The sequence below is a fragment of the Streptomyces eurocidicus genome (assembly GCF_002891295.1).
Lineage (GTDB): Bacteria > Actinomycetota > Actinomycetes > Streptomycetales > Streptomycetaceae > Streptomyces > Streptomyces eurocidicus.
This window is the reverse complement of record NZ_LGUI01000011.1, coordinates 55,442-169,049: the sequence shown is the minus strand read 5'-3', so window position 1 is coordinate 169,049 and position 113,608 is coordinate 55,442. Positions and strand designations below refer to the sequence as shown.

General features: G+C 72.1%; 103 protein-coding genes and 4 pseudogenes (2 of these 107 cut by a window edge). 52 read left to right on the top strand and 55 right to left on the bottom strand.

All coding sequences use genetic code 11. The features are described 5' to 3' along the window. From AF335_RS28640 to AF335_RS28620, 5 genes are all read left to right on the top strand, one after another. Positions 1-772: the 3' portion of an aldehyde dehydrogenase family protein gene (locus AF335_RS28640; RefSeq protein ID WP_102921335.1), read on the top strand. The gene continues 731 nt to the left of window position 1, outside the view; the window shows 772 of its 1,503 coding nt (coding positions 732-1,503); its start codon lies beyond the left edge, outside the window; its stop codon occupies positions 770-772. 107 nt (positions 773-879) lie between these two features. After that, complete coding sequence (locus AF335_RS28635) at positions 880-2,451, top strand: GMC family oxidoreductase (protein ID WP_102921334.1); 1,572 nt, start codon at positions 880-882, stop codon at positions 2,449-2,451. Further along, on the top strand, positions 2,448-3,518 hold the full coding sequence (locus AF335_RS28630) for a quaternary amine ABC transporter ATP-binding protein (protein ID WP_102921333.1): 1,071 nt from the start codon (positions 2,448-2,450) through the stop codon (positions 3,516-3,518). The genes AF335_RS28635 and AF335_RS28630 overlap by 4 nt, the downstream gene beginning before the upstream one ends. A gap of 250 nt (positions 3,519-3,768) precedes the next feature. Then, entirely contained in the window at positions 3,769-5,742 is a 1,974-nt protein-coding gene (locus tag AF335_RS28625) for an ABC transporter permease (protein WP_102921476.1), read from the top strand. Continuing rightward, positions 5,739-6,707, top strand: coding sequence for an ABC transporter substrate-binding protein (locus AF335_RS28620; RefSeq protein WP_244927194.1), 969 nt, complete (start codon positions 5,739-5,741; stop codon positions 6,705-6,707). Before AF335_RS28625 ends, AF335_RS28620 begins: the two co-directional genes overlap by 4 nt. A 232-nt stretch (positions 6,708-6,939) precedes the next feature. Here AF335_RS28620 and AF335_RS28615 read toward each other — a convergent pair whose 3' ends face one another. Together AF335_RS28615 and AF335_RS28610 are read right to left on the bottom strand one after the other, a co-directional pair. Further along, positions 6,940-7,686 (bottom strand): isocitrate lyase/PEP mutase family protein, encoded by a 747-nt coding sequence (locus AF335_RS28615; RefSeq protein ID WP_102921332.1) that lies wholly within the window; start codon positions 7,684-7,686, stop codon positions 6,940-6,942. Continuing rightward, positions 7,683-8,174 (bottom strand): carboxymuconolactone decarboxylase family protein, encoded by a 492-nt coding sequence (locus AF335_RS28610; protein WP_102921331.1) that lies wholly within the window; start codon positions 8,172-8,174, stop codon positions 7,683-7,685. Before AF335_RS28610 ends, AF335_RS28615 begins: the two co-directional genes overlap by 4 nt. Positions 8,175-8,221: 47 nt before the next feature. Between AF335_RS28610 and pdxR the strand changes: the two genes are divergently transcribed. Then, positions 8,222-9,670 carry a MocR-like pyridoxine biosynthesis transcription factor PdxR gene (gene pdxR / locus AF335_RS28605; protein ID WP_102921330.1) on the top strand — a complete coding sequence of 483 codons (1,449 nt, stop codon included), beginning with the start codon at positions 8,222-8,224 and terminating at the stop codon, positions 9,668-9,670. 852 nt (positions 9,671-10,522) lie between these two features. Beyond that, complete coding sequence (locus tag AF335_RS28595; protein ID WP_102921328.1) at positions 10,523-11,443, top strand: helix-turn-helix transcriptional regulator; 921 nt, start codon at positions 10,523-10,525, stop codon at positions 11,441-11,443. Between the two features lie 175 nt (positions 11,444-11,618). On the opposite strand, the pseudogene AF335_RS28590 reads toward AF335_RS28595, so the two are convergent. Beyond that, positions 11,619-12,555 (bottom strand): annotated as a pseudogene (locus AF335_RS28590) (DMT family protein). Positions 12,556-13,560: 1,005 nt separating this feature from the next. Here AF335_RS28590 and AF335_RS28575 point away from each other — a divergent pair. Together AF335_RS28575 and AF335_RS36500 are read left to right on the top strand one after the other, a co-directional pair. After that, positions 13,561-14,496, top strand: a complete 936-nt coding sequence (locus AF335_RS28575) for a helix-turn-helix domain-containing protein (RefSeq protein ID WP_102921325.1) — start codon at positions 13,561-13,563, stop codon at positions 14,494-14,496. Continuing rightward, a pseudogene (locus tag AF335_RS36500) lies at positions 14,453-14,587 on the top strand (DUF397 domain-containing protein); the annotation flags it as partial. The gene AF335_RS28575 and the pseudogene AF335_RS36500, both read left to right, overlap by 44 nt. A gap of 18 nt (positions 14,588-14,605) precedes the next feature. On the opposite strand, the gene AF335_RS28565 reads toward AF335_RS36500, so the two are convergent. Then, the gene (locus AF335_RS28565; RefSeq protein WP_102921323.1) at positions 14,606-14,977 is read right to left on the bottom strand and encodes a MerR family transcriptional regulator; all 372 of its coding nucleotides are present in this window, start codon (positions 14,975-14,977) and stop codon (positions 14,606-14,608) included. 56 nt (positions 14,978-15,033) lie between these two features. Here AF335_RS28565 and AF335_RS28560 point away from each other — a divergent pair, with 56 nt between their 5' ends. After that, complete coding sequence (locus AF335_RS28560; protein ID WP_102921474.1) at positions 15,034-15,819, top strand: alpha/beta fold hydrolase; 786 nt, start codon at positions 15,034-15,036, stop codon at positions 15,817-15,819. A gap of 29 nt (positions 15,820-15,848) precedes the next feature. On the opposite strand, the gene AF335_RS28555 is transcribed toward AF335_RS28560, so the two are convergent. Both AF335_RS28555 and AF335_RS36030 read right to left on the bottom strand, forming a co-directional pair. After that, complete coding sequence (locus tag AF335_RS28555; RefSeq protein WP_102921322.1) at positions 15,849-17,402, bottom strand: ABC transporter substrate-binding protein; 1,554 nt, start codon at positions 17,400-17,402, stop codon at positions 15,849-15,851. A gap of 174 nt (positions 17,403-17,576) precedes the next feature. After that, complete coding sequence (locus AF335_RS36030; protein ID WP_228772892.1) at positions 17,577-17,873, bottom strand: SCO4848 family membrane protein; 297 nt, start codon at positions 17,871-17,873, stop codon at positions 17,577-17,579. Between the two features lie 205 nt (positions 17,874-18,078). Between AF335_RS36030 and AF335_RS28550 the strand changes: the two genes are divergently transcribed. After that, positions 18,079-19,239, top strand: coding sequence for a D-alanyl-D-alanine carboxypeptidase family protein (locus AF335_RS28550; RefSeq protein WP_324187907.1), 1,161 nt, complete (start codon positions 18,079-18,081; stop codon positions 19,237-19,239). A 213-nt stretch (positions 19,240-19,452) separates the two neighbouring features. Here AF335_RS28550 and AF335_RS28545 read toward each other — a convergent pair whose 3' ends face one another. The 3 genes from AF335_RS28545 to trpS all read right to left on the bottom strand — a co-directional run bounded on the left by AF335_RS28545 (position 19,453) and on the right by trpS (position 22,135). After that, a complete protein-coding gene (locus AF335_RS28545; RefSeq protein ID WP_102921320.1) occupies positions 19,453-20,301 on the bottom strand; it encodes a YihY/virulence factor BrkB family protein in 849 nt (282 codons plus the stop codon). Between the two features lie 94 nt (positions 20,302-20,395). After that, the gene (locus AF335_RS28540) at positions 20,396-20,992 is read right to left on the bottom strand and encodes a 2'-5' RNA ligase family protein (RefSeq protein WP_184743382.1); all 597 of its coding nucleotides are present in this window, start codon (positions 20,990-20,992) and stop codon (positions 20,396-20,398) included. 129 nt (positions 20,993-21,121) lie between these two features. After that, positions 21,122-22,135, bottom strand: coding sequence for a tryptophan--tRNA ligase (trpS, locus tag AF335_RS28535; protein ID WP_102921318.1), 1,014 nt, complete (start codon positions 22,133-22,135; stop codon positions 21,122-21,124). 103 nt (positions 22,136-22,238) lie between these two features. On the opposite strand from trpS, the gene rocD reads away from it, so the two are divergent. After that, entirely contained in the window at positions 22,239-23,441 is a 1,203-nt protein-coding gene (gene rocD / locus AF335_RS28530; protein ID WP_102921317.1) for an ornithine--oxo-acid transaminase, read from the top strand. 290 nt (positions 23,442-23,731) lie between these two features. On the opposite strand, the gene AF335_RS28525 is transcribed toward rocD, so the two are convergent. The 5 genes from AF335_RS28525 to AF335_RS28505 all read right to left on the bottom strand — a co-directional run bounded on the left by AF335_RS28525 (position 23,732) and on the right by AF335_RS28505 (position 28,088). Next, positions 23,732-24,499 (bottom strand): succinate dehydrogenase iron-sulfur subunit, encoded by a 768-nt coding sequence (locus AF335_RS28525; protein ID WP_087926630.1) that lies wholly within the window; start codon positions 24,497-24,499, stop codon positions 23,732-23,734. Continuing rightward, positions 24,499-26,253 carry a succinate dehydrogenase flavoprotein subunit gene (gene sdhA, locus AF335_RS28520; RefSeq protein WP_102921316.1) on the bottom strand — a complete coding sequence of 585 codons (1,755 nt, stop codon included), beginning with the start codon at positions 26,251-26,253 and terminating at the stop codon, positions 24,499-24,501. The genes AF335_RS28525 and sdhA overlap by 1 nt, the downstream gene beginning before the upstream one ends. Before the next feature lie 20 nt (positions 26,254-26,273). Continuing rightward, positions 26,274-26,744 (bottom strand): succinate dehydrogenase hydrophobic membrane anchor subunit, encoded by a 471-nt coding sequence (locus AF335_RS28515; RefSeq protein WP_102921315.1) that lies wholly within the window; start codon positions 26,742-26,744, stop codon positions 26,274-26,276. 6 nt (positions 26,745-26,750) lie between these two features. Continuing rightward, positions 26,751-27,131: a succinate dehydrogenase, cytochrome b556 subunit gene (gene sdhC / locus AF335_RS28510; RefSeq protein WP_102921314.1), complete on the bottom strand. Its 381-nt coding sequence runs from the start codon at positions 27,129-27,131 to the stop codon at positions 26,751-26,753. Between the two features lie 171 nt (positions 27,132-27,302). Beyond that, positions 27,303-28,088 (bottom strand): 2-oxo-4-hydroxy-4-carboxy-5-ureidoimidazoline decarboxylase, encoded by a 786-nt coding sequence (locus AF335_RS28505; protein ID WP_244927193.1) that lies wholly within the window; start codon positions 28,086-28,088, stop codon positions 27,303-27,305. 229 nt (positions 28,089-28,317) lie between these two features. Between AF335_RS28505 and AF335_RS28500 the strand changes: the two genes are divergently transcribed. The 9 genes from AF335_RS28500 to AF335_RS28465 all read left to right on the top strand — a co-directional run bounded on the left by AF335_RS28500 (position 28,318) and on the right by AF335_RS28465 (position 39,515). After that, positions 28,318-30,030, top strand: a complete 1,713-nt coding sequence (locus tag AF335_RS28500) for a beta-N-acetylhexosaminidase (protein WP_102921313.1) — start codon at positions 28,318-28,320, stop codon at positions 30,028-30,030. Positions 30,031-30,177: 147 nt separating this feature from the next. Then, on the top strand, positions 30,178-32,271 hold the full coding sequence (locus AF335_RS28495; protein WP_102921312.1) for a glycosyltransferase: 2,094 nt from the start codon (positions 30,178-30,180) through the stop codon (positions 32,269-32,271). Positions 32,272-33,101: 830 nt separating this feature from the next. Continuing rightward, the gene (locus tag AF335_RS28490; protein ID WP_102921311.1) at positions 33,102-33,764 is read left to right on the top strand and encodes an RNA polymerase sigma factor; all 663 of its coding nucleotides are present in this window, start codon (positions 33,102-33,104) and stop codon (positions 33,762-33,764) included. Then, on the top strand, positions 33,764-34,897 hold the full coding sequence (locus tag AF335_RS28485) for a hypothetical protein (protein ID WP_102921310.1): 1,134 nt from the start codon (positions 33,764-33,766) through the stop codon (positions 34,895-34,897). Before AF335_RS28490 ends, AF335_RS28485 begins: the two co-directional genes overlap by 1 nt. Positions 34,898-35,393: 496 nt before the next feature. Beyond that, on the top strand, positions 35,394-37,022 hold the full coding sequence (locus tag AF335_RS28480; RefSeq protein WP_102921309.1) for an acyl-CoA mutase large subunit family protein: 1,629 nt from the start codon (positions 35,394-35,396) through the stop codon (positions 37,020-37,022). Between the two features lie 241 nt (positions 37,023-37,263). Further along, positions 37,264-37,482 (top strand): hypothetical protein, encoded by a 219-nt coding sequence (locus tag AF335_RS28475; RefSeq protein ID WP_087926621.1) that lies wholly within the window; start codon positions 37,264-37,266, stop codon positions 37,480-37,482. Between the two features lie 119 nt (positions 37,483-37,601). Beyond that, positions 37,602-37,844: a hypothetical protein gene (locus AF335_RS36025; protein WP_221505304.1), complete on the top strand. Its 243-nt coding sequence runs from the start codon at positions 37,602-37,604 to the stop codon at positions 37,842-37,844. After that, positions 37,834-38,907: a sensor histidine kinase gene (locus tag AF335_RS28470; protein ID WP_228772905.1), complete on the top strand. Its 1,074-nt coding sequence runs from the start codon at positions 37,834-37,836 to the stop codon at positions 38,905-38,907. Before AF335_RS36025 ends, AF335_RS28470 begins: the two co-directional genes overlap by 11 nt. Beyond that, positions 38,871-39,515 carry a LuxR C-terminal-related transcriptional regulator gene (locus AF335_RS28465; protein WP_102921308.1) on the top strand — a complete coding sequence of 215 codons (645 nt, stop codon included), beginning with the start codon at positions 38,871-38,873 and terminating at the stop codon, positions 39,513-39,515. The genes AF335_RS28470 and AF335_RS28465 overlap by 37 nt, the downstream gene beginning before the upstream one ends. A 16-nt stretch (positions 39,516-39,531) precedes the next feature. On the opposite strand, the gene AF335_RS28460 is transcribed toward AF335_RS28465, so the two are convergent. After that, the gene (locus AF335_RS28460) at positions 39,532-39,735 is read right to left on the bottom strand and encodes a DUF397 domain-containing protein (protein ID WP_102921307.1); all 204 of its coding nucleotides are present in this window, start codon (positions 39,733-39,735) and stop codon (positions 39,532-39,534) included. A 12-nt stretch (positions 39,736-39,747) separates the two neighbouring features. Then, entirely contained in the window at positions 39,748-40,599 is an 852-nt protein-coding gene (locus tag AF335_RS28455; protein ID WP_102921306.1) for a helix-turn-helix domain-containing protein, read from the bottom strand. Between the two features lie 287 nt (positions 40,600-40,886). Here AF335_RS28455 and AF335_RS28450 point away from each other — a divergent pair, with 287 nt between their 5' ends. Further along, positions 40,887-41,423 carry an ATP-binding protein gene (locus AF335_RS28450; RefSeq protein WP_228772895.1) on the top strand — a complete coding sequence of 179 codons (537 nt, stop codon included), beginning with the start codon at positions 40,887-40,889 and terminating at the stop codon, positions 41,421-41,423. A gap of 21 nt (positions 41,424-41,444) precedes the next feature. Here AF335_RS28450 and AF335_RS28445 read toward each other — a convergent pair whose 3' ends face one another. Continuing rightward, the gene (locus tag AF335_RS28445) at positions 41,445-42,671 is read right to left on the bottom strand and encodes a glycosyltransferase (protein ID WP_102921305.1); all 1,227 of its coding nucleotides are present in this window, start codon (positions 42,669-42,671) and stop codon (positions 41,445-41,447) included. Positions 42,672-43,203: 532 nt separating this feature from the next. Then, positions 43,204-43,644 (bottom strand): GNAT family N-acetyltransferase, encoded by a 441-nt coding sequence (locus AF335_RS28440; RefSeq protein ID WP_102921304.1) that lies wholly within the window; start codon positions 43,642-43,644, stop codon positions 43,204-43,206. A 192-nt stretch (positions 43,645-43,836) separates the two neighbouring features. Between AF335_RS28440 and AF335_RS28435 the strand changes: the two genes are divergently transcribed. Next, positions 43,837-44,337 (top strand): hypothetical protein, encoded by a 501-nt coding sequence (locus AF335_RS28435; protein ID WP_102921303.1) that lies wholly within the window; start codon positions 43,837-43,839, stop codon positions 44,335-44,337. An 11-nt stretch (positions 44,338-44,348) separates the two neighbouring features. Here the strand turns inward: AF335_RS28435 and AF335_RS28430 are convergent, their stop codons facing one another. From AF335_RS28430 to AF335_RS33855, 6 genes are all read right to left on the bottom strand, one after another. After that, positions 44,349-44,735 carry a hypothetical protein gene (locus AF335_RS28430; RefSeq protein ID WP_146045630.1) on the bottom strand — a complete coding sequence of 129 codons (387 nt, stop codon included), beginning with the start codon at positions 44,733-44,735 and terminating at the stop codon, positions 44,349-44,351. Then, positions 44,717-49,543, bottom strand: a complete 4,827-nt coding sequence (locus AF335_RS28425) for a putative T7SS-secreted protein (RefSeq protein WP_184743388.1) — start codon at positions 49,541-49,543, stop codon at positions 44,717-44,719. The genes AF335_RS28430 and AF335_RS28425 overlap by 19 nt, the downstream gene beginning before the upstream one ends. Continuing rightward, positions 49,540-50,130 carry a hypothetical protein gene (locus AF335_RS28420; RefSeq protein ID WP_102921301.1) on the bottom strand — a complete coding sequence of 197 codons (591 nt, stop codon included), beginning with the start codon at positions 50,128-50,130 and terminating at the stop codon, positions 49,540-49,542. Before AF335_RS28420 ends, AF335_RS28425 begins: the two co-directional genes overlap by 4 nt. Next, on the bottom strand, positions 50,127-50,498 hold the full coding sequence (locus AF335_RS28415) for an SseB family protein (RefSeq protein ID WP_107503499.1): 372 nt from the start codon (positions 50,496-50,498) through the stop codon (positions 50,127-50,129). Before AF335_RS28415 ends, AF335_RS28420 begins: the two co-directional genes overlap by 4 nt. Before the next feature lie 108 nt (positions 50,499-50,606). Continuing rightward, on the bottom strand, positions 50,607-52,223 hold the full coding sequence (locus tag AF335_RS28410) for an alpha/beta hydrolase (RefSeq protein ID WP_228772896.1): 1,617 nt from the start codon (positions 52,221-52,223) through the stop codon (positions 50,607-50,609). A gap of 110 nt (positions 52,224-52,333) precedes the next feature. Further along, a complete protein-coding gene (locus AF335_RS33855; protein WP_107503498.1) occupies positions 52,334-52,477 on the bottom strand; it encodes an SCO1431 family membrane protein in 144 nt (47 codons plus the stop codon). Positions 52,478-52,703: 226 nt separating this feature from the next. On the opposite strand from AF335_RS33855, the pseudogene AF335_RS28405 reads away from it, so the two are divergent. Next, positions 52,704-54,113: pseudogene (locus AF335_RS28405) on the top strand (amidase); the annotation flags it as partial. 512 nt (positions 54,114-54,625) lie between these two features. On the opposite strand, the gene AF335_RS28395 reads toward AF335_RS28405, so the two are convergent. Continuing rightward, entirely contained in the window at positions 54,626-55,327 is a 702-nt protein-coding gene (locus AF335_RS28395; protein ID WP_102921299.1) for a FadR/GntR family transcriptional regulator, read from the bottom strand. A 138-nt stretch (positions 55,328-55,465) separates the two neighbouring features. Between AF335_RS28395 and AF335_RS28390 the strand changes: the two genes are divergently transcribed. Both AF335_RS28390 and AF335_RS28385 read left to right on the top strand, forming a co-directional pair. Further along, positions 55,466-56,008, top strand: coding sequence for a gluconokinase (locus tag AF335_RS28390; RefSeq protein ID WP_102921468.1), 543 nt, complete (start codon positions 55,466-55,468; stop codon positions 56,006-56,008). A 32-nt stretch (positions 56,009-56,040) separates the two neighbouring features. After that, positions 56,041-57,438: a GntP family permease gene (locus AF335_RS28385; RefSeq protein WP_102921298.1), complete on the top strand. Its 1,398-nt coding sequence runs from the start codon at positions 56,041-56,043 to the stop codon at positions 57,436-57,438. 148 nt (positions 57,439-57,586) lie between these two features. On the opposite strand, the gene AF335_RS28380 is transcribed toward AF335_RS28385, so the two are convergent. Continuing rightward, a complete protein-coding gene (locus tag AF335_RS28380) occupies positions 57,587-59,137 on the bottom strand; it encodes an FAD-dependent monooxygenase (protein ID WP_244927192.1) in 1,551 nt (516 codons plus the stop codon). A gap of 71 nt (positions 59,138-59,208) precedes the next feature. Between AF335_RS28380 and AF335_RS28375 the strand changes: the two genes are divergently transcribed. Beyond that, positions 59,209-59,958, top strand: a complete 750-nt coding sequence (locus tag AF335_RS28375; RefSeq protein ID WP_102921296.1) for a TetR/AcrR family transcriptional regulator C-terminal domain-containing protein — start codon at positions 59,209-59,211, stop codon at positions 59,956-59,958. A 33-nt stretch (positions 59,959-59,991) separates the two neighbouring features. Here the strand turns inward: AF335_RS28375 and AF335_RS28370 are convergent, their stop codons facing one another. The 3 genes from AF335_RS28370 to AF335_RS28350 are packed head-to-tail and all read right to left on the bottom strand — an operon-like array spanning position 59,992 to position 63,754. Continuing rightward, the gene (locus tag AF335_RS28370) at positions 59,992-61,152 is read right to left on the bottom strand and encodes an acyltransferase family protein (protein WP_102921295.1); all 1,161 of its coding nucleotides are present in this window, start codon (positions 61,150-61,152) and stop codon (positions 59,992-59,994) included. After that, complete coding sequence (locus tag AF335_RS28355; RefSeq protein ID WP_228772897.1) at positions 61,149-62,726, bottom strand: alpha-2,8-polysialyltransferase family protein; 1,578 nt, start codon at positions 62,724-62,726, stop codon at positions 61,149-61,151. Before AF335_RS28355 ends, AF335_RS28370 begins: the two co-directional genes overlap by 4 nt. After that, a complete protein-coding gene (locus tag AF335_RS28350) occupies positions 62,726-63,754 on the bottom strand; it encodes a glycosyltransferase family 2 protein (protein ID WP_102921294.1) in 1,029 nt (342 codons plus the stop codon). The genes AF335_RS28355 and AF335_RS28350 overlap by 1 nt, the downstream gene beginning before the upstream one ends. 187 nt (positions 63,755-63,941) lie before the next feature. Between AF335_RS28350 and AF335_RS28345 the strand changes: the two genes are divergently transcribed. From AF335_RS28345 to AF335_RS28290, 12 genes and pseudogenes are all read left to right on the top strand, one after another. Then, positions 63,942-65,309, top strand: coding sequence for a DUF6716 putative glycosyltransferase (locus AF335_RS28345; protein WP_102921293.1), 1,368 nt, complete (start codon positions 63,942-63,944; stop codon positions 65,307-65,309). A 32-nt stretch (positions 65,310-65,341) separates the two neighbouring features. Further along, a pseudogene (locus tag AF335_RS36750) lies at positions 65,342-65,728 on the top strand (acylneuraminate cytidylyltransferase family protein); the annotation flags it as partial. Between the two features lie 3 nt (positions 65,729-65,731). Then, positions 65,732-66,955, top strand: coding sequence for an HAD hydrolase family protein (locus AF335_RS36020; protein ID WP_411158105.1), 1,224 nt, complete (start codon positions 65,732-65,734; stop codon positions 66,953-66,955). A gap of 72 nt (positions 66,956-67,027) precedes the next feature. Continuing rightward, positions 67,028-67,954 (top strand): N-acetylneuraminate synthase family protein, encoded by a 927-nt coding sequence (locus AF335_RS28330; protein WP_102921292.1) that lies wholly within the window; start codon positions 67,028-67,030, stop codon positions 67,952-67,954. Positions 67,955-68,379: 425 nt separating this feature from the next. Beyond that, positions 68,380-69,639: a hypothetical protein gene (locus AF335_RS28325; RefSeq protein ID WP_102921467.1), complete on the top strand. Its 1,260-nt coding sequence runs from the start codon at positions 68,380-68,382 to the stop codon at positions 69,637-69,639. 65 nt (positions 69,640-69,704) lie between these two features. Beyond that, entirely contained in the window at positions 69,705-70,964 is a 1,260-nt protein-coding gene (locus AF335_RS28320; RefSeq protein ID WP_102921291.1) for an amidohydrolase, read from the top strand. A gap of 166 nt (positions 70,965-71,130) precedes the next feature. Further along, positions 71,131-72,153: a BMP family lipoprotein gene (locus AF335_RS28315; RefSeq protein WP_102921290.1), complete on the top strand. Its 1,023-nt coding sequence runs from the start codon at positions 71,131-71,133 to the stop codon at positions 72,151-72,153. Between the two features lie 247 nt (positions 72,154-72,400). Further along, positions 72,401-74,002: an ABC transporter ATP-binding protein gene (locus AF335_RS28310; RefSeq protein ID WP_102921289.1), complete on the top strand. Its 1,602-nt coding sequence runs from the start codon at positions 72,401-72,403 to the stop codon at positions 74,000-74,002. After that, complete coding sequence (locus AF335_RS28305) at positions 73,999-75,105, top strand: ABC transporter permease (RefSeq protein ID WP_102921288.1); 1,107 nt, start codon at positions 73,999-74,001, stop codon at positions 75,103-75,105. Before AF335_RS28310 ends, AF335_RS28305 begins: the two co-directional genes overlap by 4 nt. Next, complete coding sequence (locus AF335_RS28300) at positions 75,102-76,388, top strand: ABC transporter permease (RefSeq protein WP_244927191.1); 1,287 nt, start codon at positions 75,102-75,104, stop codon at positions 76,386-76,388. Before AF335_RS28305 ends, AF335_RS28300 begins: the two co-directional genes overlap by 4 nt. Continuing rightward, a complete protein-coding gene (locus AF335_RS28295) occupies positions 76,385-76,780 on the top strand; it encodes a cytidine deaminase (protein WP_102921287.1) in 396 nt (131 codons plus the stop codon). Before AF335_RS28300 ends, AF335_RS28295 begins: the two co-directional genes overlap by 4 nt. A gap of 102 nt (positions 76,781-76,882) precedes the next feature. Further along, positions 76,883-78,160: a thymidine phosphorylase gene (locus AF335_RS28290; protein ID WP_102921286.1), complete on the top strand. Its 1,278-nt coding sequence runs from the start codon at positions 76,883-76,885 to the stop codon at positions 78,158-78,160. A 76-nt stretch (positions 78,161-78,236) separates the two neighbouring features. On the opposite strand, the gene AF335_RS28285 is transcribed toward AF335_RS28290, so the two are convergent. The 4 genes from AF335_RS28285 to AF335_RS28275 all read right to left on the bottom strand — a co-directional run bounded on the left by AF335_RS28285 (position 78,237) and on the right by AF335_RS28275 (position 81,265). Then, positions 78,237-78,770, bottom strand: a complete 534-nt coding sequence (locus tag AF335_RS28285; RefSeq protein WP_102921285.1) for a GNAT family N-acetyltransferase — start codon at positions 78,768-78,770, stop codon at positions 78,237-78,239. 97 nt (positions 78,771-78,867) lie between these two features. Further along, entirely contained in the window at positions 78,868-80,115 is a 1,248-nt protein-coding gene (locus tag AF335_RS28280; protein ID WP_102921284.1) for a serine hydrolase domain-containing protein, read from the bottom strand. A gap of 170 nt (positions 80,116-80,285) precedes the next feature. Next, entirely contained in the window at positions 80,286-80,666 is a 381-nt protein-coding gene (locus AF335_RS36745) for a DUF6255 family natural product biosynthesis protein (protein ID WP_425329131.1), read from the bottom strand. A 23-nt stretch (positions 80,667-80,689) separates the two neighbouring features. Continuing rightward, entirely contained in the window at positions 80,690-81,265 is a 576-nt protein-coding gene (locus AF335_RS28275; RefSeq protein ID WP_102921283.1) for an ATP-binding protein, read from the bottom strand. 271 nt (positions 81,266-81,536) lie between these two features. Here AF335_RS28275 and AF335_RS28270 point away from each other — a divergent pair, with 271 nt between their 5' ends. Both AF335_RS28270 and AF335_RS28265 read left to right on the top strand, forming a co-directional pair. Beyond that, entirely contained in the window at positions 81,537-82,415 is an 879-nt protein-coding gene (locus AF335_RS28270; RefSeq protein WP_102921282.1) for a helix-turn-helix domain-containing protein, read from the top strand. Positions 82,416-82,423: 8 nt separating this feature from the next. Beyond that, positions 82,424-82,633: a DUF397 domain-containing protein gene (locus AF335_RS28265; RefSeq protein WP_102921281.1), complete on the top strand. Its 210-nt coding sequence runs from the start codon at positions 82,424-82,426 to the stop codon at positions 82,631-82,633. Here the strand turns inward: AF335_RS28265 and AF335_RS28260 are convergent. Together AF335_RS28260 and AF335_RS28255 are read right to left on the bottom strand one after the other, a co-directional pair. Continuing rightward, positions 82,605-83,576: a GNAT family N-acetyltransferase gene (locus AF335_RS28260; RefSeq protein ID WP_102921280.1), complete on the bottom strand. Its 972-nt coding sequence runs from the start codon at positions 83,574-83,576 to the stop codon at positions 82,605-82,607. The genes AF335_RS28265 and AF335_RS28260 overlap by 29 nt on opposite strands. A 42-nt stretch (positions 83,577-83,618) precedes the next feature. Then, the gene (locus AF335_RS28255) at positions 83,619-84,056 is read right to left on the bottom strand and encodes a hypothetical protein (RefSeq protein WP_102921279.1); all 438 of its coding nucleotides are present in this window, start codon (positions 84,054-84,056) and stop codon (positions 83,619-83,621) included. A 109-nt stretch (positions 84,057-84,165) separates the two neighbouring features. On the opposite strand from AF335_RS28255, the gene AF335_RS28250 reads away from it, so the two are divergent. Continuing rightward, complete coding sequence (locus AF335_RS28250) at positions 84,166-84,378, top strand: type II toxin-antitoxin system HicB family antitoxin (protein ID WP_102921465.1); 213 nt, start codon at positions 84,166-84,168, stop codon at positions 84,376-84,378. Positions 84,379-84,518: 140 nt separating this feature from the next. On the opposite strand, the gene AF335_RS28245 is transcribed toward AF335_RS28250, so the two are convergent. Beyond that, the gene (locus AF335_RS28245) at positions 84,519-85,838 is read right to left on the bottom strand and encodes an MFS transporter (protein ID WP_102921278.1); all 1,320 of its coding nucleotides are present in this window, start codon (positions 85,836-85,838) and stop codon (positions 84,519-84,521) included. A 62-nt stretch (positions 85,839-85,900) separates the two neighbouring features. Between AF335_RS28245 and AF335_RS28240 the strand changes: the two genes are divergently transcribed. Beyond that, positions 85,901-86,911 carry a LysR family transcriptional regulator gene (locus AF335_RS28240; RefSeq protein WP_102921277.1) on the top strand — a complete coding sequence of 337 codons (1,011 nt, stop codon included), beginning with the start codon at positions 85,901-85,903 and terminating at the stop codon, positions 86,909-86,911. Between the two features lie 250 nt (positions 86,912-87,161). Here the strand turns inward: AF335_RS28240 and AF335_RS28235 are convergent, their stop codons facing one another. Then, positions 87,162-87,842 (bottom strand): alpha/beta hydrolase, encoded by a 681-nt coding sequence (locus tag AF335_RS28235; RefSeq protein WP_184743394.1) that lies wholly within the window; start codon positions 87,840-87,842, stop codon positions 87,162-87,164. A gap of 319 nt (positions 87,843-88,161) precedes the next feature. Between AF335_RS28235 and AF335_RS28230 the strand changes: the two genes are divergently transcribed. Both AF335_RS28230 and AF335_RS28225 read left to right on the top strand, forming a co-directional pair. After that, positions 88,162-89,298 carry an adenosine deaminase gene (locus AF335_RS28230; protein ID WP_102921276.1) on the top strand — a complete coding sequence of 379 codons (1,137 nt, stop codon included), beginning with the start codon at positions 88,162-88,164 and terminating at the stop codon, positions 89,296-89,298. A 165-nt stretch (positions 89,299-89,463) separates the two neighbouring features. Further along, on the top strand, positions 89,464-89,835 hold the full coding sequence (locus AF335_RS28225; RefSeq protein WP_102921275.1) for an ATP-binding protein: 372 nt from the start codon (positions 89,464-89,466) through the stop codon (positions 89,833-89,835). Positions 89,836-89,923: 88 nt separating this feature from the next. On the opposite strand, the gene AF335_RS28220 is transcribed toward AF335_RS28225, so the two are convergent. After that, positions 89,924-90,136, bottom strand: a complete 213-nt coding sequence (locus AF335_RS28220) for a PspC domain-containing protein (RefSeq protein WP_102921274.1) — start codon at positions 90,134-90,136, stop codon at positions 89,924-89,926. Positions 90,137-90,244: 108 nt separating this feature from the next. Beyond that, positions 90,245-90,799 (bottom strand): VanZ family protein, encoded by a 555-nt coding sequence (locus AF335_RS28215; RefSeq protein WP_102921273.1) that lies wholly within the window; start codon positions 90,797-90,799, stop codon positions 90,245-90,247. Here AF335_RS28215 and AF335_RS36320 point away from each other — a divergent pair. After that, positions 90,788-90,919, top strand: coding sequence for a hypothetical protein (locus AF335_RS36320; RefSeq protein ID WP_260421979.1), 132 nt, complete (start codon positions 90,788-90,790; stop codon positions 90,917-90,919). The genes AF335_RS28215 and AF335_RS36320 overlap by 12 nt on opposite strands. Here the strand turns inward: AF335_RS36320 and AF335_RS28210 are convergent. The 3 genes from AF335_RS28210 to afsQ1 form a co-directional block, all read right to left on the bottom strand. Beyond that, positions 90,912-91,556, bottom strand: a complete 645-nt coding sequence (locus AF335_RS28210; protein WP_102921272.1) for a hypothetical protein — start codon at positions 91,554-91,556, stop codon at positions 90,912-90,914. The genes AF335_RS36320 and AF335_RS28210 overlap by 8 nt on opposite strands. Then, positions 91,553-93,031: a sensor histidine kinase gene (locus AF335_RS28205; RefSeq protein WP_228772912.1), complete on the bottom strand. Its 1,479-nt coding sequence runs from the start codon at positions 93,029-93,031 to the stop codon at positions 91,553-91,555. The genes AF335_RS28210 and AF335_RS28205 overlap by 4 nt, the downstream gene beginning before the upstream one ends. A gap of 118 nt (positions 93,032-93,149) precedes the next feature. Continuing rightward, positions 93,150-93,827, bottom strand: coding sequence for a two-component system response regulator AfsQ1 (gene afsQ1, locus AF335_RS28200; RefSeq protein WP_184743397.1), 678 nt, complete (start codon positions 93,825-93,827; stop codon positions 93,150-93,152). Positions 93,828-94,023: 196 nt separating this feature from the next. Between afsQ1 and AF335_RS28195 the strand changes: the two genes are divergently transcribed. Then, positions 94,024-94,803, top strand: a complete 780-nt coding sequence (locus AF335_RS28195) for a SigE family RNA polymerase sigma factor (protein WP_102921270.1) — start codon at positions 94,024-94,026, stop codon at positions 94,801-94,803. Positions 94,804-95,031: 228 nt separating this feature from the next. Here the strand turns inward: AF335_RS28195 and AF335_RS28190 are convergent, their stop codons facing one another. Then, on the bottom strand, positions 95,032-95,688 hold the full coding sequence (locus AF335_RS28190) for a uridine kinase family protein (protein WP_102921269.1): 657 nt from the start codon (positions 95,686-95,688) through the stop codon (positions 95,032-95,034). Positions 95,689-95,784: 96 nt separating this feature from the next. On the opposite strand from AF335_RS28190, the gene AF335_RS35235 reads away from it, so the two are divergent. Beyond that, positions 95,785-96,459 (top strand): hypothetical protein, encoded by a 675-nt coding sequence (locus tag AF335_RS35235; RefSeq protein ID WP_184743400.1) that lies wholly within the window; start codon positions 95,785-95,787, stop codon positions 96,457-96,459. 377 nt (positions 96,460-96,836) lie between these two features. On the opposite strand, the gene AF335_RS28175 is transcribed toward AF335_RS35235, so the two are convergent. Genes AF335_RS28175 through deoC form a run of 3 tightly spaced genes read right to left on the bottom strand, consistent with a single transcriptional unit; the run spans position 96,837 to position 100,130 of the window. Continuing rightward, a complete protein-coding gene (locus tag AF335_RS28175) occupies positions 96,837-97,721 on the bottom strand; it encodes an aldehyde dehydrogenase family protein (protein WP_102921267.1) in 885 nt (294 codons plus the stop codon). Continuing rightward, positions 97,714-99,144, bottom strand: coding sequence for an aldehyde dehydrogenase family protein (locus AF335_RS28170; RefSeq protein WP_102921266.1), 1,431 nt, complete (start codon positions 99,142-99,144; stop codon positions 97,714-97,716). Before AF335_RS28170 ends, AF335_RS28175 begins: the two co-directional genes overlap by 8 nt. Before the next feature lie 2 nt (positions 99,145-99,146). Beyond that, complete coding sequence (deoC, locus tag AF335_RS28165) at positions 99,147-100,130, bottom strand: deoxyribose-phosphate aldolase (RefSeq protein WP_102921265.1); 984 nt, start codon at positions 100,128-100,130, stop codon at positions 99,147-99,149. Between the two features lie 849 nt (positions 100,131-100,979). Between deoC and AF335_RS28160 the strand changes: the two genes are divergently transcribed. Then, on the top strand, positions 100,980-101,612 hold the full coding sequence (locus tag AF335_RS28160) for a PH domain-containing protein (RefSeq protein WP_102921264.1): 633 nt from the start codon (positions 100,980-100,982) through the stop codon (positions 101,610-101,612). A 70-nt stretch (positions 101,613-101,682) separates the two neighbouring features. On the opposite strand, the gene AF335_RS28155 is transcribed toward AF335_RS28160, so the two are convergent. The 3 genes from AF335_RS28155 to AF335_RS28145 form a co-directional block, all read right to left on the bottom strand. Then, positions 101,683-103,350, bottom strand: a complete 1,668-nt coding sequence (locus AF335_RS28155) for a phospho-sugar mutase (protein WP_102921263.1) — start codon at positions 103,348-103,350, stop codon at positions 101,683-101,685. Positions 103,351-103,687: 337 nt separating this feature from the next. Continuing rightward, complete coding sequence (locus AF335_RS28150) at positions 103,688-104,503, bottom strand: purine-nucleoside phosphorylase (protein WP_102921262.1); 816 nt, start codon at positions 104,501-104,503, stop codon at positions 103,688-103,690. A 101-nt stretch (positions 104,504-104,604) separates the two neighbouring features. Beyond that, entirely contained in the window at positions 104,605-105,042 is a 438-nt protein-coding gene (locus AF335_RS28145) for a gamma-glutamylcyclotransferase family protein (protein ID WP_058045957.1), read from the bottom strand. 166 nt (positions 105,043-105,208) lie between these two features. On the opposite strand from AF335_RS28145, the gene AF335_RS28140 reads away from it, so the two are divergent. Continuing rightward, positions 105,209-106,666, top strand: coding sequence for an NAD(P)H-quinone dehydrogenase (locus AF335_RS28140; protein ID WP_102921261.1), 1,458 nt, complete (start codon positions 105,209-105,211; stop codon positions 106,664-106,666). An 80-nt stretch (positions 106,667-106,746) separates the two neighbouring features. Beyond that, positions 106,747-107,787 (top strand): DeoR/GlpR family DNA-binding transcription regulator, encoded by a 1,041-nt coding sequence (locus tag AF335_RS28135; RefSeq protein ID WP_102921260.1) that lies wholly within the window; start codon positions 106,747-106,749, stop codon positions 107,785-107,787. 16 nt (positions 107,788-107,803) lie between these two features. Here AF335_RS28135 and AF335_RS28130 read toward each other — a convergent pair whose 3' ends face one another. From AF335_RS28130 to AF335_RS28115, 4 genes are all read right to left on the bottom strand, one after another. Further along, a complete protein-coding gene (locus AF335_RS28130; protein ID WP_376697811.1) occupies positions 107,804-108,400 on the bottom strand; it encodes a TetR/AcrR family transcriptional regulator in 597 nt (198 codons plus the stop codon). Between the two features lie 134 nt (positions 108,401-108,534). Further along, the gene (locus AF335_RS28125) at positions 108,535-110,289 is read right to left on the bottom strand and encodes an acetyl/propionyl/methylcrotonyl-CoA carboxylase subunit alpha (RefSeq protein WP_102921258.1); all 1,755 of its coding nucleotides are present in this window, start codon (positions 110,287-110,289) and stop codon (positions 108,535-108,537) included. 314 nt (positions 110,290-110,603) lie between these two features. Then, the gene (locus tag AF335_RS28120) at positions 110,604-111,362 is read right to left on the bottom strand and encodes an IclR family transcriptional regulator (protein ID WP_102921257.1); all 759 of its coding nucleotides are present in this window, start codon (positions 111,360-111,362) and stop codon (positions 110,604-110,606) included. Between the two features lie 82 nt (positions 111,363-111,444). Beyond that, the gene (locus AF335_RS28115; protein ID WP_102921256.1) at positions 111,445-112,011 is read right to left on the bottom strand and encodes a DJ-1/PfpI family protein; all 567 of its coding nucleotides are present in this window, start codon (positions 112,009-112,011) and stop codon (positions 111,445-111,447) included. A gap of 215 nt (positions 112,012-112,226) precedes the next feature. On the opposite strand from AF335_RS28115, the gene AF335_RS28110 reads away from it, so the two are divergent. Beyond that, the gene (locus AF335_RS28110) at positions 112,227-112,526 is read left to right on the top strand and encodes a hypothetical protein (RefSeq protein WP_102921255.1); all 300 of its coding nucleotides are present in this window, start codon (positions 112,227-112,229) and stop codon (positions 112,524-112,526) included. 4 nt (positions 112,527-112,530) lie between these two features. Here AF335_RS28110 and AF335_RS28105 read toward each other — a convergent pair whose 3' ends face one another. Both AF335_RS28105 and AF335_RS28100 read right to left on the bottom strand, forming a co-directional pair. Further along, positions 112,531-113,142 (bottom strand): Maf family protein, encoded by a 612-nt coding sequence (locus AF335_RS28105; RefSeq protein WP_102921254.1) that lies wholly within the window; start codon positions 113,140-113,142, stop codon positions 112,531-112,533. Between the two features lie 51 nt (positions 113,143-113,193). Beyond that, positions 113,194-113,608 carry the 3' end of a SulP family inorganic anion transporter gene (locus AF335_RS28100; RefSeq protein ID WP_102921253.1) on the bottom strand. Its footprint extends 1,070 nt past the window's final position, so the window shows 415 of its 1,485 coding nt (coding positions 1,071-1,485); its start codon lies off the right edge, out of view; it ends in the stop codon at positions 113,194-113,196.

Below are 113,608 nucleotides of genomic sequence, written 5' to 3'. Positions count from 1 at the left end.
CAGCGTGAAGAAAGTCGCCCTCGAACTCGGCGGCAAGAACCCCAACGTGGTCTTCGCCGACGCCTGCGCCACCGACGAGGACTTCGACACCGCCGTCGACCAGGCACTCAACGCCGCGTTCATCCACAGCGGCCAGGTCTGCTCGGCCGGCTCCCGGCTCATCGTCGAGGAGTCCGTCCGCGAGCGCTTCGTCACCGAACTCGCCCGCCGCGCCCAGCGGATCAGGCTCGGCCGGGGCACCGAGGAAGGCGTCGAGTGCGGCCCGCTGGTCTCCGCCCAGCAGCTCGACAAGACCGAGGCGTACGTCGCCTCCGCGCTCGCCGAGGGCGCCGTGCTGCGCTGCGGCGGATCCCAGCCCGAGCCGAGCGAGGCCCGCCCGGCGGCCGGCTACTTCTACTCGCCGACCGTCCTCGACGGCTGCCACCGCACCATGAAGGTCGTCCGCGAGGAGACCTTCGGGCCGATCCTCACCGTCGAGACCTTCCGCACCGAGGACGAGGCCGTGGCCCTCGCCAACGACACCGAGTACGGGCTCGCCGGCGCCGTCTGGACCAAGGACGCGGGCCGCGCCCGCCGGGTCGCCGGGCGGCTGCGCCACGGCACCGTCTGGATCAACGACTTCCACCCCTACCTGCCGCAGGCGGAGTGGGGCGGCTTCGGCAAGTCCGGCACCGGCCGCGAGCTCGGCCCGGCCGGCCTGGCCGAATACCGCGAGGCCAAGCACGTCTACCAGAACCTCGCCCCCGAGCCGGTGCGCTGGTTCGCCGGCTGAGCCGCGCCCTCCCGCGAGCGGGCGCGTGCCCACCGAAGCCGGTGAGCGCGCCCCCGCCCGCCCGTCCCGTACGCGAAGAACCTTCCTGCCCTCCGAGGAGTACCCCCATGCCCCCCGTCGAAGAGACCCGCGCCAGGATCACCGCTGACTACGTCGTCGTCGGCGGCGGCACCGCAGGTTCGGTGATCGCCTCCCGGCTCGCCGAGGACCCCGGCACCAGTGTCGTCGTCATCGAAGGCGGCCCGTCCGACATCGACCGCCCCGACGTGCTCACCCTGCGCCGCTGGCTGGGGCTGCTCGGCGGCGACCTCGACTACGACTACCCGACGACGGAGCAGCCGCGCGGCAACTCCCACATCCGGCACAGCCGGGCGCGCGTGCTCGGCGGCTGCTCCTCGCACAACACCCTGATCTCCTTCAAGCCGCTGCCCGGCGACTGGGACGAGTGGGCGACGGCCGGGGCCGAGGGCTGGGACGCGGAGTCGATGGACCCGTACTTCGCCCGGCTGCGCAACAACATCGTCGCCGTCGACGAGAAGGACCGGAACGCCATCGCCCGCGACTTCGTCGAGGCCGCTCAGGCCGCGATCGACGTCCCGCGCGTGGAGGGCTTCAACAAGCGGCCGTTCCACGAGGGCGTGGGCTTCTTCGACCTCGCCTACCACCCGGAGGACAACAAGCGCTCCTCCGCCTCCGTCGCCTACCTCCACCCCCACATCGAGGCCGGCGACCGCCCCAACCTCCGCATCCTGCTGGAGACCTGGGCGTACAAGCTGGAGCTGGACGGCACCCGGGCCACGGGGGTGCGGGTCCGCACCAAGGACGGCGAGGAGCTGCTCGTCGAGGCGGGCCGCGAGGTCCTGCTGTGCGCCGGCGCCGTCGACACGCCCCGGCTGCTGCTGCACTCCGGCATCGGCCCCAAGGCCGACCTGGACGCCCTCGGCATCCCGGCCGTCCACGACCTGCCGGGCGTCGGCGAGAACCTCCTGGACCACCCCGAGTCGGTCATCGTCTGGGAGACCCACGGGCCGATCCCCGAGAACTCCGCGATGGACTCCGACGCGGGCCTGTTCGTCCGGCGCGACCCGGCGGCCAACGGCCCCGACCTGATGTTCCACTTCTACCAGATCCCGTTCACCGACAACCCCGAGCGCATCGGCTACGAGAAGCCCCCGCACGGCGTGTCGATGACCCCCAACATCCCCAAGCCGCACAGCCGCGGCCGGCTCTACCTCACCAGCGCCGACCCGGCCGTGAAGCCCGCCCTCGACTTCCGGTACTTCACCGACGAGGACGACTACGACGGCCGCACGCTCGTCGACGGCATCAAGATCGCCCGCGAGATAGCCAAGACGGAGCCGCTGGCCGGCTGGCTCAAGCGCGAGGTCTGCCCGGGCCCGGAGATCACCTCCGACGAGGAGCTCAGCGCCTACGCCCGGCAGGTCGCGCACACCGTCTACCACCCCGCCGGCACCTGCCGGATGGGCGCCGCCGACGACGAACAGGCCGTCGTCGACCCGCAGCTGCGCATCCGCGGCCTCGACGGCGTACGCATCGCCGACGCATCCGTCTTCCCGACGATGCCCGCGGTCAACCCGATGATCGGAGTGCTGATGGTGGGGGAGAAGTGCGCCGAAATGCTTGCCTCGGCCCCGGCCACGGGCGGTGATACCAAGTGAGCGCGGCCGCGGCCGGCGCCGCCACCGACGCCCCGGTCTTCTCCGTCCGCAACCTGTGGAAGGTCTTCGGCCCGCACGCCGAGCGGGTGCCCGGCGGCGAGCTCGCCGAGCTCGGCCCCGAGGCCCTGCGCGAGGAGGCCGGCTGCACGGTCGCCGTGCGCGACGTGTCCTTCGACGTCCGGCAGGGCGAGGTCTTCGTCGTCATGGGCCTGTCCGGCTCCGGCAAGTCCACCCTCGTCCGCTGTCTGACCCGGCTCATCGAGCCGACCTCCGGCACCATCGCCATCGACGGCGAGGACGTCTGCGGCATGGACAAGGGTGCCCTGCGCGAACTGCGCAGACACCGCGCCGCCATGGTCTTCCAGCACTTCGGCCTGCTCCCGCACCGCACCGTCCTCGACAACGTCGCGTACGGCCTGGAGATCCAGGGCGTCGGCAAGGCCGAACGCCGCGAGAAGGCCCGCGAGATGGTGGCGAAGGTCGGCCTCGCCGGCCTGGAGGACCGCCGCCCCGGCCAGCTCTCGGGCGGCCAGCAGCAGCGCGTCGGCCTCGCCCGCGCCCTCGCCGCCGACCCCGAAGTCCTGCTGTTCGACGAGCCGTTCAGCGCGCTCGACCCGCTGATCCGCCGCGATATGCAGGAGGAGGTCGACCGCCTGCACCGCGAGGAGGGCCGCACCATGGTCTTCATCACCCACGACCTGGCCGAGGCGCTGCGCATCGGCGACCGGATCGCCCTGATGCGCGACGGCCGTGTCGTGCAGTGCGGCACCCCGGAGGAGATCGTGGGCTCCCCGGCCGACGACTACGTCCGTGACTTCGTCCGGGACGTCCCCCGCGAGCAGGTCCTCACCGTCCGCCGCGCGATGCGGCCCGCGGCCGCGGGCGAGGCGGACACGGGCGAGGCCCTGTCCCCGACCACGACGGTCGCCGACGCGATCGGCACCGTGGCCCGCACGGGCACGGCCGCCCGCGTCGTGGACGGCGGCCGCTGCATCGGCGTCGTCGACCACCGCGGCCTGCTGGGCGTGGTGGCGGGACTGGACGGCGACGGGAAGGCGGCGGCGTGAACACAGGACCCCATAAACAGAAGGTGCCGGAGTGCACGGAGACGCCGCGGGACCCCCGCTCCGCAGCGGCCCGGAGCCGCACGGCACCGCATCCGGCGCCCGGCGCCCGCCGGGCCGTACGGGGAACGAGGTGGACCGCGTGAGCACCGCCACCTCTCCCGCCCGCCCCGCCTCCGCCGCCAAGGCGAAGCAGACGGCGGCCGGTGCCCCCGGCGCCCGCCCCGCGGCGGACCCGGCGCCCGGGCCCGACGTGGATCCCGCGCCGGGGGCCCTGCGGGCCCTGTGGGCCCGCCCCGCCGCCCGTAAGCTCCTCGTCCTCGCGGCCGCCGCGGCCGTCCTCGTCCCCCCGGCCGCCATGGCCTGGGGCAGCGGTGCCTGGCCGCACGCGCTGACCGTCGACCTGACCGGCCCGCTCGGCCGCGCCAACGACTGGATCATCGACAACCGCGACCACCACTGGCTCTTCCTCTACTTCTTCGGCCACATCAGCGGCGCGATCATCGGCGCCGTGCACGCCGTCTACACCGTGCTCCTCGCCCTCGGCTGGGCCGGTGTGACGGCCGGCGCCGGGCTGCTCGCCTGGCGGGTGGCCGGGGTCAGGGTCGCCGCCACCACGCTCGCGTCGTTCGCCGTGTGCGGGCTGCTCGGCATGTGGGTGCCGACCATGCGGACACTCGCGCTGATGATCGTCGCCGTCGCCGCGTCCGTGGCCGTCGGCGCCCTGCTCGGCCTCGCGGCCGGCCTGTCGGAGCGCATGTTCCGCGCGCTGCGGCCGGTCCTGGACACCATGCAGGCGCTGCCCGCCTTCGCCTACCTCATGCCGGTCGTGCTCGTCTTCGGCATCGGCGTGGCCCCCGCCGTCCTCGCGACCGTCGTCTACGCGGCCCCGCCGATGGCACGGCTGACCGCGCTGGGCCTGCGGGCCACCGACAAGGGCGTGCTGGAGGCCGTCGAGTCCCTCGGCGCGACCTCCCGGCAGCGGCTGCTCACCGTGCGGCTGCCGCTGGCCCGCCGCGAGCTGCTGCTCGGCGTCAACCAGGCGATCATGATGGCCCTGTCGATGGCCGTCATCGCGTCCGTCATCGGCGCCGACGGCCTGGGCGACCGCGTCTACCAGGCCCTGTCGACCGTCGACGTGGGCAGCGCCCTCGCCGCGGGCATCCCGATCGTGCTGCTGGCGATCGTCCTGGACCGGACGACGGCGGGCATGGCCTCGCCCCGCAGGCTGTGGGCAGGCGCTCCGCGGGGTGGAACGGGCGGGCACAAGCTGACGACGGCCCGCACCCGGCGGGCGACCGTCCGGTTCGCGACCCTGGCCGCGGTCGCGGCAGCGGCCCTTGTCACAGGCGACAAGCCCTGGCCCGGCGACTGGACCGTCGCCATCGCCGCTCCCGTCAACGACGCCAAGGACTGGATAGTCGACCACCTGTACACGGGCCTCCCGGGCATCGGCGGCACCGCCGACCTCGCCGGCCACTACACCGGCTGGGTCCTCGACCCCCTGCGCGACGGCCTCCAGGGCCTCCCCTGGTGGGGCGCCCTGCTGCTGGTCGCCGCCCTCGCCTGGCTGATCGGCACCTGGCGCACCGCGCTCACGGCCGTCCTCGCGCTCGCCGCGATCGGCGTGCTCGGCCGCTGGGACGTCTCCATGGACACCCTCTCGCAGGTGCTGGCCGCCGTCGCCGTCACGCTCGTACTCGGCTTCGCCGTCGCCGTGCCCGCCGCGCGCAGCCCGCGCGTCGACCGGCTGCTGCGCCCGGTCCTGGACGTCTTCCAGACGATGCCGCAGTTCGTCTACCTCATCCCCGTCGTCGCCCTCTTCGGCATCGGCCGGGCGCCGGCCGCCGCGGCCGCCGTCGTCTACGCGCTCCCCGCCGTGGTCCGGATCACCAGCCAGGGCCTGCGCCAGGTCAACCCGGGCGCCATGGAGTCCGCGCGCTCGCTCGGTGCCACCAGCGGCCAGCAGCTGCGCCATGTGCAGTTCCCGCTGGCCCGCCCGGAGCTGCTGCTCGCGGTCAACCAGGCCGTGGTGCTGGTGCTGTCCGTCGTCATCATCGGCGGTCTCGTCGGCGGCGGCGCGCTCGGCTACGAGGTCGTGTTCGGCCTCGCCCAGGGCGACCTCGCCACCGGCCTCGTCGCGGGTGCCGCGATCGTCTGCCTGGGGCTGATGCTCGACCGGGTCACCCAGCCGACGAAGGCGGAGAAGAAGGGAGCGGGCGCGTGAGGGCTCGTCAGTGGATCGTGGCGGCGGGCGCCCTCGCCCTGCTCGCCACCACCGGCTGCGGAGCGGCCGACATGACCAAGCAGGCGTCCCCGTACGCCGACGCGGGGGGCACGAGGACCGTCACCCTGTCCGTGCAGTCCTGGGTGGGAGCCCGGGCCAACGCCGCCGTCGCCGGATACCTCCTGGAGAAGGAGCTCGGCTACCGCGTCGACACCGTGCAGGTGGACGAGGTGCCCGCCTGGGACGCCCTCAGCCAGGGCCGCGTCGACGCGATCCTGGAGGACTGGGGCCACCCGGCGCAGGAGAAGCGGTACGTCGAGGACAAGAAGACGATCACTCCCGGCGGCGACCTCGGCGTCACCGGCCACATCGGCTGGTGGGTGCCGAAGTACTTCGCGGACGCCCACCCGGACGTCCTCGACTGGCGGAACCTGAACAAGTACGCCGCGCAGCTGCGGACCGCCGAGAGCGGCGGCAAGGGCCAGCTGCTGGACGGCTCGCCGTCGTACGTCACCAACGACAAGGCGCTCGTCACGAACCTCGGCCTGGACTACAAGGTCGTCTTCGCGGGCTCCGAGGCGGCGCAGATCACCCAGATCCAGCAGTTCGCCAAGAAGAAGCAGCCGTTCCTCAGCTACTGGTACGAGCCGCAGTGGCTGTTCAACGAGGTGCCGATGGTGGAGGTGAAGCTGCCCGAGTACACGGACGCCTGCGCGGAGAAGGGCACGGCCGACCCGTCGACCGTGAACTGCGCCTACCCGACCTCGACGCTGAAGAAGTTCCTCAACGCGGACTTCACCCGCAAGGGCGGCGAGGCCGCGCGGTTCCTGAAGAACTTCCACTGGTCGAAGGAGGACCAGAACGAGGTGGCGCAGATGATCGCGGAGGAGAAGCTGCCGGCGGACGAGGCGGCGAAGCGGTGGGTGGAGCGGCATCCGGACGTGTGGAAGAAGTGGCTGCCGTAGGGGGGTGACGGCGGGTGGGGTGACCGGCGGGTCTTTCCCCTGCCCGCCCCTTCCCGGAACCGGGGCTGCGCCCCAGACCCCTTTCCGCGCTGACTCGCGGTGGCCTCAAGCTCCCCCGGCTACCGCTGGGGGTGCCCCCAGGAGGTGCCCCCGGACAGGCTGAAATCAGCCCGGCCGGCGCTTGAGGACCGGGGCCGGAGGCCCGGCCGTGGTCCGGTCCTCCGGCCCCGGCTCAGGCATCTCCGCCCCACCGGCCCGCGGCCAGCTCCGCCGCCATTTCCGCCGCACCGGCCGCCGCCCTGGCGTGCAGCCCGCCGCCGAACGTGACCCGCGCCGCGCCCAGTCGTCCCAGCTCGCGCGGACCCGGCCCGCCCGGCCTGGCCAGGGCGTTCACCGGGAGGCCCACGGCCTCGCCGAGGCCGGCCAGCAGGGCCGGCGGGGCCAGTATCGGGAAGAGGCAGTCCGCCCCGGCCGCCGCGTAGAGCCTGCCGCGCGCGATCGCCGGGGCCGGGTCCGCGTCGCCCTTCAGGAAGGTGTCGACGCGGGCGTTGACGACGAGCGCGGCGCCCGCCTCGGCGCGTACCGCCGCGAGGAAGTCGGCCTGTTCGGCCGGCTCCTTGAGCAGGCCGGTGCGCCGGTCGGAGTCCTCCAGATTGCAACCGGCGGCACCGGCCTCCAGGAGCCTGCCGACCAGCTCGCCGGGCGCGAGCCCGTACCCGTCCTCGACGTCCGCGGAGACGGGCACGTCCACGGCCCGCGCGATCCGGGCGACGGCCGCGAACATCTCCGCGGCCGGCGCCTCCCCGTCCGCGTACCCCAGCGACGCCGACACCCCCGCGCTCGGCGTGGCCAGGGCGGGGAAACCGGCGTCCGCGAAGGCGCGGGCGCTCGTGGCGTCCCAGGGGCCGGGCAGGACCAGCGGCCCGCCCCCGGCGCCCGGCGCGTGGTGCAGGGCGCGCAGGACGGCCGCGGCCGTCACGCGTGGGCCTGGTAGGCGCCCGGGAACAGGCGCGTGGTCACGCCGATCCGGTTCCAGGCGTTGATCGTGACGATCAGGGAGATCAGCCGGGCCAGCTCCGGCTCCTCGAAGCTGCGGGCGGCGCGCTCGTACACCGCGTCGGGCACGAAGCCGTCGGTGAGGACGGTGATGGCCTCGGTGAGGGCGAGGGCGGCCTGCTCCTTCTCGGTGTAGAGGCCGGCGGCCTCCTCCCAGGCGCTGAGCAGGTAGATCCGCTCCTCGCTCTCGCCCAGGCGGCGGGCGTCCTTGGTGTGCATGTCGAGACAGAAGGAGCAGTGGTTGAGCTGCGAGGCGCGGATCTTGACCAGCTCGATCAGCGACTGGTCGAGGCCCTTACGGGCGGCGATCTCCAGCCCGATCATCGCCTTCTGGACGTCGGGGGCGACCTCGTGCAGGAGCATGCGGGGCGCGTGGGTGTGGGTGGACTGAGTGGCGTTCGTCGTGGTCATGGGACCGAGCCTAGGACGGGGATAGCCCAGCGGTATGGTCCACTCCCATGGAGAAATCGTGGGCCACTCCGGCGGTGGAAGACCCCGGCGGGAACGCCGGGACCGGCGCCGATCTGCACCTGGACCTGACCGGGCCGGGCGGGGTCCGGGCGAGCCTGATCAGGGCCCTGCGCGACGCCGTGCGCTCCGGCCGCCTCGCGCCCGGCACCCGGCTGCCGTCCTCCCGCTCCCTCGCCGCCGACCTGGGCCTGGCCCGGAACACGGTCGCGGACGCCTACGGCGAGCTCGTCGCCGAGGGCTGGCTCACCGCCCGCCAGGGCTCCGGCACCCGGGTCGCGCCACGTGCCGCGCCCCGCGCGCCCGAGCGCGGCGCCACGCCGCCGCGCACGACCCGGCGGCCCGCCTACGACCTGCGGCCCGGCACCGCCGACGTCTCCGCCTTCCCGCGCGCGGCTTGGCTCTCCGCCGCCCGGCGGGCCCTCGCGGCCGCCCCGCACGAGGCGTTCGGCCACGTCGACGAGCGCGGCCGCGTCGAGCTCCGGACCGCCCTCGCCGACTACCTGGCCCGCGCCCGGGGCGTGCGCACCGACCCGGAGCGGATCGTGGTGTGCGCGGGTTTCACCCAGGGGCTGTCGCTGACCGGCCGGGTGCTGCGGGGGCGCGGCGTCCGCGAGGTGGGCGTCGAGGAGTACGGGCTCTGGTTCCACCACGAAGCCCTGGAACGGGCCGGACTGCGCTGCTCGGAGCTGGCGATCGACCCGCTCGGCGCGGACGTCGCCGCGCTGGAGGAGCGCAGGGGCGTACGGGCGGTACTGCTCACGCCCGCCCACCAGTTCCCCACCGGTGTGCCGCTGCACCCCGACCGGCGGGCCGCCGTCGTCGACTGGGCCGTGCGCACCGGCGGGACCGTCCTGGAGGACGACTACGACGGCGAGTTCCGCTACGACCGGCAGCCCGTCGGCTGCCTCCAGGGCCTCGCCCCGGACCGCGTCGCCTACTTCGGCACGGCCAGCAAGTCGCTTGCCCCGGGCCTGCGGCTGTCGTGGATGGTGCTGCCCGAGCACCTGGTGGGCGACGTGCTGGCCCTGAAGCGGGCGGGGGAGTGGAGCTCGGGCGTCCTGGACCAGCTGACCCTCGCGGAACTCCTGACCAGTGGCGCGTACGACCGTCACGTACGCGCCATGCGGCAGCGCTACCGGCGCCGCCGCGACCAGTTGGTCGCGGCACTCGCCGAACACGCCCCGCACATCCGCGTCACCGGCATCGCGGCCGGCCTCCACGCGGTCCTGGCCCTGCCACCGGGCACGGAGCGGGCGACGCTCCAGGCGGCGGCGTGGCAGGGGCTGGCACTGGAGGGAATGTCGCGGTTCCGGTTCACCGGGAAGGGGGTCGCGGAGGGGGAGGACGGCTTGATCGTGGGCTACGGGACACCGCCGGATTCCGCGTTCGCGGGGGCGTTGGAGGCGTTGCTGGGGTCGTTGCCGCCGGGGGATTGACGGGGTCGGGTGTGCTGCCCTGCCGGATCTGGCAGAGGCCGCCGGGATCACAGAAGTAAACGGGCGTGCAGTGGAGTTGGGCGGACACGCGACGACGGCTCGGCGCACCATCGCCCGAGGAGGACAGTCAAGGGATCCATGCGGCACGGCAGTTGAAAGCGCCTGCTGCCACGTGCCGATCGACCGGTCACCCGTCAGGTTCGATCTCTTGATGCCTGGTAGATCCGGACGCCCGACCGCAGTTGGGAGTATCTTGGTCCGAACAGTGCCAGAGAGCGACGCCTCCGGTGCAAATAGCAGCGCGCCTCGGGGAGTGGCCGGTCCCGTGTCGAGGCCGGCGTCAGAGGAGAATCCCCCTCAGTGTCATCACACAGTAGCCGCATACCCCTTGTGATCGTTGGCGAGCTCCGGCTTCCAGCACGGCTTGTCGACATCCGGCTGGTTGGCCACTCTTGCCGCTCGGGGGTGAGTTGATGGTCGGCAAACCCCTGGATGCGTCGAGCATCCAGTCCAAGGACGTGCGCAAGGTCGTCGAGGGGCTGTTGAAGGAGGGTGGATGGACCCTCCGCAAGGAAGGGCACGGCGCCCGCTTGCACTGCCCGTGCGACAACGCGTGTACGACGATTCCGGTTCCGGGGACACCGCGGAACGAGGGGAATCTCGCCAGGCGGATCGCTCGCACGGCACGGCGATGCCCCCTGCCGCCGGACGCCCCGAACAGAAGTCTGACAGGGAGGTCGCGCGAGTGACATCCCACTCACCGGCTTACCTTTTGGTCCGGTATGGTAGGTCTTACTGTTGACGGTTGCCAACAGCTCGGGCACTCTAGCCACCGACACAGGGGGCATTCATATGGAGTATGAGTTCACGTTCGTCGTGGACGGAGCGACTGTCGACGACGCCGCAGCAGTCAACCGCCTCGCAGATGAACTGGACGCAATGCTCGCCCGGGCCGGCGGTCAGAACCTTCTCAGTGTCTCTTCCGTTGGGGACAACGCTGTCGAAGCCGCGCTCTCGGTGGCCCACATCGCCCGCGAACTGGTTCCCGGCTTGCGACTGCTGCGGCTGGACCGTGATCTGGTCGGAGTGCAGGAGATCGCCGAGCGGACAGGTCGCTCGCGGCAGAACGTCCATCAGTGGGCGACCGGCGCACGCCTCGCCGACAAAGAGCCCTTTCCCCGGCCGGAAGGCACCGTGGGCAGGGCGCATGCTTGGCTGTGGAGCGAGGTGAACGACTGGCTCCGCCGGCATGGCCTTGATGACGGCGTCCTTTACCCGACTCGGCATGAGATGACACAGATCGACTATCTCCTGGCGAACGGTCTGAGTTTCTCGTTCCGCTCCACGCCCGCACAGGGGTTCACCGAGTCGAGGCGGGAAGTCGTCGCCGCGTTGATGGCACATCTCGCCGACTTCTCCCAGTTCGTGGCCCGCCGCCTGCCACGGGAGAAGACGGCGGCCGATCAGCACATCCTGGCCATCGCAGGCCATGACGAACCGGCTCATGAGGTCATGCGCTTCATAGCCGAGGCGAACCGGGATGTCGTACTGGTCAGCGCCAGGGACGACGTGATCACAGGTGTCCACTTCTCAGTCGACATGAAGGGGCCGCAAGAGGTTGTCTACGTGCGGCACGACTTCACGGTGTGGGACTGGATGGACCAGGTGAGGGACAAGCCTTCGGCGACGTTCGTCGCCGAGGATCCCGCTCTGTTGGCGGCTCCGCACTTCCATCACAGGCAAACACTGTCCTTCAACACGGCCGCGGCCTAGCCGGTCCATCCGTCAGCATGCAGAACGGGAAGTGCCGCCCTTAGGGCCGCTGTGCCGCGGCGGGTGGCCTTCGCGGTGCACTGGCCATACCGCGCGGTGTTCTCAAGCTCCCCCGGCTACCTCCCCCAGCTACCGCTGGGGGTGCCCCCAGGAGGTGCCCCCGGACGGGCTGATTTCAGCCCGTCCGGCGCTTGAGGACCGGGGTCCGGGGCGGAGCCCCGTTCGGGAAGGGGCGGGGTGGGGAAAAAGCCCCGCGCAGCGGCAACCCGCACCGCCCACCCACCCGCACCCCACCCCCGTCAATCAACCCCGCCTCACCGAACCGCGCCAACCCCAACGCCCCACCACCGCCAACCCAAACCCCAGAACCGCCAGCGGAGCCACCCGCGTACGGTCCCCCAGCCACACCACCCCCACCACCGCCGGGCCCAGCGTCTCGCCGAGCACCAGGCCCGCCGTCGCCGCCGTCACCGACCCCCGCTGGAGCGCCGACGTGAGGAGGAGGAACGCCGCGCCGCCGCCGAGCAGCAGCGCGTACGCCGCCGGGTTCGTGAGCAGCGCGCCGGGGGAGAAGTCGTCGAGGAGCCGGACCGCGACCTCCACCACGCCGAAGCCGATGCCCGCGCCCAGGCCCAGGGCCGCCGCCGGGGCCGCCCGCGCAGTCGGCCGGCCGCGGCGCCGAGCAGCAGCACCCCGGCCGCGACGGCGAGCACCCCGAAGCGCAGCGCCGTCCCGCCCGTGCGGTCGCCCTCGGCGCCGGAGGCCAGGCCCAGCAGCGCCAGCCCGCCGCACACCACGCACACCGAGGCCCACTCCATTCCGCTCAGCCGCGTGTGGAGCAGCCGGGACGCGGCCACGGCGGTCACCGCGAGGCTCGCGGCCAGGGCCGCGCCCACGGCGTAGATGGGCAGGCTGCGCAGGGCGACGAGCTCCAGCGCGAACCCGAGCGCGTCGAGCGCGAGCCCCGTCAGATAGCGCCACTGCCGTAGCACCCGCCACAGCAGCATGGGGTCCACGCCCGAGCCGGTGCCGGGGGCGGAGGCCCGGGCGGCGACGGCCTGGAGGACGGACGCGGTACCGAAGCAGACGGCGGAGCCGAGCGCGCACAACATCCCGAGGAGCACGCGTCGACTGTAGGCCCGGCGGCCGGACTTTCCGTGACCCGGCCCACCGGAACCGGCCCCTCCGGCCATTGAGGACAAAGAGGGAAGGGACGGATGGCGGCGGCCCCCGGCCCCCGGCCCTTGGCCCGAGCCCCCGCCCGCACGCCGCGGGGGAGGAGCGCACGGGCGAGCGGTATTGCAAAATCACACGGGCGGAACGGCGTCCGGCGCGATGGCTGGTGTCCCGTCCTGGTGCTTGCCGGTGCACGGCGGGCCTTCCTTGCAGAAGAACCCGCGCCCATGACACGCCATGCACTTGTGGGACGCCATCAGTTCCCCTGCGTCCCCGGACCGACTCACGAAAAGCGTGGGCAACTGAACCGTCCCCTGCCCCCTGCACCCCTTACAGAACTGGTGCGGGCCGGGGCACTCCATCTCAGTCATTACCGGCTGCCGGCGTCGACCCAGCCCGACCCGTCGCACGTGCCGCATTGCTGCTCTTCGTACTCCGAGCCACCGGGGTTGTCCTCGATGGAGTGGGCGCGCTGCACCATTTTGGTACCGGATCCGCCGCAATCACTGCACTGAGTCGCCATCCGCTTAGCCTCTCGTCAGTCATGCTGGTGATGGTCCTCTGAAGTGGCTGTGTATGGGGGCTGGTCGCTTGTATGTCCGCCTTTCTGCGTACCGGACTCCTCCCGCTCCTCCGCGGTCGCGGGGCGCAGGTCATCTGCCTGGGCCCACCACTCCCGGCCGGTAAGCGCACTTCTGACCCAGTAGCGCCGCAAGTTGACGTCCCTCTCCCGGGTGACCGCCACGACGCTGCCGCGCGTGTCGACCACCGGTGCGCCGATGGGGTACCCGTCTGCCTTGTGCGTCATCTGTTCGAGCCTTCCGCGTGTCCCGCTCATGCGGAGCGGGCATCAACCGTGAGGCTTAGGTTCCCTCGGTGCCGCTACGCTGACCAGGCTTTCTTCTATGCCAAACGGAGTTGGAATAAGGGGAGTTGAGCGCATGGCCGATGATCCGGAGCTGCCGGCTAAGGAGTTCGGGAAGGAGATCAAGTGCGCCCGGGAGGCAGCGGGCTGGTCGCAGCAGGGGCTCGCCGCCAAGCTGCTCTGCGGGCAGCCGTATGTGAGCAAGGTCGAGACAGGGCAGCAGTTGGCGAGCCCCCAGTTCGCCGAGCAGTGCGATCGCGTGTTCGGTACTCCCGGGACCTACGCGCGGATGAGACAGCGGGCGGCCGACGCGGGCAACCCCGTGTGGTTCATTCCGTACCTTGAGCTTGAACGGGAGGCCCTGAGGATCTGCGACTACTCCAACGCGTTCGTCATGGGGATACTCCAGACGCCGGAGTACGCGGAAGCGGTCTACAGGTCCGCCCGCCCGCAGGATTCAGCAGTTGCCATCAAGAAAGCGGTGGAAGACCGCATGCGGCGGCGGGATGTGCTCGACGGCCCCAACCCGCCCCAGCTCTGGGTGATCCTTCACGAGTCGGTTCTATGGTCCGGCGTGGGTGGCCGAGGCGCCATGCGGGAGCAGCTCCGGCACCTGCTGGCGGCGTCCGAGCTACCCCCCGTAACGCTTCAAGTTCTTCCGTTCAGCGCGGAGGCGCCCTCAAGAGGGGTGCCGTTTATCGTACTGACGCGACAGGACGGAACTGATGTCCTGTACGAGGAGACATACCAACGGGGGCAGGTGGACGACGCGGCGGAAGCGGTAGCCGAAGCACGTGGGGCATATGAGCGCCTACGCGCTGATGCCCTGGCACCCACCGACTCACTGACCCTCATCCGGTACGCAATGGAGGCGCACACCCATGAGCACCACCCGAGACTTCCCCCGCGCAGGGTGGCTGAAGTCCAGCTACAGCCAGGGAAACGGCGGCAACTGCGTCGAATGGGCCCCCGGATCCGCGCCCTCCGGCGCCGTCCCCGTCCGGGACAGTAAGCGCCCGGACGGCCCCACGATCACGCCGTCGACGGCCGCCTGGTCGGCGTTCGTCGACGAGATACGGGGTGGCGGACTCTCCGCCGGCTAAACCTTCGGTTTCCCCTCGTCAGGCGCCGGGCGCGCCGAGGGTTTCCGGCCGCATCGCCGATGCCACGTCCAGCAGGGCTTCGCGCCTGCGGGCGAGCTCGGCCATCTGTTCCTCCACACGGGACAGCTGGCCGTCCAGGACCCCCACGGAGTGGTCGCAGGCCAGGAGGCCCGGGCCGCCCTGGGCGCACGGGAGGAGGTCACGGATGGCCTCCGTGGTGAGGCCACCGGCGAGGAGTTCGCGGATGCGGGTCACGCGCTCGACCGCGTCCGCCCCGTAGCGGCGGTAGTCGTTGGCGTCCCGCTCCGAGGTGAGCAGGCCCTGGCCCTCGTAGTAGCGCAGGAGCCTGGGGTTCACCCCGGTACGACGTGACAGCTCACCTATGCGCATGTGCGGATCCCCCGGGCTTGACCTTGACACTGATGTCATACGGCAACCTCTCGGCCATGACACAGATTCCCGCGCCCCTCGCCACCACCGTCCACGGCTCCGGCCCCGGCATCCTGCTCGCCCACGGCGCGGGCGGCAGCATCGAGGGCAACTACCTGCCGATCATCCCGGCGCTGGCCGAGCGCCACACCGTGGTGGCCCCCGACTTCCCCGGCTCCGGTGCCACGCCCCGCTCGGCGGAGCCGCTGACGGCCGACGGTCTCTCCGACGCGCTGATCGCGGCGGCCGACGCGGCCGGCCTGGAGACGTTCACCCTGATCGGCTACTCGATGGGCACCCTGGTGTCCGTACGGACGGCGGCCCGCCACCCGGAGCGGGTGCGCGGCCTGGTGCTGACGGCGGGGCTGGCCAAGGCCGACAACCGCCTGCTGGCCTCCCTGGACATCTGGCAGAAGCTCCTGGCCGAGGGTGACCTGGAGACCTTCGCCCGCTTCGTGGCCCTCTCCGGCTTCGGCGAGGACTTCTTCAACGCCGTGCCCACCGGGGACCTGGACGCCTTCTACAAGCTGCTGGCCTCGGGCGTCCCCGCCGGGGCCGCGGACCAGGCGGCCCTCGTACAGTCCACGGACACCACCGGCGACCTGGCCGGGATCTCCGTGCCGACGCTCGTCGTCGCCACCCTCCAGGACACCCTGGCCTCGCCCGCGAACTCCCGCTTCCTCGCCGAGCACATCCCGGGCGCCGAGTACGCCGAGATCGCGACGGGCCATGTGCCGATGGCGGAGAAGCCCGCCGAGTGGGGCGGCCTGATCACGTCCTTCCTCGACCGGCACGGCCTCTGAGCGGCCCGCACGGCCTGCCGGGCGGCCCGTCAGATCCTGCCCAGCTCCCACAGCCGCAGGATCCCCGTGCCGTCCGACAGATACTGCGTGCCGGAGACACCGGATTCGCCGAGGGTGTACTCCTTCTTCTGCCACAGCGGCAGCAGCGGTACGTCCTCGGCGACGATCCGCTGGATCTCCCGGACGTCCTCGGCGACCCGGCCGCGCTGGTAGTTCCGCTGGACGGCGCGGATGAGCCTGTCGACCCGGGGGCTGGCGTAGCCCGAGTGGAGGGCGGAGCCCTCGCCGACGAGCGGGGTGATGAAGGTGTCCGGGTCGGGGAAGTCCGCGACCCAGGTGACGCAGTACGCGTCGTAGGCCCCGCGGGCGTAGCCCTCCAGGAACTCCTTCCACTCCACGTGCCGCGTGGTCACCTCGAACAGGCCCGTGGCCTCCAGCTGCTTCTTCAGCAGGGCCGCCTCCTCGTCGGTGGCGGCGCCCTGGGAGTAGGCCAGCCCGAAGCGGACCGGCGCGGTGATGCCCGCCTGCCGCAGCAGGGTCCGGGCGCGCCCGGGGTCCGGCTCGGGGTAGGCGTCGAAGAAGGATGTGGCGTGGCCCGTGAGGCCCTGCGGGACGAGGGAGTACAGCGGCTCGACCGTACGGCGGTGGATGTCGCGCGCGAGCGCCGTCCGGTCGACGACGGCGGCGACGGCCCTGCGCACCGCCACGTCCTTCACGGGCGAGCCGTCGCGCAGGTTGAAGACCATCGAGCGGGATGTGGGCCCCGAGGTCTCCATCATCTTCACGCCGGTGTCCGACGGGGACTGCCCGGCGAGCACGGCGGGCGGCAGCTGGCGGCCGGCCACGTCGACGGTGCGCCGCTGCCACGCCTGGGCCAGCGCCGCCGGATCCCGGTAGTACCGGACGGTCACGGGCTCGCCCTTGTGCCGCACGGCACCGCGGTAGCGGTCGTTGGGCCGCAGCTCGGCGCTGAGGCCCTGCCGGTAATCCTTGAGGACGTACGGGCCGGAGCCGTCCACCGCGGCGCCCTCGCGGAGCCGGTCCGCGGGGTAGGTCCGGGAGTCGACGATCGCCCCGGCGCCGGTGGCTATCTTGAACGGGAACGTGGCGTCCGGCACCCGCAGCCGGAAGGTGACCGCCCGGCCGGCCGTCCGCACGTCCGCCAGGGTGTCCAGCAGCGACCCGGGCCCCTGTTTCGACTTGATCCGGCCGATCCGGTCGAAGGAGAACTTCACGTCGTCCACGGTCAGGTCGTGGCCGTTGGTGAACTTCAGGCCCTCGCGCAGGGTGCAGGCGTACGTGCGTAAGTCCTGGCCCTGGAAGCCGCAGCGCTCGGCCGCGTCCGGGACCGGGACGGAGGAGCCCGGCGTGAAGGTCAGTAACGACTGGTAGACGTTGCTGTGCAGGGCCCAGGAGCCCACGTCGTAGGTGCCCGCCGGGTCGAGCCCGGTGACCGCGTCCGTCGTGCCCACCGTGATGGGCCCCCGGTCGCCGTCCCCCGACGGCATCAGCCCGCAGCCCGTGGCACCCGAGAACAGCAGCACCACACCCAGCACACCTGTCCGAACCCGGACCCCACGCATCCCCGCGCCCCCTCCGCCCAGTGATGCGCATCACTCAAACATACGAATGCGCATACGTCCCAGGAATAGGCCAAGTGATCGTCACCCGGTCCGGGGAACCACCGGCTCCGCCCCGCTGCGCGACGCCGCCGCGGGGCATCTACGGGGCATGGGGACGGCGGTCGTGCGACCCGTCTATGACGTGCGCCGCAACGCCCGTACGCCGCGCAACCCGATCAGCCCGACGGCCGTCCCCAGAAGAAACGAGGTGACCGCGAGCGCGAGGTGGACCCAGAAGTACGCGGTGGGGTCACCCGCGTCGTCAAAGGCGAGCCCGCTGCCGTCCTTCCATAGATTCTTCGCGAAGGTGATCCAGATGAACCAGCTCCACACCCCGAAGGCGAGCAGGAACCAGGACACCGGGCGGGACAGCGTGGCCGCGCGGCCGGACGGGCGAGGGGCCGGCGAGGCGTCCCCGGAAGAACTCAGCATGGGTTTCAGTATGCGTTCGGTCTCCGGCACTGGTCCTATCGGGTCCTCGGCACGGGTCCGTCCCGGTGAGGCAGCGACTAGCCGGTGCGGGCGGCGGGGTACGTTCACGGACGTGCCGACGACGACATCACACCCCCCGCGGTACGCCGCGGCGGGACGCTACGGAGCCGCCCTCGCGGCGACCGCCTCGCTGCTCCTCCCGCTGATGACCGCCGCGCCCGCCCACGCCGACAACCCGGCCGACGGCAAGGGCGCCCCCAAGGTTCCGCCCGCTCAGATGTCCACGGTGGGCGGCGAGTTGCTGGGCAAACCGGGTCCGCAGGTGCGGCGCGGGCCGGGCGCCCCCCAGCTGCCGAAGGACCTCAGCGGCCGCTCCTGGCTGGTGGCCGACGCCGAGTCCGGGGAGATCCTCGCCGCCAACAACGCCCACTGGCGGCTGCCCCCGGCCTCCACCCTCAAGATGCTCTTCGCCGACACGGTGCTGCCGAAGCTGCCCCGCAACCAGACCCACAAGGTGGTGCCCTCGGACCTCGCGGGCATGGGCGCGGGCAGCAGCGCCGTGGGGGTCAAGGAGGGCTCCTCCTACACCGTCCACGACCTGTGGCTGGGCGTCTTCCTGCGCTCCGGGAACGACGCGGTGCGAGTGCTGTCGGCCATGAACGGCGGCGTCTCCCGGACCGTCACGGACATGCAGGCGCACGCCGAGGACCTCCAGGCGAAGGACACCCACGTCGTCACCCCCGACGGCTACGACGCCGACGGGCAGGTCTCCAGCGCGTACGACCTGACGCTGTTCGCCCGCTCCGGGCTGCAGAAGGCGGACTTCCGGGAGTACTGCGCCACGGTCTCGGCGAAGTTCCCCGGTGAGGAGAAGCCCGGCAAGAAGCGGGACAGCTTCGCCATCGTGAACACCAACCGGCTGCTGACCGGCGAGGGCATGCCCGGGAACGAGCCCTACAAGGGCATGGCCGGGGTGAAGAACGGCTCCACGACCAACGCGGGCAACACCTTCACCGGCGTCGCCCAGCACGACGGCCGCAAGCTCCTCGTCACGGTGATGAACCCGGAGACGGCCGAGCCCCACCGGGTCTACACCGAGGCCCGCGAGCTCCTCGACTGGGGCTTCGAGGCGGCCGGCCACGTCCAGCCGGTCGGCGTCCTCGTGCCCCCCAGGGGCGCCGCGGACAAGCCCGGCGACGGCCGCGCCGACCAGGCCACCCAGCACGCCCAGGCGTCCGTCGCGGGCTCGGGCGGCGGCATGTGGACGGCCGTCGGGATCGCGGGCGCCGCGCTGGCGGTGCTGGCCGTGGGCGGTTTCGTGGTGCACCGGCGGCATCCGCTGCCGGGCCGTGGGCGGCGGGGCTGAGCGCGGGGGCCAAGGGCCTCCCGGGACCCTGCCGCGCTCCGCGTGGTGTCCTCAAGCGCCGGACAGGCTGATTTTCAGCCTGTCCGGGGGCACCTCCTGGGGGCACCCCAGCGGTAGCTGGGGGAGATTGAGGACCGGGGTCCGGGGCGGAGCCCCCGCGCGGCGGAGCCGCACATCGGATGCGGCGGGAAGGGGTGGGGCCCACGGCCCCCGTCAGTCCGTGGTCTTCGACGGCGTAGCCGTCCACGCCGCGCAGAACAGCGTGAGCTTCGCCGTGAAGTTGATCCACAGCAGCAGCGCGATCGGGGTGCCGAACGCGCCGTACATGCTCTTCGCCGCGACCCCTTGCAGATACCCGCTGAGCAGCAGCTTCAGCACCTCGAAGCCGACCGCGCCGAGCAGCGCCCCCACCACGAGCCGGCGGCGCGGCGGCAGGACGCCGGGCAGCCGGGACAGGACGTAGAGCATCAGCAGGAAGTCGGCGAGGACGGCGATGCAGAAGCCTGCCGCCGTCAGCAGCCCGCCGATGCCGTTCAGACCGGCCCGGTCGGCGACCCAGCCGACGGCCGCGGTGGCGAACGCCGAGCAGCCGAAGGACACCAGGGCGACCCCGCCGAGGCCCAGCAGCACCGCCCCGTCCTTGAGCTTGAGCAGGACGGGGTTGCCGGGGCTCTCCTCCTTCTCCCAGACGGCGCGCAGGCACTCGCGCAGGGAGCCGATCCAGCCGAGGCCGGTGAAGAGCAGCAGGGCGCCGGCGACGACCCCGACGGTGCCGGCGTTGTCGACGAGCGTGCTGAGGTCGAGTTGGCCGGAGATGCCGGGCACCTGCTCGGCGAGCTTCTGCTCCAGCTCATGCATCCGCTGTTTGCTGAGGACCGCCGCACCGATCGCCGCACCCACCGTGACCAGCGGAAACAGCGAAAGGAAGCTGGTGAAGGTGATCGCGGCGGCCAGCCGGGTCCACTTCACCCGGTCCAGGGTCTCGTAGGAGCGCCACGCGTGGGTGCGCGTCAGCCGGGTGATCAAGGGCCCGATCACGGGCAGCCGGGTCAGCCATTCCATGGTCAACACCTACCATCCACAGGGCTCCGGCGAGCGCCGACGGGCAGCTGTACGCGTACCCGGCGGGACCCCGGGCACGCGGGGTGACCTGGGGCTACCGGGAGGCCGCGGGCGGGCGCGTGGCGCCCGACTGGCGCGGTACGGCGGACGCGGGGTCGCCGTCGCCGCCGTCCGCGAAGGGGTACTCGCGCTCCAGCCGCCACACGCCGTCGGCGCCCTGCTCGTAGAGGGCGAAGCCGGTGATCGTCCAGGCGGCCTCGAAGTCGGCGAGCTCCTCGAACGCCCGGTCCATGGCCTCCTCGGCGATGCCGTGGGCGACGGTGACGTGCGGGTGGTAGGGGAACTGGAGCTCGCGGGCGACGGGCCCGGAGGCGTCCCGGACGCGCTTCTGGAGCCAGGCGCAGGAGGACGCGCCCTCGACCACGTTGACGTAGACCACGGGCGAGAGCGGGCGGAAGGTGCCGGTCCCGGACAGCCGCATCCGGAACGGGCGGCCGAGCGCGGCGACGCCGGCGAGGTGCTCCTCGACGGCGGGCAGCGACGAGGCGTCGACCTCGGTGGGCGGCAGGAGGGTGACGTGGGTGGGGATGCCGTGCGCGTGCGGGTCGCCGAAGCCCTCGCGGCGCTTCTGGAGGAAGCTGCCGTAAGGCTCCGGGACCGCGATCGAAACGCCGAGCGTTACGGTCCCCACTGCGTTCTCCCTCCTGTGCGCCTGTAAGTCCCCGTGGCCAGTGTGACGGCTGTGCCACATCTGGTGCCAGGTCCGCTGGTCCCGTGCGCGCGGGGGGGATGATCCCGCGCGCACGCTCCGGTGCGTCGGTCAGTGCTTGGCGGGCAGGAAGCCCACCTTCTCGTACGCCTGTGCGAGAGTCTCGGCCGCGACCGCGCGGGCCTTCTCGGCGCCCTTGGCGAGGACGGCGTCCAGCGTCTCCGGGTCGTCCAGGTACTCCTGCGTACGGGCGCGGAAGGGGGTCACCCAGTCCACCATGACCTCGGCGAGGTCGGTCTTGAGCGCACCGTAGCCCTTGCCCTCGTACTTCTGCTCCAGATCCGCGATTGTCGTGCCGGTCAGCGTGGCGTAGATGGTGAGCAGATTGCTGACGCCCGGCTTCTCCTCGGCGTCGAAGCGGATCACGGTGTCCGTGTCGGTGACGGCGCTCTTGATCTTCTTGGCGGAGACCTTGGGCTCGTCGAGCAGGTTGATCAGGCCCTTCGCGGTCGACGCCGACTTGCTCATCTTCGCCGAGGGGTCCTGGAGGTCGTAGATCTTCGCCGTCTCGCGCACGATGTGCGGCGCGGGCATGGTGAAGGTGTCGCCGAAGCGGGTGTTGAAGCGCTCGGCGAGGTCGCGGGTGAGCTCGATGTGCTGACGCTGGTCCTCACCCACCGGAACCGCGTTCGCCTGGTAGAGCAGGATGTCGGCGACCTGGAGGATCGGGTACGTGAACAGGCCCACCGTGGTCTGGCTCGCGCCGTGCTTGGCCGACTTGTCCTTGAACTGCGTCATCCGCGACGCCTCGCCGAAGCCCGTGAGGCAGTTCATCACCCAGCCGAGCTGGGCGTGCTCGGGCACATGGCTCTGCACGAAGAGGGTGCAGCGGTCCGGGTCCAGGCCCGCGGCCAGCAGCTGGGCCACGGCGGTGCGGGTGTTGGCGCGGAGCTCCTTCGGATCCTGCGGCACGGTGATCGCGTGCAGGTCGACGACCATGTAGAAGGCGTCGTGGGTCTCCTGCAGGGCGACGTACTGCCGGACGGCACCGAGGTAGTTCCCGAGGTGGAACGAGCCTGCGGTGGGCTGGATACCTGAGAGAGCGCGCGGACGATCAAGGGCCATGCGCACATTCTCTCAGGTGCCGCGACGGACTCGGTCCGGCGGTGCGGACGGGGTAGTAGAAAGCTCAGTAACAGCATGCCCGCAATACCGAACGGAGCACACGGTGACATCCACGGATCGCAGCATCGCCGCCGCCGAGGCCCACAGCGCGCACAACTACCACCCGTTGCCGGTCGTCGTCGCGTACGCGGAGGGTGCGTGGATGACCGATGTGGAGGGCCGTCGCTATCTCGACATGCTGGCCGGATACTCGGCGCTCAACTTCGGGCACGGCAACCGCAGGCTCATCAACGCGGCCAAGGCGCAGCTCGATCGGGTGACGCTCACCTCACGCGCCTTCCACCACGACCGCTTCGCGGACTTCTGCGCGGAACTGGCCGCGCTGTGCGGCAAGGACATGGTGCTGCCGATGAACACCGGTGCGGAGGCCGTCGAGACGGCCGTGAAGACCGCCCGGAAGTGGGGCTACCGGGTCAAGGGCGTGCCGGACGGCAGAGCGAAGATCATCGTGGCCGACAACAACTTCCACGGCCGCACCACCACGATCATCAGTTTCTCGACGGACGAGGAGGCCCGCGCCGACTACGGCCCGTACACCCCGGGCTTCGAGATCGTCCCCTACGGCGACCTCGCCGCGCTGGAGGCGGCCGTCGACGAGAACACGGTGGCGGTGCTGCTGGAGCCCATCCAGGGCGAGGCCGGGGTGCTCGTACCGCCGCCCGGCTATCTGAAGGGCGTACGGCGGCTGACGGCCGAGCGCGGGGTGCTGTTCATCGCCGACGAGATCCAGTCCGGTCTGGGCCGCACGGGCCGGACGTTCGCCTGCGACCACGAGGACGTGGTCCCCGACATGTACGTCCTCGGCAAGGCGCTCGGCGGCGGCGTGGTGCCCGTGTCGGCCGTGGTGGCCTCCTCCGACATCCTCGGCGTGTACCGGCCCGGCGAGCACGGCTCGACGTTCGGCGGGAACCCGCTCGCGTGCGCGGTCGCCCTGGAGGTCGTGGCGATGCTCCGGTCCGGCGAGTTCCAGCAGCGCGCGACCGAGCTCGGCGAGCACCTGCACCAGGAGCTGGGCCTGCTGGTGGGCGGCGGCGCGGTGGAGGCGGTACGCGGGCGCGGCCTGTGGGCCGGGGTCGACATCGCCCCGGCGAAGGGCACCGGGCGGCAGATCTCGGAGCGGCTGATGGACCGGCGGGTCCTGGTCAAGGACACCCATGGCTCGACGATCCGGATCGCGCCGCCGCTGGTGATCAGCAAGGAGGATCTGGACTGGGGGCTGGATCAGCTGCGGGCTGTGCTGGCCTGAGGGGTTCGGGCGGGGCGGGTGGCCGCTGCGCGGGGCTTTTTCCCCACCCCGCCCCTTCCCGACCCGGGGCTCCGCCCCGGACCCCGGTCCTCAAGCGCCGGACGGGCTGATTTTCAGCCCGTCTGGGGGCACCTCCTGGGGGCACCCCCAGCGGTAGCTGGGGGAGGTAGCTGGGGGAGCTTGAGGACATTCGGGAAGGGGCGGGTAGGGGAAAACCCTCCCGCACGACGGCGAGGCCCCACCCCCCGGGAAGGGGACAGGGCCTCGCCGTACAGAACCCGACCGGATGGTCAGAAGCGACGCGTGATCAGCGCGCGCTTGACCTCCTGGATCGCCTTCGTGACCTCGATGCCACGCGGGCACGCGTCCGTGCAGTTGAACGTCGTGCGGCAGCGCCACACACCGTCCTTGTCGTTCAGGATCTCCAGCCGCTGCTCGCCGGCCTCGTCACGCGAGTCGAAGATGAAGCGGTGGGCGTTGACGATGGCCGCCGGGCCGAAGTACTGCCCGTCGTTCCAGAACACCGGGCAGGACGACGTGCACGCGGCGCACAGGATGCACTTGGTGGTGTCGTCGAACCGCTCGCGGTCCTCGGCCGACTGCAGGCGCTCACGCGTCGGCTCGTTCCCCTTGGTGATGAGGAACGGCATGACGTCGCGGTACGCCTGGAAGAACGGCTCCATGTCGACCACGAGGTCCTTCAGGACCGTGAGGCCCTTGATGGGCTCGACCGTGATCGGCTTCGACGGGTTGATGTCCTTGATCAGCGTCTTGCACGCCAGGCGGTTCTTGCCGTTGATGCGCATCGCGTCGGAGCCGCAGATGCCGTGCGCGCAGGAACGCCGGAAGGTCAGCGTGCCGTCGTGGTCCCACTTGATCTTGTGGAGGCCGTCGAGGACCCGCTCCTTGGGGTCGATCTCCAGCTGGAAGTCCTGCCAGGTCGCCTGGTCCGAGATCTCCGGGTTGAACCGGCGGACCCGGAAGGTGACCGTGATCAGGTGCGCGGGGGCCTCGGACTCGGCCGAGGCCGCGCTCTTCTCGAGCGTCGGGGTGCTCATCAGTACTTACGCTCCATCGGCTGGTAGCGGGTCTGGACGACCGGCTTGTAGTCGAGGCGGATCGAGTCCGTGCCGTCCGCGTCGACCTCGCGGTACGCCATGGTGTGCCGCATGAAGTTGACGTCGTCGCGGTTGGGGTAGTCCTCGCGGTAGTGACCGCCGCGGGACTCCTTGCGCGCCAGCGCGGACACGGCCATCACCTCGGCCAGGTCGAGCAGGTTGCCCAGCTCGATGGCCTCCAGCAGGTCGGTGTTGAAGCGCTTGCCCTTGTCCTGGACGGACACGTGCCGGTAGCGCTCGCGCAGCTCGGCGATCTTCTCGACGGCCGTCTTGATGGTCTGCTCGGTGCGGAAGACCATGACGTTGGCGTCCATGGTCTCCTGCAGCTCCTTGCGGAGCTCGGCGACCCGCTCCTTGCCGGTGGAGTTGCGCAGCTGCTCGACCTGGTCCGCGACGAGCTGCGCCGGGTTCTCCGGCAGCTCGACGAAGTCGGCCTTGACGGAGTACTCGGCGGCCGCGATGCCGGCCCGCTTGCCGAAGACGTTGATGTCCAGCAGCGAGTTGGTGCCGAGGCGGTTGGCGCCGTGCACGGAGACGCAGGCGACCTCGCCGGCGGCGTACAGGCCGGGCACGACGGTGTCGTTGTCGGCCAGGACCTCACCCGTGACGTTGGTCGGGATGCCGCCCATGGCGTAGTGCGCGGTGGGCTGGATCGGGATCGGGTCCGTGTAGGGCTCGATGCCCAGGTACGTACGCGCGAACTCGGTGATGTCCGGGAGCTTGGCGTCGAGCTGCTCCGGCGGCAGGTGGGTGAGGTCGAGGTAGACGTGGTCGCCCTCGGGGCCGCAGCCACGGCCTTCGCGGATCTCCGTGTAGATGGAGCGCGAGACGACGTCGCGGGAGGCGAGGTCCTTCATGACGGGCGCGTACTTCTCCATGAAGCGCTCGCCGTCCTTGTTGCGAAGGATGCCGCCCTCGCCGCGGGCGCCCTCGGTGAGGAGGATGCCCATGCGCCAGATGCCCGTCGGGTGGAACTGGAAGAACTCCATGTCCTCCAGCGGCAGGCCGCGGCGGTAGCAGGCCGCCTGGCCGTCACCCGTGAGGGTGTGCGCGTTGGAGGTCACCTTGAAGAACTTGCCGGTGCCGCCGGAGGCGTAGATGACGGCCTTCGCCTGGAAGACGTGGATCTCGCCGGTGGCCAGCTCGTACGCGACGACGCCGGCGGACTTCTTGACGCCGTCGACCTCGGTGATCAGCTGGTCCAGGACGTAGAACTCGTTGAAGAACTCCACGCCCTCCTTGACGCAGTTCTGGAACAGCGTCTGGAGGATCATGTGGCCGGTGCGGTCCGCGGCGTAGCAGGACCGGCGGACCGGGGCCTCGCCGTGGTTACGGCTGTGACCGCCGAAGCGGCGCTGGTCGATGGTGCCGTTCGGGGTGCGGTTGAACGGCAGGCCCATCTTCTCGAGGTCGAGGACCGCGTCGATGGCCTCCTTCGCCAGGATCTCGGCGGCGTCCTGGTCGACCAGGTAGTCGCCGCCCTTGATCGTGTCGAAGGTGTGCCACTCCCAGTTGTCCTCCTCCACGTTGGCCAGCGCGGCGGCCATGCCGCCCTGCGCGGCGCCCGTGTGGGAGCGGGTGGGGTAGAGCTTGGTCAGCACCGCGGTGCGGCTGCGCTTGGTCGACTCGATGGCCGCGCGCATGCCGGCGCCACCGGCGCCGACGATGACGGTGTCGTACTTGTGGATCTGCATGGTCTCGTCAGCCCCGGGCTCTAGCGGATGTTCGGGTCGAAGGTGAAGATCACCAGCGTGCCCAGCAGGACGGTGAACACCGTGGCCGCGTACAGCAGGTTCTTCAGCCAGAAGCGGGTCTTGGGCCGCTCCGCGTAGTCGTTGATGACCGTGCGCAGGCCGTTGGCGCCGTGCAGCATGGCGAGCCACAGCATGATCAGGTCCCATGCCTGCCAGAACGGCGAGGCCCAGCGGCCCGCCACGAAGGCGAAGCCGATCTTGCTCACGCCGCCGTCGAGGACCAGCTGGATGAGCAGGTGGCCCAGGACGAGGACGACCAGCACGACGCCGGACAGCCGCATGAACAGCCAGCCGTACAGCTCGAAGTTGGTGCGGGTGCTCTTGGGCGTCTTCTTGGTGCGGGCCCGGGGCGGCTCGATGACCGGCGCCGGGTTGTCCACGTCGTACAGCGACACGTTGTCGGTCGCGGGGGTGGTGGTCTCAGCGGACATCTCGCGTCAGCTCCCGAACAGCGTGCGCAGCGTGTGCTGGAGCACGGGGTAGAAGGCGCCGCCCATCAGCACGAGCCAGATGGTGACAACGGACCACAGCATCTGCTTCTGGTAGCGGGCACCCTTGGACCAGAAGTCCACCGCGATGACACGCAGACCATTGAGGGCGTGGAAGAGGATGGCGGCGACGAGGCCGTACTCCATCACGTTGACGACGGGCGTCTTGTACGTCGCGACGACGTCGTCGTACGCCTCGGGGGAGACGCGTACGAGGGCGGTGTCAAGGACGTGCACGAACAGGAAGAAGAAGATGAGGACGCCGGTGACTCGATGAGCCACCCAGGACCACATGCCTTCCCGGCCGCGGTACAGCGTTCCAGCCGGCACGGAAAACCCTCCGGGAGCGGGGATCAGAGCCTGCCGGCTTCACTGTCAGCGGGCCCGGCCGGGTACGGTCCACCGGCCCTGGCCATCGTAGCGACGCGTTGTCGGTTCGGGTTCACGGGGTCGTCAGGTGTGATCAAACAGGCACGTACGGACCAGTGGCATACCCGGCGATCAGGGCTTTTCCGGGGCGCGAGATGTCCGGTACAACCCGTCTGTCCTGCGGTTTCGCGTAATGGGACCGTTATGTGACGTGCTGTCTCCGGGGGGTGCTCCGGGGGCGTGCCGGGTGTCGCGGGGGGTGTCGTGGTCCCGGGTGCACGGGGTGTCGGAGGCCAGCAGGGCGAGCCGGCCCAGGGCCAGCCGGGTGAGCTCGGCGAGGGTGGTGGCGGCCTCCTCGTACGGCGCGCGGGTGAGGCGGAGGCGGAGTGCGGCGAGCAGACGGGTGACGGTCTCGCCGGGGTGTGTGCCGTCCACGTGGGCCAGGAAGACATGGCCGAATCTGTGCTCGTAGGCGGCCTGGGCCTGGCGGAGCGCGGCGAGGGCCCCCGCGTCGGCGTGCGGGTGCGGGCCGGTCTCGTCGGCGAGCGCCTCGGCCAGGTCGGCCGGGGTCAGGGCGTGGGTGGTCCGCTCCGCCGCGCCGAGCAGGGTGCGCAGGTCGGGGTAGGGGCGGTGGTCCGCCAGGTGGTGGGCCCACCGGCGGCTGCCGCAGCAGGCCAGGAGGGCGGCTTCGGCGGCGCCCGGCGACGCGGAATTGAGGCGGTCGAGGCCGTGCCGGTCGGGTCCGTGCAGCGTGGTCTCCTCGGGCGAGGGGGTGCGGCGCGGGGCTCGACGGCCGGTCCGGGCGGGGTCCGGACGGGACGCCGGGCCGGGCTCGGGTGGGACCCGGGCAGGGCGGATGCGGTGCGGATGGGCGAACGGGCACGGGTGCGACGGCTCGTAGGCAGCCGACGGCGACACCCGTGCGGCGTCCGCGGGACACCCGGGTGTCACCCGCGGAACTGGGTCTTCCGGTCGAGGAACTGAGCCGCTACGGTGTCGACGATTCTCGGCCACGGTCCGGTGCGCTGTCCGACGGATGCGCGAATTTCATTCGGACGAGGCCCGTTTCGGGCGCGTGGTGGACACCTTGCCGGGCAAAGGGCAATACCTTCACCACGTATATGCCCTGTATAGGAGGGTCTGCTCCATGGGACTGCCTGCTGGACTCACCAGGACCCCTCGGCTCGCCCGGCTCGCCCGGACCACCAGGCCCCCTCGGCTCGCGCCGCTCACCCGGCTCACCCGCGTCACCCGCGCGGCGGCCCCGCGCGCGGCCGTGGCCGCCGCCGTGCTGCTGGGCACCATGACCCTCGTGGGCTGCCCGCGCGACTCCTCCTCCCGGCCGGTCCAGGACGACTCCCGCTCTCCCCGGGTGTCCCGGCCGGCCGGGCCGTCCAGCGCCCCGCCGTCCGTCATCTCCCACGCGCCCGTCCCCGCCGGGATCCCCCGCACCGTCCCCGGCCTCCGCTCCGTCACCGCCGCCCCCGGCCCCGGCTGGCGGCCCGCGGCCGGGGCCCGGGTCGTCACCCCGCCGGACGGGCCCCTCGCCGACGAGGCCCGGCAGCTGGCCGTCGACCTCAAGCTGACCGCCGCCGGGACGCCCGCCCGCCCCGGCGACATCGAGCTGGCCCTGCGCCCCGGCCAGAGCGGCGGCGACGAGGCGTACGAGCTGACCGCCGACGACCACCGGATCCTCATCACCTCCGCGGGAGAGGCCGGGGTGTTCTACGGCACGCGCACCCTCGCGCAGGCCGTGCGCTCCGGCGGCGGGCTCCCCGAGGGCGTCGTGCGCGACGCCCCCGGCCGCGGCCAGCGCGGCCTCAACCTCGACATCGCCCGCAAGCACTTCAGCGCCGAGTGGATCGAGGCCCGGATCCGCGAGCTGGCGGAGCTCAAGCTCAACCAGCTCGGCCTGCACTTCTCCGACGACCAGGGCTTCCGCATCGAGAGCGAGTCGCACCCCGAGATCGTCTCGCCCCAGCACCTCACCAAGGCCGAGGTCCGCCGCATCGTCGCCCTCGCCGACTCCCTGCACATCACCGTCGTCCCCGAGATCGACTCGCCCGGCCACCTCGGCGCCGTCATCAAGGCCCACCCCGGCCTCCAGCTGAAGGACGCCGCCGGCACCTCCGCCCGGGGCGCGGTCGACATCGCCAACCCCGAGGCCGCCCGCATCGTCGACGACCTGCTGCGCGAGTACGCGCCGCTGTTCCCCGGCGCCTGGTTCCACCTCGGCGCCGACGAGTACCGCGCGCTGATGGCCAAGGACCCCGAGACCTCCTACCCGCGCCTGGCCCAGCTGGCCCGGCAGCGCTACGGCGCCCGGGGCCGGGTCCAGGACCTCGCCACGGCCTGGCTCAACGACCGGGCGGCGGTGCTGCGCCCGCTCGGCAAGAAGCCCAAGGCGTGGAACGACGGCTTCTTCCGCGGCGGCGTCGTCACCGCCGACAAGGACATCGAGGTCGAATACTGGACGGGCAAGGAGCTCGGCGCCCGCGACCCGCAGGAGTACCTGAACGAGGGACGCCGCGTGGTCAACCTCAACGACGAGTACCTCTATTACGTACTCGGCGAGCCCAACCAGTTCCGCTACCCCACCGGTGAGCGGATCTACCGGCAGTGGTCGCCTGCCGTCCTGCGCGGCAGCACGGCCGCCGCGCAGGACCTCACCGGCCCCGACCGTGTCACCGGCGGCAGGCTCGCCGTCTGGTGCGACTTCCCCGACGCCCAGACTCCGCAGCAGGTGGCCGACGGCATCCGGCTGCCGCTCGCCGCCGTCGCCCAGCGGCTGTGGGACCCCCGCCCGCCCACCATGCCCTGGAAGGAATTCTCGGCGCTCGCCGGGCGGGTGGCCCCCTGAGGGGCTTAGCGTTCGGGGTTGAACCAAGCTGCGCGCTCCCGTCGTCGGATATGCGGAAGGCAACACTCAGGTCATACTCGGGGTCGCTCACGCATCTCCACGAAGGAGTGCGCGCAGGCGTACCCCCGCATCCGTAACGAGGGCCCGATGAAGATCGAATTCCTGCTTCACAACGCGTACGGCATCGGCGGCACCATCCGCTCCACCGTCAACCTCGCCGCCGCCCTCGCGGACCGGCACGAGGTGCGGATCGTCAGTGTCAACCGCCCCGTGGACGAGCCCGAGCTCACCCTCGACCCCCGGGTCACCCTGACCCCGCTGGTCGACCTCCGTGAGGGCGCCGAGACCGACGAGTACGCCACGCCGCTCAACCAGCGGCCGAGCGAGATCTTCCGGGACGAGCGCATCGACAACGGCCGCATGGCCGCCACGGCCCTCACCGACGAGCGGGTGGCCGCCCACCTCGCCGCCACCGACGCCGACGTCGTCATCGCCACCCGCCCCAAGCTCATCGGCTACCTCGCGAAGTACGGCTCCGACCGCTACCTCCGCCTCGGCCAGGAGCACCTCACCCACGAGGCGCACGTCCCCGAGCTGCACGCCGTGATGGACCCCGCCATCGCCGCGCTCGACGCCTTCGCCACCGTCTCCGAAGCGGACGCCGGGCACTACCGGGAGGCCCTCCCCGACGCCCGCGCCCGCATCCTCGCCATCCCCAACGCCGTCCCGGCCCCCGCCGCCGAGCCCTCCGACGGCACCTCGAACGTGATCGTCTCCGCCGGCCGGCTCGTCGCCGTCAAGCGCTACGACCGCCTGATCGCCGCCTTCGCCGCGATCGCCGCCGAGCGCCCCGACTGGAACCTGCGGATCTACGGCCGCGGCCCCGCCAAGGCCAAGCTGCGCAAGCAGATCGAGGAACTGGGCCTCTACGAGCGGATCACCCTGATGGGAGCCCGCTCGCCCATCGAGACCGAGTGGTCCAAGGGCGCGGTCGCCGCCGTCGCCTCCGACGCCGAGTCCTTCGGCATGACCATCGTCGAGGCCATGCACGCCGGCCTCCCGGTCGTCGCCACCGACTGCCCCTACGGCCCGCGCGAGATCCTCACCGACGGCACCGACGGCGTGCTCGTCCCGCTGGACGACGCGGGCGCGGTCGACGCCTACGCCGCCGCCCTCCTGAAGATCACCGGCGACGCGGCGCTGCGCGACCGCCTCGGCAAGGCCGCCCGCGAGACCGCCCTGCGCTACGCCCCGGCCCGGATCGCCGACCGCTACGAGGAGTTGTTCGAGGAGCTGCGGCCCGGCTGCACGGCCACCGTTCCCGAGAAGCGGAAGGGCCTGCTGCGCGGCCTCTTCGGCGGCGGCCGCGCCAAGGCCGCCTCCGCCGGCCCCGCCGTCGCCGCGCCGGGGGCGATCGCCCACCCCGAGGCCCGCTGCTCCGTCGCCGCCGACGGCACCGTGATCGTGCGGCTGCGCGCCGAGCAGCTCACCGCCGCCGACACCCACGCGCTGCTCCGCCGGCGCGGCGCCAAGGGCAAGGAGGGCGTCGCCGTCCGGGCCCCGCTCACCGGCGCCCGCGAGCCCGGCGCCTGGGCCGAGGCCCGGTTTGCGCCCGCCCCGCTGGCCGAGGGCCGCTGGGACAGCTACGTCGAGCGCCCGGGTGACAAGAGCCGCCGCAGGCTGACGGCCGCGCTGGTCGAGCAGAAGGACCTGCTGAACCGCCCGCTCGCGACGACGGGGGACGGCGTCACCGCCCGCGTCCCGTACACCACCAGCGACGGCTTCCTCGCGGTGCGCGCCTGGCTGCGCCCCGAGCACGCGGAGGTCACCGAGGTGCGCGTCGGCGCGGACGGCGTCACGCTCACCCTCACCGCCCACGGCACCGCCTTCGGCGAGGGCGCCGAGATCATCGCCCGGCTGCGCGGCGGCGACGGCTCGGTGGGCGACGTCCGCGCGCCCCTGACGAACGGCTCCGGCCGGCTGCCGTACGAGCCGATGGCGCGGCGCGTGAAGCCGGAGGAGGAGCAGGACCTGTGGGACCTGTGGGTGCGCCCGGCGGCCGGGGCGGCGCTGGTGCGCGCGGGCCGGATCGCGGGCGACTTCGCCGACCGCAAGGGCGTCGACACCTTCCCGGCGGCGAAGCGGGGAGAGGTGCGGCTGCGCCCGTACTTCACGGTGACCAACGATCTGACGATCACGGTCAAGGACGCGGAGCCGAAGGAGGAGGGGGCGGCGGCGTGAGCCTTACGGGGGCGGTGGCTGTCGGGTGAGCCTTACGGGGGCGGTCGCCGCCGGGTGAGCCTTACGGAGGTGGTGGCTGTCGGGTGAGCCTTATGGAAGCGGCCGCCGTCGGGTGAGCCTTACGGAGGCGATGGCCGCCGGGTGAGCCTTACGGAGGCCGTCGTCGGCAGCCGGTGGTCCGGACGGGACGGTCCGGGACCGGCGGATTCCCCGGCGGATCGAGGCGAGGGTGTGCGCCCGGGTGCGCGCCGTCCGGCGCGCGCCGGACGGCACCGCCGGGCTCTCGGCCGGTCGGCCACGCCGTGGGTCACGGCGCCGCCGCGGCACTTCGCACGCCCACGTCAGTGGGGCGGCGCCGGACGGAGGACGGCCGGGGCCGCCACCCCCCACAGGAGAGGCCCCGGCCGCCGTCCGGTGCGGACCCTGGTGAGGTCCGCATCTTCTACAGCGCCAAGGGCCGCGAATCCGTCACACTGTCATACCGCCGCGGTCGGATCTCTTCTGGACGAGGCCGGGCACATGCCCGTAACGTGCGGGGTCCGCGCTCGCCGGAGCGCGTTTCTCTCTCGTCTGTTCTCGTCTGTCCCAGTGGCCGGGGAACCGGGAAAACCGGAAGTGACGACCACAGCCCCAGGGGGTCCGAAAGATGTGTCCGTGCGGTCAGGCGTCCCCGCGGTGGGCGGCGGCGGCCGGTGTGCCGCCCCGCGCCGCCGGGTATCGGCCAGTGGAACCCGGCCCCGTAGCCGGTGACACCCGGGCGCAGAATCCTTACGGCATCGGGCCCGCGGGCTGCTGAGTCGCGGATTCTCGGAGTGGGGCAGGATGAGGGCGTGCAGGGGGACGACGCTGAGCTGACGGCCGCGGTGCGCGCGGCGCAGGGTGGGGACGAGACGGCGTTCCGTACCGTCTACCGTGCCGTGCACCCTCGCCTGCTCGGCTACGTCCGCACGCTCGTCGGCGAGCCGGAAGCGGAGGACGTGGCCTCCGAGGCATGGCTCCAGATCGCGCGCGACCTGGAGCGGTTCACCGGCGACGCGGACCGGTTCCGCGGCTGGGCGGCCCGTATCGCCCGCAACCGCGCGCTCGACCACATACGGATGCGGGGCCGGCGCCCGGCCATCGGCGGCGACGAGAGCGAGCTCGCGGCCCGGCCGGCCGACGCGGACACCGCGGGCGAGGCCCTGGAGTCCCTCGGCACCGACCGCACCCTCGCGCTCATAGCCCAGCTCCCTCAGGACCAGGCGGAGGCCGTCGTGCTGCGAGTCGTCGTCGGCCTCGACGCCAAGAGCGCGGCAGGCGTGCTCGGCAAACGGCCGGGGGCGGTCCGCACCGCCGCCCACCGCGGCCTGCGGCGGCTGGCCGAGCTGGTGACGGCGGCCGACGCGCTCCCCGCGCAGCGGCGGCCCTCTTCGACGCCCCCGACGTCACACACCGGAGCGAACGCTTCTGCCGGTGTGACGCAATTGCGTGCGCGGACGCAGAAGGACATGTGATGGCGGACGACCACCGGTACGACTGGTTGGAAGACTGGCTGGACGACGACGCCGTGGAACGGCTCCTGAGCGACCCGGCCGGCGCCGAGGGCACGGCGGACGCTCCGACTCCGCCGACCCCGGGGGCGGGCGCGACCCTGGAGGAGGACCCGCGGACGGCGGCGCCCCCGGCTCCGTCGGCGACTCCGCCGGAGGCGGCGGCCCTGCTCGCGGCCCTGCGCTCGCTGACCCCGCCGCCCGCGGCCCCGGACCGCCCGCTGCCCGGTGAGGAGGCGGCGCTGGCGGCGTTCCGCGCGGCCCGCGCGGTGCCGGCCACGGCTGCGGAGCCGACGGCCCCGGCGCCCGCCACGGAGAGACCTACGCGCGTCGACGCCCCCGTCGTCCCGATCGGCTCCGCCCGTCGGCGGCGGCTGGGCCGGCGCTGGCGGCCCGTCGAGGTCGGCGTGGCCATGGCGATAGCGGGCTGCGCCCTGGGCGGCGTCGCCGTGGCCGCCGGTACGGGCGTCCTCCCGGCGCCCTTCAAGAGATCGGGCGGCGAACCGGCGGCGGGCGCGAGCGTGTCCGCCCTGGAGAACGGCGGCGCGGGCACCACGGAGCCCGGCGCGCCGGGTGCCGCGCCCTCGTACGGCGCCCCCCGCGAGAGCGGCCGCCCGTCGGCCTCCGCCACCCCCGGCGCCGAGGCGACCACCGGCCACGGCGGCGGCCGCGACGCGGGCCCCGGCGAGTCCCCGTCCGAGACGCCGCGCCGCCACGACGGCGGTCGCGACGACCGCGAGGGCGACGGCCGGGACGACAACCGTGACGACCGTAAGGACAACGGCAAGGGCAAGGAGAGGGACAAGGACCCCGGCACGGGCACCACGACCCTGGCCACTCGCCTGTGCCGCGACTACCTGTCCGCGCAGCACTGGAGGGCCGTCGACGAGAACGACATCCGCACGCTGGAGCGGTCGGCGGGCGCCGGGGCGTCGGCGATCCGCAAGTACTGCGAGAAGTTGCTGGACGGCGGCGGGGTGCGGAACCCGGCGCGGGGCGAGGCGGCGACGCCTTCGGGGGTGCCGGGGGTAGGGACGGGGGCGTTGGTGGTGCCGGGGGTTCCGGGGCCGGTGGGGTTGACGACGCGGGGTATGTAGCGGGTGGGCGGGCCCTGCGGGCGGCGTTGTCCCCTACCCGCCCCTTCCCGAACGGGGCTCCGCCCCGGACCCCGGTCCTCAATCGCCGGACGGGCTGAAATTCAGCCCGTCCGGCGATTGAGGACACCGCGCGGAGCGCGGAACGGGGGTCCGGGGGCGTCAGCCCCCGGTTACGGGAAGGGGCGGGGTGGGGAAGAAGCCCCGCGCAGCGGCACCCGCCCCACCGCACCCGCCCCGCCGCGACCCGGTGTGACATTTCCACGCCCCCCGACGCTGTAAGAAGTGAGCCGACTGGTCATCGGCCGCGCAAGAGCCGGAGTTCCCCCCATACCGTCGGCTCCTGCGCATCGGCGCGGGCGGGGCTCTTCCCCCGGCCCTGCCCGCGCCCCCCACACCCCGGCACCCCTCCGCACAAAGCCCCGTGTCGACGCTGCCCCGCCCCCACCTCCCGGAGCATGCTGGTGCACACACCCCAACGCGGAGCGGGAGGCGGCAGATGGGCATCGAAGAGCCGGACCACACACGGCACGGCCGGAGCGGACGTCCACGCCGCACGGAATCCGGCTTCCCCGTCGAGCCGGTCTACGGCCCCGGCGCCCTCACCGGCTGGGACCCCGCCGAACGGCTCGGCGCCCCCGGCGCGTACCCCTTCACCCGTGGCATCCACCCGACGATGTACACCGGCCGCCCCTGGACCATGCGCCAGTACGCCGGCTTCGGCACCGCCGCCGAGTCCAACGCCCGCTACCGGCAGCTGATCGCCCACGGCGGTACGGGCCTCTCCGTCGCCTTCGACCTGCCCACGCAGATGGGCCACGACTCGGACACCGCCCTCGCGAGCGGTGAGGTCGGCAAGGTCGGCGTCGCCGTCGACTCGGTGGAGGACATGCGGGTCCTCTTCGACGGCATCCCGCTCGGCGGGGTCTCCACCTCGATGACCATCAACGCCCCCGCCGCGCTGCTCCTCCTGATGTACCAACTGGTCGCCGAGGAACAGGGCGTACCGCCGGAGGCCCTCACCGGGACCGTCCAGAACGACGTCCTCAAGGAGTACATCGCCCGGGGCACGTACATCTTCCCGCCCGGGCCGTCGCTGCGGCTGGTCGCCGACACCTTCCGGTACTGCGCCGCCGAGCTCCCCCGGTGGAACACGATCTCGATCTCCGGCTATCACATGGCCGAGGCGGGGGCCTCGCCCGCGCAGGAGATCGCCTTCACTCTCGCCGACGGCATCGAGTACGTCCGTACGGCGATCGGGGCGGGCATGGACGTCGACGACCTCGCGCCGCGCCTGTCGTTCTTCTTCGTCGCCCGCACCACGATCCTGGAGGAGATCGCCAAGTTCCGGGCGGCGCGGCGGATCTGGGCGCGCGTGATGCGCGAGGAGTTCGGCGCGCGCGACCCCAAGTCGCTGACGCTCCGCTTCCACACCCAGACGGCGGGCGTCCAGCTCACCGCCCAGCAGCCCGAGGTCAACCTGGTGCGGGTGGCCGTCCAGGCCCTGGCGGCCGTCCTCGGCGGCACCCAGTCCCTGCACACCAACGCCTTCGACGAGGCCATCGCCCTGCCCACGGAGAAGGCCGCCCGGCTCGCCCTGCGCACCCAGCAGGTGCTGGCCTACGAGACGGACGTGACCGCCACGGTCGACCCGTTCGCCGGTTCGTACGCGGTGGAGTCCCTCACCGACGCGGTCGAGAAGGCCGCCGTGGACCTCATGGCGAGGGTCGAGGCCCGGGGCGGCGCGGTGGCCGCCATCGAGGACGGCTTCCAGAAGGCCGAGATCGAACGCAACGCGTACCGCATCGCCCAGGAGACGGACGACGGCGAGCGGGTCGTCGTCGGCGTCAACCGCTACCGGCTGGACGAGGAGGAACCGTACGAGCCGCTGCGCGTCGACCCGGCCATCGAGGCCCGGCAGGTGGCCCGCCTGGCCCGGCTGCGCGCGGAGCGCGACGGGCGGGCGGTGAACACGGCGCTGGCGGCCCTCCGGGAGGCGGCGTCCGGTACGTCCGGCAATGTGCTGTACCCGATGAAGGACGCGCTGAGGGCGCGGGCGACGGTGGGGGAGGTGTGCGGGGTGCTGCGCGAGGTGTGGGGCACGTATGAGCCGACGGAGCGGTTCTGAGGACGGCGGGTGCGGGTGCCGCTGCGCGGGGCTCTTTCCCCACCCCGCCCCTTCCCGAATTGTCCTCAATCGCCGGACGGGCTGAAAATCAGCCCGTCCGGCGATTGAGGACACCGCGCGGAGCGCGGAAAAGGGGGCCCGGGGCGCCAGCCCCGGTTACGGGAAGGGGCGGGGTGGGGAAAAAGCCCCCGCCGTACCCACCCTGACCCGCACCGATCCCCGGATACGAGACACTGATGGGATGTCCTCCCCCCGCCGCACCTGCCCCGTCTGCTCCCGCGAGATCGCCGTCGTCGGCGGCCGCTACGCCCGCCACGACCCGCCCGGCCGCCGCCCCGCGTTCTCGTACGAGCTCGTGTCCTGCCCCGGCTCGCGCCGCTCGGCGCCCCTGCTGTCGACGGAGCCGAGGCTGTTCGACCCGGAGCAGCCGCCGATGGACGGCCAGCAGCAGCTCTTCTAAGGGATTCCTCCCTCCGGAACAGGGGAGTTTTCCCCACCGACCCCGCCCGCCGGGCGCCCACATAATTGCGGCGCGGCCCGCTCCGGGCCGTCGGGTCATGGGGGAGAGGTGCGGGTCCGATGAGCGGAATCCCGGTCGTGGGCGGTGCGGGCGGCGGCGTGTTCGCGGAGGGGGCGCGCGGCCTGAGGCGGTCGCTGACGCTGTGGCGGCTCGGGATCGCGGCGACCGTGATGTCGTGCGTGGTGTCCCTGACGGTGATCTCCCTCCCCGGCATCGGGCTGCTGGTGTTCCCGGTCGTCGTGGCCGGCGTCCGCCGGGTGGCCAACCGGCAGCGGGAACTGGCAGCGGGAACTGGCCGGTGAGTGGTCGGGGAGGCCGATCCCCGTCCCGTACGCGCCGCCGCCCGCCGACCAGGGGTTCCTGTCGCGCTGCCGGTGGATCGTCCAGGACACCCAGACCTGGCGGGACTGGCTGTGGGTGACGCTCGACCCGGTCGTGGGCGTGGCCCTGGCGTTCCTGCCGATCGGCCTGGTCCTCAGCGGGCTCTGGGGCATGGGCCTGGCCTTCTACGGGGTGGACCTGTCGGCCGCGTGGGAAGGGCTCTGGTTCGACTTCATCCCGGTCGAGGGGCGGACGACCGCGTACCTGGCGGGCGTACTGGGCCTGCTGCACCTGCCCCTCGCCCTGTGGCTGGCCCCGCGCACGGTCCGCGCCCACGGCGCCTGGACCCGCCGGCTGCTCGCCCCGAGCGAGGCCGCGCGCATGGCCGAACGCATCGAGCACCTGTCCGTGACCCGCTCCGACGCCGTCGACACGCAGATGGCCGAGATCCGCCGTATCGAGCGCGACCTCCACGACGGCGCCCAGGCCCGGCTGGTGGCGATGGGCATGACCCTGGACGCGGCCGAGCACCTGCTGGGCTCGAACCCGGAGGCGGTGCGCGCCCTGCTGATCGAGGCCCGCGAGTCCTCGTCCAAGGCGCTCGAAGAACTCCGCGACCTCGTCCGGGGCATCCACCCGCCCGTACTCGCCGACCGCGGCCTCGCCGACGCCGTACGGGCACTCGCCCTGGTCAGCCCGCTGACCACCGACGTCACCATCGACCTGCCCGGCCGCCCCGAACCGCCGGTCGAGTCCGCCGTGTACTTCGCCGTCTCCGAGGTCCTGGCCAACGCCGCCAAGCACTCCGGCGGCGACCGGGTCTGGCTGGACCTCCGTTACGGTCACGGCATGCTGAGGGTCGGCATCACGGACGACGGCCGCGGCGGCGCGGACATCACCCGCGGCACGGGCCTCCGGGGCATCGAACGCCGGCTCGCCACGTTCGACGGCGTCCTGGCCGTGAGCAGCCCCCTCAACGGCCCGACCATGGTGACGATGGAGATCCCGTGCGCGTTGTCCTCGCCGAAGACCACTTCCTGCTGAGGGACGGCCTGATACGCCTCCTCGGCGCCTTCGGCCACGAGGTGGTGGCCGCGGTCGACAACGGCCCGGACCTGCTCACCGCCCTGACCACGCACCGCCCGGACGTCGCCGTCGTCGACGTCCGGCTCCCCCCGACCTTCGCCGACGAGGGCCTCCGCGCCGCCCTCGCCGCCCGCTCCCGGCTCCCCGCCCTCCCGGTCCTGCTCCTCTCCCAGTACGTCGAGCCGCTCTACGCCCGCGAACTCCTCGCCGACGGCGCGGGTGCCGTCGGCTACGTCCTCAAGGACCGGGTCTCCAACGGCGCCGAGTTCATGAACACGATCCGCTGCGTGGCCGACGGCGGCACGGTCATGGACCCCGAGGTCGTCACGGCGCTGCTTTCCAGCAAGGGCCGCGACCAGGGCGTGGGCAGCCTCACCCCGCGCGAGCGGGAGGTCCTGGCCGCGCTGGCCGAAGGACGCTCCAACGCGGGCATCGCGGAAGCCCTGTTCATCACGGAGAAGGCCGTGGCCAAGCACATCGGCAACATCTTCCCGAAGCTGGGACTGCACGCGTGCGACTCGGACAACCGGCGGGTGCTGGCGGTTCTGGCCTATTTGGAACGGTGACGTGGCGCTGCCCGCGCTATTTCCACGGCCCGTCATGGGTGCCGGCCTTCACGGCGCGTATGAGGCACGCGAGGCGGTGGGGGGAGAAGGTGAGGACGGTGGCGGGGGCTTCGCTCTCACGCAGGTGAACGGTGGCCGGGGCCAGGCCGAGCTCGACGCAGTTTTCGGCATCGCAACCGCTGGAGTGGGAGGACTTCTGCCAGACAATAGGGAGGAACATGGGCCGGGCCTTTCACGTTTCCTCGGCGATCCGGTGGATCATGTCTAGTGACTCACGGGGCGCCAAGGCTGAACGGGCGATCTTGGTCAGCCGGTCTTGATACCGCCTGAGCTGTGCATCGTCGTCGAGGATGATGCTTCCGTGCGCGGTGTCGAACTGCACGGTATCGAGTTGGGGAACCGCAGCAGCTAGGTAGAGCATTGCGCTCCCGGCCCCGGCGAAACCCTCGGTATCGAAGGGGATTACGCGCACGGTTACGTTGCTTCGCTCGGTCATAGCGAGGATATGCCGAAGCTGTGCGCGAGTCGTTTTCCGGCTGCCTACTTTGATCCGCAGAGCGGCTTCGTGGACGATGGTGTCGAACTCGACAGGCACCTCCCGTTCGATCACCGTGCGGCGGCCCATCCGGAAGGAAACGAGGTTTTCGATCTCGGACGACTTCCTTGTGGGGTAGGCGTAGGAGAACATCGCGCGGATGTGATCTTCGGTCTGCAAGAGGCCGGGGATGTGGACAACCTCGAACGACCGGTGGCCCGTGGCGTGGTGTTCGTACTCAGCCAGGTCCAGCGCCAGTTCGGGAAGCTCGTCGCGGTAGCTCTCCCACCATCCTTTGCCGCGCTCACTCGCCATGGCAGCCAACGCGTCCACCCACCGCATGTCCGTGCAGCCATAGTGGCCGGCGAGAACACGCACGCGGTCCGGGCTGATGCCGGAGCGGCCGGACTCCATGTTCGGCAGGTTGGTGCGAGGTACGCCCAGCAGCTTGGCGGTGGACTCCGTCGTCAACCCTGCGGCGAGGCGCATCTTGCGCAACTCCGAGCCGAGGCGCCTCTGACGCGCGGTTGGCGTACTCCTCGGGGGCATCCGTGTTCTCCCAGCTCCCATCGGGTGTGGTGTCGGCGCCAGTCTGCCCGCGTGTGGAACGCCCGGTCCAACGAAGGGTGATCCTTTCGCGAGAGGGTAGTACATGTACTCCGCGATGCCCTACCTTCGATATCGCATCACTCACGCACCGCGTGAGCCGGAAGCGCATCGGCGCGAGCATGCCCGCACACTCCTGCCCTGGGAGAGGTGTGCCGCGTCCAGGGAGACAAGCCACCGGCCGCCGTGTGCGCATCCCAACACCCCACGCCCGTACCGGGAGCTGCCGCATGCCCATGCACACCTCCACACCCATCACCCCCCTCACCCTCTGCCCCCTGATCGCTCAGGACGTCACCCTCCACCCCGAGCAGGACCCCGCCCCCAAAGACCCCGTCGGGCTGGCGTACAGCTTCACCGTGCCCGCCGAACCCCGTTCACCCGCCGTCGCCCGCAGGACCGTAAGGGCGGCCCTGTACGCCCACGGGCTGGCCGAATTCGTCGACCCGGCGCTGCAGGCGATCTCCGAACTGGTCACCTGCGGGGCCCTGTTCGCGCCGGGGCAGGACCTCTACTACTCCCTCCGCTGGCGCGACGGCGTCCTCCGGCTCGTCAACTGGGACCCGCACAGCAGTCACAGCGACCCCGCGCAGGCAGCGCTGTGCACGGGCAGCAGGAAGCGCCTCCTGCTCCTCCTCGCGTGCGTGGTCCGCGAGTGCGACGGGACCTGGGGGATCAGCGAACCCGCCCCGGCCACGGAAGGCACCAGGGTATGGGCCAACCTGCCCGAGGCCGGGGCGAAGTCCTACGGAGTACGACGGTGCTGAGGCGGGTCAGCCGGACGCGGGTCAGCCGGACAAGGCGGCGAGCAGCCGCTCCGCGGCGACCGTCGCGCCGTCGGCGCGGACCGTACCGGCCACGGCGGTGGCGCGTACCCGGGTCTCGGGGGCCAAGGCGGCCCCCAGCGCGGCCGAGAGGGACTCGGTGGTCGGGACCGGCCCGTCGTGCGCGGCGCCGATGCCGAGTTCGGCGACGCGGGCGGCCCAGTAGGGCTGGTCGGCCAGCTGGGGTACGACCACCTGAGGGGCGCCGGCCCGGGCGGCCGTCGTCGTGGTGCCCGCGCCGCCGTGGTGCACGACGGCGGCGACGCGGGGGAACAGGGCCTGCTGGTTGACCTCGCCGACGGCGAAGCAGTCGTCCTGGTCGTCGGTCAGGGCGAGGTCGGCCCAGCCGCGGGAGAGGAGGAGGCGGCGCCCCTGCGCGCGTACGGCCTCGACGGCGGCCCGGGTGACGTCCTGGGCGTCGCGCAGGGGCATGCTGCCGAAGCCCACGAACACCGGCGGTGTGCCCGCGTCGAGGAACGCCTCCAGGTCGTCCGGGAGGGGGCGTTCGTCCGGCCGGATCCATGCGCCGGTCTGTACGACGTCGAGGTCGGCGGGTTCGACCCAGGGGCTCAGGACCGGGTCCGAGGCCAGCAGGGGCCGGTCGGTGAGGACGTGGTCGCGGATGTTCTCCACGGGCGGCAGGCCGAGTGTCGCCCGCTGGGTGTTGACGGCCTCGCCGAACAGCTCGTCGAGGTTCTCGGCGTTGAGGTCCCACAGCACGCGGTTGTCGGTCTCATCCGGCGAGGGTTGGCGGCCGGGCCAGACGAGGGGCGGGTGGTGGGGGGAGGGGAGGTAGGTGGGGAAGTAGGCCACGAACTCGTACGGGAGGCCCAGCTTCTCGGCGACCGCGCGGCCGGCGGCCGCGGCGGGGAGCAGGCCGGTCGCGACGACGGCGTCGCAGTCGTCGGCGGCCGCGGCGACGGACGCGTAGGTCTCGGCGAATATCCGGGCCGCGCGCTCGGGCAGGCTCGTCGGCGGGGCGGGGGTCGTCGCGGTGACGGCCTTGGTCGCCATCTCGCGCAGCGAGGGGCCGAGCGGCACCAGGGGGAGGCCGAAACCGCCCAGCAGTTCCGCGAAGTCCGGCGGTGCGCACATCCGCACGTCCGCGCCGAGCTCCCGCAGCCGCACGGCGAGTCCCAGCATCGGCTCGATGTCTCCACGCGACCCGTACGACAACAGCAAAACACGCATGCGGCGACTCTCAGTTCCGTTGGATTCCGGCTTAGGTGGGCGATTCTGCGCCATGACGGGGGCCTTGCCGCAAGGCCCCCGATGCGCTATATGTTGAGAGTGGAAAGGCGTGGGTACTCCGCTTTCCCTTCGTCGTCCGCTGTGAACGGACGCTCTCTTCCTCGCAAAGCCGCGTCCGCCGCGTACGGTGTCATGCCCCGATCCGAGGATCGTCATTGCGGGTTGTTGTCGTAGGCGTGCTCGATGCGCTGTCTGAACCCCTTGTAGTCCCCCGGGCGGTATCCGGAGAGGGCGAAGGGCAGGCGGAGGGCCCCTGCGCCGGCTGTGACCGTCAGTGGGTCCGCGGTCGGCGTGACGTCCGTGTCGATGGCGAGGCCGCGGTTGTGCGGCGAGAGTGGGGCCGGTAGAAGGACGCGGGAAGTCCCACCGCGTCAGATGGCGTCAACGCTCCTCAGCTGTCCCAACGGCCCCCTGGGCCACTGCCATCACGCAGGGGCCCAGGGGTCTCGCGCTCACGCCATGGCGGGGGGTGTCAGCGGGGCAGCTCGATCTGGTACCGGAGGAAGCCCTTGTTGACGGCGACCTTCTCGTAGAGGCTCCGCGCGGTGGCGTTCGTCTCGTGGGTCATCCAGTACACCCGGGAACAGCCGCGCGCCTTGGCCCAGTCGACCACGGCGGCGATCAGCGCCTCACCGACACCCTTACGGCGCGCTTCGGGCCCGGTGAACAGGTCCTGGAGGTAGCAGACATCGGGGCCGGAGGTGTTGGCGTGGGCGAAGAAATGCGTGATGCCGACGAGCTTCCCGTCCACCTTCGCGCCGAAGGCGTGCATCCGGGTGTCGGCCTGGAACTCCTCCCACGACGTGTCGTACATCGACTGCGGCTCGTCACGCTCGTAGAAGTCGATGTACGCGCGGAACAGGACCTCCCAGGCGTCTCTGTCGGCGGGCGCGAGCTTGCTGATCTCAACCATGCGGTGTCTCCAGGTTCGGACTACGGGATCACCATCTAACGACCGGGGGCCGGGCGGTAGGGGATATGGCGGGCGTCACAGGGGGCTGGACCCGGGGCCGTTTTCGGGCCCGGCGCCCCGGGTGAGGTGGGCGGACGCCCCTCTGAGAGGCTGATGCCGTTGGACTTCGCCGACTTGTACGGGAGAGTCGTGATGCGCTGGCATGCCCTGGGGCTCGTGGGCGCGCTGGTCGTGGGGGCGTCGCTCACCGCGACCGGCTGCGCGAACTATTTCGGCTGCGGAGTGGAGGGCAAACGCCCGGCGGGCCTCACGCGGGAGGACCTGATCGGGGCATACAAGGCGGATCCCTTCGGCAGGTTCGAGCTCAGAGCGGACGGGACGTTCACGGCGAGCGACTGGCCGGAATTCAACTATCCGTACTCCGCCAAGCACCTGGGCGGCGGCACCGGCCGCTGGAAGCTGAACTCGCAGGGCGATGTCATCGGAATGGATGACGACATCGAGCTGTCCTTCGACGAGGAGGACACAGGCGGCGCTACGGCGACGCCTGTGTCCAGCGTCTCGGCCCGCGAGTCCGGCGCCCACTTCAGCGTCGCGGGAACCCGCGAGAAGCCGCGCATGTACCGCTATACGGGCGACCCGGACATCTGTGAGCTGCACGTGTTGCGGCGGGCGAAGTCGGCCGGGGGCTGACGCCCGGATATTCAATCATCCGCGGCCGGGGGCTGAGGTGCCTTCGGAGGATGCTCTGGGAATTTGTCGAACATTTTCATCCAGAACAATACTGTAGTTTCCTCGGCGTCGGCCAGGAATAGGTGGAAGCCGCCGTCCCGGGTCCTGAAGCTGACCATCGCGAGATGGTCTTCAGGGTACCGGCGCAGGAAGCTGACCAGGTCTTCTGTTTCCCTGCTCAGCTGTGCGTCGTTTTTGGTGCGCTTCAGCCGGCGACTGTACATGTGAAGAAGCGATGCCGTTGAAGTCAGGCCGCTGTCGATGGTCAATGGCGTGTTGATCGAGTCAAGGACCGCTTCGTCGCATCTCCCCTGAGAAGTCGCCTCTATAATCAGTTGCTTTAGTTTATTCTCGTCCATGGTCCACCGTTAATGCTGACTTCGGCACCTCGCACAGTGCCTTCGATCATGACTTCACCTTCTGCGTAAGGGAAGCTGACGCCAGGCACTCTGCTGTACCCGGTGCCGTCGGCGTTGGGTATCCGTAGAACGACACCTGGCCCGTTCCCGCGGAAGCTCTCCTCCAGTGCCATGTCTTCGTAATCTGTAGTCCAGGACGTGAAAGTGCTGTCCGTGCGTCCTCCTGCGTGCAGGGCAGGGTCCGAGTGACCACCCAACGGTTGCGCGATCCCTTGTTTCCCGTCCTCGTACATCTTCTGCCAGGATGCCGGGCTGTGATCGTCGGCATACCCGATACCCCGGAAGAGATGCGGTTCTTCTTCCGGGTCCCAGCTACCGCCGTTCTCGCACCCACCCCCGGGCGCCAACCCCAACGGATCCACCCACGTATGCGGATTATGCACATACGTCACCGGGTTCGGCGCCGGTGACAGACCCAAAGGATCCGGAGTCGCGTACCGGGCCGTTTGAGGGTCGTAGTGGCGGTGGACGTTGTAGTGCAGGCCCGTTTCCGGGTCGAAGTACTGGCCCGGGAAGCGGAGAGGGGTGTAGGCCGGGCTGTCCGCGGGCCAGGTGGTCGTGCCCCAGAGCGTGGTGCGGCTGCGCCAGGCGATCTCGCCTTGTTCCGTGACCAGTTCGCTCGGTGAGCCCGCCAGGTCCGTGACGATGGCGAAGAAGCGGCTGTCGATCTCCTTCTGGGGGGCGTCCGCCGCCGATATCCGTTCCGTCTGCGCGATCGGGCGCAGGCCGTCGTGGTCCCAGGTCAGCGTGACCGGGTTCGGGTGGTCGGCCGTGGTCGTGGTCTGCTCGGCCAGCGTGGTGCCGTCCCAGGAGAAGAGCACCTCCTCGGCCACCGCACCCGGCTCCGTAAGGCGCTCCTTTGCGACGCGGCGGCCCAGCGGGTCGTACCGGTAGCGCCACCGGGTCCCGTCCGGTGTCACCACCGACCTCAGGCGGTCCTCCGCGTCCCATTCGTACCGCCAGACATCCGGCTTGCGGGACAGCCGCGGCTTCCGGCGCAGTACGACGCGGCCCAGCGCGTCGTACTCGTAGGAGATCTTGCCCGCCCGGGTGAGGCGGGTGCCGGTGTAGGCGCGGGGCCCGAGTGCCTCGCCGCCCGGGTGGGACGTGGGCCAGGCCGCCTCCGTCTGGTTGCCCGCCGCGTCGTAGGCGTACCGCTCCGACCAGTCCGCCCCGGTCACGGCCGTCACCCGGCCCACGGGGTCCAGCTCGAAGGCGCGGGAGCCCGCGAGGTGGTCGTCGACCGAGGTGAGGTGGCCGTCCGGGCGGTAGGTGTACGCGCGGGACTGGACCAGGCCCGCGTCGCCGTTCAGCAGGCGCTGCCCGGTGAGCCGGCCCGTCGGGTCCCACGCGTGCGTCAGCGTCAGCGTCAGCGTCTCGCCGAAGTGCCGCGCGACCTCCCGTCCCGCCGGGTCGTGCTCCATGGCGAACACGCGGCCCGAAGCGGTCGTGGACGTGCGGCGGCCCGCCGCGTCGTACGTCCAGGTGCTGACCGCGCCCGTCGGCGTGACCCGGCGCGTGCGGCGGTGCAGCCTGTCGTACGCGTACGTCGACGTACGGCCGTCGTACGTCTCCGACTTGACGCGGCCGAGGCGGTCCCGGCCGTAGACGAGCGTGGCGTCCGGACCGGCTGCCTCGACGAGGCGGCCGGCCGCGTCGTGGACGTACGTCGTGACCGCGCCGTCCGCGTCCTTCCGGACGACCCGGCCCAGCGTGTCGTGTTCGTACGCGATCACTTGGTCGAGATCGTCCGTACGGGAGACCAACTGCCCCGCCACGTCGTGCGCGTACGTGAGCGCGCGGCCGTCGAAGTCCGTCTCGCCGGTCAGCCTGCCCGCGCCGTCGTACGTGTAGCGCCACGTCAGCCCCTGCGGGTTCGTGACACCCAGCAGCCTCAGCTGTGCGTCATGTTCGAACTCGTATCGCGCTCCGTCCGGGCCGGTTCTCGCCGACAGCCGGTCGAAGTGCGTGTACTCGGAGCGGGTGACCCCGCCCAGCGCGTCCGTGTGCGTGACGCAGTTGCCCTCTCCGTCGTAAGCCCAGGTCTCCTCCGCCCCGTCCGCCCCGACCCGCCGGACGAGCTTGCCCTCGACCGACCACGACAGCCGGGTGGTCGCCCCCAGCGGGTCGGTGATCGCGGTGACGCGCCCGAAGGCGTTCCTGCGGTAGGTCGTCACACCGCCCAGGGGGTCCACGATCTCGACCGGCAGTCCCGCCCGGTCGCACCGCACGCGCGTCACGTCGCCCAGGGCGTTCGTCACCGAGGCCGGGTGCCCGTGCGCGTCGTAGCCGAAGTGGGTGACCGATCCAGCCGGGTCCGTGACCGAGGTGCGGCGGCCGGCGGCGTCGAAGGTCTGGTGGTGGACGGATCCGTCCGGGCCGGTCAGGGCCGACGGGTTGCCGTGCACGTCGTACGAGACCGACGCCGTCCTGCCGTCCGGGCGGGTGACCGAGAGCGGCCTGCCTTCCCCGTCGTAGCGGAACTCCGTCGTGCGGCCCAGGGCGTCGGTCCGGGACAGGAGGCGGTTCCAGCGGTCCCGGACGGTGCGGACCGTGCCACCCGCCGGGTCGGTCTCGGCCACCACGTGCAGGGCGTCGTCGACCGAGTAACGGGTGGTGTTCCCCAGGGAATCGGTCAGGGCGTTCACCCGGAGCCCCGTCGCAGGGTCACGCGGCCCGTAGTCGAGCGAGAACCGCATGTGGCCCTCGTCGCCGCTCTGGAAGACGCAGCGGTCCTCGGCGTCGTACGCGTACGTGTACCGGCTGTCGTTGCGGTCCGTCCACGAGGTGATGCGGCCGCGCTCGTCATAGGCGAAGCGGAGCGGGACGCCCGAGGAGTTGACGATCTCCGTCAGATTTCCGTCGGTGTAGCCGTAGCGGACCAGCTCCGCGTCCGTCTCCCCGGCACCGCCGCCCGCGAGGTGCAGGGCCGTGACGCGGCCGCCCTCCGTCGTGACCCGGACGAGGTAGCCGCTGTCGTGGGCGATCGTGACGGGCGCGCCGCCGGCGTCGTACGTGAAGGCGATCCCGTGCCCGTCGCGCCCGGATATTCGATCCAGCAGGGCGAGTCCGGGGTCGTACGAGGTGAAGTGCCAGGTCCGGCCGCCGATCGGGTCCGTGATGACGTAGCCGCCGTCCTCGGTCACCGAGAGGGGCCAGCGCGAGCCCTCGGCGGGGAGGGTGGGCACCCCGGGGGCGGGGTGCGGATAGGCCAGGAGCATCCCGTTCGCGCGGACGAAGATCACGCCCTCGGCGTCGATCTCCAGCCGTTCGTCGACGGTGCTCGACCAGGAGCGGCCCAGCCACCGTCCCGCGTGGTAGCCGGATTCGGCGCGGCGGTGGAACTCCAGCGGGAGCCCCGCGGCGGGCAGCGAGACATCCGTCTGCGGCAGGAACATCCGGCCGGTGGCCAGATCGACGGGGTCGCCCCCGACGCACTTCTGCGTCGGCTCGACGCCGCCCGCCTGGGGGTCCTCATGCACGGACCTCCGCGCGGCCCCGCTCTCCGCGGCCTCCGCGCCGGTCCGCCGGGCGCCGCTCCCGGCCAGGCCCTCCGCTCCCTCCCGGGCCCCGGCGGCGAGCGCCCGCCGGCCCGCGCCGGCCCCCGCGCCCGCACCACCCGTACCCAGCGCCGAGGCCAGGTCGATGGAGAGCCGCCCGGTCGCCTCGCTCGGGTCCTTGCCCCAGCCCTCGCCGAGCAGGACCTGCGGGGTGCGCTCCGGGTGGTTGCCGAGCGCGGCGAGGCCCGCGACCGTGGTGTCCAGGTGGTCCAGGTAGGCCGCGGGATGGGTGAGGTTGTAAGGGTCGATGGGGTTGACGCCGCGGACGAACTTCACCAGACCGCCGGCGCCCTTGACCATGCCGCCCGCGAAGTGGTTGCCCTCGATGACGGACGCCGTCCTGAAGTCGGCGAAGTCCTGCGAGAGACGGTCGCTGAACGCGGCCTTCTTCGGCGCGTGCGCCAGAGCCTCCTTGACCGCCTCCTGCGCCTTCCCGGCGGCGGAGTCCCGCTGCGACCGGGCGTGGGCCAGGATCTCCTGGGCCTCCTTGACCTTGGCCGCCCCCGGGTCGCTGAACTCCCCGGGCCGGGCCGGCCGGGTGCCGGGGTCCTTGCCGTCCTTGAGCTTGGCGTTGTACGCGTCCGCCGCGTCGTTGTAGGCGTCGACCAGCGCCTTGTGAGCGTCGGACGCCTTCTTCGTGGCCGCCTTGCCCTCCTTGTACGCGGCGACGGCCTCCTTGGCCTGGCCCTGTGCCCAGGTCACGGTGTCCGCGTAGGAGTCCAGGGCCTTGTACGCCTTCTCGCACGCGTCGGCGGCGTGCAGCCACTGTGCCGGGTGCATCTCGAACTTCGCCCGAAACGTTTCCGCGCTCTTGCCGCGCCAGTGGCTCGCGTCCAGGGCCTTCATTCCCTTGCCGACGCGGTCGAAGGCGGCGTGGAAGTCCTTCAGATGTCCGGCGGAGGCCCTGATCTCTTTCGCGCTGCCGTGGACGAGCTCGTTCGCCTCCTCGGTCTGGCCGAGCCGCTGTTCCGCGATCTTCGCGCCGAGCGCGGAGCCGGTCCGGTCGCCCCAGTCCTCGACCGCGTCCGCGGCCCCGTGGAAGCCGATGTGGTCGAGGCCGCCGCCGACCTGGTCCGTGGCCCAGTCGACGCCCTCGCCGACCTTCTTCTTCCCCGCGTTCCAGAGGTGTTCGCCCTTGTCGCCGACCTTGTCCACGGCCTCCTTGAAGGGGTCCCAGACGCTGCTCACCGGTCCTCACCCGCGCCCGGCCGCTGCTGCGGGGAGCCCGTGGCGCGCCGGACCAGCCTCGGCAGCGACGGGTCCTTCTCGTAGTCCTCGACGACGCCGCCCCAGGTCTTCCTGCCGTTGTCGAAGGCGTCCGAGAAGGACTTCGCGCTGTAGTCGGCCTTCGCGAAGTTCCCGTTGGCGCGGATCTCGCCCCAGGACATCTTCTCGACGTCCGCGTCGGACAGGTTCGGGTTGGCGCCCCAGGCCGCCCCGAACACCTTCCAGGTGCCTTCCTGGTACTTGTCCTGCTCGTAGAACATGCCCGCGGACAGCCCCACGCGCTTGGCGAACTCGTTGCCGTCCTGGACGAGGTCGCGCACACCCCGCTCCCAGCGCTCGCAGAACTCCTTGAACTGGGCGGCGAGCCCTTCGTGACCCAGTTGGAGGCCCGACAGCGCGATGTCCTCGAAACCGCGCCCCACGTTCGCCTCGCCGATCAGGCCGAGCTCCTTGAGCTCGGCGATCGCGTCCCCCAGGCCCTTGGTGATCAGGGCCAGCGCCGTGGGGCTCGCGTCCAGCGTGCCGTCACCGGACGGCGCCCCGCTCACGGCGCCACCGCCACGCCGTCCGGCACGATCCCCGGGGCGGGCGGGAACAGCATCGGCCGTTCGCCGCCCATGTCCAGGGCCACGCCCGCCGGCTCGCCGAGACCCGGCACCACCACGTCCAGCAGTCTCGCGCCGAGCACGGTGCGGTACTCCCAGTCGCGCCGTCCGGCGCGCGCCCCGGCGAAGCGGGCCAGGGCCCGCTCGTCGGTGAAGGCGTGGATCCACCACACGCCCTCGTGGCCGGCCGTCCACAGCCCGCCCCTGTCGTCCAGCGGCACCAGGACAGCGGTCCGCCGGAACTCCCCGATCATCGCGGCGGACCGCCCTCGTCCCGCGCGGACGGCGGCCACCTCATCCCATAACGCCACTGCGTACGCCCCTCCCCTTGTGCGGCCAGCCTAGATAACCGACACCGCGTCACCGGCACGGGGTGTGGTGGTGCGTGCGGGATGAGTGAGGAGGAGTGGACGTAAGGCTTACGCGGCGGATTCGGGCTCGCAGGTTTTGTCCTGGTTCGGGCGGGTGCCCTTGGTGAGGAAGTCCGTGGCCGCGCGGTCGGCGCAGTTGTTGCCGGTGTCCAGGTAGACGCCGTGGCCGCCCGCGTCGACCGTGACCAGGCGGGCGCGGTCGCCCAGGGCCTCGCGCATCTTCAGGGCGCCCCGGTACGGAGTGGCCGGGTCGCGCTGGTTCTGGATCATCAGGATGTTCGACGGGCCGTCCGCGGTGATGCGGGTGGGCTTCTCCGTCGCGCCGCCCTTCCAGAAGGCGCACGGGAGGATGCCCACGGGCATGCCCGCGGTGAGCGGGTACCGGGCCCGGTCGGCGGCCACGTCACGGGCGTAGGAGGCCACCGAGCGCGGCCAGTTCACGTCGTTGCAGAGGGTGCCGACGATGACCGCCGACTGGTCCTGCGAGATCGGGCCCGCAGGCAGCGGGTCGGGCACGGTCAGCGGGCCGGTGGTGTCCCGGGCCGCGACGATCAGCGCGGACAGCGCGGTGAACGTGCCGTCCTTGTCCGTGCCCTTGCCGTACAGGGCCTGCTGGAGCGCCTGGCGGAGGCGGTTCCCGGTCAGGGGGAAGTGGCCGTCCCGGAACTCGCGGGGGCGCGCGTCCAGTCGCGCCGCCACCGCGAGGAACTCCCGCCGTACGTCCGCCTCGCGCCCGGCCACCCGGTGCGCCTTGTCGCGGGCGGGGTCCGCCGCCCACCGCGCGAAGTCCGGGAAGCGGTCCTCCGCGCCCATGGCCATGTTTGCCGACCAGCTCCGTTCCAGGCGCGTCGGGTCCGGGTCGCCGCTGCTGTCCAGGAGCCAGCGGTCCGTGCGTTCCGGGTGCTTCTGGGCGTAGAGGGCGCCCACGTACGCGCCGTACGAGACGCCCCACGCCGACAGCTTCTCCTCGCCGAGGGCCTGGCGGAACCGGTCGATGTCGCGGACCTCGTTGGCGGTGGAGACGCTGCGCAGGAGAGCGCCGCCGTTGCGCGCGCAGGCGTCGGCGACGCGGCGGGCGCGGGTCACGTTCTCGCTGATGTCGCCGCCCGCGCCCGGCCAGGGGCGCAGATGGGTCAGCTCGCGGTCGTCGTCCGAGAGCCGGCAGTCCGCCTTGGCGCTGCCGCCCACCCCGCGCGGGTCGAGGCTGACGATGTCGTACGCGCCACCGGTCCGTTCGCGCAGTTCCGCGCCCTGCTGCGCGAGCCATTCGCGGCCGGAACCGCCCGGTCCGCCGGGGATGAGGAGGAGGGTGCCACGGCGGGCCTCGGGACGGTCGCTGCGCAGGCGGGACACGGCGATGTCGGTCCGGGGGCCGTCGGGGGCGGCGTGGTCGACCGGTACGGAGAGGGTGGCGCACTCGCGGGCGGGGGCCCCGCCGGTGCCCGTGCCGGTACCGGTGCCCGTGCCGGTGCCGGTACCGGTGCCCGTGCCGGTGCCCGTCCCGGTCTTCGCGGCGCCCGGGGTCCCGTCGCAGGACTGCCAGCCGAGGCCCGTGGCCTTCGGTTCCGGCGCGTGCGGTCGCGCCTGCGCGGGGGCCGTCAGGGCTGCGGCGCAAGCCGTGGTGGAGAGGGTGAGCAGGATGGCCTTGCGGTGGAAAGATCGCATGCAGCAAGGGTGTTGGCCGGGGGCGCTGTTGCCCATCCGGCCAGCCGTGCCCTTAGGGGTGGGGGTAACCCCCGGGCGGGGATCCGGCCCGCGCGCGGCGCCCCCTCCGCTCAGACCAGCCCGAGCTGCGTGATCAGCATCGCGATCACCACGACCAGGGTCCAGCCCGCCACCTGCTCGACGAGCCGGTCCTTCTCGGACGGATCGGAGGGGCCGCCCGTGCGGGCGCGGACGGCGGCCGTGGTGTCGGTCATGGTGGGTGTCCTCGGTTCGGTGATCAAGTGATCGGCGGGGGCTTTTCCCTCGGTGTGGTCTCCGTGCGCCGCGTGAACCGTGTGGCGTCCCGCGTCGCCCGTTACTCCGCACTCCTCGTTCCACCGTGCGCGCCCCGCCCCGCCCGGTAAAGGGGGAGTGGCTCACGTCACGCCCGCACTCGTCAGCCTGTGCGGACAACTCCCGTTCCCCTACCGTGGATTGTCCATGGGGGAGGGGGATCAGGTGACGGGGTTCATAGCCGGAGGGCTGGGAGATCAGGCGAGAGCGCTGGCGGCCGGCGAGGTGTCCTCGCGGGAGCTGGTCGGGCGGGCGCTCGGGCGGATCGAGGCGACCCAGCCCCTGCTCAACGCCTTCCGGTGGGTGCGGGCCGAGGCGGCCGCCGAGGAGGCCGAGGCCGCCGACCTGCGGCTGGCGGCCGGGGAGCGGCTGCCGCTGCTGGGCGTGCCGGTGGCCGTCAAGGACGACATGGACATGGCCGGCTGGCCCACGGCCTTCGGCAGCGCCGGGGACTTCCCGCCGAAGACGGCCGACAGCGAGGCCGTACGGCGGCTACGGGCCGCGGGCGCGGTGATCGTCGGCAAGACCAACACCCCGGAGTTCGGCCAGTTCCCCTTCACGGAGGGCCCCGCCTTCGGGGTGACGCGCAACCCGTGGAACCCCGCGCACACCCCCGGCGGCTCCTCGGGCGGCGCCGCCGCGGCCGTCGCCGCGGGGGTGGTGCCCGCCGCGCTGGGCTCGGACGGCGCCGGCTCGCTCCGCATCCCGGCGGCCTGGACGCATCTCGTGGGCATCAAGCCGCAGCGCGGCCGGGTCTCGACATGGCCGGAACCCGAGGCGTTCCAGGGCATCACCTGCCACGGCCCACTGGCCCGTACGGTCGCCGACGCGGCCCTGCTGCTGCACGTGGTGAGCGGCTCGCACGCCGGTGACCTGCACCGGCCGGAAGCCGTCGATGTCCTCGCGGCGGTCGGCCGGGACCCCGGACGGCTGCGGATCGCGCTGTCGCTGCGGCCCGCGTTCGCCGGTGCGCGCCACCGGCTGGACCCGGCCGCCCGTTCCGCGACCCTGCGGATCGCGGAACGGCTGGAAGCGCTGGGGCACGAGGTGATCGAGGAGGACCCGCGCTACGGCCTGATCGGGCTGGGCTTCGTACCCCGCTCGATGGCCGGCATCCGGGAATGGGCCCGCCAGGTCCCGGACCGGGCGGTCCTCGACACCCGCACCAGGGCGAACGCGCGCCTCGGGCTGCTCCTGGGCGGGGGCGCGCTGCGCGCGGCGCGCGCGGCGGAGCCCCGGTCACGGCACCGGATCGGCGAGATCTTCGACCGCTTCGACGTGGTGCTGACGCCCAGCACGGCCGTACCACCGCTGCGTACGGGCGAGATGGCGGGCCTCTCCACCCGGCGCACGGACAGCGCGATGATCGCGGCGTGTCCGTACTCCTGGCCGTGGAACGTCCTGGGGTGGCCGGGGGTGAGCGTGCCGGCGGGCTTCACGGACGGCGGGCTTCCGCTGGGGGTGCAGCTGTTGGGGCCGGGGGGTGGGGAGCCGCTGCTCATCTCGCTGGCGGGGCAGTTGGAGGGGGATCTGCGGTGGTACGAGCGGTGGCCGGCGGGGTTTGGGGCCGTGGGGGTGGGTGGGGCGGGGTGGGGTCGCGGTTGCCGTCCGGGGGCTAGGTGCCCTGCGGGCGGCCTTTCCCCAGCCCCGCCCCTTCCCGAAACCGGGGAGATCCCCGGGCCCCCGTTCCGCGCGGTGTCCTCAAACGCCGGACGGGCTGAAAATCAGCCCGTCCGGGGGCACCTTCTACCTCGGCGACCCGTACGACAGAAGCAGCAGCACCCCCACCGCCACCACCGGCGCGATCACGATGAGCGCCAGCCCGCCCGGGTTGCGGTCGTTGTAGACCCAACGGCTCCCGTACCGGCGGCGCGTGAAGAGCGGCGGCCGGTCGTCCTCGTCCTCATGGCGATCCTCGTGGCGCATACCGCCAGGCTACGGATGAGCGTTCGACAACACGATGATTTTGTCGCTTATCTGATGTGCCGTGTCGCGGCCGTACCGCACCCGGTACGGCCCGCTGACGATTCCGCGACATCGGCCGGAGCGGCACCCGGCTTCCGGCGCGGCTACGGCGCCAGGATGTCCAGCTCCGCCATCGCCCCGGCCGTGATCTCCCGCGTCAGGGCCTCCGCCCGGGCCGCGTCCCGCTCGCGTACGGCCTCGGCGACCCGTACGTGCAGGGTGACGGCCGCCGGGTCCGGGTCGGTGAACATCACCTGGTGTTCGGTCCGGCCGGTCAGGACCTCGGCGACGACTTCCCCCAGGCGGGCGAACATCTCGTTGCCGGAGGCGCGCAGGATCACGCGGTGGAACGCGACGTCGTGCACCAGATAGCCGGCCAGCTGCTGGCCGCGCGAGGTGGCGACCATGCCGAGGGCGTGTTCCGTGAGCTCCGCGCACTGCTCCGGGGTGGCCAGCCGGGCGGCGAGCCCCGCCGCCACGGGTTCCACGGCCGAGCGCAGCACGGTCAGCGAGCGCAGCTGGCGCGGCCGGTCGGCCCCGGCCAGCCGCCAGCGGATCACCTGCGGGTCGTAGACGTTCCACTCCTCCGTGGGCAGCACCGTCACGCCGACCCGGCGCCGGGAGGAGACCAGGCGCATGGACTCCAGGACGCGGACCGCCTCGCGGATGACGGTGCGCGAGACGGCGAACCGCTCCTCCAGCTCGTCCGTCCGCAGGACCGTGCCCGGCCCGTACTCGCCTGCCGTGATCGCGGGCCCGAGGGACTCCAGCACGCGCGCGTGCAGCCCCTGCCCCTGGTTTTCCATGGGGTCAGCCTACGTTTCCCCGGCACCCCCAATTAAGTATGACTTTTAGGTCACGGGGTCTTGAATACGTCGTATCAATGAGCTTGAGTGAGCCGCATCGCCAATGGCGTCGAGGTCGACGAGGACAACGAGGTAGCGATGCAGGCCCCCCACGCCCCGAACACCCCCCACCCCCATGAGGCCGCCCCCCGCGTCGTGGCCGTCATGGGAGTGTCCGGCACGGGCAAGACCACCATCGGCCCCCTGGTGGCGGCGGCCCTCGGCGTTCCCTACGCCGAGGGCGACGACTTCCACCCGGCCGCCAACATCGCCAAGATGTCCTCGGGCACCCCGCTCGACGACGCCGACCGCGCCCCCTGGCTGGACGCCATCGGGGCCTGGGCGCACGGCCGCGCCGGGCTCGGCGGAGTCGTGAGCTGCTCCGCCCTCAAGCGCGCCTACCGCGACCGGCTCCGCGCCGCCGCCCCCGGCATCGTCTTCCTGCACCTCACCGGCGACCGCGAGCTGATCGCCGAGCGGATGGCCGCCCGCAAGGGGCACTTCATGACCGGACGGCTCCTGGACTCGCAGTTCGCGACCCTGGAACCGCTCGACGCGGACGAGGCGGGCGTCGCCGTTGACGTCACGCCCGGCCCCGAGGCCATCGCCGAACGGGCCACCACCGCCCTCCGGCGGCTCTAGCACCCTCCCCCCGACCCCCTTAGGAAGCCCCCGTGAGCACTCTCAGCGTCGAGATGCTGGCCGCGGCCCCCGCCGGACCGATCACCTCAGCGGGCCATGGCCAGCTGGGCATCGCGGTCCTCGTCGGCATCGCCGTCATCGTCCTCCTCATCACCCGCCTCAAGCTGCACGCCTTTCTGGCCCTGACCATCGGCTCCCTGGTGCTCGGCGCCGTCGCGGGCGCACCCCTGGACAAGGGCATCGCCAGCTTCACGACCGGCCTCGGCTCGACCGTCGCGGGCGTCGGCGTCCTCATCGCGCTCGGCTCGATCCTCGGCAAGCTGCTCGCCGACTCCGGCGGCGCCGACCAGATCGTGGACACCATCCTCGCCAAGGCCGGTACGCGCTCCATGCCCTGGGCGATGGTGCTGATCGCGGGCATCATCGGGCTCCCGCTCTTCTTCGAGGTCGGGATCGTGCTGCTGATCCCGGTGGTGCTGCTGGTCGCCAAGCGCGGCAACCACTCCCTGATGCGCATCGGCATCCCCGCCCTCGCCGGCCTCTCCGTGATGCACGGTCTGGTGCCCCCGCACCCCGGCCCGCTGGCCGCGATCGACGCCATCCACGCCAACCTCGGCGTGACCCTCGCGCTCGGCGTCCTCGTCGCCGTGCCGACCGCCGTCATCGCCGGGCCGCTGTTCTCCCGGCTCGCCGCGCGCTGGGTCGACATCGCCCCGCCCGAGAAGCTGATCCCCCAGCGGCCCTCCGAGGAGCTGGAGCGCCGCCCGAGTTTCGCGGTCACCGTGGGCACCGTGCTGCTGCCGGTCGTGCTCATGCTCGCCAAGGCGCTCGTCGACGTCGTCGTGGACGACCCCAAGAACCACGTCCAGCGGGTGGCCGATGTGGTCGGCTCTCCGCTGATAGCGCTGCTCGCCGCCGTCCTCGTCGGCCTGGTCACCCTCGGCCGGGCCGCCGGGTTCGGCCGCGACCGGCTGGCCACGACCGTGGAGAAGTCGCTGGTGCCGATCGCCGGCATCCTGCTGATCGTCGGCGCGGGCGGTGGCTTCAAGCAGACCCTCATCGACGTGGGCGTCGGCCGGATGATCATGGATATCTCCGAGGACTGGTCGGTCTCGGCCCTGCTGCTGGCCTGGCTGATCGCCGTCGGCATCCGGCTCGCGACCGGCTCCGCGACCGTCGCCACGATCTCGGCGGCCGGTCTTGTGGCGCCGCTCGCGGCCGATATGAGTACGACGCACTCGGCGCTGCTGGTGCTGGCCGTCGGGGCCGGGTCGCTGTTCTTCAGCCATGTGAACGACGCGGGGTTCTGGATGGTGAAGGAGTACTTCGGGATGAGCGTCGGGCAGACGGTCAAGACGTGGTCTCTGATGGAGACGGTGATCTCTGTGGTGTCGCTGGGGTTTGTGATGTTGCTGTCGCTGGTGCTTTAGCCGTGACCGGGGGTGGGCGGGGCCGCTGCGTGGGGCTTTGTCCCCGCCCCGCCCCTTCCCGAACCGGGGCTCCGCCCCTGGGCCCCCTTCCGCGCTTCGCGCGGTGGCCTCAAACGCCGGCCGGGCTGAAATCAGCCCGGCCGGCGTCTCAGCCTGCCGCCACTGCCCCTGCATACTCCGCCACATCCCCCGCCTCATCCGTCGCCAGCCCCACATACCCGTCCGGCCGGATCAGGAACAGCCCCGAGCCGTACGCCGACTTCGCGTGGCCGCCCGTGTCGTGCAGGTCCGCGTGCGGGCCGCCCACGCGGTACGTGCGGAGCCACGGCAGGTCCGGAACGGTCGGCGGGGCCGACTCGCCCGTGAGGTCCAGCAGGGTGAAGTGCGGGCCCCGGAAGGCGTCGAAGAGCCGGACCGGGGCGCCCGAGGCGTCCACGCACGGGGCGTCGGGCGCGCGGTCGCCCGCCCGCAGGGCTCCCTCCGGGACGCCCCGGCGCAGCTCCCGGGTGAGCGGGCCCTCCCGGTAGTTCAGGTCCAGCTGCAGGGTCTCCGGGCCCCGGCGGTACAGGCCGTCCTCCGCGTGCGCCCGGTCGGCGGCGTGCACGCTCGTGCTCAGCCCCAGCACATCGGCCGCGACGCGCACCCGCTCCGCGTCATAGCTGTCCAGCAGCGCTTCGGGCGCGCCGTGCCGCAGCACCGCGCCCAGCTTCCAGCCCAGGTTGTACGCGTCCTGGACGCTGGTGTTCAGCCCCTGGCCGCCCGCCGGGGAGTGGATGTGCGCCGCGTCCCCCGCGAGGAACACCCGGGCCGTGCGGAACCTCTCGGCCATCGCCGCCCGCGCGCGGTACACCGACGCCCACGTCACCTCGCCCACCCGGAGCCCCGGCAGCCCCGTGCGCCGCTCCAGGAGGGCGAGCAGGGCCTCGGGCGTGGCGTCGCGCGCGACCTCCGGCTCGTACGTCACGTCCTCGTACCCGGCGATGACCTGGAACGTCTCCGCCCCCTCCAGCGGCCGCACGGCCAGCATCCCGCCCTCCGCCTTCGGCCACATGTGCCAGTGCCCGCGGGCGACGCCCTCCAGCATCACGTCGGCGATCAGCACCGGGCGCGGGTCGACCGGCTCGCCGGTGAAGGGGACGCCGAGCGCCTTGCGCACCGTGCTGCGCCCGCCGTCCGCCGCGACCAGATACTCCGCCCGCACGGTCTCCTCGGAGCCGTCCGAGCGCCGCAGCGTCGCCGTGACCCCGTCCGCGTCCTGGCCGAACCCGGTCATCTCGGTGCCGAAGTCCACCTCGCCGCCCAGCTCTTCCAGCCGGCCGTACAGCACCTCGACCGTGCGCCACTGCGGCAGCATCAGCAGCTCGGGGTAGGGCGTGGCCGGGCCGGGCTCCGCGCGGTGGACGAGATCCCGCTCGCGGACGCGCTCCGGGCCGTCCCAGATCTGGACCGGCGGGCACGGCCCGCCCGCCTCCTGGAGCGCGGCCACCGCCCCCAGATCGTCCAGCACCTCCAGGGTGCGGGGCTGGATGCCCGTGCCGCGCGAGCCGGGGAAGCCGCGCTCGGAGCGCTCGACGACGCGGTGGCGGATGCCGCGCCGCGCGAGGTCGATGGCGAGGACGAGGCCGGTGGGGCCGGCGCCGGCGATGAGGACCTCGACGCCCGCCGCGCCGTCCACGGCAGGAGAAACGAAAGTGTCCACGAGCCACACTCCTTAACGTTGTTAAGTTCGCTCTGCCCCCAGCGTGAACTGAACACCGTTAAGCTGTCAAGGTGGCAACTCGAATCGACCGCGCCCTGGTGGCGGACACCGCCCTGCGCCTGCTGAACGAAGTGGGCCTGGAGGGCCTGACCCTGCGCCGGATCGCCAAGGAGCTGAACGTCCAGGCGCCCGCGCTCTACTGGCACTTCAAGAACAAGCAGGAGCTGCTGGACGAGGTGGCGACGGAGATGTTCCGCCGCATGTCCGTCCCCGTCCCCGCGGCCGAGGGCACCACCTGGCAGGAGTACATGGCGACGGCCACCCGCGAGGTGCGCCGCTTCCTGCTGGGCTACCGCGACGGCGCGAAGGTCTTCAGCGGCACCCGCTTCACCGACACCGGCTACGCCACCCCGCTGGAGGAGATGCTCCGCTTCTGCGTCGACGCCGGGTTCACCCCGCGTGCCGCCGCCCGCGCCTGGTTCACCGTGAACACGTACACCGTCGGGTACGTCATAGAGGAGCAGTCCGTCTTCCCCGCGCCCGAGGGCGAGCGCGATCCGGCCTACGGACTGGACGACCGCGCCCGCAGGCTGGCGGGCCACCCGCTCACGACCGAGGCCGGCTGGGAGTTCTTCGAAGACCTCGACACGGGCTATGAGGACGGGTTGCGCGCCGTCATCGCCGGCATCGAGGTCACTCTGCTGCCGGGCGGAGGGCACGCCCCGGCCCCGGAGTATGCCGCGGCCCCGGAGCGCGCCGCAGCCCCGGAGCAGGAATCGGCCCCGGGGCACCACCCCGCCCCGGGGCCCGGCGAGAAGTGACCCGCCCCGCGGCGGGTCGCGGCGGTACGAGCGCTACCCGCTCCGCATCCCCTCCAGCGACCGCCTCAGCCGCGGCGTCAGCCGCCGCTCCACCTGCCGGTGCAGCAGCCACGCCAGCCCCAGCATCAGCGCGATCGTCAGCGGGAACGTCACGGCCGACGGGATCCCCAGGCTCCGGTGCAGCCCGCCGATCACCACCCAGCCCAGGTGCTCGTGCACCAGGTAGAAGGGGTACGTCAGCGCGCCCGCGACCGTCAGCCAGCGCCAGTTCGCCCAGCGCAGCTTCCCCATGGCGATGAGCGCCACGGCCGCGTAACCGGCGGCGACCACGGCGACGATGACGTACTGCGAGCGGTAGGAGAAGTACTGCGCGCCCGGCGGGTGCCACAGGCCGGCCACCGCGTAGTGCTGCCCCACCAGGAAGCTCACCACCACGATGCCCCAGGACAGCGCCTCGTGGCCGAAGCGGTGGACCAGATAGAGACCGATGCCGCCGATGAAGTACGAGGAGTACTCCGGCATCACCACCACCCGCAGGAACTCCACGTGCGAGGCGGTCGTCACCACCGTCGCCAGGGTCCACACGGCGCAGAAGAGCACCACCCGGCGGCGGGTCGCGCCCGGCAGGACGACGAAGAGCGCGAAGAGCGCGTAGAACCGCAGCTCCGCCCAGAGGGTCCAGCACACGCCGAGTACCCGCTGGGCGCCGACCGGCTGCTGAAGCATCGTCAGGTTCACCAGGGTGTCGCTGAAGGACACCGTCCGGTACGTCACCCAGGGCAGCGCGAAGGCCAGCGTGACGAGCGCGATGGCCGCCCAGTAAGCGGGGTAGAGGCGGGCCGCGCGCGAGGCGACGAAGGAGCGCAGCGGACGCCCCCAGCCGCTCATGCAGATCACGAAGCCGCTGATGACGAAGAAGATCTCCACCCCGAGGCAGCCGTAGGCGAAGGCCCCGGAGAGCGTGGGGAATTCACGTCTCGGCGAGGCGCCCCACGCCTGGCCGATCTCGCCGCCCCGGCCGCCGTAGTGGTACAGCGCCACCATCAGGGCGGCGATCAGCCGCAGCCCGTCCAGCGCGCGCAGCCGCCCGCCGGAACCCTTCCCGCCGCCTGCCCCGACGGGAGCCTCGGCCGGTACGGCCGGGGGAAGGGGGGCGGGCGGGGCGGTGGGGCCGGACACGGGAGGTGCGGTCATGTGGTCACCTTCGTCTTCGCCGGTGTCGTCGGTTTCACCGGCTGCCCCTGCTTGCCCGCTCTCCCGGCCAGCCGCCGCCGCACGGCGCGGGCCCGGCGGGCCGCCTTCCGGACGGTCGGATTGCGGGGGAGGAAGGCGAGGGGTGAGGGAAGCGCCCCGGGGAGGGCGAGGGCGGTGAGGCGCCGGCGCTTGAAGTAGCGGCGGGTACGGTCATTGAGGTGGGCCGCCAGATAGCGCTCGGCGGCCGGTCGCAGGGACGGCAGGACCTGCGGCTGCATCGCGAATCCGACGGCGGCCAGCAGCCCGGCGAGCTCCTCACCGGCCGGACCGCGCGTCTCCGGCTCCCCGGCCGTCTCCGCGTCCTCTGCCGACACAGGCCCACTGCCGGACCCGCCCGAACCGCCGGCCCTGCCCACCCCACCGGACCCGCCCGAACCGCCGGCCCTGCCCACCCCACCGGACCCGCCCGAACCGCCGACCCTGCCGGACTCACCGAACCCGCCAGACCCACCGGTCCCACCGTCCTCCAGGCCCGGCAGCAGCGCGTCCACGAGCGTCACCGGCACCCGGTTGCTGTTCTGGTACGGGCTGAGCCGCTCCAGCAGCAGGTCGGTCCCCGTCCGGGCGACCCGCAGCCCGTAGAAGGCGCGGGCCGTGAGCAACGCCGTCGAGAAGCAGCCGACGACCAGCGCCGGCCGGATCCGCTGGTAGACCACCTCGGCCAGCACGGGCGTGTCCAGCACCGTCAGGTCCGCGCCGAGCCGGCCGGCCTCCTCCTCCAGCGCCCGCGACCAGCGGGCCGGCGCCGCCGGGTGCGGCTTGAAGACCAGCGTGCGATGGCCGCGCGCGACCGCGCCTCGCAGCATCCGTACGTGCAGCCGCTCCTCCTCCTCGGGCGTGAGGATGTCCAGCGCGGACAAGTACTGCCCGAGCAGCAGCGCCGCGCCCTCGGGGGCGGCCACCGGCGGTGTGGCGCCGGCGAGCTCGGTCAGCACCTTGGTGAACGCCTCGGTCGGTACGAGCTCCGCCGGCACCCCGAACTCGCCGAGCAGCAACGGTCGCAGCCCCGGCACCAGGTCCAGGTGGAGCAGTCGCCGCACCCGTGTGCCGACCAGCGGATCGAGCTTGTTCCGCGTCGGTCCGTAGCTCATCAGCCCGTCGGCGTAGACCTCCAGGGGCGCGTCCGGGAAGCACAGCGCGACCGCGTGCGCCGGGCTGACCTGGAGGGATTCCACGATCAGCTCGACCGGCCCGGAGCCGAGCCCCCAGAGCAGCCGCAGATGCCGCTCCCACAGCGGCGCGTCGTCCGGGCGGGGCGACCAGCCGCTCGGGTGGAAGGGGCTGATCGTCTCGTTCCAGGAGAGGACCTCGTCGAAGCGGGTGCGCAGCGACGCGAAGCCGGGCGCCTCGTCGAGGGCGGGCGTGGTCTCCGGGACCGCGGCGGTGTTGGCGACGAGCAGCAGCCGGCGGTCGGCGGGGGAGAAGCACCCCGTGTCCAGCGCGGCGGCGAGCGTCGCGGCGCCGTAGAGCGTCGACGCCAGGAAGATCTGGGTGCGGGTGCCGTCCCCGGACATCAGGCGGCCCCGCTCTCGCGCCCGGCGATGGCGGGCCCGGTGGCCACGGGCCCGGTGGCCGAGGATCCGAAGGAGGGCCTGCGGCGGAGTCTGCGCAGCCGGGCCGCGCGGTCGTGATCCATGGAATTCAACGCGTCCTTGAGCGATTCCGGTGGCATCCGCCGCAGTGCGGACGCACTCATCGAACGCAGTGTGCGAGCCACCGCGGGTTCGAATCTTTCGATGGCGGAGAGATGGTGGGAAATGATCGCGCAATATGTGCGCACGGCCTTGGGAAGAAGGGCGTCCGCATCCTTGTCCCGCGCGGTTTCCTCGACCACCTGATCGAACGCGCGAATGAAATCGAGTTGGCGTACGTCGCCGATCTGGGTGAGCGAAGTGGCCACCCCGCGCCGGTAGAAGATTCCGAGCGACCCGGTCACGGCGAACGTCCGCGCCTCGCGGTGCAGCCGCCAGATCCACGGCCGGTCCTCGGCGGTGCGCAGCCCGTCCGTGAAGTGCAGCAGGCCCTCGTCCAGCAGCCTCCGGTGGTAGATCCCGGCCCACGCGTAGGGGTAGTCGACGGACGTGGACCGCTCGGCGGGGAGGATCGCGCTCCGCGGGTCGAGCACCACCCCGCGCCGCCCCTCCGGCGCCCGGTGCACGGTCCGGGCGCGGCCGGTGCACTGCACGTGGTCGGTACGGACGAAGTCGACCGCCAACTCCTCGATCACGCCGAGCAGTCGTCCGTAGTGGCCGGGTGCCAGCCAGTCGTCACCGTCGAGGAAGGTGACGTACTCGCCGCGCGCCGTGTCCAGCCCGGTGTTGCGGGCCGTGGCGAGACCGCCGTTCGCCGCGTGGCGCAGGACCACGGCGCCCGGCAGTTCGCGCCCGGCGCGCTCCAGCAGCGCCGGAGTGCCGTCGGTCGAACAGTCGTCCACGAGAATGAATTCGAAATCCTCTCGCGCGTTCGCACGCAGACTTCTCAGCGTGTCGGGCGCGAAAGTCTGCACATTGAAGAACGGCACGATGACGGAGAGCTTGACCACTCCGGTGACCTTAGGCGGCCCGCCGGCATTCCCCCTGACGGAGAGCGGAAGGGGAGGTGAACGAAGCGCGGCGGAACAATGAACCGGGCGGTGCGACAGGCCGATTCGCCGATCGTCGGTGAGCTGTTTACCGGTTGTTGTACTCACGTTGGGCAACGAATCGGAATGGATTCCTATCGTCGGCGATGTGCCCTCACGTACTGACCGTTCGTCGCCCTCGCCGCCGCGGATCGCCGTGCTCGCCGATTCCGACACCAGGTGGAAATGGGGCGCGCTCACGGCGCACCGCCTCGCCCCGGGCGCCGGTCTCGACGGCCTGCTGCTGAGGGGGCGCGCGACCCCGACCGGCCGCCAGCTGGCCGAGGTCGGTGTGCGGGCGGAGACCCTCCGCGAGGTCACGGCCGCCGAGTTCGTCGGCTCCGCCGACCGGACCCGGTACGACATCGTGGTCCTGGCCTGCGTCGGCGGCGCCGTCCAGGCCGTACTGCACGGCCTCGCTCACGCCTGGGGGGCCGGGCCCGTCCGTCCCGTCGTCGTCACCGGCTACGTCGGCGTCGTCTACGAGAAGCTCGCCGACGGCCTCCTCCTGCGCCACGGCGCCGACCTCGTCCTCGCCAACTCGCCCGACGACGCCGACCGGTTCCGCGCCGTGTACGAGGGCGCGGGCGCGTCCGCCGACTCCGTCACGGAATGGGCACTGCCCTTTCTCGGCGACCCGGACGAGACCCGTGCGAACACGGAGAAGTCCGGTGACGGAAGCGACGCGAGCGCCGAACCCCGGCCGTTCACCGTCGTGTTCGCCGCCCAGCCCTCCGTGCCCGAGCGCCGCGAGGACCGCGCGTACCTCCTGCGCCGCGCGGCCCAGCACGCCCGGCTGCACCCCGGGCGGGACGTCCTCATCAAGCTCCGCAGCAAGCCCGGAGAGCACACCACACACATCGAGGAACTCCCGTACCAGAAGCTGGCCGGCCGGCTGCCGGGCGGGCTGCCCCCCAACTGCCGCCTGGTCTACGGGCACATGGGCGAGGTCCTCGCCCGTACGGACCTGCTGGTGACGGTCAGCTCCACCGCCGCCCTGGAGTCCCTCCACCGGGGCGTCCCGACCGTCATCCTCACCGACCTCGGCATCCGCGAGGCCCTCGGCAACCACCACTTCCTCGGCTCCGGCTGCCTCGCCTCCTGGGACCAGCTCGACGCCGGGCTGCTCCCGGAGCCCGACCCGCTCTGGAGCGCCCGGCAGGGCGTCGCCGCCGCCGGGCCGTACGCCCACGGCACCGCCTTCGCCGCCGCGCGCCGGCGCGTCACCGAACTCGTCGCGCGCCCCGCGCTTCCCCCGCTCGCCCCCTACTACACGGCCGCCACCGCACCCGGCTACCTCCCCGCCGTCCTCGCCCGTCACGGCCTCGACCCCACGGGCCGTCCCCTCCCCGGCCGGAGCCGGGGGACCGGCGAGCCCAGCGCCCTGCGGCGGGCGGTCCGCGAGGCCGCGCGCGGCGCCTACCGCCACGGCGTCCAGCGCGTCGCCCCCGTCATCCGCCGCCTGGGAGAGCTGTGAGCAGCACCGCCGAACGCACCGAAGGAGCACCCATGGCCGCCCCGGCCGCCCCAGCCGACCCCGCAGAGCGCCCCACGGCCGTCCTGGCCGTCATCCCCGCCCGCGGCGGGTCGAAGGGCGTCCCCGCCAAGAACCTCGCCGCGGTCGGCGGTGTGCCCCTCGTCGCCCGCGCCGTGCGCGAGTGCCGCGCGGCACGCCTGGTCAGCGATGTCGTCGTCTCCACCGACGACCCCGGCATCGCGGCCACCGCGCGCGGCGCCGGAGCCGTCGTCGTCCAGCGGCCGGGCGCCCTCGCGGGCGACACGGCCACCAGCGAGGCGGCGGTGCTGCACGCGATGGACGCCTACGAGGCGATGTCCGGCGCCCGGGTCACCACCGTGCTCCTGGTGCAGTGCACCAGCCCCTTCCTCACCAGCGCGGACATCGACGGCGTCGCCGCCGCGGTCGTCGAACAAGGGGCCGACACGGCCCTGACCGTGGCCCCCTTCCACGGCTTCGTCTGGCGGGCGGAGGAGGACTTCGGCACCGAGGACGCCTCCGTATCCGCCCCCCTATCCGCCTCCGGGGAGCCGCGCGGGCACCGGGGCGCGCGGGCGCCGGAGGGGGGCCCGGGGCCGCTCGGCGACGAGGCCCCCGCCGTCGCGGCCGAGGGATCCGCCGTCGCGGCCGTCGGCCGCGAGGCGGTGCACGCTCCGTCCGGACCGGGCTCCCCGGCCGCCGGTCCGGGCGGGCCGACCGGCCCACGCACCGTGGGCGCCGCGCTGCCCGCGCAACTGTCGCCCCGCCGGACGGTCCGTGCCGGAGGTACGGCCGGTCGCGAGGGTGTGCAGGCCGGTCATGACGGAGGTACGGCCGGTCGCGCGCCCGCCACGCTCCCGCCCGCGCACGACGCCCCCACCGTCGCCCGGAGCCGTCCGGGCGGCGGCCGTGGTGTCAACCACGACAAGTCCCACCGGCCCCGCCGCCAGGACCGCCCCCAGGACCTGCTGGAGACCGGCGCCGCCTACGCGATGCGCGCCGACGGGTTCCGCGCCGCCCGGCACCGCTTCTTCGGCCGCACCGAGCTCGTACGGACCGACGCCGCCCGCGTCCTGGAGGTCGACGACCCGCACGACCTCGCCCGGGCCCGCGCCCTCGCGCCCCTGTTCGACGGACCGGCCACGGGCGCCGTCCCCACCCGGGCCGACGTCGACGCCGTCGTCATGGACTTCGACGGCACCCAGACCGACGACCGGGTCCTCATCGACGCCGACGGCCGCGAGTTCGTCGCCGTGCACCGGGGCGACGGGCTCGGCGTCGCCGCCCTGCGCCGGGCCGGTCTCGTGCTGCTGATCCTCTCCACCGAGACCAACCCCGTCGTCGCCGCCCGGGGCCGCAAGCTCCAGGTCCCCGTGCTGCACGGCGTCGACCGCAAGGACCTGGCGCTCAAGAGATGGTGCGAGGAGCACGGCCTCGCCCCCGACCGCGTCCTCTACGTCGGCAACGACGTCAACGACCTGCCCTGCTTCGACCTCGTCGGCTGGCCCGTCGCCGTCGCGAGCGCCCACGACGTCGTACGCGGAGCCGCCCGCTCCGTGACCACCGCGCCGGGCGGCGACGGCGCCCTCAGAGAGATCGCCTCCTGGCTGCTCGGCCCCTCCCTCTGAGCCCCCTCTGAGCCTCCACCACGAGGGCCCCACCTCTCCACACCGCTCACCGCGACCTAAGGAACACCCCATATGAGCCCCGCCCTGCGCACCCGCCCCCTCGGTCACAAGACCGCCGGCCCCGGCCACCCCGTCTACATCACCGGTGAGATCGGCATCAACCACAACGGCGACCTCGACAAGGCGCTCGCCCTCATCGACGCCGCCGCCGACGCGGGCTGCGACGCCGTGAAGTTCCAGAAGCGCACCCCCGAGATCTGCACCCCCCGTGACCAGTGGGACATCGAGCGCGACACGCCGTGGGGCCGGATGACCTACATCGACTACCGCCACCGGGTGGAATTCGGCGAGGACGAGTACCGGAGCATCGACGCGTACTGCCAGGAGCGCGGCATCGCCTGGTTCGCCTCGCCCTGGGACACCGAGGCCGTCGCCTTCCTGGAGAAGTTCGACGTCCCGGCCCACAAGGTCGCCTCCGCCTCGCTCACCGACGACGAACTGCTCCGCGCCCTGCGCGCCACCGGCCGTACCGTCATCCTCTCGACCGGCATGTCGACGCCCCAGCAGATCCGGCACGCCGTCGAGGTGCTCGGCAGCGAGAACATCCTGCTCTGTCACGCCACCTCCACGTACCCCGCCAAGGCCGCCGAGCTCAATCTCCGGGTGATCAACACCCTCCAGGCGGAGTACCCCAACGTCCCGATCGGCTACTCCGGCCATGAGACGGGCCTGCAGACCACCCTCGCCGCCGTCGCCCTCGGCGCCACCTTCGTCGAGCGGCACATCACCCTCGACCGCGCCATGTGGGGCTCCGACCAGGCCGCCTCCGTCGAGCCCGGCGGGCTCCAGCGCCTGGTCCGCGACATCCGGGTGGTCGAGGAGTCGCTGGGCGACGGCGTGAAGAAGGTCTACGAGAGCGAGCTCGGCCCGATGCGCAAGCTGCGCCGGGTCCCGGGCGTCGTCGCCCAGGCCGGCCACCGCGAACCCGCAACGGTGTGACGGGCACCCCCGTGGCACCACCGGAAGGTCCCTCACAGAGCGAGCCGCCCCCCGGCGCCGGGCCCTCCCCGGAGCCACCGCGATCCGGGCTCTCCCCGGAGGAGCCACCGCGATCCGGGCCGTCTCCCGACGTCCCGCGGCGGGACGGGCTCTTCTCCGAGGAGCCTGACGCGCCACGGCGGGACGGGCTTCCCCCGGACGAGCCGCCGCGAGGCGTCACGTCACGGGAGGAGCCGCCCTTCGACGCCCCGCGGCCGGGCGATCCCCCGTCCGAGGTCCCGTCCCCGGGCGATTCCCCGTCCGAGGTCCCGTCCCCGGTCGGTCCCTCCTCCGAGGTCCCGTCCCCAAGCGATCCCCCCTCCGAGGCGCCGCCCCCGGACAGCCCCCCGTCCGAAGGCCCCCCGCCCGCCACCGCCGCCCACTCCCTGGCGTTCGTCGAGAGCCCCGTCCAGCTCCTCAACGTCCTCGAATGGGCGTACGCCACCGGCCGTTCGGGCTCGTCCGCCCCCGCTCCGCCGCACGCCCCGAAGCCCCTGCGCGCCGGCGTGCCCCGGCAACCGGACGGCCGGACTGACAGCCGGACTGACGGCCGGACGGCCGGCGGACCGGCCGGGGAGCCGGGGGCACCGGCGGCCGGTGGCCGGGAAGATCCGCCCGCCCCGGTGACGCCCCCCGACACCGGCCTCGTGATCGTCGTGCTCGCCCCGCACGACCCCATGACGCGCGGTCAGCTCCGCCGGATGGCCGAACTCGCCCGTGACCACGGCCACCGGCTGCGCTGGGAGGAGGCCCGGGGCGGGCCGGGCGCGCCGCTGCGGACCGTCGCCGGGCTCGCGGGCCCGCTGCGCCGGGCCCGCCGCATCGTGATCGGGGACCCGTTCTCCCGCTATGTGCAGCTGCTGCTGCCGCTCACCCGCGCCCGCGAGCTCGTGGTCGTCGACGACGGCACCGCCACCATGGAGTTCGTCTCCCAACTGGCCCGGGGGGAGCGCCTCGTACGGTGGCACCGGCGTGGCAGCCGAGGGGCGCGCGATCTGGCTTTCGCGCCGGTATCCGCTTCAACGCGCCGTCGCCTGACGCCGAACGCCCGCCGGAGCGTGACGGTGTTCACCGCGATGCCGGTCGAGGCCCCGCCCGGAGTGGATGTCGTCCGCAATGACTTCGCCTGGACCCGTGCGGCCTTCGGCCCGCCGAGGCTCACCCGGGGCACCGACCTCGTCGGCACCTCGCTGGTCGAGACGGGCGTGGTGGATCCCGAGCGCTATCTGGCGGCGGTGGCCGGGCTGGCCCGGGCCTACGGCGCCACCCGCTACTTCGCCCACCGCCGCGAGAGCACCGAGAAACTGCACCGCATCGCGTCCGGCCTGGGCCTGGAGGTCGTCCGCCCCGAGCTGCCCCTGGAGCTGATCGCCCGCCGTGGGCCCATAGGGCGCACGGTCCTGAGCTTCCCCTCGACGGTGGTGCACACGCTGCCGCTGGCGCTCGCCGGTACGGGTGTGACGGTCGCGGTCTGCGACATCGATCCGGTGTGGCTGACGGAGCGGGCCTCGCCCCGGGCGGAGGGCTTCCTCTCCGAGGTGACGGATACCGCCTCGGATGTACGGCGGCTTCCGGCCATGCCGCTGAGCGCCCCCTCGGCCGTAAATACTGGTCATACCCCTCAAGCGACCCATCCATGCGGCTGAACTTTTCTTGATCTGGGGGCAGTTGCCGGGTCGGGGGCTTTACCCTTCAGTGCGTGAACCATCTGATGCCTTTGGACGCCGAACCCGACACTGCCGACGGTGAGCTCCCCGGAGAGCTCCCCTCCGTACTGCGCGCCGAACTCATCGCGTTCCGCCGGGACTTGCACATGCACCCCGAGCTGGGAAACCGTGAGTTCCGCACCACCGCGGCGGTCAAAGCGAGGCTGGAGAAGGCGGGGCTCACCCCCCGCACCCTCTCCACCGGCACCGGGCTCTTCTGCGACATCGGCCGGGACACCGCGCGCGAGACGGCCGGCCGGGTCGCCGGGCAGCACGGCACCGCGGCCCGGGGCGTCCTCGCCCTCCGCGCGGACCTCGACGCGCTGCCCATCCCGGACACCAAGACGGTTCCGTACCGCTCGACCGTCCCCAGAATGGCCCACGCCTGCGGCCACGACGTGCACACCACCGTCGTCCTCGGCGCCGGTCTGGTCCTCGCCCGGCTGGCCGAGCAGGGCCTGCTGCCCCGCCCGGTCCGGCTGATCTTCCAGCCCGCCGAGGAGGTGCTGCCCGGCGGCGCGCTCGACGCCATCGAGTGCGGGGCGCTGGACGGCGTGGGCCGGATCCTCGCGGTGCACTGCGACCCCAAGGTCGAGGTCGGCCGGCTCGGGCTGAAGCACGGCCCGATCACCTCCGCCTGCGACCGGCTGGAGGTCTCCCTGGACGGCCCCGGCGGCCACACCGCGCGCCCGCACTTCACCACCGACCTGGTGACGGCGGCGGCCCGGGTGGCCACCGACGTGCCGGCGGTGCTGGCCCGCCGGGTCGACGCCCGCTCGGGGATGTCCGTCACCTGGGGCCGGATGGAGACGGGCCACGCCCCCAACGTCATCCCGCAGCACGCCGAGCTCTCCGGCACCGTCCGCTGCCTGGACCTGCACGCCTGGCGGGACGCGCCCGACCTGGTGCACGCCGCGATCGACGAGATCGCCACGCTGCACGGCGCGAAGTCGGAGATCAACTACGTCCGGGGCGTCCCCCCGGTGGTCAACGACCCGGAGGTCACCGAGCTGCTCCGGAGCGCCATGACGGCGCGGCGCGGCGCGGACTCGGTCGAGGACACCGAGCAGAGCCTCGGCGGGGAGGACTTCTCCTGGTACCTGGAGCATGTGCCCGGCGCGATGGCCCGGCTCGGGGTGCGCCCGGTGGGCGACAACACCCGGCGTGACCTGCACTCCGGCGATTTCGACGTGGACGAGGGGGCCATCCGGGCCGGTGTGGAGCTCTTCACGGCGGCCGCGCTGCTGGACGCCCGGTCTGTGTAGCTGACACCTACACAGACGGCATGGCCAATCCGGACGCATTCGGGTCAAGGATGGTTCGCGACGATCCGATAACGGCTTCGAACTACCCCTTTTCTCTCCATCTACGCGCGTTACGATTCCCGCGAACCAGCGCCGACGGAGGCGCTTCGAGTGAAGGGGCCCCTTCGTGCGCCGGGTATCCACAATCACTGTCGCGGGTGTCGCCACCGCGGCCCTCGCATTCACCCTCACCGCTTGTGGTGAGTCCTCCACCGAGTCCGGTGGCGCCAAGGGCGTCGGTCTGGCGTTCGACGTCGGCGGCCGTGACGACCACTCCTTCAACGAGTCCGCCGCCCGTGGTGTCGACAAGGCCAAGGCCGACCTCGGCGTCAAGGCCAAGCTCCTCACCGCCAAGAACGGCGAGACCGAGGCCGAGCGCGAGCAGCGCCTGAGCTCCCTCGCCGACGCGGGCCACAACCCCGTCATCGGCGTCGGCTTCAACTACTCGAAGTCGATCGAGAAGGTCGCCAAGGAATACCCGAAGGTCACCTTCGGCGTGGTCGATTCCGTTGCCAAGGGCGACAATGTGCTCAGCATGACGTTCGGCGAGCACGAGGGTTCGTACCTCGCCGGTGTCGCCGCCGCGCTGAAGTCCAAGACCCACAAGGTCGCCTTCATCGGCGGTGTGAACAACGCCCTGATCCAGAAATTCCAGGCCGGTTTCGAGCAGGGCGCAAAGGCCGCCGACCCGAAGGTCGAGGTCCGCTCGGACTACCTCTCCAACAGCGACAAGGGCTTCAACGACCCGGCGGCCGCCAAGGAGAAGGCCAAGGGCATGCTCGACTCGGACTTCGACGTGATCTACACCGCGGCCGGTCTCTCCGGCAACGGCTCGATCGAGGCCGTGGCCGCCAAGAAGGGCGCCTGGGCGATCGGCGTCGACTCCGACCAGTACCAGCAGCCGGGCCTGGCGAAGTACAAGGACTCCATCCTCACCTCGGTCGTGAAGAACGTGGACGTCGCGGTCTTCGACCTCATCAAGAGCGTCAAGGACGGTAAGCCGCTCACCGGCCAGCGTCAGTACCTGCTGAAGGACGGCGGCGTCTCGCTGGCCACCTCGGGCGGTCACATCGACGACATCAAGGCCCAGATCGAGGAAGCCAAGAAGAAGATCGTGGACGGTCAGGTCAAGGTCAAGATCGCCCCGTGATCCCGGGCCGGCCTCGGCCGGCACCGGCCGGTCCCTGACCGGCCTCGCACGACCACGGGCCCGGTACCGGGGGAGCTTCCTCCGCCGCCGGGCCCGTAACTGCGAGCCAACGCTACGCGCGTAGCACAGCGTTGACGCGTGTAGCGTCGCCCCCGCCCGATCCGGGCAAGCCCCGTCCGGGCACAGCCGGTCCCCGCCCGGCTCGCCCCGGTCTTCCTCCCGCTCCCTTCCCCGAGGAGAGTGCGCCATCAAAGCGTCCAGCAGTACCGCCCCCGCAGTAGAACTCGCGGGCATCACCAAGCGGTTCCCGGGCGTCGTGGCCAACCACGACATCCACCTGACCGTCCGCCGCGGCTCCGTCCACGCCCTCTGCGGTGAGAACGGCGCCGGCAAGTCGACCCTGATGAAGATCCTCTACGGCATGCAGAAGCCGGACGAGGGCACCATCACGCTCGACGGTGAGCAGGTCACCCTGCACACCCCCGGCGACGCCATCGCGCGCGGCATCGGCATGGTGCACCAGCACTTCATGCTCGCCGACAACCTGACCGTCCTGGAGAACGTCGTCCTCGGCGCCGAGAAGCTCCACGGCATCGGCGGCAAGGCCCGCGCGAAGATCAAGGAGATCTCCGACGCCTACGGCCTCGGGGTCCGCCCCGACGCCCTGGTCGAGGACCTCGGTGTCGCCGACCGCCAGCGCGTGGAGATCCTCAAGGTCCTCTACCGCGGCGCCCGCACCCTGATCCTCGACGAGCCCACCGCCGTCCTGGTCCCGCAGGAGGTCGACGCGCTGTTCGACAACCTCCGCGAGCTCAAGGCCGAGGGCCTGACGGTCATCTTCATCTCGCACAAGCTCGGGGAGGTGCTCTCCGTCGCCGACGACATCACCGTCATCCGGCGCGGCACCACCGTCGGCACCGCGGTGCCGAGCGAGACCACCCCCAAGCAGCTCGCCGAGCTGATGGTCGGCAGCGAGCTGCCCTCGCCCGAGACCCGTGAGTCGACGGTCACCGACACGCCGATGCTGACCGTCGAGGGCCTTGAGCTCTCCGCCACCGACCCGGACGGCGTGGTGCGCGCGGTGCTCGACGGCATCTCGCTGACCATCCACAAGGGCGAGGTCCTCGGCATCGCCGGGGTGGAGGGCAACGGCCAGGCCGAGCTCGTCGAGGCCATCATGGGCATGCGGGACCCCGACGCGGGCACCGTCACCCTCGACGGCGCCGACATCAGCCACGCGCCGACCCGCAAGCGGCGTGAGGACGGCATCGGCTACATCCCCGAGGACCGCCACCGCCACGGCCTCCTCCTGGAGGCGCCGCTGTGGGAGAACCGCATCCTCGGCCACGTCACGGAGAAGCCCAACAGCAGGAAGGGCTTCCTCGACCCCAAGGCGGCGCGCGCCGACACCGAGCGGATCGTGCGGGAGTACGACGTCCGCACGCCCGGCATCGAGGTCACCGCGGCCTCCCTGTCCGGCGGCAACCAGCAGAAGCTGATCGTCGGCCGTGAGATGAGCCACCTGCCCAAGCTGCTGATCGCCGCGCACCCCACCCGGGGCGTGGACGTCGGCGCGCAGGCGCAGATCTGGGACCAGATCCGCGAGGCGCGCCGGGAGGGCCTGGCGGTGCTGCTGATCTCCGCCGACCTGGACGAGCTGATCGGGCTCTCCGACAACCTGCGGGTGATGTTCCGCGGCCGCCTGGTCGCCGACGCCGACCCCGCCACCATCACCCCCGAGGAGTTGGGCTCGGCCATGACCGGCGCCGCCACCGGCCACCTTGAGCACGTCGAGGAACCGGCCGACGAGGAGCAGGAAGCACCGCGGGAAGGGGGCGACTCCGAGTGAAGAAGCTGGACAAGAACAAGCTGATCCTGGGCATCGCCGCGCCGCTGCTGGCGATCGTGGCCGCCGTCGCGATCACCTCGATCATCATCGCGGCCACCGGCAAGGACCCGTTCCACGCCTACCAGGTCATGATCGACTTCGGGTCGAAGGCCGACTCCCAGGTCTGGATCATCAACAAGGCGACCCCGTACTACCTGTCCGCGCTGGCCGTCGCCATCGGCTTCCGGATGAACCTCTTCAACATCGGCGTCGACGGCCAGTACCGCATCGCGGCCTTCTTCGCCGCGGTCGTCGGTGGCGCGCTGACGCTGCCGGGCATCATCCAGATCCCGGTCATCATCATCGTCGCGATGATCGTGGGCGCGATCTGGGCGGGCATCGCCGGTCTGCTGAAGACCACCCGGGGCGTCAGCGAGGTGATCAGCACCATCATGCTGAACTCCATCGGCGCCGCGGTGATCGCCTACTTCCTCCAGGACGGGCGCCTCGCGGAGAAGGAGGGCAACCTGATCCACACGCCCTACCTGCCCGACTCGGCGCACTTCTTCGAGATCCCGACCACGCCCAAGCCGATCTACGGCTTCGTCGTGATCGCCGCCCTCGCCGGCGTCGTCTACTGGTTCGTCCTGAACCGCTCCCGCTTCGGCTTCGACCTGCGCACCGTGGGTCAGTCCGAGTCGGCCGCCCAGGCCAGCGGTGTGAACGTCAAGCGCATGGTGGTCACCTCGATGGTGCTCTCCGGCGCCATGGCGGGCCTCGTCGGCATGCCGACCCTGCTCGGCGTCTCGTACAACTACGGCACCGACTTCCCCACCGGCATCGGCTTCACCGGCATCGCCATCGCGCTGCTCGGCCGTAACCACCCCATCGGCATGGCGCTCGGCGCCCTCTTCTGGAGCTTCCTGGAGCGCACCGGCACCCAGCTGGAGTTCGAGGGCTACGCCCAGGAGATGGTCGGCGTGATCCAGGGCGTCATCGTCCTCTGCGTGGTCATCGCCTACGAGATCGTCCGCCGCTACGGCCTCAAGGCCCAGCAGCGGAAGGTCGGCGAGGAGCTCGCCGCCCAGGCCCGTAAGAGCGACAAGGCGGAGGTATCCGCGTGAGTACGACCTTCACCGCCGCGGTCTCCGACGCGCTCAGCGGCAAGAACAAGCCGGGACGGCGCAAGCTGTCCTACCCCGTGGTCCTGATGATCATCGCGGGTGGGCTGCTGCTGCTCGCCGCCCTGCGCGAGATCACCAGCACCGGTGACCTGACCTCCTCCGGTCAGTTCGGCGGCGCGCTCGCCGCCGCCGTGCCGATCGGCCTCGCCGGCCTCGGCGGCCTGTGGGCCGAGCGCGCGGGCGTCGTCAACATCGGCCTTGAGGGCATGATGATGCTCGGCACCTTCTGCGCCGGCTGGATCGGCTGGCAGCACGGCCCCTGGGCCGCGGCGCTGGCCGGCGTCGTCGGCGGCGCGATCGGCGGCCTGGTGCACGCCTTCGCCACCGTCACCTTCGGTGTCGACCACATCATCTCCGGTGTGGCCATCAACATCCTGGCCCTCGGCATGACGCAGTACCTCGCCAAGCTGTGGTTCGGCGCGGAGGGCAGCGCGGCCCAGCAGGCGGGCGGCAACGACAAGCAGTCGCCGGTCATGTCGGACATGCCGTCCTTCTCCATCCCCGGCCTCTCCGACTGGCTCGGTGACATCGAGAAGCACCACTGGTTCTTCGTCTCCGACCTCGCCGGCATCATCGGCGGCCTGGTCACCGACGTGTCCTGGCTGACGATCGTCGCGGCCCTGCTGTTCGTGGGCACGTTCTTCGTGCTCTGGCGCTCCTCCTTCGGCCTCCGCCTGCGCTCCTGCGGCGAGAGCCCGGTGGCCGCCGAGTCCCTCGGCGTCAACGTCTACACGTACAAGTACGCGGCCGTGGTCGTCTCCGGCGCCATGGCGGGCCTCGGTGGCGCGTTCCTCGCCATCGGCACCCATATGTACTCCGACGGCCAGACCGGTGGCCGCGGCTACATCGGTCTCGCCACGATGATCTCCGGCAACTGGCGGCCGGGCGGCGTCGCGATGAGCGCCGGCCTGTTCGGCTTCATGGACAGCCTCCAGCTGCGCGCCGGCGGCCCCGTCGTCCACGCGCTGCTGCTGCTCATCGCCGTGCTGCTGGTCGGCTTCGCCGCCTGGAAGCTGAAGACCGGCAAGGTGCCCGGGGCGATCGTCGCGGGGGCCTTCGCCGCCGCGCTGGTCCTCTGGTACGTGCTGACCGACACCGTTCCGCTGGAGCTCGTCAACGCCACCCCGTACGTGGTGACGCTGCTGGTCCTGTGCTTCTCCGCGCAGCGCCTGAGGATGCCCAAGGCCAACGGAAAGCCCTACCGGAAGGGTCAAGGAAAGTGACTTCTCCCTTCGACTGGGAGGACCTGCGGACGCAGGCCCGGGACGCGATGTCCCGGGCCTACGCCCCGTACTCCGATTTCCCCGTCGGCGCGGCGGCCCTCGTGGACGACGGCCGCGTCGTCACCGGCTGCAATGTCGAGAACGCCGCGTACGGGGTCGCCCTGTGCGCCGAGTGCGGAATGATTTCCGCGCTGTTCTCCTCCGGCGGCGGCCGGCTCACCGCATTCACGTGTTGCGACCGCAACGGCAATGTCCTGATGCCGTGCGGCCGCTGCCGCCAGCTGCTCTGGGAGCACGGCGGCCCGGAACTCGCCGTCGACACGGCGAGCGGAGTCCGCCCGCTGGCGGAACTCCTGCCGGATGCGTTTGGGCCTGCCGACCTCAATCGTTAAAGATGTCCTCAAGCGCCGGAGGGGTTGTGGAAAACACCCCCTCCGGGTCACTTTCCGGCCCCGGGAAGACTGAGGACGCACGAACTTAAGGAAAATGTGCTGATGGACGCCATTTCCGTAATCCGCGCGAAGCGCGACCGCGCTCGGCTGACCGACGAGCAGATCGACTGGGTCATCGACGCGTACACGCGCGGCGAGGTCGCCGACGAGCAGATGTCCTCGCTCGCCATGGCGATCCTGCTCAACGGCATGGACCGCGCGGAGATCGCCCGCTGGACCGCCGCCATGATCAAGTCCGGCGAGCGCATGGACTTCTCGTCCCTGCCCATGCCGACCTCGGACAAGCACTCCACCGGCGGCGTCGGCGACAAGATCACCCTCCCGCTGGCCCCGCTCGTCGCCGCCTGCGGCGCGGCCGTGCCGCAGCTCTCCGGCCGGGGTCTCGGCCACACGGGTGGCACGCTCGACAAGCTGGAGTCCATCCCGGGCTGGCGCGCCCTCCTCTCGAACGACGAGATGATGGACGTCCTGCGCAACGTCGGCTCCGTCATCTGCGCGGCGGGCGACGGCCTCGCCCCGGCGGACAAGAAGCTCTACGCGCTCCGCGACGTCACCGGCACGGTCGAGGCGATCCCGCTGATCGCCTCGTCCATCATGTCGAAGAAGATCGCCGAGGGTACGGGCTCCCTGGTCCTGGACGTGAAGGTCGGCTCCGGCGCCTTTATGAAGAACATCGAGGACGCCCGTGAGCTGGCCTCCACGATGGTCGGCCTCGGCACGGACCACGGCGTCAAGACCGTCGCCCTGCTGACCGACATGTCGACCCCGCTGGGCCTCACCGCGGGCAACGCCCTGGAGGTCCGCGAGTCGGTGGAGGTCCTGGCGGGCGGCGGCCCGGCGGACGTCGTCGAGCTGACCCTGGCCCTGGCCCGCGAGATGCTCACGGCGGCCGGCCTGCCCGACGCGGACCCGGAGAAGGCCCTGCGCGACGGCTCCGCCATGGACCACTGGCGCCGCATGATCCAGGCCCAGGGCGGCGACCCGGACGCGGCGCTGCCGGTGGCCCGGGAGCAGCACGTCGTGACGGCCTCGGCCTCCGGCGTCCTCACCAAGCTCGACGCGTACGCCGTCGGCGTCTCCGCCTGGCGCCTGGGCGCCGGCCGCGCGCGCAAGGAGGACCCGGTGCAGTTCGGCGCGGGCATCGAGATGCACGCCAAGCCGGGCGACAAGGTCACCGCGGGCCAGCCGCTGATGACGCTCCACACGGACACCCCGGAGAAGTACGACTACGCCCTGGCGGCGCTGGAGGGCGGCGTGGAGATCGCCCCCGAGGGCACGTCGTTCACGGCGAACCCGATCGTGCTGGACCGTATCGCCTGATCTTCCTGGCGATCTTCCTGGTGAAGGGACGGGCCCGGCGGAGTCTTCCGCCGGGCCCGTCCGCGTTCCCGCGGCTTTACGCCTGGTACTCGGTGAGATCGATGGCGTGCACCGTCATCGGGAAGTCGTGCACGGGGTGGGTCGTCTCGCGCTCCGGCGCCATGCCGAGCTTGCGGGCGACGTTCTCGGACGCCTCGTCGCCGGTCCGGATGACGGCGACGACCCGGTCGAGGCCGCGGTCCGTGAGCGCGAAATCCAGCACGGCCTGCGCGGCCTCCGACGCGTACCCCTGGCCCCAGAACTGGGCGCCGAGCCGCCAGCCGATCGCCACGTCGGGCAGCTCCTCCGGGGAGAACTCCGACCAGGACAGGCCCGTGCAGCCGATGAGCTCGCCCGAGCCCAGCAGCTCGACGGCGAAGATCCCGAAGCCCTCGTCGTCCCACTCCTCCTCCCACCGCTCGACGGCCTCGGCGGTGGTGTCGGCGTCGATCACCGAGCCGTCATCGACCCACTGCATGACGCGGGGGTCCGCGTTGATGTCCGCCATGAAGGGGACGTCGTCTTCGTGCCAGCGCCGGAGGAGGAGGCGGGGGGTGTGGATCTCGGTCATACGGTCCATCCTGCGCGACGGCGGGGCCCGGGCGGTAATCGGTGGCCGCCGGGGGCCGTGTGTCGGACGCGGCTGGGGCGCGACCGGGTGCGACGGGTCACTTGATCTTGCACAGGACGTCGTCGACGAGCTTGTCGGTACGGGTGTCCCGGTCGTCCGTGGCGAGGTTGGTGGAGCGCATCACGACGACGCCCCGCCTGCCCTTGTCGACGAAGCCGTTGACGTTCACGTGGCCGAGGGTGGTCCCGCTGTGGCCCCAGTAGGAGCCGCCGCAGCTGAGCGGGGTCCGGAAGATGCCGAGCCCCGCCTCGCTGGGCACCGTCGCGTGCTCCTCGGGCGCCGGCACGGTCGTCAGCATCTGCGTCAGCTGCGCGGGCTTGAGCAGCCTGCCGCCCAGCAGGGCCTGCCAGAAGCGCGTGAGGTCGTTCGAGGTCGTGACGAGGTCGCCCGCGGCGCCGGCCCAGGACATGCTCAGCTCGGTGCTGTCGATTAGCGGGCCCCCGGGCTTGAACTGCTGGTAGGCGCGGGCGGACGGCTGGGGGAGTCCGATGCGGTCGCCCGTGGAGAAGGTGTGGGTGAGGCCGAGCGGTTTGATCACGCGGTCGCGGACCTCCTCGCTCCAGCGGTGGCCCGTCGCCTTCTCGATGATCATCCCGGCGAGGATGTAGCCGGTGCTGGAGTAGCTCCAGCCCTTGCCCGGCTCGAAGAGGGGCTTCTGCCGCAGGGCCAGGTCGACGAGGTCGCGTGGCGCGTAGTCGTCGAAGCGGTGCTTCTCGAAGTCCTCCTCCTCAAGGATGTGCAGGCTCTCGTCGTAGTCGGGCAGACCACTGGTGTGCTGGAGCAGCTGCCGCACGGTGATCCGCCTGCCGTCGTTGCCGTTGGCGTCGACGACCCCGGGCAGCCAGCGGTCGACGGTGTCGTCGAGCCGGACCTTGTCCTCACCGACGAGTTGCAGCATGACGGTGGCGACGAAGGTCTTGGTGTTGCTGCCTATCCGGAAGTAGCCCTGGGCGGGCATCGGCCGGTCCGTGCCGCGCTCGGCGGTGCCGGCGGTCATGGAGACCCGGCCGGCCCGGTCGGTGAGGGTGGCCTGCGCGCCCACGACGCCGTCCTTGTGGACGATGTCGTCGAGACCGCGCTGGAGGTCGGCGTAGACGCGGCCGGAACCGTGGCGGGAACCGTGGCCGGAGGCGCGGGCTTCCGGCTGGGCGGCCCATGCGGTGGAGAGGGGCACCGCCAGGGTCGCCGCCGCGACGGCCGTCGCGACGGCGCCGAGGGCGGCTCTACGACGGGCGGGGGAGGGGCGTCGGCGGGCTCCGGGTGCGGGGGTTCGTACGAAGGTCATGGCGATGCCTCACGTCGAAGGGTGCAACACACTTGCGGGTGCGGGGAGTTATGGTTCCGGCGGCCGGAACTCCCGGCCGCCCCGTGATCATTGACCCATGGGAGTGAGGCGCGTGGCCATGGCGATGGCCTCCGCGTGGAGGTGGTGGCAGCGCCGCCCTGTTCGGGGGGCTAGCCCCCCGGGCGAGAGGCTTGAGGGCCTGGGGCCAGTGCTGTTCTCGAACGTCCCGGTGGTCGGCGGCTCCCGGTTATTAGGAGAGGGGATGCGCTGTCTTCAGCAGTGGTGCGGCAGGGCGAACCTGGCCCGGGTGTATGGGGTGAGCGCCAGGGGGGGGCCGACCCGAACCCCCGGGAGTCGAGTACCGCCCGTGAGATGTTGAGGGCCGCCGCCCGATCCGTGGCGCGGCGGTCCGGGGCGGCCGGGGTGACGGCGTGCGGCAGGCCGGACGGGCGTACCGCGCCGTATTCCGTGAACCGGCGGACGCCGCAGTTGTCGCAGCGGGACTCGCCTCCGTGGTGCGTCCAGCCCCCGTGGTGGAGGCAGTTGTTCACGATACGCCCGGGCGCGTAGCCGATCACGGCGCCACCGCCGGCAGAGTGTGCACGCTGCGGAAGTGCCTGCGCACGGCGATGGTCGCGTCCATGATCCGTTCCTGATCGCCGCCGGCTCGGGCCTCCCGGTGGGCGGTTGCCAGCGTGTCGCAGTCCCCGCAGCCGACGGGCGACGTTCGGGGTGTCCGGCCCAGCTCGAACCAGGTCGCCTTCCCGGGCCCGGGCCCGTGGGCACAGACGCCCCACGCGTCGGCGTCGTTCTCGATCAGCATCAGCCCCCGACCGGACTCATCCTCGGGTGACACCTTTTCCCGGCATACGGGCAGCCCGGCCGCCCCGTCGTGCACGAGTACGCGCAGTTGTCCCGTGTCCGTCCACTCCGCGAAGAGGGCGACCGGGATGTCGCAGTCCTTTGCCCCGCAGGCGTTGACCGCGTTGGTGACCGCCTCCGAGGTGAGCGCGACGGCGGTATCGGTGAGGTCGGTTCGCCGGGATGCGAGCAGCAACGTACGGACGATTTCGCGGGCCGCGCGCACCCAGGCGGGATGTGGTGGGAAGACGAGGGAGCAGTCCGGGGTGGGGTGTGGATGGGTGCGCATGGCGTCTCCTGGGTGAGGTGCTGCCGGGTGTGCCGGGCCCATGGCATGTGGGAGGGTGGGCGCGGTGGCCTTGCCCGGGCCAACTCGCGTTGGTTCGGGTGCGCTTCCGCGTTGCTCCATGCCGGATGAGGTGCTTCGACGGTAGGGAAACCTTTTTCGCTCAGCAAGGGTTGCCCTGGATGTTGCCCCTTGTGGGTGACGTGCGGCTGCATAAGTGGCCTCTCCCGCCCTGGCGTCGGCAGACTGCCACCAGCAGTCGAGGAGGTCACGGATGGCACCCAGGAAACAACCCAGCGAGCGGCAGCGCAGGCTCGGCGCGGAGCTGCGGAAGCTCCGTACGCGCTCGGGGATTTCGGGTGATCAGGCGGCGGCGATACTGGACGCCGACCGAGCCCGTATCAGCAACATCGAAGCGGGTCGACTCGATGTGTCACGGAACCGGCTGTACATGGTGCTGCGCGAGTACGACTGCCCGCCGGGCGCTTACTTCGACGGACTCATGGAGCTGGCCCAGGATTCAGGTAAGGGCTGGTGGGACGAGTACAGGGAGACCCAGGGGCGCCGGGCTCTCGATCTGGTGGAACTGGAGTTCCGGGCCACCAGGGTCCGTGCACACGAGCCGTCGGTCATTCCCGGGCTGCTGCAGACGGAGGGCTACGCGCGCGGTGTCATCTCCAGCGTCGAAGACGATCACCGGAACCTGGATCGCTGGGTGCGTTTCAGAATGGAGCGGCAGCGTGTGCTGGCCGAGCTGGAGACGTACCACGCCGTCATCCATGAGTCGGCCTTGCGTATGAGGGTCGGCGATATGGGCACGATGAGGAAGCAACTCCTGAAGCTCATCGAGATTTGCCGAATGCCTCACGTCACGGTGCAGATTTTCCCTTTCGATATGGGGCCGTACCCGTCCCACACCCGTTCGTTCGTCCTCTTCAGTGGCACAACCCCCGAGCTGGACACTCTCTACCGGGAGCACCCGACCAGCGCGGACTTCATCGGGGATGGCGATCGCATCACCGAATACGCCAGTATGTTTGAGCGACTTGCTTCCCTGGCCCTTGCACCTATCGACCCGGCAGCTGCTCCCGAGGCGCAGGGAGCAGGGGACTCGTTGAGTTTGCTTCAGCATGTCCTGTATGAACTGCGATAGGTAGCCAGATGTCTCAACTTGGTTGGCGTAAGTCCTCATTCAGTACGGGAGCGGAAAACGACTGCGTCGAGATCGCCGCCGCCCCCGGCGGCCTCATACGCCTCCGCGAGAGCGACGACCCCGCCCAGATCATCACCACCGACCCCGTCGCCCTCGCCGGCCTCCTCAGAACCATCAAAGCCGACCGGCTCACGCCCCCAGTGGCCCCGCGTACGTAACAAGCGTCCGCTCGCTCACGAAGCCCAGACCCTCGTAGATCCCGAGCGCGCCCGTCGGATTCGCCGTGTCCACCACGAGCTCGGCACGGTCGTAACCCTGCTCGCGCGCGGCCCGCAAGGTGTGGGCCAGCAGGGCGCGCGCCGCGCCCTTGCCCCGGTGTGCGCGTCGCGTACCCAGGTGGGCCACGGTGCAGGTCCGAACCCCCGTGGCAGCGGTGTCCGCGGCGTACTCGTCGGCCAGGAGGTACGCGGCCACATGGTCGCCGGCGTCGAGGAGGACGGCGGAGACGTCCGCGCGGAACGACCGGGAGCCCGTGTTCCAGGTGCGCCAGTCGGCCTCGTCGGCCTCGGCGAAGTCCCAGTGGTCGAGGAACGCCTCGTTGTGGGCGAGACGGACGGCCTCGTCGTGCTCCCAGGCGAAGGGCGCGAGTCGCAGACCGGCCGGAGCGGTGGCTTCCGGCAGGGGTGCGGCGGTGCGCAGGTCGCGTGACATGGTGAACCAGTACCGGCAGGGGGCGAAGCCCGCCCGCTCGGCCAGCGCGGCCAGGCCGGTGTTGGTGGAGACTCCGCCGAGGTGCAGCTCGCCGGGCGCCTCGGGGGCACGCTCCGCGTGGCGGGCCCGGGCCCGGGTGCGCATCCAGTCGACGATCTCCGTGCCGAGCCCGCGGCGGCGGTACGCGGGGTCGACGGCGCCGTCGGTGTCGAAGCGCAGCACGCCGCGCACGGTTTCCGGCTCGTACACCAGGGCGTACGCCACCAGCCGGGTGCCCTGCCAGGCGCCGAGCGTGTCGCGGGCGAGGTCCAGCTTGGGGTCGGTGAACTCCTCACGGATATCGGCCAGGTCGTAGTGGATGCCTGTGCGGTCGGTGCGCTCGACCTCTTCCCGGAGGGCGGCCAGGGCGGGTATGTCCGCGGTTTCGAGCGGTCGAAATGCGATATCCATGGACCGAAGGGTACATAGCGCACCGGCGGGAGGCGGGGGAATTTACGCCTGGGCGGGGCGGTCGCCGGACCCGCACCGGTCGGTGGCCGGGCCCGCCCGCCCGTGGGCCGGCTCCGCCGCGCGCAGGAAATCCGTCAGATCGCTGATCGTGAGGCCGCAGTACGCGGCGCGGTGCGCGGCCATCAGCAGCAGATGGGCGACGGTCTGCTGGTTCGATTCCTCGTCCACCCACTCGCGGGGCTTCTCGATGCCCGCGTCGTTGAGCAGGACTCCGTGGGTTCGGGCGACCTCGGCCACGACGTCCGCGATGGCGTGGAACAGCGTCGGTGCTTCCCGGGTGCCGGTGATGCCCTTGTAGAGCTCCCAGGTCTTGCATGAGAACGTGAAGCCGGCGGGTGGGTCGGCCGCCAGTGAGGCGAAGTGCGCGGCGTCTTTCGCGGGCCAGTTGTCATGGATCAGTGTCACCGTGTGCTCAGCCATGAGCCGATGCTTCCACCGATGGTCTGACCATTGGATGTGTTCGATACCCGATGGGGTGAACGATGCGAGGACAGCCGTGCTTGCGGCCGTGGCCTGGCAGAATCCGGGCGTGACCCGACAGGTTCGCCTTACCTCCACCGTCACGCATGAGGGCGGCCGCTACGTGGCCCGATGTGTTCAGGTCGAGGTGGCCAGTCAGGGCAGGACGATCAGGGAAGCGCTGGACCAACTGCGCGAGGCGCTGGAGCTGTACTTCGAGGATGAGCGGCCGCCCGGCGGCGATGAGGCACCCGCCGGACCCGTCGAGGTCCGGGACGCATGAGCCCCGCCGTTCGACACGGGCGCGCCGAACGGGCGACAGCGAAGGGCCCGCCCCACCAGGACAGGTGGTGGGGCGGGCCCTTCGGGTTCATGGGGCCTGGTTCATAGGGGCCTGGCGAGGGCCTCGGGTCCGTAGAGGGCTCAGGCCCGTACGGAACCCGCCCGGACGGGCATCCGGCGGCGCTCCACGAGCGCCATCCGCGTCGCGTACAGCGTGATCGACGCGGCGCCGATCATCGCGGTCATGCCCAGGACCACCGCGCCGTCCCACCCGGCGTAGTGGTACGCGACCGCGCCGAGCGTGCCGCCGACCGAGCTGCCCAGGTAGTACGCCGTCTGGTACAGGGCCGACGCCTGGGCGCGGCCCGTCTTCGCGGCGCGGCTGACGGAGGACGAGGCCACCGCGTGGCCCGCGAAGAAGCCGGCCGTGATGAGGACGAGGCCCGCCAGAACGGCCGTCAGGGATTCCGTCAGCGTCAGCAGCAGGCCCGCCGTCGTCGTGCTCACCGCCAGGTACAGCGCGCCGCGCCGGCCGAGGCGGCCGACCAGCTTTCCGGCCGCCGCGGAGGAGGCCGTACCGACCAGGTAGATCAGGAAGATCGAGCCGACGACGCCCTGGGGGAGGGAGAAGGGGGCCTCGGCCAGCCGGTAGCCGATCACCGTGTAGACCGCGCCGAAGACGGTCATGAACAGCGCGCCGATCATGTACAGGCGGCGCAGCAGCGGGTCGGAGAGGTGGCCGGCGACCGTACGGGCCAGGTCGCGCGGGGAGACGGCCGTGGGGGTGAAGTGCCGGGCCCGGGGGATCAGGGCGCGGAAGGTCACCGCGCAGATCACGGCCAGGACGCCCACCGCGGCGAGTCCGGCGCGCCAGCCCCATGCCTGGGCCACCCAGCCGGCCAGGATGCGTCCGATCATGCCGCCGAGGCTGTTGCCCGCGACGAACAGGCCGATCGCGCCGACCAGCGCCTTCGCCCGGACCTCCTCCGAGAGGTACGCCATCGCCGAAGCGGGCAGGCCCGCCAGCGCGGCACCCTGGACGGCGCGGAGCGCCACCAGCCAGCCCAGGCCGGGGGCCAGGGGCACGAGGAGCGCCACGAAGGCGGCGACACACAGGGACGCGGTCATCATCGTCCGGCGGCCGAAGCGCTCGGAGAGGGCGCTGAGGGGGACGACGGCGACGGCGAGGCCGCCCGTGGCGGCGGAGACCGTCCAGCTCGCCTGATCCGGCGTCACCCCGAGGTCGTCGGAGATCGCGGGGAGCAGGGCCTGCGTGGAGTAGAGCAGGGCGAAGGTGGCGACACCCGCCGCGAAGAGCGCGAAGCTCGTACGGCGGTAGCCGGGCCCGCCGGGCACCAGCTTGTTGTCATCGGCCGAGGAGGAAGGAGTGGTGAGGGACGACAGGGCAGAGGCACCCGAACGCATGGTGACGACGGATGCCCTGGTATCGGCAGGAGGCATGTCTCGACCGTATGCACGTACCGCTCATGCGTCCAATGCACAAAAACGCGATAATCGATCCCATGCAGCATGACCGCAGGCCAGGGGCGTCTCTGTCACCAAGTGGCAACGAAAGCGTGACTCGGAATTTTGACAAGTCGGTAACACCTGACACTCCCGACATCAAGGCGGATTCCTGGGCCGCCACGCTCACGCCGCGCCTGGCGCAGTTCGTCGCCGTGGCCCGGAACGAGCACGTCACCCGGGCCGCGCAGCAGTTGCAGATGCCGCAGTCGACGCTGAGCCGGTCGATGGTCCGGATCGAGAAGGACCTGGGGGTCGCGCTGTTCGCCCGGCACGGGCGCACGGTCTCGCTCACGGCGGCGGGGCGGGCGTTCCTGGCGTCGGTCGAGAAGGCGCTGGCGGACGTCGACCGCGCCGCCGAGTCCGTACAGGCGGACGCCGACCCGACCAGCGGCAAGGTCGCCTTCGGCTTCCTGCACACCCTCGGCTCCGAGACCGTACCCGAGCTGATCCGCGCCTTCCGGGCCGACCACCCGCGCGTACGGTTCCAGCTGGTGCAGGGGTACGGCGAGGCGATGCTGGAGCGGCTGCGGTACGGCGACCTCGACCTGTGCCTGACGTCGCCGCTGCCGGACGCCCCGGACCTCGCCGCCCGGCGGCTGGACGAGCAGAAGCTCCGCCTGGTCGTCCCCGAGGACCACCCGCTGGCCGCGCGCAAGCGGGTCCGGCTCGCGGAGGCGGCGACGGAGCTCTTCGTGACCCTGGAGCCGGGCTACGGCCTGCGCCGCATCACGGACGCGCTCTGCGCGGAGGCGGGCTTCACGCCGAAGGTGGCCTTCGAGGGCGAGGACCCGGAGACGCTGCGCGGCCTGGTCGCGGCGGGGCTCGGCGTCGGCCTGCTGCCGCCGCCGGCGGTGGCCCGGCCGGGGGTGGTGGAGCTGACGGTCACGGCGCCGCGGGCGTTCCGTGAGATCGGGGTGGCGTGGCTGGACGGGCATCCGGACACGCCGCCGGTGGCGGCGTTCAAGCGGTTCCTGCTGTCGCGGCGGGGGCAGTTGCTGCCGCGCTAGCCCGTGCCGCGCTAGCCCGTGCCGCGCTAGCCCGTGCCGCGCTAGCCCGTGCCGCGCTAGCCCGTGCCGCGCTAGCCCGTGCCGCGCTAGCCCGTGCCGGGCGGGCTTTTCCCCTACCCGCCCCTTCCCTCCCCCAGCTACCGCTGGGGGTGCCCCCGGACGGGCTGATTTCAGCCCGTCCGGCGTTTGAGGACATTCGGGAAGGGACGGGGAGGGGAAAAAGCCCGCCGCCCCCGCCCCGCACGCGTCCTCAATACCCCAACGACGCCCCGAAGCCGGAGGCGAGCGGCATGCGCAGCCCCAGTGGTGGCGGTGCCGCCAGGGCGTCCGTCAGGGGGCGGGCGTAGGGGTGGCCGAAGAGGGAGCCGCGGACGAAGTCGACTGCCAGGGCGAGGACTTCGGGGCGGTGCTGGCGCAGGCTGTGGCCGTCCGAGTGGACTTCGAAGCGGCAGACGTCGCGGTTGATCTTCTTCGCGTGTGCGGCGAGGCGGAAGGAGAGGTCCGGGTCCGTGCGCTCGTCGTTCGTGCCGTGGACCAGGAGCACCCGGCGGCCCGCGAGTTGACGTACCGGCTCCGTTTCCGTGGCGGGGCCCCGCGCGGGCAGCCAGGGCGACAGCGCCAGTACGGACGTGACCGCCGGGTGGCCCGCCGCGTGGAGGGCGGCGCGGCCGCCCATGCCCGTGCCGATCAGGCAGACGGGCACGTCGCCGTAGCGGCGCAGGACCTCGTCGGCGGCCCACTCCGCGTCCCGCACCGGATCGGCCGCGGTGCCGTTCCAGCCCCGGCGGCGGTAGCGCACGACATGGACGGCCAGCCCCTCCGGGCCGGCCGCGCGGGCCAGCCGGCGGGCCAACGGCCGCTGGCCCAGGGCCGCGAGGGCCGACGGCCGGCGGGTGCCGGCCGGGCGTCCGCCCGGCAGCAGGAGGGCCACGCCGTGCACCGAGCGGTCGGCTCCGAACGCCTTCCCCAGGCTCGCCCGCCCATGGTCGGCCGCGCCCGCCGGGTCTCCTCCCGGAGCGCTAGCCGGGCCGCCCGGCGCACCCTCCGCCCCACTCCCCGGACCGTTGCCCGCTCCACTCCCCGGACCGTCGCCCGGCCCGCTTCCCGGCCCGCCGGGGTCCCGCTGCGGCATCGCTTGCTGAGACATGGCAGAAACGATGGCAGAACGCCGCGCGGTGTCCACCCCGCCGATGGGTCACCGTTCCGTATCGTTCGCCGATATCTACGCGCGTAGGCGCTAGAGTGCCGAAATGACGAGCGAGACCACCTCTCAACCCACCCCCGAGCAGATCCGTCGCGCGCCCAAGGTGCTGCTGCACGACCACCTCGACGGCGGACTGCGTCCGGGCACGATCGTCGACCTGGCCCGCGAGACGGGCTACGCCGATCTGCCCGAGACCGACCCCGACAAGCTGGGCGTCTGGTTCCGTGAGGCCGCCGACTCCGGCTCGCTGGAGCGTTACCTGGAGACCTTCGCCCACACCTGCGCCGTGATGCAGACGCGTGAGGCGCTCTTCCGGGTGGCCGCCGAGTGTGCCGAGGACCTGGCCGAGGACGGTGTCGTCTACGCCGAGGTGCGCTACGCCCCCGAGCAGCACCTGGAGGGCGGGCTCAGCCTCGAAGAGGTCGTCGAGGCCGTGAACGCGGGCTTCCGCGAGGGTGAGCGCCGGGCCAGGGAGAACGGGCACCGCATCCGCGTCGGCGCGCTGCTCACCGCCATGCGGCACGCGGCCCGCGCGCTGGAGATCGCCGAACTCGCCAACCGCTACCGCGACTCCGGCGTGGCCGGTTTCGACATCGCGGGCGCCGAGGCGGGCTTCCCTCCCACCCGCCACCTCGACGCCTTCGAATACCTCAAGCGCGAGAACAACCACTTCACCATCCACGCGGGCGAGGCGTTCGGCCTGCCGTCGATCTGGCAGGCGCTCCAGTGGTGCGGCGCCGACCGGCTCGGTCACGGTGTGCGGATCACCGATGACATCGAGATCGCCGAGGACGGCACCGTCAAGCTCGGCCGGCTCGCCTCGTACGTCCGGGACAAGCGCATCCCGCTGGAGCTGTGCCCGACGTCCAACCTCCAGACCGGGGCCGCCACCTCCTACGCGGAGCACCCCATCCACCTGCTGCGCAAGCTGCATTTCCGGGCGACGGTAAATACCGATAATCGTCTGATGAGCGGCACCAGCATGAGTGTGGAATTCGAGCATCTGGTGAAGACCTTCGGATACACGCTGGACGACATGCAGTGGTTCACCGTCAACGCGATGAAGTCCGCGTTCATCCCATTCGATGAACGTCTCGCGATGATCAATGACGTGGTGAAGCCGGGCTACGCCGAGCTCAAGTCGGAATGGCTGTTCCGGCAGACCGTGACGGAAACCGCCTGACCAGCGCTTCTCTTTGCCGTCGCAACGGACGGTGAATCCACGGGGAATACCGTGACAACGGCCGGGACTTCAGGTCCCGGCCGTGTCATTCATTGCGGCTCCCCGGAACTCGTGACTAGGTTGCAGTGCCGCTCAACACATCCCCGTCGCGAGGACAGAATTCTGATGAAGCAGGGAACCATCAAGACCCTCGGTGTCGCCGCGCTCGGTGTCGCCCTCTCCGCCGTGGCGGCGGGCAGCGCGTCGGCGGCCGCCCCCGCGGGCCCGGTCGAGTCGGTCACCACCACCACCGCGACCACGATGAGCGGGCTGCCCATCCAGCAGGCCGCCAAGATGGCCCCGGCGGGCGGCCCCGTGATCGCCGCCGCGGACCGGGCGATCCAGTCCGGCATCCTGAAGTCCCCGTCCCAGGCCGTCGACAAGGCCGTGGCCCCCAGTCTGCCCGCCCCCATGGACGCCAAGGGGAACGGCGGACTGCTCGGCGGCCTGCCCCTCGGCATGCTGCCCTCGAACCTCACCCTGCCCGGCTCGAACTAGAGCCCCCTGCCGTACGCGACGGCGGGCCGCGCACCCCACTGCCGGGGTGCGCGGCCCGCCGCGTTCGCCCTCCGGGGAGGGCCGGGGGTCACCAGGACTGCGCCGACGCGCCCTGGGCCTTCTCGTTCGGCAGCAGCAGCCACAGCGCCAGGTACAGCAGGAACTGCGGGCCGGGCAGCAGGCACGACACCAGGAAGATGACCCGCATCGTGGTGCGGGACGTCCCGTAGCGCTGGGCGAGACCCGCGCAGACTCCGGCGATCATCCTGTGGTTGCGAGGCCGGACCAGCGGAGCGGACATGGGGACGACCCTTCGTTCGTGGGGCCGGCGACCACCCTCGGCGGCGCCGTACGGGAGCGTTTCCCGATGACTCCACGCTACGTTCGCGGACCGGGGCGAAGCCTCGCTCTAGGGGGCGATCCGGACCCTGGGGATCGTCGGGGTCAGACCCTGAGGAACCTCCTCCGGAAGGCGGGCCGCCGGTCGCCCTCCGTCACCCCTGCGACGGAGCCGGGCCCGTACCGCCGGCACCACCGCCAGATGTGTGAGCGCCACGCCCGTCACGTCCAGCAGCAGCGCGTCCACGTCCAGGACCTGGCCGAGCACCCCGCTCTGCACGACCTGGAGCCCCAGCGAGATCATCGCGGCGGTGAACACCGTCCGGGTCAGCGAGCCCAGCGAGGAGGCCGCGACCCGCCCTCTCGCCCACGGCAGCAGCACCCCCAGCGGAGCCAGCGGCAGCACCCCGGAACCGATCGCCCGCGCCGCCTGCCAGGGGCCGAGCGCCAGATCCGCGCGGAGGGTGGCGAGCGGTTCCAGATGCGCGGCGGTCACCCAGGGCGCCGTCAGCGGGCGCAGGGCCAGCCAGCCGACGGCCAGGAGATGGGCGACGAGCAGCACGCACCCCGCGACGCGGTAGCGGTATCGGAGGGCGGGCGTACCGCCGTAACCATGACCCTGCACGTCCCCGAGGACGCGGTGCGCCGGTCGCGCGGTTCCGCCCACCTGGAGCGGGGAGCGGCGACGGCGCGGGCGACGGAGCGTGACGGCGGTCAGGAAGACGTGACGCGCCCCGTCAGGTGACGGGGCCGCCCGGGATCTCCGCCGTGTCCGGGTGCGTACGCATACTCTCCGTACACGCGTACCCCTTCGGCCGTTCCTCGGCCGGGCCGCCCAGGATCACCGTCCCCCGGCCGTCGGCCGCCGCCGTGCTCGCGTACGTGCACACCAGCTGGGCCAGCGCGACCTGCGGCAGCTCGTCCGGCTCCCGGCCCAGCCGCAGGGTGCCCGCCGGGTCGCCCGACCGGGGCCCGCCCACCGTCAGGCGCTGCGGCACGGCCGTGGTCAGCCCGGCCTCGGCCTCGCGCGCGGAGGGCGCCCGGCGCAGCTCGTCGAGGAGGGCGCGGGCCACCACCACGGTGTCGCCCGGCTTGTCCGGCAGCGACACCTGGCGGGTCACGGGCACCAGCTGCGAGGAGCACACCAGCTGTACGGTCACGGTGGCCAGCCCGGCCGGCAGGCTCCGGTCGGGCTGCGCCACGCACGAGGCCCGGGAGGGGGCGCCGCCCGCGTCCACGGGCACGGCGGTGCCGCGGATGCCGCAGCCGGACAGCGCGGGGAAGGCGCCGAGCAGCGCCAGCGCCACGGCGGCCGTCCGGACGCGCCGGACCCCGGCCGCACGGCGCGTACCGGGCGCGCCCCTCCTGGCAGTCGTCCTCACTCCCCGCTCCCCTTCGTCCGGTCCCGCTCGCCGTCGGTCAGCTCCGACACGTCCCTGGGCAGCGTCAGCGTGAAGACCGCGCCGCCGTCCGGGGAGTTGGCGGCCATGATCTCGCCGCCGTGGATATGGGCGTTCTCCAGGGCGATGGACAGGCCGAGGCCGCTGCCCTCGGAGCGCGGCCGGGAGGCGCTCGCCTTGTAGAAGCGGTCGAAGACGTGCGGCAGGACGTCCTCGGGGATGCCGGGGCCGTGGTCGCGCACGTCGATCCGCAGCGAGTCGCCCACCAGCCGCACCGAGACCCGCACGGGCGAGCCGCCGTGCTTGAGGGCGTTGCCGATGAGGTTGGCGAGGATGACGTCCAGGCGGCGGGGGTCGAGCCGGGCCACGATGCCCCGCTCGGCGTCCAGCTCGACCGCGTCCAGCCAGGCGCGCGCGTCGATGCAGGCCGTGACCTGGTCGGCGACGTCCACGTCGTCGAGGACCAGCCGGGCCGTGCCCGCGTCGAAGCGGGTGACCTCCATCAGGTTCTCCACCAGGTCGTTCAGCCTGCGGGTCTCGCTCACGACCAGCTGCACCGCGGGCGCGATCATCGGGTCGAGGTTGTCCGCCTCGTCCTCCAGCACCTCGGTCACCGCGGTGATCGCCGTGAGCGGCGTCCGCAGCTCGTGCGACATGTCCGCGACGAACCGGCGGCTCGACGCCTCCCGGGCGCTGAGCTCCTCGACCCGCTTCTGCAGCGACTCGGCCGTCCTGTTGAACGTGCGCGAGAGGTCGGCCAGCTCGTCCGTGCCCGACACCTGGAGCCGGGTGTCCAGCTTCCCCTCGCCGAGCCGCCGCGCCGCCTCCCCGAGCCGCTGCACGGGCCGCAGCACCGTGGACGCGGCCGCCTGGGCCAGCAGCGCGGAGCCGATCAGCGCGAGGGCGGTGGCGATCCCCAGCGACCAGGCCAGCGAATTGAGGTCGGCCCGCTCGTTCTCCAGGGACTTCAGCAGATAGCCGGTCGGCCCACCGCCGATCACCTTCGCGCCGCCCACCAGATACGGCTTGCCGCCGAGCGTGATGCGCTGCCAGTACAGGTGGTAGGCGTAGCGGTTCGAGTCGTCGACCCGCCGCTCGCGGTTCACCGCGGCCTGGAGCGACTCCGGGACGACCTTCAGCGTGAACAGGTCACGGTCGGACGGGGCCGCGCAGTCGGTCCGGCCGGCCGTGCTGATCAGCAGCACCTCGTACTTCTGCGAGGTGGCGGCCATCCGGTCGGCGGCGGCCTGGAGCTCCTGGCAGGTCGGGTTCTGCGGCAGGGAACCGGTGTTGTCCTGGAGCGACTTGTGGAAGTCGTCGAGCGCCGCGTCCTGGGTACGGGTGAGCACCGCGTCACGGTTGAGCCAGTACGCGATGGCGGACGCGGAGACCGCGGCGGCGAGCGCGACCAGCGCGAAGACGAGCATCAGCCGCAGCCGCAGGCTGATCCACCGCATGCTGAGCTTCAGCACGTTCCTGGCCGGGGGGCGCTCGCGTTCACGGGCGGGGCCGGGCGTGGTGCCGGGCTCTTCTGTCACGGTGCGCTCTCTGTGCTGTTGTGGCGGGCGGGGGCGATCACTGCGGGGCGTCCAGGCGGTAGCCGACGCCGCGGACGGTACGGATCAGGGTCGGCGACGAGGGGACGTCCTCGACCTTGGCGCGCAGCCGCTGCACACAGGCGTCCACCAGACGCGAGTCGCCCAGGTAGTCGTGCTCCCAGACCAGCCGCAGCAGCTGCTGGCGCGACAGCGCCTGGCCCGGCCGCCGGCTGAGCTCCAGCAGCAGCCGCAGCTCGGTCGGGGTCAGCTGGAGGTCCTCGCCGTTCTTGGTGACCGTCATGGCGGACCGGTCGATGACCAGCGAGCCGAACGACGCCGAGTCGCTGGACTCCCGCTCGCCGCGGCGCAGCACCGCGCGGATCCGCGCGTCCAGCACCCGGCCCTGCACCGGCTTGACGACATAGTCGTCCGCGCCGGACTCCAGGCCCACGACGACGTCGATGTCGTCGTTGCGCGCGGTGAGCAGGATGATCGGCAACTGGTCCGTGCGGCGGATCCGCCGGCACACCTCGAAACCGTCGATACCGGGCAGCATCACATCCAGCACGATCAGGTCCGGCCGCTGCTCGCGCAGCAGCTTCAGACCGTCCTCGCCCGTCGCCGCGGTCACCACTCGGTGACCCTGGCGGGACAGGGAGAACTCCAGGGCCGTACGGATGGCGTCGTCGTCCTCGATCAGCAACAGGAAAGGCACGGTGGCCATTCTGGACTACGACCGGCGGGTGGTTCGACCGAAGAGCCCCGTGACGGGGGTCCCCGGGCTTGTTGCAGGGCTGTGACAGTCGGCGGACAGCGCGATGAAACTGGCCCGGCAGGCTTTGGTTCACCGGGCGGCACCAGGCCCGGGAACGCAAACGGACCGAGCTGGCTCCACCGACGGGGGGCGCGAGATGAACACACTGCACAGCACCACGACCAGCGCAGTCATTCGCACGCGCCTGCACGACGCCGGACGGGGCCCCGAGAAGTCCGGTGCCGTGGGCGGGCGGGGGTGCGCCCGCGGCACCGGACGTGTACGCCCGCCCTACATGGTGGCGATCGACGCGATCACGTACGGGCAGGCCGCGGGGGCCTCCGGGGTCTCCGAGGACAAGGGCGCGGCCCTGTCCGGCGGCACCGCCAAGGCCGGGAAGACGGACCGGGCGGACGCCGAAGCGGCCTTCACCGCCTACGTCCAGGAGCGCCGGGCCTCCCTGTACGCGACCGCGTACCACCTGACGGGCGACCGGCACGAGGCGGAGGACCTGCTCCAGAGCGCGCTGTTCTCCACGTACCGCGCCTGGGATCGCATCAGCGACAAGGCCGCGGTCGGCGGCTACCTGCGCCGCACGATGACCAATCTGCACATCAGCGCCTGGCGCCGGCGCAAGCTCAACGAGTACCCGACCGAGGAGCTGCCGGAGACGGTGGGCGAGACGGACGCGATGCGCGGCACCGAGCTGCGCGCCGTGCTCTGGCAGGCCCTCGCCCGGCTGCCCGAGCTCCAGCGCACGATGCTCGTCCTCCGCTACTACGAGGGCCGTACGGACCCGGAGATCGCGGAGATCCTGGACATCAGCGTCGGAACGGTCAAGAGCAGCATCTGGCGCTCGCTGCGCCGGCTGCGGGACGACGAGGTCATCGGCTCCGGCCGGGGGGTCGCGGAGTCCTTCGGCGAGCTGGTGGCCTGAGCGGCGGGAGCCGCCGCGCGGGGCCATGGAGGCCATAGGGGGGCCTGGGGGCGCTCGGGGGGAGCGCATGGGGGCCCAGGGGGGAACGGGAGCGGGTCGGTAGCGGGCTGGGGGGCCCGGGTACCGGCCCGCTCTCGCGTGTCGGGGCCTTTCTCGGGTGCCGGATTCCGGGTGCCGGACCCTTCTCGGGTGTCAGACCCTTTCTCGGACGTCAGCCCTTCTTGGGTGTCAGACCCTTACGCCCTCGCGGCGGCCCGCCGCCGCGGCGGCTATCCGGCCCATCGCGGCCTCCTTGCCGCAGGCGTGCGCGCCGAGGGCCGTATGACGGGCCACGATGCCGCGCTCGGCACGCATCAGCCGCAGGCCGCGGCGGAGCAGGTACGGGACGGGCTTGCGGGCCTCGCGCATGTCGCGCACCAGCCGACGCCGGAAGGTGGTGGCCGGCCGGCCGCGCAGGCACAGCGCGTCGGCGAGCACCCCCAGATCGCGGCAGCGGTCGATGATGTCCGCGGCGAAGATCCCCTCGGCGATGAACAGCGGGGTGCGGCCGATGTCCAGCGCCCGCTCGCCCGTCCGCGAGCTGGTCGAGATGTCGTACACCGGCACGCCCGTACGGGACGTACGGCACAGCTCGTCGATCGCGCGGACGGCCGCCTCCGCGTCCCACGACAGGGGTGAGTCCCAGTCGGCGCCCGAGCCGTCGGCGAGGAGCGGGAGCGTGGGATCCGCGCCCTCCTTGTAGAAGTCGTCGAGGTTGAGGACGGGCAGCCCGGTGCGGGCCGCGAGGGACGACTTTCCGGAACCGGACGGGCCGGTCAGCAGGATGACGCGCGCGGGGGTCAAGTGGGGAGTCACGGGACACCAGTGTGAGGCATTGGGCCGCATGGGGGATCCCCCCGGGTCGCGGGGTGTGCGTGGAGTCACGGTTCGACTACGGTGCGTTGTCGTTCGTACCGGTCACTCACTACCCGGCAGGTGCCCATGGCCTCGCACGCACGACACGCTCGCCGCTCCGCCCCCGGACGTCCGGCCGCGCTCTCGCGCGGCCTGGTACGCGCCGGGCTGACCGTCTCCGCCGGGGCGGCGTTCGTCGCGGGCGGCGCGGGGGCCGCGAGCGCCGCCGCCATGCCGGTCCAGCCGCCCCGGGCGGTCCTCGGGAACACGGACGTGGGGGCGGGGCTGCGCGGGGCCGACATCGGGCTGCAGAAGGGGGCGGAGGGCGTCTTCAACACGATGCGTCAGCTCCAGGCCAACCCGTTCGCGGAGACCAGCGCGGATCCGCTGGACAACTCGGTGAACACACAGGTCGCGGACTTCAAGCCGGTCAGTACGGCGCCGCTGATGGAGCCGCTGACGACTCGGGGCGGTCTGATCCAGAACCTGGCGTCGGTGGGGCCGCTGGCGCAGCTGTCGAAGGATGTGGTGCAGCCGCCGGCGCCGGCGCCGGGACCGGGGGCTGCGCCTGCGCATGGGGCCGGGGCGGCGAAGAAGACGCCTCCGCCGCCGCTGGTGCCTGTGGCTGCTCCTGCGAAGTCCGCTCCGGCGAAGTCCGCTCCTGCGAAGGGTGCGGCTGAGGCCGGGCCGTTGGGGCTGCCGCTCGGGGGGTTGCCGGGGCCGCTGTCGAGCCTGGCGGCTCCGCCGCAGGCGGGGCGGTGACGGGGGGTGCCGCTGCGCGGGGCTTTTTCCCCAGCCCCGCCCCTTCCCGGAACCGGGGGCAAGCCCCCGGGCCCCCGGTTCCGCGCTGACGCGCGGTGTCCTCAAACGCCGGACGGGCTGAGTTGTTGCCCGGAACCGGGCTGGGAGGTTGTTGCCTGGGAACCGGGCCGAAAGCCGAGCTCGGACAGGGCGAAAATCCAGCCCGGCCGGCGATTGAGGCCACCGCGCGTCAGCGCGGAACGGGGCCCGGGGCGGAAGCCCCGGTTACGGGAAGGGGCGGGGTGGGGAAAGACCCGCCGGACGCGCCAACGCCGGGCGAGCCGCAAAGGCCCGCCCGGCGTTCGCGCGTCCGGGGCGGAGCCCCGGGAAACGGACGGTCAGTACGACGAGCCGCCCGCGCCCAGCGACCCCGTCGGGTGCCAAACCGTCCGCGTCTCCAGGAACGCGGTCATCCGCTCCGTACCCGGCGTCACGGCCCAGTCCACACCCTGCGGGCGCAGCACCCGCTTGAGGTTGTCCGCCGCCGCGATCTCCAGCTCCTTGGCGAAGTCGGCCTCCGCCCCCGCCAGGTCGATCGCGTTGACGTCCTGGTGCGAGGCCAGGGTCGGGGCGATCTCCGCCGTACGGCCCGACAGGACGTTCACCACGCCGCCCGGGACGTCGGACGTGGCGAGCACCTCGCCCAGCGACAGGGCGGGCAGCGGGGCCTTCTCCGAGGCCACCACGACCACCGTGTTGCCCGTGGCGATCGCCGGGGCGATCACCGAGACCAGGCCGAGGAACGACGACTCCTGCGGCGCGAGCACGGCGACGACGCCGGTCGGCTCCGTGCTGGAGACGTTGAAGAACGGGCCCGCGACCGGGTTGGTGGAGCCGGTGATCTGGCCGATCTTGTCGGTCCAGCCCGCGTACCAGACCCAGCGGTCGATCGCGGCGTCCACCTGCGCGGCCGCCTTCGACTTGGACAGGCCCTCCGCGTCGGCGACCTCCGCGACGAACTGGTCGCGGCGGCCCTCCAGCATCTCGGCGACGCGGTAGAGCACCTGGCCGCGGTTGTACGCGGTCGCGCCCGACCAGCCGCCGACGGCCTTACGGGCCGCGACGACCGCGTCCCGGGCGTCCTTGCGGGAGGACTGCGGGGCGTTGGCCAGCCAGTTGCCCTTGGAGTCGGTCACCTCGTACACCCGCCCGCTCTCGGACCGGGGGAACTTGCCCCCGACGAACAGCTTGTAGGTCTTGAAGACACTGAGCCGATCAGACATCGAGGTACGCCTCCAGGCCGTGGCGACCGCCCTCGCGGCCGAAACCCGACTCCTTGAAGCCGCCGAACGGCGAGGTCGGGTCGAACTTGTTGAACGTGTTGGCCCAGACGACGCCCGCGCGCAGCTTGCTCGCGACGGCCAGCATCCGCGAGCCCTTCTCCGTCCAGATGCCGGCGGAGAGGCCGTACTGCGAGTTGTTCGCCTTGGCGACCGCCTCGGCGGGGGTGCGGAAGCTCAGCACCGACAGCACCGGGCCGAAGATCTCCTCGCGGGCGATCCGGTGGGCCTGGGTGACATTGGTGAACAGCGTCGGCGCGAACCAGTAGCCCGCTTCGGGCAGCTCGCACGCCGGGGCCCAGCGCTCCGCGCCCTCGGCCTCGCCGCTGTCGGCCAGCTCGGTGATCCGGGCCAGCTGCTCGGCGGAGTTGATCGCGCCGATGTCGGTGTTCTTGTCCAGCGGGTCGCCCAGGCGCAGCGTCGACAGCCGACGCTTGAGGGAGTCCAGCAGCTCGTCCTGGATCGACTCCTGGACCAGCAGGCGGGAGCCCGCGCAGCAGACCTGGCCCTGGTTGAAGAAGATGCCCTGGACGATGCCCTCGACGGCCTGGTCGATCGGCGCGTCGTCGAAGACGATGTTGGCGCCCTTGCCGCCCAGCTCCAGCGTGAGCTTCTTGTCCGAGCCCGCGACCGTACGGGCGATGGCCTTGCCGACCGCCGTGGAGCCGGTGAAGGCGACCTTGTTGACGCCCTCGTGCGCGACGAGCGCGGCGCCCGTGGTGCCGTCACCCGTGACGATGTTGACGACGCCCTTGGGCAGGCCCGCCTGGCGGCAGATGTCCGCGAAGAACAGCGCCGAGAGCGGGGTGGTCTCGGCCGGCTTCAGCACGACCGTGTTGCCCGTGGCCAGCGCCGGGGCGATCTTCCACGCCAGCATCAGGAGCGGGAAGTTCCAGGGGATGACCTGGCCCGCGACGCCCAGCGGACGGGGGTTCGCGCCATAGCCCGCGTGGTCGAGCTTGTCGGCCCAGCCCGCGTAGTAGAAGAAGTGCGCGGCGACCAGGGGGAGATCCGCGTCGCGGGTCTCCTTGATCGGCTTGCCGTTGTCCAGGGTCTCCAGGACGGCCAGCTCGCGCGAGCGCTCCTGGATGATCCGGGCGATCCGGAAGAGGTACTTGGCGCGCTCGGAGCCCGGCAGCGCGGACCACTTCTCGAACGCCTTGCGGGCCGCCTTCACGGCGCGGTCCACGTCCTCGGCGGAGCCGTGCGCGACCTCGGAGAGCACCTCCTCGGAGGAGGGGCTCACGGTCTTGAAGACCTTGCCGCCGGTGGCCTCGGTGAACTCGCCGTCGATGAACAGGCCGTAGGACGGCGCGATGTCGACGACCGAACGCGACTCGGGCGCGGGTGCGTAAGTGAAAGACATGATCAGTCCACCGTGACGTAGTCGGGACCGGAGTAGCGGCCGGTGCTCAGCTTCTGCCGCTGCATCAGCAGGTCGTTCAGGAGGCTGGAGGCGCCGAACCGGAACCAGTGGTTATCCAGCCACTCCTCGCCCACCGTCTCGTTGACCAGGACCAGGAACTTGATCGCGTCCTTGGTGGTGCGGATGCCGCCGGCCGGCTTCACGCCGACCTGGACGCCGGTGAGCGCGCGGAAGTCGCGCACGGCCTCCAGCATCAGCAGGGTGTTCGACGGCGTGGCGTTGACCGCCACCTTGCCCGTCGAGGTCTTGATGAAGTCGGCGCCCGCGAGCATCCCGATCCAGGAGGCGCGGCGGATGTTGTCGTACGTCGACAGCTCGCCGGTCTCGAAGATCACCTTCAGCCGGGCCTTGTCGCCGCACTCCGCCTTGACGGCACGGATCTCCTCGAACACGTCCATGTACCGGCCGGCCAGGAAGGCGCCGCGGTCAATGACCATGTCGATCTCGTCGGCCCCGGCCGCGATGGCGTCCCGGGTGTCCGCGAGCTTCACCGGCAGCGCGGCGCGGCCGGCGGGGAACGCGGTGGCGACGGACGCGACCTTCACGTCCGTGCCGGTCAGGGCCGCCTTCGCGGTGGCCACCATGTCGGGGTAGACGCAGACGGCGGCGGTGCGCGGCGACGTCCGGTCGGTCGGGTCGGGGTTGACGGCCTTCGCGGCGAGCGCCCGGACCTTGCCCGGGGTGTCCGCGCCCTCGAGCGTCGTCAGGTCGATCATCGAGATCGCCAGGTCGATGGCGTACGCCTTCGCCGTGGTCTTGATCGAGCGGGTGCCGAGGGACGCGGCGCGGGCTTCCAGCCCGACCGCGTCGACGCCCGGGAGGCCGTGCAGGAAGCGGCGCAGCGCACTGTCGGAGGCGGTCACGTCCGCCAGCTCCGTCAGCCGCCCCGCGGCGTCATTGCCGTGTGCGGGAACTGTGGTGGGCATGGTCACCAGATGAGCATATCTACGCGCGTAGCGCGTGCCAACCCCCCGTGCGGGGAGCTTTCTGGACGGGGGGCGGTGGGTGGGTTCGGGACCCACCCCCGCCCCGGGCCGGGCCCCCGGGCCGGGGGTCGGTGGGTCGGGCCCCGACCCTTGGGCTTGGGCTTTGCCCAGCCCCTTGGGCTGAGCCCCGACTCCGGGCTGGGCCCCGACTCCGGGCTGGGCCCTGGCCCCCGGGTTTGGCCCCGGGTCTGGCCCTTGCCCCCGGGTCTGGCTTTGCCCTCTGGGTCTGGTTCTGCCCCGGGGCCGATTTGGCTCCACCGTCCGGTCTCGACTCCACGGTCCGGTCCTGGCTCCACCATCCGGTCCCGACCCCGCGGTCGGGGCCCGACTCCGGGGGCCCGGCGGGGGCTCATCCGGGCCTGCCGTGAGTCTGGGGCGCCTGCCGGGGGGTGCCGACCCGTGTCGACCCGTGCCCATTGCCGATCCGGGGAGCTCGCCGACCAAGGAGGTCGCCGGCCCCGGCTCTGTCGGTAACCCGCTGGGCAGCTGCCGGCGGTGCCCGATGTCTGCTCGCGTCGGTCGCACCGCCCCGCAGATGGTGTGCGGCGGGAGGGGGCGGGGTGGGGTGGGCCCGGCAAGGGGCGTTGGGGCACCCCCAGCGGTAGCTGGGGGAGTGATTTGCGGCCTAACGGCGGGGCACTGTGCAATGCCGCAGCAACTGGGCCCGTAAATCATGCAGCCCCGGAGGGCCCACCCCACCCCGCCCCCGACCCACCACCCGCCCGCACCCCAGGCACGTGCACAGCACACCCACCCCGACCCACCACACCGTGCGGCACAATCGGCGGCATGACGAGCCCGGACGACTCTTCCGCCCCACGGTCCCCACAGGAACCGGACGCCTACGCCGAGCGGTGCTTCCGTTCGCCCTCCGGCATCGCCACCGGCGTGCTGCTCCTCGGCCTCGCCGCCTGGCTGGGCGGCGACGCCATCGTGCGCGGCTCCGGCCGTACGCCCTGGCTGGCGCTCGCCGGGCTCCTCTGCGCCGTGCCGCTGATCATCGCCTTCACCGTCCGGCCCGCCGTATGGGCAGGCGAGGACCGCCTCCTCGTCCGCAACCCCTTCCGCACCATCACCCTCCCCTGGAGCCGCGTCGACGGCGTACGCGCCGGCTACTCCAGCGAGGTGCTCGCCGACGGCGCCAAGTACCAGCTGTGGTCCATCCCCGTCTCCCTGCGCCAGCGGAAGACCGCCGCCCGCCGGCAGAACCAGGCCCTCGCCGAGGGACTGGCCACCACCGGCGCCGGCCAGAGCGTCAAGGCGCCCTCCGACCAGGTGATCGACGACCTCCGGGAGCTCGCCGAGCGGAACGCCAAGCGGGCCGGTGCGCAAGGTCCCGTCGCGATGCGGTGGGCCTACGAGGTGATCGCCCCCGCGGTCGTGGGGTTCGTCCTGCTGATGGTGCTGTTCGCGACCGGGTGAGAACCCGACGTGGCCCGGGCTGGATCTCCAGCCCGGGCCACGTCCGGTTTTCAAAAGCCGAGCCTCAGCGTCAGATGCCCGCCGCCCGCGACAGGTCCGACTTGATCGCCGCCAGGACCTCCGTCGCCCGCGCCCGCGCGTCCGCCAGCGCGATCGCCGACGCCACCGGCACCACGACCTCCAGATAGCACTTGATCTTCGGCTCGGTGCCGCTCGGACGGACGATCACGCGCGCCCCCGACACCTCGCCCGCCGCGTCGCCGGCCAGGTGGTACCGCAGGCCGTCCGTCGGCGGCAGCGCCTCGGAGCCCTTCGCCAGGTCCTCGGCCGAGGACACCTGGAGCCCCGCCAGCGCCGTCGGCGGCTGCTCGCGCAGCCGGCGCATCGCGTCCGAGATCAGCGACAGGTCCTGGACCCGCACCGAGAGCTGGTCCGTGGCGTGCAGGCCGTGCTCGACGGCCAGGTCGTCCAGCAGGTCCGTCAGCGTACGGCCGGACTCCTTGAGCTCCGCGGCCAGCTCGGCCACCAGCAGGGCGGCCGTGATGCCGTCCTTGTCGCGCACGCCCTCGGGGTCGACGCAGTAGCCCAGCGCCTCCTCGTACGCGTAGCGCAGGCCGTCCACCCGGGCCAGCCACTTGAAGCCCGTGAGGGTCTCCTCGTAGTCCGCGCCCGGCGCGGCCGCCGCGATGCGGGACAGCAGCGACGAGGACACGATCGTCGTCGCGAAGGCGCCCTGCGCCTTCTTGTGGACCAGGTGCGTCGCCAGCAGCGCGCCCACCTCGTCGCCGCGCAGCATGCGCCAGCCCTCGGCCGAGTCCGGGTCGGGGACCGCGACGGCGCAGCGGTCCGCGTCCGGGTCGTTGGCGATGACGATGTCCGGCGCGGCCTCGCGGGCCGTGGCGAACGCCAGGTCCATCGCGCCCGGCTCCTCCGGGTTCGGGAAGGCGACCGTCGGGAAGTCCGGGTCCGGCTCGGCCTGCTCGGCGACCACGGTCGGCGCCGGGAAGCCGGCCCGCTCGAAGGCGGCGGTGAGGACCGTGCGGCCGACGCCGTGCATGGGCGTGTAGACGACGCGGACGTCGCGGGCGGAGCCGTTGGTCAGGACGGCGTCCGTGCGCTCCAGGTACGCCTCCACGATCGTCTCGCGGAGGGTCTCCCAGCCGGCGCTCGGGCGGGGCACGTCGGCCAGGCTCTCGATCGCGGCGATCTCGGCGGCGATCTCCGCGTCGGCCGGGGGCACGATCTGCGAGCCGTCGCCGAGGTAGACCTTGTAGCCGTTGTCGCGCGGCGGGTTGTGGCTGGCGGTCACCTCGATGCCGGCGACCGCGCCGAGGTGGCGGATCGCGAAGGCGAGGACCGGGGTGGGCAGCGGCTTGGGCAGCAGCGCGGCCTTCAGGCCGGCGCCGACCATGACGGCCGCGGTGTCGAGGGCGAAGTCGGCGCTCTTGTGGCGGGCGTCGTAGCCGATGACGACCGTGCCGCCGGTGTGGCCCTGCTTCTTCAGGTACGCGGCGAGGCCGGCGGCGGCGCGGATGACGACGGTGCGGTTCATGCGCATGGGGCCGGCGCCGAGCTCGCCGCGGAGGCCGGCGGTGCCGAACTGGAGGGTGCCGCCGAAGCGGACGCTCAGCTCGGCGGTGTCCCCGGCGTCGATGAGCCGGGCGAGCTCGTCGCGGGTCTCGGGGTCGGGGTCCTCGGCGAGCCACGTCTTGGCCTGGGCGATGAGGTCTCGCTCCACGGGTTCTCCTCCGGAGGGCTGGTGCTTGGGTTCGGGGTACGGGTGCGGGCGGGCGGGTGGTGGGTCGGGGGCGGGGCGGGGTGGGCCCTACGGGGCTGCATGATTTACGGGCCCCGTTACCCGGCGTTGCAATCGTTGCCCGCCGTTCGGGCCCGCAAATCACTCCCCCATACTCCGTACGGGGGTGCCCCCAATGCCATCTTGTAGGGCCCCACCCGCCCCGCCCCCTCCCGCCGCATGCCGGCTTCCCGCCGTACGACCGCGGGCCGGAGCCGACGCGCTTGGTGGGTTGCGTGTCGGCTCCGGCCCGGTCCGCCGTGGCGGGGTGTGGGTCGGTTTACAGGCGGTCGAGGACCTGCGCCAGGAGCGCGCCCATCGCGGTCGCCGAGTCGCGGCCGGCCTGGAGGACCTCTTCGTGGTTGAGCGGCTCGCCCGTCATGCCGGCGGCCAGGTTCGTGACCAGGGAGATGCCCAGGACCTCGGCGCCCGCCTCGCGGGCGGCGATGGCCTCCAGCGTGGTGGACATGCCGACCAGGTCCGCGCCGAGGGTGCGGATCATCTTGATCTCGGCCGGGGTCTCGTAGTGCGGGCCGGGGAACTGGACGTACACGCCCTCTTCGAGGGTCGGGTCCACCTCCTGGCAGAGCGCGCGCAGGCGGGGGGAGTACAGGTCGGTGAGGTCGACGAAGTTGGCGCCGACGATCGGCGAGGTCGCCGTGAGGTTGATGTGGTCGCTGATCAGCACCGGCTGACCGGGGCGCATGCCCTCGCGGAGGCCGCCGCAGCCGTTGGTCAGGACGACGGTCTTGCAGCCGGCGGCGACGGCGGTGCGGATGCCGTGGACGACGGCGGCGACGCCGCGGCCCTCGTAGTAGTGCGTGCGGCCGAGGAAGACGAGCGCGCGCTTGTCGTTGACCTTGTACGAGCGAACCGTGCCCGCGTGGCCCGCGACGGCGGCGGCCGTGAAGCCGGGGAGCTCGGTGACGGGGAATTCGACCTCGGGGGCGCCGAGCGCCTCCGTCGCCGGGAGCCAGCCGCTGCCCATGACCAGGGCGACGTCGTGGGTCTCGGCGCCCGTCAGCTCGCGCAGACGGGTGGCGGCGGCGTCGGCCGCGGCGTACGGGTCGACCTGGGGGGTAACAGATGCGTTCACGCGGACGAGGGTAGCCGCTCTTCGCCTACGCGCGTAGATGTCGCCGGGCACGGTGTTCCGATTGTTGCTTTGTGCATTGCGACGAGACCGGTCCGTCACTCTCAGCAAGGACGCTTGCGGAGCTCCATCACATAGTCGTGCGGGGCGCCCGCGGACTCGGCCGCGTCGGCGATCTCACCCAGGTAGCGGGCGGAGGGCAGACCGCCCTCGTAGCCGTTCAGGACGTAGATCCAGGCGGGCTCCTCGCCGTCCAGGGTGTGCACGCGCACCCGCATCCGGCGGTAGATGTCGAGTCCGACGCCCTCCCAACGGTCCATCGAGTCCTCGTCCATCGGAGCGATGTCGTAGAGGGCGACGAAGACCTGGGAGCGCGGGGCCTCGACGACGGTCGCCAGCGCGCCCTCCCAGCCCAGCTGCTCGCCGCCGAACGTCAGCCGCCAGTCGGAGAGCCAGCCCGTGCCGCGCAGGGGCGAGTGGGGTGCGCGGCGGGACATCAGCCGCGCGTCGAGGTTGCCGGCGTACGCGGCGTAGAGCGACATGGTTCCGAGGGTACGGGAGTGAGGCGGAACGGCATTTGGGATGGCAGGCTCGAAGGGAGGTTCGTCCGGAACCTCCTGCCGGTCCTCGCACGGATGGACGTACGCATTCAGGTACGTATTCCCCGGAGGAGGCCCCGGGAGAAGTCGCTTTGATGGGTGCGGGACAATGGAGTACGTGACTCGGATCGTGATCATCGGTGGCGGACCCGGCGGCTATGAGGCGGCGCTCGTCGCCGCACAGCTCGGCGCGGAGGTGACCGTCGTCGACTGCGACGGTCTGGGCGGGGCGTCGGTGCTCACCGACTGCGTGCCCTCGAAGACGCTCATTGCGACGGCTGAGGTGATGACGACCTTCGACTCCTCGTACGAGGAGCTGGGGATCATCGTCGCCGACGACACGCCGCACCTGGAGCAGGCGGCGCGCGTCGTCGGCGTGGACCTGGGCAAGGTCAACCGGCGGGTGAAGCGGCTCGCCCTGGCGCAGTCGCACGACATCGCCGCCTCGGTCACCCGCGCGGGTGCCCGGGTGCTGCGCGGCCGGGGCCGGCTGGAGCCGAACCAGGCGGCGGACGGCTCGCGCAAGGTCGTGGTGCGCGCCGCGGACGGCACCGAGGAGACCCTCGTCGCCGACGCCGTGCTGATCGCCACGGGCGCCCACCCCCGGGAGATCCCGGACGCCCTGCCGGACGGCGAGCGCATCCTGAACTGGACGCAGGTCTACGACCTGGAGGAGCTCCCCGAGGAGCTCATCGTGGTCGGCTCCGGTGTGACCGGCGCCGAGTTCGCCGGTGCCTATCAGGCGCTGGGGTCCAAGGTGACGCTGGTGTCCTCGCGCGACCGGGTGCTGCCCGGTGAGGACCCCGACGCGGCCGCCGTCCTGGAGGACGTCTTCCGGCGGCGCGGCATGAACGTCATGGCGCGGTCGCGGGCGCAGTCCGCGAAGCGCGTGGGTGACCGGGTGGAGGTCACCCTCGCCGACGGGCGCGTCATCAGCGGTACGCACTGCCTGATGGCGGTCGGCTCGATCCCCAACACGGCCGGGATGGGTCTGGAGGAGTCCGGGGTCCGGCTCAAGGAGTCCGGGCACGTCTGGACGGACCGGGTCTCGCGGACGAGCGCGCCGGGCGTCTACGCGGCGGGCGACTGCACGGGCGTGCTGGCGCTGGCGTCGGTCGCGGCCATGCAGGGCCGCATCGCGATGTACCACTTCCTGGGCGACGCGGTGGCCCCGCTGAATCTCAAGGCTGTATCCGCGAACGTATTTACGGATCCGGAGATTGCGACAGTCGGGTATACCCAGGCCGATGTCGACAGCGGCAAGATTGACGCCCGGATGGTGAAGCTTCCGCTGCTGCGGAATCCGCGCGCCAAGATGCAGGGCATTCGCGACGGCTTCGTGAAGATGTTCTGCCGGCCCGGCACGGGCATCGTGGTCGGTGGTGTGGTGGTCGCGCCGCGGGCCAGTGAGCTCATTCACCCCATCGCGATCGCGGTCGACAACAACCTGACCGTGGAGCAGATCGCCAACGCGTTCACCGTCTATCCGTCGCTGTCCGGTTCGCTCGCCGAGGTGGCGCGGCAGCTGCACACCCGGAAGACACAGCAGACGCAGCGTGAGGCTTAGGGCTCAGGAGTTCGCCCATACCACTTCTTGCGTTCGGGAGCGGACAACTTCCGTTAATTGCTGCAACCTGCTGAAAACGGATGGTCGTTGGCGTTACTGTCGGTTTCGTGTTCGCTGCAGAACGTCGTCAATTGATCCTCGAAATGGTGCGTGCCAACGGAGCGGTTTCGCTCCGTGAGCTCGCCCGTGTCGTCCAGACCTCCGAAGTGACCGTACGGCGGGACGTGCGGGCATTGGAGGCAGAAGGACTGCTCGACCGCCGGCACGGCGGTGCGGTGCTGCCGGGCGGTTTCACCAGGGAGTCCGGCTTCCCGCAGAAATCCCATCTAGCGACCGCGGAAAAGACGGCCATCGCCGATCTGGCGGCGAGCTTCGTCGAAGAGGGCGAAGCCGTCGTCGTCGGCGCCGGCACGACCACGCAGGAGCTGGCCCGCCGGCTCGCGCGCGTGCCGGGTCTGACCGTGGTCACCAACTCCCTGCTCGTCGCGCAGGCGCTGGCGCACGCCAACCGGGTCGAGGTCGTCATGACCGGCGGCACGCTGCGCGGGTCCAACTACGCCCTGGTGGGCAGCGGCGCGGAGCAGTCCCTGCACGGTCTGCGCGTGACCAGAGCCTTCCTGTCCGGGAGCGGGCTGACCGCCGAGCGCGGGCTGTCCACGTCCAACATGCTCTCCGCGAGCGTGGACCGGGCGCTGGTGCAGGCCGCCGCCGAGGTGGTGGTCCTCGCGGACCATACGAAGCTGGGCACCGACACCATGTTCCAGACGGTGCCCACGGACGTGATCACGCGCCTGGTGACGGACGAGCCGCCGCCGCACGACGACCGCGCCGCCACGGAGCTCCAGGCCCTGGCGGACCAGGGCGTCCATATCTCGGTCGCCGGGCCCGGCGCGGGGTCGGGCTCGGGGCCGTCGGGCGTCGCGGGCGGCGGGGAGGTGGGGCCGCCGGCGCGGCGCCGGGACGTTCCGCCGCTGCCGGGCCAGCGCCGCACGCACCCGCTGGGCGGGCAGCCGCCCGGCCCGGGGCAGGGCGGGCCGGCCGGGCCGCAGCTCCGTAGCGCGGTGTCGCTGGGCGACCAGTCGACGGCGAGGGTGGCGGACCTGGCGCCGCGCCGCCGGTAGGGCCTGTGCGGTGCCCTCAGTCGCCTGCGGGCACCGCCTTGAGGCCGCTCAGGGTCAGCATCAGCAGGCGGTCCGCGAGCCCCGGGTCGTCCGGGGACTGCTCGACCGCCAGTGAGATCGCGTTCGTCAGCTGCATCAGGTCCGCGATGTCCACGTCGGCGCGGACCGCCCCGGCCTGCTGGGCGCGGCCGAGCAGCCTGCTGCCCGCGTCGCGCATCGGCAGGCTGCACCGGGACAGCGCCGACGCCTCGTCGGTCTGCGCGGCCATCAGGGCCCGGGAGAGCCCGCGGTAGGTGCTGGCGTGCGCCACGATGGCGCGCAGCCAGTCCACCAGCGCCCGGCACGGCTCGGGGGAGGCCAGCAGCTCGCGGGAGCGGGTGAGCAGCCCGTCGACCTCGCCCTGGAAGACGGCGCTCATCAGCGCCGTGCGGTTGGGGAAGTGGCGGTAGAGCGTTCCGATGCCCACGCCCGCCCGGCGGGCGATGTCCTCGAGGGAGGCGTCCGTGCCGTGCGCGGTGAAGGCGGTACGGGCCTCCGCGAGCAGCCGCTCGTAGTTGCGCCGCGCGTCCGCGCGCATGGGGCGTGGTGACGCCTGTGTGATCTCCGTGGCCATTGCCGTCGATCCTCCCTCTCGCTCCCCGCGAGTCAAGAATGCCACCGGCCCGGCCGTACGCCGCCCGCCCGGGTAGGACCGAGGGCCCCGGCCGGTGCTCCGGCGGGGCCCTCGGGTGGTTCTCGGGGGACGCGTCAGTCCTTGATCTCGCAGATGACGGCGCCGGAGGAGACGGAGGCACCGACCTCGGCGGTGATGCCCTTGACCGTGCCCGCGCGGTGCGCGTTCAGCGGCTGCTCCATCTTCATCGCTTCCAGGACCACGATCAGATCGCCCTCGGCGACCTCCTGGCCCTCCTCGACCGCGACCTTCACGATCGTGCCCTGCATCGGCGAGGCCAGCGCGTCACCCGACGCCGCCGAACCCGCCTTCTTCGCCGCACGACGCTTCGGCTTCGCCCCACCCGCGGCAGCGGTCCGGGCGATCGTCATGCCCAGCGAGGACGGCAGCGACACCTCCAGCCGCTTGCCACCCACCTCCACCACGACCGTCTCCCGGCCCGGGGCCTCTTCCTCGTCCTCCACGACCGCACCCGCGAACGCGGGGATCGTGTTCTCGAACTCCGTCTCGATCCACCGCGTGTGGACCCTGAACGGGTCGGAGGTGAACGCCTCGTCGGTGACGACCGCGCGGTGGAAGGGGATCGCGGTGGCCATACCCTCGACCGTGAACTCACCCAGCGCACGCGCCGCACGCTGCAGCGCCTGCTCACGGCTGGCACCGGTCACGATCAGCTTCGCCAGCAGCGAGTCCCACGCCGGGCCGATCACCGAACCCGACTCCACGCCCGCGTCCAGCCGCACACCCGGACCCGACGGAGCATCGAAACGCGTCACCGTGCCCGGAGCGGGCAGGAAGTTACGGCCCGGGTCCTCACCATTGATACGGAACTCGAACGAGTGCCCCCGCACCGCCGGGTCACCGTAACCGAGCTCCTCACCATCGGCGATACGGAACATCTCCCGCACCAGATCGATACCCGTGACCTCCTCGGTCACCGGGTGCTCGACCTGCAGACGGGTGTTGACCTCCAGGAACGAGATCGTCCCGTCCTGGCCCACCAGGAACTCACACGTCCCCGCACCCTCGTACCCGGCCTCCTTCAAAATGGCCTTCGAGGCACGGTAGAGCTCCGCGTTCTGCTCCGCCGACAAGAACGGCGCCGGAGCCTCCTCGACCAGCTTCTGGTGCCGGCGCTGCAGCGAGCAGTCACGCGTGGAGACCACCACCACATTGCCGTGCTTGTCCGCCAGGCACTGCGTCTCCACATGCCGGGGACGGTCCAGATAACGCTCGACGAAGCACTCACCACGCCCGAACGCGGCCACCGCCTCACGCACCGCGGAATCGTAGAGCTCGGGCACCTCCTGAAGCGTGCGGGCGACCTTCAGACCACGCCCGCCACCACCGAACGCGGCCTTGATCGCGATCGGCAGACCATGCTCCTCCGCGAAGGCCACGACCTCCTCCGCACCCGACACCGGATCCGGCGTACCGGCCACCAAAGGGGCACCCGCGCGCTGCGCGATATGACGGGCCGCCACCTTGTCACCCAGATCCCGGATCGCCTGCGGCGGCGGACCGATCCACGTCAGCCCCGCGTCCAGGACCGCCTGCGCGAAATCAGCGTTCTCCGACAGGAATCCGTAACCCGGGTGAACAGCGTCCGCACCCGACTCCGCGGCCGCGGCGAGGACCTTGGCCACATCCAGGTAACTCGTCGCCGGGGTGTCACCGCCCAGCGCGTACGCCTCGTCGGCCGCACGGACATGCAACGCGTCACGATCCGGATCGGCGTAGACCGCCACACTTCCGATCCCGGCGTCCCGGCACGCACGAGCGACGCGGACAGCGATTTCGCCTCGGTTGGCGATGAGCACCTTGCGCACGATGGCTCCCTCCTTGAAACAACGTGAGTTTAGGTACCAGCGACACTCTGTGCCGACCCGACTCCGGGGGTGAGGTTGCCCACACGGAGGGTGAACGGCGGGGCGTGCACGGGCATAAGTCCCCAGTTATCCCACGGTACGCCGGGTTTGAGGGCCCGGGGTGATCCTTTCGTGTGGGCTAGATCTCGGTGATCGTCCGGGAGCGTCGCCGCGCATTCTTTGTGGAGTCCCTACGAAGGGGTGGCGCAAAGTTTGCGTGCCCCACGGGCTGTCACGGTGGACGGCGGGCCGGTCCGCCGTCCGGTATCGCGGCCTTACCCGCCGGTAGTGCCGACGGGGCGCGCGGTCGCCAACCTCCCGGCCTCGGCCGCCACATGGCGGAGGACCTCGGCCACCCGGTCCCCCCGGCGCTCGAAGTCGGCCAGCGGCAGCGCGACCGAGACGGCCGTGCGGGCGCCGTCCGCGGCCGGTACGGGCACGGCCACACAGGCCACGCCCGGCGCGCACTCCTCCACCTCCACGGCGACCCCATGGCGCCGCACCCGCCGCAGCTCCGCGTCCAGCCGGTCGGGCGAGGTGATGGTGCGGGGCGTGATCGCGCGCATGCCGGTGCCGGAGAGATAGCGCAGCCGGGCCGCGCGGGGGAGGGCGGAGAGCAGCACCTTGCCGTGCGCCGTGGCGTGCCCGTCGGCGTCCCGGCCGAGGGAGAAGCCGCCGGTGGGGGCGGCCGTGTCGGACGCTCCGGCGAGCACCGCGATCTCGCCGTCGCGGTAGGCGCTGAAGTAGGTGTCCGCGCCCACCGTCCGCCGGGCCTTCAGCAGCAGCCCGTGCACCTCCTCGTCCAGCCGCATCTGGCGCTGGAAGGCGCGGTGCAGGGAGGGGACGCGATAGCCGAGGGTCCAGCCGGCGGCGGTGCGCACGAGGTGCCCGCGCGCGGTGAGGGCGCCCAGCAGTTCGTAGACCGTGGAGAGCGCGCAGCCGGTCCGCCGGGCGAGCGCCTTGGCGCTCACGGGGCCGTCGGAGCCCGCGACGGCGTCCAGGACGTCGAGGGCGCGGTCGACGGACTGCGGCATGGCGGAAGCGCTCCTTCGGGTGGCCGTACGGGCTGACCCACCAGCTTCGCACAGCCGGCGGAGCGCCCCGCCGGAACCGGGCTCAGCGCTTGACGGGGGCCTGCTCGCGCAGCAGCTCGACGAAGGCCCGCATCCACGCCGGGTGGTCGTTCCAGGCGCGCGCGGAGACCAGATTGCCGTCCACCACCGCCTCCGCGTCCACGAAGGTGCCGCCCGCCAGCCGTACGTCGGGGGCGCACGCGGGCCAGGCGGCCGTGCGCCGGCCCTTGAGCACCCCGAGCGGCGCGAGGGCCACGACGGCGTGGCAGATGTGGGCGACGGGCTTGTTCTCGGCGAAGAAGTGTTTGACGATCCGCTGGAAGTGCGGGTCCAGCCGGAGGTACTCGGGCGCCCGCCCGCCGGGGATCAGGACGGCGGCGTAGTCGGCCGGGTTCACATCGGCGAGCGCCACGTCCGCGGGCCAGCAGTGGCCGGGCTTCTCGGTGTACGTGTCGAACGTCGACACGAAGTCGTGGACGACGAACTGGAGCTGCTTGACGGTCGGCGCGGCTATGTCGACCTCGTAACCCTCCTCCAGCAGCCGCTGGTAGGGATACATGACCTCCAGGTCCTCCGCGGCGTCGCCGGTCGTGATGAGGATCTTCGGCATGACGGGGCTCCTCGGCGCTTCTCGGGAGACGGCTCTACCGGAATATGCGCAGGGGGACACGCGGGGAAACGCCGCCCGGCGGCCCGATCGCCCGTGGGGGAAGGGATGTTGGAGTGACGGGAGGGGCTCCGGTCACCCCGCGCGGGGCTCTGGGGAGGGCCCCCATGTGGCGCAAGGAATGGTGACCGCCGCGCCCCGACCTCGTTGGAGCAGGCATGATCAAGCGCATCGCAGCCGCGGCCGTCCTCACCGGCGCCGCCCTCAGCATGCCCGTCACCGCCGTCTCGGCCGCGCCCATGCCGCAACCGCCCGTGTCGAACGCCGGGGAGGTCGCCGCACCGCCGAAGATCGACCCACCGCAGGTGCAGGACATGAGCATCTACCCCGGCGCCACCAACCAGCTCGGCCAGCTCAACAAGCTGGGCCAGATCAGCGAGGTCGGCAAGGCCGCGAACGCCCTCGACCCGGTGCTCGGGCTGGCCCAGCCCGTCATGGGCCTGCTGCCGGGGCTCTAGGCGGTCACACCCACAGGTCGGTGATCGAGGTCCCCAGCTCGCCGAGGAGCGTGCGGAGCAGGGGCAGCGACAGGCCGATGACATTGCCGTGGTCGCCGTCGATGCCGTCGAGGAACGGGGCGGAGCGGCCGTCCAGGGTGAAGGCGCCCGCCACGTGGAGGGGTTCGCCGGAGGCCACGTACGCCGCGATCTCGGCGTCCGTCGGCTCGCCGAACCGGACGGTCGTCGAGGCGGTCGCCGACACCCGGCGCTCGGTGGCGGTGTCGATCACGCAGTGGCCGGTCCGGAGGATCCCGGACCGGCCGCGCATCGACTTCCAGCGGGCCGTGGCGTCCTCCGCGTCGGCCGGTTTGCCCAGCGCCAGGCCGTCCAGCTCCAGCACCGAGTCGCAGCCGACGACCAGCGCTCCGGCCGCCTCCGCCCGTACGGAGACGGCCTCGGCCTTGGCCTCGGCGAGCACCCGGGCGAGCTCGGCGGGGTTCGGGGCGGTGATCGCGTCCTCGTCCACCCCGCTGACGATCACCTCGGGCGCGAGCCCCGCGGCGCGGAGCAGCCCGAGACGGGCGGGGGACTGGGAGGCGAGGACCAGGCGGCGGCGCGCGGGGCTGTCGTTCATACCGGCCAGCCTATGAGGTCGGCACCGCCCCCGCCGCCACGCCCCGGGCGCTCAGCCGGTCACGACGGCCACCTCGCCCCGTACGCGCACGGGCTCCGTGCCCTCCTCGTTGTGCCGGTCCGCCCAGTTCGTCAGGGCCGTGCGGCAGGCGTGGTCCAGGTGCCGCAGCCCGGACAGGTGCAGCTCGATCGGCCGGTCCTTGGGCAGCGCCTCCAGGGCGTCGAGCATGTGCGGCAGCCGAAGGAACGTGGCGCTCCCGGTCAGCCGGACATGGACGGTGCCCTCGCCCGCGTCCTTGACGTCGAGCTGGACGCGCGAGGTCTCCCACGCGGTCTTGGCCACGGCCAGCAGCAGGCCGGCCAGGACGCCCTCGAACATATTGGTGGCCACGATGGCCACCGCGGTGACCGCCAGCACCACCGCCTCACCACGATGCTCCCGCCACAGCGGGCGCAGCTCGCGCAGG

Bases quoted from the DNA above. Each gene is read 5' to 3' on its own strand.
- AF335_RS28500 (WP_102921313.1), top strand. From the start codon at position 28,318: ATGGGACTGCCTGCTGGACTCACCAGGACCCCTCGGCTCGCCCGGCTC.
- AF335_RS28525 (WP_087926630.1), bottom strand. From the start codon at position 24,499: ATGAGCACCCCGACGCTCGAGAAGAGCGCGGCCTCGGCCGAGTCCGAG.
- AF335_RS28480 (WP_102921309.1), top strand. From the start codon at position 35,394: ATGGGCATCGAAGAGCCGGACCACACACGGCACGGCCGGAGCGGACGT.
- sdhA (WP_102921316.1), bottom strand. From the start codon at position 26,253: ATGCAGATCCACAAGTACGACACCGTCATCGTCGGCGCCGGTGGCGCC.
- AF335_RS28255 (WP_102921279.1), bottom strand. From the start codon at position 84,056: ATGGCTGAGCACACGGTGACACTGATCCATGACAACTGGCCCGCGAAA.
- AF335_RS28145 (WP_058045957.1), bottom strand. From the start codon at position 105,042: ATGTCGCTCTACGCCGCGTACGCCGGCAACCTCGACGCGCGGCTGATG.
- AF335_RS28190 (WP_102921269.1), bottom strand. From the start codon at position 95,688: ATGCGGCCCAATGCCTCACACTGGTGTCCCGTGACTCCCCACTTGACC.
- AF335_RS28455 (WP_102921306.1), bottom strand. From the start codon at position 40,599: ATGCCCCCGAGGAGTACGCCAACCGCGCGTCAGAGGCGCCTCGGCTCG.
- AF335_RS28240 (WP_102921277.1), top strand. From the start codon at position 85,901: ATGCAGCATGACCGCAGGCCAGGGGCGTCTCTGTCACCAAGTGGCAAC.
- AF335_RS28515 (WP_102921315.1), bottom strand. From the start codon at position 26,744: ATGTCCGCTGAGACCACCACCCCCGCGACCGACAACGTGTCGCTGTAC.
- AF335_RS28475 (WP_087926621.1), top strand. From the start codon at position 37,264: ATGTCCTCCCCCCGCCGCACCTGCCCCGTCTGCTCCCGCGAGATCGCC.
- AF335_RS28275 (WP_102921283.1), bottom strand. From the start codon at position 81,265: ATGCGCACCCATCCACACCCCACCCCGGACTGCTCCCTCGTCTTCCCA.
- AF335_RS28355 (WP_228772897.1), bottom strand. From the start codon at position 62,726: ATGTCCGGGGACGGCACCCGCACCCAGATCTTCCTGGCGTCGACGCTC.
- AF335_RS28205 (WP_228772912.1), bottom strand. From the start codon at position 93,031: ATGCGGTGGATCAGCCTGCGGCTGCGGCTGATGCTCGTCTTCGCGCTG.
- AF335_RS28225 (WP_102921275.1), top strand. From the start codon at position 89,464: ATGAAGCAGGGAACCATCAAGACCCTCGGTGTCGCCGCGCTCGGTGTC.
- AF335_RS28105 (WP_102921254.1), bottom strand. From the start codon at position 113,142: ATGAACGACAGCCCCGCGCGCCGCCGCCTGGTCCTCGCCTCCCAGTCC.
- AF335_RS28445 (WP_102921305.1), bottom strand. From the start codon at position 42,671: ATGCGTGTTTTGCTGTTGTCGTACGGGTCGCGTGGAGACATCGAGCCG.
- AF335_RS28435 (WP_102921303.1), top strand. From the start codon at position 43,837: ATGCGCTGGCATGCCCTGGGGCTCGTGGGCGCGCTGGTCGTGGGGGCG.
- AF335_RS28260 (WP_102921280.1), bottom strand. From the start codon at position 83,576: ATGGATATCGCATTTCGACCGCTCGAAACCGCGGACATACCCGCCCTG.
- AF335_RS35235 (WP_184743400.1), top strand. From the start codon at position 95,785: ATGGCCTCGCACGCACGACACGCTCGCCGCTCCGCCCCCGGACGTCCG.
- AF335_RS36320 (WP_260421979.1), top strand. From the start codon at position 90,788: ATGACCCTGCACGTCCCCGAGGACGCGGTGCGCCGGTCGCGCGGTTCC.
- AF335_RS33855 (WP_107503498.1), bottom strand. From the start codon at position 52,477: ATGACCGACACCACGGCCGCCGTCCGCGCCCGCACGGGCGGCCCCTCC.
- pdxR (WP_102921330.1), top strand. From the start codon at position 8,222: ATGGAGAAATCGTGGGCCACTCCGGCGGTGGAAGACCCCGGCGGGAAC.
- AF335_RS28130 (WP_376697811.1), bottom strand. From the start codon at position 108,400: ATGGCCACGGAGATCACACAGGCGTCACCACGCCCCATGCGCGCGGAC.
- AF335_RS28320 (WP_102921291.1), top strand. From the start codon at position 69,705: ATGCCTTTGGACGCCGAACCCGACACTGCCGACGGTGAGCTCCCCGGA.
- AF335_RS28565 (WP_102921323.1), bottom strand. From the start codon at position 14,977: ATGCGCATAGGTGAGCTGTCACGTCGTACCGGGGTGAACCCCAGGCTC.
- AF335_RS28245 (WP_102921278.1), bottom strand. From the start codon at position 85,838: ATGCCTCCTGCCGATACCAGGGCATCCGTCGTCACCATGCGTTCGGGT.
- AF335_RS28410 (WP_228772896.1), bottom strand. From the start codon at position 52,223: ATGCGATCTTTCCACCGCAAGGCCATCCTGCTCACCCTCTCCACCACG.
- AF335_RS28545 (WP_102921320.1), bottom strand. From the start codon at position 20,301: ATGGAATGGCTGACCCGGCTGCCCGTGATCGGGCCCTTGATCACCCGG.
- AF335_RS28430 (WP_146045630.1), bottom strand. From the start codon at position 44,735: ATGGACGAGAATAAACTAAAGCAACTGATTATAGAGGCGACTTCTCAG.
- AF335_RS28485 (WP_102921310.1), top strand. From the start codon at position 33,764: ATGGCGGACGACCACCGGTACGACTGGTTGGAAGACTGGCTGGACGAC.
- AF335_RS28560 (WP_102921474.1), top strand. From the start codon at position 15,034: ATGACACAGATTCCCGCGCCCCTCGCCACCACCGTCCACGGCTCCGGC.
- AF335_RS28395 (WP_102921299.1), bottom strand. From the start codon at position 55,327: ATGGAAAACCAGGGGCAGGGGCTGCACGCGCGCGTGCTGGAGTCCCTC.
- AF335_RS28290 (WP_102921286.1), top strand. From the start codon at position 76,883: ATGGACGCCATTTCCGTAATCCGCGCGAAGCGCGACCGCGCTCGGCTG.
- AF335_RS36030 (WP_228772892.1), bottom strand. From the start codon at position 17,873: ATGCTGAGTTCTTCCGGGGACGCCTCGCCGGCCCCTCGCCCGTCCGGC.
- AF335_RS28635 (WP_102921334.1), top strand. From the start codon at position 880: ATGCCCCCCGTCGAAGAGACCCGCGCCAGGATCACCGCTGACTACGTC.
- AF335_RS28390 (WP_102921468.1), top strand. From the start codon at position 55,466: ATGCAGGCCCCCCACGCCCCGAACACCCCCCACCCCCATGAGGCCGCC.
- AF335_RS28220 (WP_102921274.1), bottom strand. From the start codon at position 90,136: ATGTCCGCTCCGCTGGTCCGGCCTCGCAACCACAGGATGATCGCCGGA.
- AF335_RS28270 (WP_102921282.1), top strand. From the start codon at position 81,537: ATGGCACCCAGGAAACAACCCAGCGAGCGGCAGCGCAGGCTCGGCGCG.
- AF335_RS28330 (WP_102921292.1), top strand. From the start codon at position 67,028: ATGAGCCCCGCCCTGCGCACCCGCCCCCTCGGTCACAAGACCGCCGGC.
- AF335_RS28440 (WP_102921304.1), bottom strand. From the start codon at position 43,644: ATGGTTGAGATCAGCAAGCTCGCGCCCGCCGACAGAGACGCCTGGGAG.
- AF335_RS28460 (WP_102921307.1), bottom strand. From the start codon at position 39,735: ATGTTCCTCCCTATTGTCTGGCAGAAGTCCTCCCACTCCAGCGGTTGC.
- deoC (WP_102921265.1), bottom strand. From the start codon at position 100,130: ATGCCCACCACAGTTCCCGCACACGGCAATGACGCCGCGGGGCGGCTG.
- AF335_RS28610 (WP_102921331.1), bottom strand. From the start codon at position 8,174: ATGACCACGACGAACGCCACTCAGTCCACCCACACCCACGCGCCCCGC.
- AF335_RS28555 (WP_102921322.1), bottom strand. From the start codon at position 17,402: ATGCGTGGGGTCCGGGTTCGGACAGGTGTGCTGGGTGTGGTGCTGCTG.
- AF335_RS28280 (WP_102921284.1), bottom strand. From the start codon at position 80,115: ATGACCTTCGTACGAACCCCCGCACCCGGAGCCCGCCGACGCCCCTCC.
- AF335_RS28135 (WP_102921260.1), top strand. From the start codon at position 106,747: ATGGTCGTTGGCGTTACTGTCGGTTTCGTGTTCGCTGCAGAACGTCGT.
- AF335_RS28265 (WP_102921281.1), top strand. From the start codon at position 82,424: ATGTCTCAACTTGGTTGGCGTAAGTCCTCATTCAGTACGGGAGCGGAA.
- AF335_RS28140 (WP_102921261.1), top strand. From the start codon at position 105,209: ATGGAGTACGTGACTCGGATCGTGATCATCGGTGGCGGACCCGGCGGC.
- AF335_RS28160 (WP_102921264.1), top strand. From the start codon at position 100,980: ATGACGAGCCCGGACGACTCTTCCGCCCCACGGTCCCCACAGGAACCG.
- AF335_RS28575 (WP_102921325.1), top strand. From the start codon at position 13,561: ATGGCCGATGATCCGGAGCTGCCGGCTAAGGAGTTCGGGAAGGAGATC.
- AF335_RS28550 (WP_324187907.1), top strand. From the start codon at position 18,079: ATGACCGCCGCGCCCGCCCACGCCGACAACCCGGCCGACGGCAAGGGC.
- AF335_RS28110 (WP_102921255.1), top strand. From the start codon at position 112,227: ATGATCAAGCGCATCGCAGCCGCGGCCGTCCTCACCGGCGCCGCCCTC.
- AF335_RS28195 (WP_102921270.1), top strand. From the start codon at position 94,024: ATGAACACACTGCACAGCACCACGACCAGCGCAGTCATTCGCACGCGC.
- trpS (WP_102921318.1), bottom strand. From the start codon at position 22,135: ATGGCCCTTGATCGTCCGCGCGCTCTCTCAGGTATCCAGCCCACCGCA.
- AF335_RS28115 (WP_102921256.1), bottom strand. From the start codon at position 112,011: ATGCCGAAGATCCTCATCACGACCGGCGACGCCGCGGAGGACCTGGAG.
- AF335_RS28595 (WP_102921328.1), top strand. From the start codon at position 10,523: ATGGAGTATGAGTTCACGTTCGTCGTGGACGGAGCGACTGTCGACGAC.
- AF335_RS28230 (WP_102921276.1), top strand. From the start codon at position 88,162: ATGACGAGCGAGACCACCTCTCAACCCACCCCCGAGCAGATCCGTCGC.
- AF335_RS28370 (WP_102921295.1), bottom strand. From the start codon at position 61,152: ATGACCGCACCTCCCGTGTCCGGCCCCACCGCCCCGCCCGCCCCCCTT.
- AF335_RS28170 (WP_102921266.1), bottom strand. From the start codon at position 99,144: ATGTCTTTCACTTACGCACCCGCGCCCGAGTCGCGTTCGGTCGTCGAC.
- AF335_RS28450 (WP_228772895.1), top strand. From the start codon at position 40,887: ATGCCCATGCACACCTCCACACCCATCACCCCCCTCACCCTCTGCCCC.
- AF335_RS36025 (WP_221505304.1), top strand. From the start codon at position 37,602: ATGAGCGGAATCCCGGTCGTGGGCGGTGCGGGCGGCGGCGTGTTCGCG.
- AF335_RS28175 (WP_102921267.1), bottom strand. From the start codon at position 97,721: ATGTCTGATCGGCTCAGTGTCTTCAAGACCTACAAGCTGTTCGTCGGG.
- AF335_RS28285 (WP_102921285.1), bottom strand. From the start codon at position 78,770: ATGACCGAGATCCACACCCCCCGCCTCCTCCTCCGGCGCTGGCACGAA.
- AF335_RS28120 (WP_102921257.1), bottom strand. From the start codon at position 111,362: ATGCCGCAGTCCGTCGACCGCGCCCTCGACGTCCTGGACGCCGTCGCG.
- AF335_RS28495 (WP_102921312.1), top strand. From the start codon at position 30,178: ATGAAGATCGAATTCCTGCTTCACAACGCGTACGGCATCGGCGGCACC.